This window comes from Paenibacillus sp. FSL R7-0216 (genome assembly GCF_037969915.1).
GTDB lineage: Bacteria > Bacillota > Bacilli > Paenibacillales > Paenibacillaceae > Fontibacillus > Fontibacillus rhizolycopersici.
In genome coordinates this window covers 3,031,166-3,144,564 of sequence record NZ_CP150222.1, presented here as the reverse complement: position 1 = coordinate 3,144,564, position 113,399 = coordinate 3,031,166, and the positions used below count along the sequence as shown (strand labels likewise).

The 113,399-nt window shown below is 52.7% G+C and carries 123 protein-coding genes, 2 riboswitches and 1 other annotated feature (2 of these 126 running past the window's edge); of the genes, 111 read left to right on the top strand and 12 right to left on the bottom strand.

Features of this window, described 5'->3' with window-relative positions; genetic code table 11:
- The 5 genes from lpdA to lipB form a co-directional block, all read left to right on the top strand.
- On the top strand, nucleotides 1-1,219 hold the 3' portion of the coding sequence (gene lpdA / locus MKZ15_RS14315; RefSeq protein ID WP_339816626.1) for a dihydrolipoyl dehydrogenase. The gene continues 203 nt to the left of window position 1, outside the view; the window shows 1,219 of its 1,422 coding nt (coding positions 204-1,422); the start codon falls outside the window, past its left edge; the stop codon is at nucleotides 1,217-1,219.
- Nucleotides 1,220-1,346: 127 nt separating this feature from the next.
- The gene (locus MKZ15_RS14310) at nucleotides 1,347-2,372 is read left to right on the top strand and encodes a thiamine pyrophosphate-dependent dehydrogenase E1 component subunit alpha (RefSeq protein ID WP_155605429.1); all 1,026 of its coding nucleotides are present in this window, start codon (nucleotides 1,347-1,349) and stop codon (nucleotides 2,370-2,372) included.
- A 2-nt stretch (nucleotides 2,373-2,374) separates the two neighbouring features.
- A complete protein-coding gene (locus MKZ15_RS14305; RefSeq protein ID WP_339816625.1) occupies nucleotides 2,375-3,361 on the top strand; it encodes an alpha-ketoacid dehydrogenase subunit beta in 987 nt (328 codons plus the stop codon).
- A gap of 18 nt (nucleotides 3,362-3,379) precedes the next feature.
- A complete protein-coding gene (locus MKZ15_RS14300) occupies nucleotides 3,380-4,771 on the top strand; it encodes a dihydrolipoamide acetyltransferase family protein (RefSeq protein WP_213622801.1) in 1,392 nt (463 codons plus the stop codon).
- A gap of 30 nt (nucleotides 4,772-4,801) precedes the next feature.
- A complete protein-coding gene (gene lipB / locus MKZ15_RS14295) occupies nucleotides 4,802-5,488 on the top strand; it encodes a lipoyl(octanoyl) transferase LipB (protein WP_339816624.1) in 687 nt (228 codons plus the stop codon).
- 58 nt (nucleotides 5,489-5,546) lie between these two features.
- Here lipB and prli42 read toward each other — a convergent pair whose 3' ends face one another.
- Complete coding sequence (gene prli42 / locus MKZ15_RS14290; protein ID WP_155605425.1) at nucleotides 5,547-5,645, bottom strand: stressosome-associated protein Prli42; 99 nt, start codon at nucleotides 5,643-5,645, stop codon at nucleotides 5,547-5,549.
- A gap of 75 nt (nucleotides 5,646-5,720) precedes the next feature.
- On the opposite strand from prli42, the gene MKZ15_RS14285 reads away from it, so the two are divergent.
- Nucleotides 5,721-6,848, top strand: a complete 1,128-nt coding sequence (locus tag MKZ15_RS14285; protein ID WP_155605424.1) for a M20/M25/M40 family metallo-hydrolase — start codon at nucleotides 5,721-5,723, stop codon at nucleotides 6,846-6,848.
- Nucleotides 6,849-6,907: 59 nt separating this feature from the next.
- Here the strand turns inward: MKZ15_RS14285 and MKZ15_RS14280 are convergent, their stop codons facing one another.
- Complete coding sequence (locus MKZ15_RS14280; protein ID WP_155605423.1) at nucleotides 6,908-7,471, bottom strand: tetratricopeptide repeat protein; 564 nt, start codon at nucleotides 7,469-7,471, stop codon at nucleotides 6,908-6,910.
- Nucleotides 7,472-7,761: 290 nt separating this feature from the next.
- Here MKZ15_RS14280 and MKZ15_RS14275 point away from each other — a divergent pair, with 290 nt between their 5' ends.
- The 20 genes from MKZ15_RS14275 to MKZ15_RS14180 all read left to right on the top strand — a co-directional run bounded on the left by MKZ15_RS14275 (nucleotide 7,762) and on the right by MKZ15_RS14180 (nucleotide 25,990).
- On the top strand, nucleotides 7,762-8,328 hold the full coding sequence (locus MKZ15_RS14275; RefSeq protein WP_155605421.1) for an NUDIX hydrolase: 567 nt from the start codon (nucleotides 7,762-7,764) through the stop codon (nucleotides 8,326-8,328).
- Entirely contained in the window at nucleotides 8,325-9,569 is a 1,245-nt protein-coding gene (locus MKZ15_RS14270; protein WP_155605420.1) for an endonuclease Q family protein, read from the top strand. Before MKZ15_RS14275 ends, MKZ15_RS14270 begins: the two co-directional genes overlap by 4 nt.
- Nucleotides 9,570-9,632: 63 nt before the next feature.
- A complete protein-coding gene (gene spoIIM, locus MKZ15_RS14265) occupies nucleotides 9,633-10,259 on the top strand; it encodes a stage II sporulation protein M (protein ID WP_155605419.1) in 627 nt (208 codons plus the stop codon).
- Nucleotides 10,260-10,652: 393 nt separating this feature from the next.
- On the top strand, nucleotides 10,653-11,471 hold the full coding sequence (locus tag MKZ15_RS14260) for a DUF2935 domain-containing protein (RefSeq protein WP_193415947.1): 819 nt from the start codon (nucleotides 10,653-10,655) through the stop codon (nucleotides 11,469-11,471).
- A 219-nt stretch (nucleotides 11,472-11,690) separates the two neighbouring features.
- Nucleotides 11,691-12,164, top strand: a complete 474-nt coding sequence (locus MKZ15_RS14255; protein ID WP_155605418.1) for a Fur family transcriptional regulator — start codon at nucleotides 11,691-11,693, stop codon at nucleotides 12,162-12,164.
- Between the two features lie 191 nt (nucleotides 12,165-12,355).
- The gene (locus MKZ15_RS14250) at nucleotides 12,356-12,592 is read left to right on the top strand and encodes a DUF4227 family protein (protein WP_155605417.1); all 237 of its coding nucleotides are present in this window, start codon (nucleotides 12,356-12,358) and stop codon (nucleotides 12,590-12,592) included.
- A gap of 106 nt (nucleotides 12,593-12,698) precedes the next feature.
- Nucleotides 12,699-13,670: a site-specific tyrosine recombinase XerD gene (gene xerD / locus MKZ15_RS14245; protein ID WP_213622806.1), complete on the top strand. Its 972-nt coding sequence runs from the start codon at nucleotides 12,699-12,701 to the stop codon at nucleotides 13,668-13,670.
- A gap of 33 nt (nucleotides 13,671-13,703) precedes the next feature.
- Nucleotides 13,704-14,891: a phosphopentomutase gene (locus MKZ15_RS14240; RefSeq protein WP_339816620.1), complete on the top strand. Its 1,188-nt coding sequence runs from the start codon at nucleotides 13,704-13,706 to the stop codon at nucleotides 14,889-14,891.
- Between the two features lie 53 nt (nucleotides 14,892-14,944).
- On the top strand, nucleotides 14,945-15,781 hold the full coding sequence (locus MKZ15_RS14235; protein ID WP_339816619.1) for a purine-nucleoside phosphorylase: 837 nt from the start codon (nucleotides 14,945-14,947) through the stop codon (nucleotides 15,779-15,781).
- A gap of 19 nt (nucleotides 15,782-15,800) precedes the next feature.
- On the top strand, nucleotides 15,801-17,132 hold the full coding sequence (locus MKZ15_RS14230) for a pyrimidine-nucleoside phosphorylase (protein WP_155605413.1): 1,332 nt from the start codon (nucleotides 15,801-15,803) through the stop codon (nucleotides 17,130-17,132).
- A 223-nt stretch (nucleotides 17,133-17,355) separates the two neighbouring features.
- Entirely contained in the window at nucleotides 17,356-18,546 is a 1,191-nt protein-coding gene (locus MKZ15_RS14225) for a D-alanyl-D-alanine carboxypeptidase family protein (RefSeq protein ID WP_339816618.1), read from the top strand.
- Between the two features lie 89 nt (nucleotides 18,547-18,635).
- Nucleotides 18,636-18,989: an anti-sigma F factor antagonist gene (gene spoIIAA, locus MKZ15_RS14220; protein ID WP_193415950.1), complete on the top strand. Its 354-nt coding sequence runs from the start codon at nucleotides 18,636-18,638 to the stop codon at nucleotides 18,987-18,989.
- 29 nt (nucleotides 18,990-19,018) lie between these two features.
- Nucleotides 19,019-19,447, top strand: a complete 429-nt coding sequence (gene spoIIAB / locus MKZ15_RS14215) for an anti-sigma F factor (protein ID WP_059044801.1) — start codon at nucleotides 19,019-19,021, stop codon at nucleotides 19,445-19,447.
- A gap of 11 nt (nucleotides 19,448-19,458) precedes the next feature.
- Nucleotides 19,459-20,214 carry an RNA polymerase sporulation sigma factor SigF gene (gene sigF / locus MKZ15_RS14210; RefSeq protein ID WP_155605411.1) on the top strand — a complete coding sequence of 252 codons (756 nt, stop codon included), beginning with the start codon at nucleotides 19,459-19,461 and terminating at the stop codon, nucleotides 20,212-20,214.
- A 179-nt stretch (nucleotides 20,215-20,393) separates the two neighbouring features.
- Nucleotides 20,394-21,101: a purine-nucleoside phosphorylase gene (gene deoD, locus MKZ15_RS14205; RefSeq protein WP_213622808.1), complete on the top strand. Its 708-nt coding sequence runs from the start codon at nucleotides 20,394-20,396 to the stop codon at nucleotides 21,099-21,101.
- Between the two features lie 137 nt (nucleotides 21,102-21,238).
- Nucleotides 21,239-21,880: a stage V sporulation protein AA gene (locus MKZ15_RS14200; protein ID WP_155605409.1), complete on the top strand. Its 642-nt coding sequence runs from the start codon at nucleotides 21,239-21,241 to the stop codon at nucleotides 21,878-21,880.
- Nucleotides 21,880-22,302 (top strand): stage V sporulation protein AB, encoded by a 423-nt coding sequence (locus tag MKZ15_RS14195; protein ID WP_155605408.1) that lies wholly within the window; start codon nucleotides 21,880-21,882, stop codon nucleotides 22,300-22,302. Before MKZ15_RS14200 ends, MKZ15_RS14195 begins: the two co-directional genes overlap by 1 nt.
- 27 nt (nucleotides 22,303-22,329) lie before the next feature.
- Complete coding sequence (locus MKZ15_RS14190; protein WP_213622810.1) at nucleotides 22,330-23,976, top strand: spore germination protein; 1,647 nt, start codon at nucleotides 22,330-22,332, stop codon at nucleotides 23,974-23,976.
- 111 nt (nucleotides 23,977-24,087) lie between these two features.
- On the top strand, nucleotides 24,088-25,416 hold the full coding sequence (gene lysA, locus MKZ15_RS14185; RefSeq protein WP_339816616.1) for a diaminopimelate decarboxylase: 1,329 nt from the start codon (nucleotides 24,088-24,090) through the stop codon (nucleotides 25,414-25,416).
- A gap of 136 nt (nucleotides 25,417-25,552) precedes the next feature.
- Nucleotides 25,553-25,990, top strand: a complete 438-nt coding sequence (locus MKZ15_RS14180; protein ID WP_155605405.1) for a peptidylprolyl isomerase — start codon at nucleotides 25,553-25,555, stop codon at nucleotides 25,988-25,990.
- Between the two features lie 73 nt (nucleotides 25,991-26,063).
- Here the strand turns inward: MKZ15_RS14180 and tlp are convergent, their stop codons facing one another.
- Nucleotides 26,064-26,291 (bottom strand): small acid-soluble spore protein Tlp, encoded by a 228-nt coding sequence (gene tlp, locus MKZ15_RS14175; protein WP_193415954.1) that lies wholly within the window; start codon nucleotides 26,289-26,291, stop codon nucleotides 26,064-26,066.
- A 214-nt stretch (nucleotides 26,292-26,505) separates the two neighbouring features.
- Nucleotides 26,506-26,668: riboswitch (FMN riboswitch) on the top strand.
- A gap of 284 nt (nucleotides 26,669-26,952) precedes the next feature.
- On the opposite strand from tlp, the gene ribD reads away from it, so the two are divergent.
- From ribD to MKZ15_RS14090, 17 genes are all read left to right on the top strand, one after another.
- Nucleotides 26,953-28,080 (top strand): bifunctional diaminohydroxyphosphoribosylaminopyrimidine deaminase/5-amino-6-(5-phosphoribosylamino)uracil reductase RibD, encoded by a 1,128-nt coding sequence (gene ribD, locus MKZ15_RS14170; protein ID WP_339816614.1) that lies wholly within the window; start codon nucleotides 26,953-26,955, stop codon nucleotides 28,078-28,080.
- A complete protein-coding gene (gene ribE, locus MKZ15_RS14165; protein WP_339816613.1) occupies nucleotides 28,080-28,754 on the top strand; it encodes a riboflavin synthase in 675 nt (224 codons plus the stop codon). The genes ribD and ribE (MKZ15_RS14165) overlap by 1 nt, the downstream gene beginning before the upstream one ends.
- A 431-nt stretch (nucleotides 28,755-29,185) precedes the next feature.
- Entirely contained in the window at nucleotides 29,186-30,424 is a 1,239-nt protein-coding gene (locus MKZ15_RS14160) for a bifunctional 3,4-dihydroxy-2-butanone-4-phosphate synthase/GTP cyclohydrolase II (RefSeq protein ID WP_339816612.1), read from the top strand.
- A gap of 60 nt (nucleotides 30,425-30,484) precedes the next feature.
- A complete protein-coding gene (gene ribE, locus MKZ15_RS14155; protein WP_339816611.1) occupies nucleotides 30,485-30,952 on the top strand; it encodes a 6,7-dimethyl-8-ribityllumazine synthase in 468 nt (155 codons plus the stop codon).
- 118 nt (nucleotides 30,953-31,070) lie between these two features.
- Entirely contained in the window at nucleotides 31,071-31,868 is a 798-nt protein-coding gene (locus MKZ15_RS14150; RefSeq protein WP_339816610.1) for a segregation/condensation protein A, read from the top strand.
- Nucleotides 31,837-32,490 (top strand): SMC-Scp complex subunit ScpB, encoded by a 654-nt coding sequence (scpB, locus tag MKZ15_RS14145; protein WP_339816609.1) that lies wholly within the window; start codon nucleotides 31,837-31,839, stop codon nucleotides 32,488-32,490. The genes MKZ15_RS14150 and scpB overlap by 32 nt, the downstream gene beginning before the upstream one ends.
- 154 nt (nucleotides 32,491-32,644) lie before the next feature.
- Nucleotides 32,645-33,328 (top strand): DUF2953 domain-containing protein, encoded by a 684-nt coding sequence (locus tag MKZ15_RS14140; protein ID WP_193415959.1) that lies wholly within the window; start codon nucleotides 32,645-32,647, stop codon nucleotides 33,326-33,328.
- Nucleotides 33,301-33,798: a GerW family sporulation protein gene (gene ytfJ / locus MKZ15_RS14135; protein ID WP_155605396.1), complete on the top strand. Its 498-nt coding sequence runs from the start codon at nucleotides 33,301-33,303 to the stop codon at nucleotides 33,796-33,798. Before MKZ15_RS14140 ends, ytfJ begins: the two co-directional genes overlap by 28 nt.
- A gap of 140 nt (nucleotides 33,799-33,938) precedes the next feature.
- Nucleotides 33,939-35,141, top strand: coding sequence for a D-alanyl-D-alanine carboxypeptidase family protein (locus MKZ15_RS14130; protein ID WP_339816607.1), 1,203 nt, complete (start codon nucleotides 33,939-33,941; stop codon nucleotides 35,139-35,141).
- A 35-nt stretch (nucleotides 35,142-35,176) separates the two neighbouring features.
- A complete protein-coding gene (locus MKZ15_RS14125) occupies nucleotides 35,177-35,806 on the top strand; it encodes a nucleoside recognition domain-containing protein (RefSeq protein WP_155605394.1) in 630 nt (209 codons plus the stop codon).
- A gap of 6 nt (nucleotides 35,807-35,812) precedes the next feature.
- Nucleotides 35,813-36,346, top strand: coding sequence for a spore maturation protein (locus MKZ15_RS14120; RefSeq protein WP_155605393.1), 534 nt, complete (start codon nucleotides 35,813-35,815; stop codon nucleotides 36,344-36,346).
- Nucleotides 36,347-36,481: 135 nt separating this feature from the next.
- Nucleotides 36,482-37,228: a pseudouridine synthase gene (locus tag MKZ15_RS14115; protein ID WP_155605392.1), complete on the top strand. Its 747-nt coding sequence runs from the start codon at nucleotides 36,482-36,484 to the stop codon at nucleotides 37,226-37,228.
- A gap of 456 nt (nucleotides 37,229-37,684) precedes the next feature.
- Entirely contained in the window at nucleotides 37,685-38,212 is a 528-nt protein-coding gene (locus MKZ15_RS14110; protein WP_155605391.1) for a redoxin domain-containing protein, read from the top strand.
- Nucleotides 38,213-38,234: 22 nt separating this feature from the next.
- Entirely contained in the window at nucleotides 38,235-39,905 is a 1,671-nt protein-coding gene (locus MKZ15_RS14105) for a cytochrome c biogenesis protein ResB (RefSeq protein ID WP_339816604.1), read from the top strand.
- Complete coding sequence (gene ccsA, locus MKZ15_RS14100; protein WP_155605390.1) at nucleotides 39,902-41,167, top strand: cytochrome c biogenesis protein CcsA; 1,266 nt, start codon at nucleotides 39,902-39,904, stop codon at nucleotides 41,165-41,167. The genes MKZ15_RS14105 and ccsA overlap by 4 nt, the downstream gene beginning before the upstream one ends.
- Nucleotides 41,168-41,231: 64 nt before the next feature.
- The gene (locus tag MKZ15_RS14095; RefSeq protein ID WP_155605389.1) at nucleotides 41,232-41,948 is read left to right on the top strand and encodes a response regulator transcription factor; all 717 of its coding nucleotides are present in this window, start codon (nucleotides 41,232-41,234) and stop codon (nucleotides 41,946-41,948) included.
- Entirely contained in the window at nucleotides 41,949-43,382 is a 1,434-nt protein-coding gene (locus tag MKZ15_RS14090; RefSeq protein ID WP_193415963.1) for an ATP-binding protein, read from the top strand.
- A 112-nt stretch (nucleotides 43,383-43,494) separates the two neighbouring features.
- On the opposite strand, the gene serA is transcribed toward MKZ15_RS14090, so the two are convergent.
- Together serA and MKZ15_RS14080 are read right to left on the bottom strand one after the other, a co-directional pair.
- Nucleotides 43,495-45,084 (bottom strand): phosphoglycerate dehydrogenase, encoded by a 1,590-nt coding sequence (gene serA, locus MKZ15_RS14085; RefSeq protein WP_339816602.1) that lies wholly within the window; start codon nucleotides 45,082-45,084, stop codon nucleotides 43,495-43,497.
- 233 nt (nucleotides 45,085-45,317) lie between these two features.
- Nucleotides 45,318-45,544: a binding site (T-box leader), on the bottom strand.
- A gap of 181 nt (nucleotides 45,545-45,725) precedes the next feature.
- Nucleotides 45,726-46,646: a hypothetical protein gene (locus MKZ15_RS14080; protein ID WP_339816600.1), complete on the bottom strand. Its 921-nt coding sequence runs from the start codon at nucleotides 46,644-46,646 to the stop codon at nucleotides 45,726-45,728.
- A 69-nt stretch (nucleotides 46,647-46,715) separates the two neighbouring features.
- Here MKZ15_RS14080 and MKZ15_RS14075 point away from each other — a divergent pair, with 69 nt between their 5' ends.
- Nucleotides 46,716-47,309, top strand: a complete 594-nt coding sequence (locus MKZ15_RS14075) for a type II CAAX endopeptidase family protein (protein WP_339816597.1) — start codon at nucleotides 46,716-46,718, stop codon at nucleotides 47,307-47,309.
- The gene (locus MKZ15_RS14070; protein ID WP_339816595.1) at nucleotides 47,306-47,953 is read left to right on the top strand and encodes a hypothetical protein; all 648 of its coding nucleotides are present in this window, start codon (nucleotides 47,306-47,308) and stop codon (nucleotides 47,951-47,953) included. Before MKZ15_RS14075 ends, MKZ15_RS14070 begins: the two co-directional genes overlap by 4 nt.
- A gap of 51 nt (nucleotides 47,954-48,004) precedes the next feature.
- Here MKZ15_RS14070 and MKZ15_RS14065 read toward each other — a convergent pair whose 3' ends face one another.
- A complete protein-coding gene (locus MKZ15_RS14065; protein ID WP_213622821.1) occupies nucleotides 48,005-48,964 on the bottom strand; it encodes a polysaccharide deacetylase family protein in 960 nt (319 codons plus the stop codon).
- 87 nt (nucleotides 48,965-49,051) lie between these two features.
- Between MKZ15_RS14065 and MKZ15_RS14060 the strand changes: the two genes are divergently transcribed.
- The 31 genes from MKZ15_RS14060 (at nucleotide 49,052) to MKZ15_RS13910 (ending at nucleotide 75,365) form a co-directional block, all read left to right on the top strand.
- A complete protein-coding gene (locus tag MKZ15_RS14060; protein ID WP_339816592.1) occupies nucleotides 49,052-49,447 on the top strand; it encodes a hypothetical protein in 396 nt (131 codons plus the stop codon).
- Between the two features lie 199 nt (nucleotides 49,448-49,646).
- Complete coding sequence (locus tag MKZ15_RS14055) at nucleotides 49,647-50,267, top strand: genetic competence negative regulator (RefSeq protein ID WP_155605383.1); 621 nt, start codon at nucleotides 49,647-49,649, stop codon at nucleotides 50,265-50,267.
- An 87-nt stretch (nucleotides 50,268-50,354) separates the two neighbouring features.
- Entirely contained in the window at nucleotides 50,355-51,047 is a 693-nt protein-coding gene (gene prsW, locus MKZ15_RS14050; protein ID WP_193415969.1) for a glutamic-type intramembrane protease PrsW, read from the top strand.
- An 835-nt stretch (nucleotides 51,048-51,882) separates the two neighbouring features.
- Nucleotides 51,883-53,247, top strand: coding sequence for a germination protein YpeB (gene ypeB / locus MKZ15_RS14045; RefSeq protein WP_339816589.1), 1,365 nt, complete (start codon nucleotides 51,883-51,885; stop codon nucleotides 53,245-53,247).
- Between the two features lie 147 nt (nucleotides 53,248-53,394).
- Complete coding sequence (locus MKZ15_RS14040) at nucleotides 53,395-54,048, top strand: flagellar brake domain-containing protein (protein WP_155605380.1); 654 nt, start codon at nucleotides 53,395-53,397, stop codon at nucleotides 54,046-54,048.
- 97 nt (nucleotides 54,049-54,145) lie between these two features.
- A complete protein-coding gene (locus MKZ15_RS14035) occupies nucleotides 54,146-54,355 on the top strand; it encodes a hypothetical protein (RefSeq protein WP_155605379.1) in 210 nt (69 codons plus the stop codon).
- 114 nt (nucleotides 54,356-54,469) lie between these two features.
- The gene (gene cmk / locus MKZ15_RS14030; RefSeq protein WP_339816588.1) at nucleotides 54,470-55,168 is read left to right on the top strand and encodes a (d)CMP kinase; all 699 of its coding nucleotides are present in this window, start codon (nucleotides 54,470-54,472) and stop codon (nucleotides 55,166-55,168) included.
- A gap of 6 nt (nucleotides 55,169-55,174) precedes the next feature.
- Nucleotides 55,175-55,756: a lysophospholipid acyltransferase family protein gene (locus MKZ15_RS14025; RefSeq protein WP_155605377.1), complete on the top strand. Its 582-nt coding sequence runs from the start codon at nucleotides 55,175-55,177 to the stop codon at nucleotides 55,754-55,756.
- 224 nt (nucleotides 55,757-55,980) lie between these two features.
- Nucleotides 55,981-57,216, top strand: coding sequence for a 30S ribosomal protein S1 (rpsA, locus tag MKZ15_RS14020; protein ID WP_155605376.1), 1,236 nt, complete (start codon nucleotides 55,981-55,983; stop codon nucleotides 57,214-57,216).
- A gap of 186 nt (nucleotides 57,217-57,402) precedes the next feature.
- Nucleotides 57,403-58,725, top strand: coding sequence for a ribosome biogenesis GTPase Der (der, locus tag MKZ15_RS14015; RefSeq protein ID WP_155605375.1), 1,323 nt, complete (start codon nucleotides 57,403-57,405; stop codon nucleotides 58,723-58,725).
- A gap of 11 nt (nucleotides 58,726-58,736) precedes the next feature.
- Nucleotides 58,737-59,348: a glycerol-3-phosphate 1-O-acyltransferase PlsY gene (plsY, locus tag MKZ15_RS14010; RefSeq protein ID WP_339816587.1), complete on the top strand. Its 612-nt coding sequence runs from the start codon at nucleotides 58,737-58,739 to the stop codon at nucleotides 59,346-59,348.
- On the top strand, nucleotides 59,341-60,381 hold the full coding sequence (locus MKZ15_RS14005) for an NAD(P)H-dependent glycerol-3-phosphate dehydrogenase (RefSeq protein WP_213622823.1): 1,041 nt from the start codon (nucleotides 59,341-59,343) through the stop codon (nucleotides 60,379-60,381). Before plsY ends, MKZ15_RS14005 begins: the two co-directional genes overlap by 8 nt.
- A gap of 280 nt (nucleotides 60,382-60,661) precedes the next feature.
- Nucleotides 60,662-60,934, top strand: a complete 273-nt coding sequence (locus MKZ15_RS14000; protein WP_193415977.1) for a stage VI sporulation protein F — start codon at nucleotides 60,662-60,664, stop codon at nucleotides 60,932-60,934.
- A 165-nt stretch (nucleotides 60,935-61,099) separates the two neighbouring features.
- Complete coding sequence (locus MKZ15_RS13995; protein WP_193415978.1) at nucleotides 61,100-61,279, top strand: DUF2768 family protein; 180 nt, start codon at nucleotides 61,100-61,102, stop codon at nucleotides 61,277-61,279.
- Nucleotides 61,280-61,322: 43 nt separating this feature from the next.
- Nucleotides 61,323-61,961, top strand: a complete 639-nt coding sequence (locus tag MKZ15_RS13990; protein WP_213622824.1) for a hypothetical protein — start codon at nucleotides 61,323-61,325, stop codon at nucleotides 61,959-61,961.
- A 7-nt stretch (nucleotides 61,962-61,968) separates the two neighbouring features.
- On the top strand, nucleotides 61,969-62,319 hold the full coding sequence (locus MKZ15_RS13985) for a 2Fe-2S iron-sulfur cluster-binding protein (protein WP_155605371.1): 351 nt from the start codon (nucleotides 61,969-61,971) through the stop codon (nucleotides 62,317-62,319).
- Between the two features lie 30 nt (nucleotides 62,320-62,349).
- Entirely contained in the window at nucleotides 62,350-63,108 is a 759-nt protein-coding gene (locus MKZ15_RS13980; protein ID WP_339816586.1) for a hypothetical protein, read from the top strand.
- 427 nt (nucleotides 63,109-63,535) lie between these two features.
- Nucleotides 63,536-65,014 carry a stage IV sporulation protein A gene (gene spoIVA / locus MKZ15_RS13975; protein WP_059044785.1) on the top strand — a complete coding sequence of 493 codons (1,479 nt, stop codon included), beginning with the start codon at nucleotides 63,536-63,538 and terminating at the stop codon, nucleotides 65,012-65,014.
- 366 nt (nucleotides 65,015-65,380) lie between these two features.
- Complete coding sequence (locus tag MKZ15_RS13970) at nucleotides 65,381-65,653, top strand: HU family DNA-binding protein (protein ID WP_059043418.1); 273 nt, start codon at nucleotides 65,381-65,383, stop codon at nucleotides 65,651-65,653.
- A 122-nt stretch (nucleotides 65,654-65,775) separates the two neighbouring features.
- Nucleotides 65,776-66,030, top strand: coding sequence for a trp RNA-binding attenuation protein MtrB (gene mtrB / locus MKZ15_RS13965; RefSeq protein WP_155605369.1), 255 nt, complete (start codon nucleotides 65,776-65,778; stop codon nucleotides 66,028-66,030).
- Nucleotides 66,031-66,141: 111 nt separating this feature from the next.
- Nucleotides 66,142-66,681, top strand: coding sequence for a hypothetical protein (locus tag MKZ15_RS13960; RefSeq protein ID WP_155605368.1), 540 nt, complete (start codon nucleotides 66,142-66,144; stop codon nucleotides 66,679-66,681).
- Between the two features lie 125 nt (nucleotides 66,682-66,806).
- Nucleotides 66,807-67,679 carry a heptaprenyl diphosphate synthase component 1 gene (locus tag MKZ15_RS13955; protein WP_155605367.1) on the top strand — a complete coding sequence of 291 codons (873 nt, stop codon included), beginning with the start codon at nucleotides 66,807-66,809 and terminating at the stop codon, nucleotides 67,677-67,679.
- Between the two features lie 12 nt (nucleotides 67,680-67,691).
- Entirely contained in the window at nucleotides 67,692-68,420 is a 729-nt protein-coding gene (locus MKZ15_RS13950; protein WP_155605366.1) for a demethylmenaquinone methyltransferase, read from the top strand.
- Nucleotides 68,413-69,285 carry a UbiA-like polyprenyltransferase gene (locus MKZ15_RS13945; RefSeq protein WP_155605365.1) on the top strand — a complete coding sequence of 291 codons (873 nt, stop codon included), beginning with the start codon at nucleotides 68,413-68,415 and terminating at the stop codon, nucleotides 69,283-69,285. Before MKZ15_RS13950 ends, MKZ15_RS13945 begins: the two co-directional genes overlap by 8 nt.
- The gene (locus tag MKZ15_RS13940; RefSeq protein ID WP_155605364.1) at nucleotides 69,285-69,902 is read left to right on the top strand and encodes a flavin prenyltransferase UbiX; all 618 of its coding nucleotides are present in this window, start codon (nucleotides 69,285-69,287) and stop codon (nucleotides 69,900-69,902) included. Before MKZ15_RS13945 ends, MKZ15_RS13940 begins: the two co-directional genes overlap by 1 nt.
- A gap of 93 nt (nucleotides 69,903-69,995) precedes the next feature.
- The gene (locus MKZ15_RS13935) at nucleotides 69,996-70,757 is read left to right on the top strand and encodes a menaquinone biosynthesis protein (RefSeq protein ID WP_339816582.1); all 762 of its coding nucleotides are present in this window, start codon (nucleotides 69,996-69,998) and stop codon (nucleotides 70,755-70,757) included.
- The gene (locus tag MKZ15_RS13930; protein ID WP_193415983.1) at nucleotides 70,754-71,728 is read left to right on the top strand and encodes a polyprenyl synthetase family protein; all 975 of its coding nucleotides are present in this window, start codon (nucleotides 70,754-70,756) and stop codon (nucleotides 71,726-71,728) included. Before MKZ15_RS13935 ends, MKZ15_RS13930 begins: the two co-directional genes overlap by 4 nt.
- Nucleotides 71,729-71,845: 117 nt before the next feature.
- On the top strand, nucleotides 71,846-72,289 hold the full coding sequence (ndk, locus tag MKZ15_RS13925; protein WP_155605361.1) for a nucleoside-diphosphate kinase: 444 nt from the start codon (nucleotides 71,846-71,848) through the stop codon (nucleotides 72,287-72,289).
- Nucleotides 72,280-73,113: a protein-glutamate O-methyltransferase CheR gene (locus MKZ15_RS13920; protein ID WP_155605360.1), complete on the top strand. Its 834-nt coding sequence runs from the start codon at nucleotides 72,280-72,282 to the stop codon at nucleotides 73,111-73,113. The genes ndk and MKZ15_RS13920 overlap by 10 nt, the downstream gene beginning before the upstream one ends.
- Before the next feature lie 395 nt (nucleotides 73,114-73,508).
- Nucleotides 73,509-73,682 carry a hypothetical protein gene (locus MKZ15_RS13915; RefSeq protein ID WP_167521176.1) on the top strand — a complete coding sequence of 58 codons (174 nt, stop codon included), beginning with the start codon at nucleotides 73,509-73,511 and terminating at the stop codon, nucleotides 73,680-73,682.
- Between the two features lie 351 nt (nucleotides 73,683-74,033).
- Nucleotides 74,034-75,365 (top strand): hemolysin family protein, encoded by a 1,332-nt coding sequence (locus MKZ15_RS13910; protein WP_155605359.1) that lies wholly within the window; start codon nucleotides 74,034-74,036, stop codon nucleotides 75,363-75,365.
- Here the strand turns inward: MKZ15_RS13910 and MKZ15_RS13905 are convergent.
- Entirely contained in the window at nucleotides 75,362-76,216 is an 855-nt protein-coding gene (locus MKZ15_RS13905; RefSeq protein WP_339816581.1) for a hypothetical protein, read from the bottom strand. The two genes, MKZ15_RS13910 and MKZ15_RS13905, sit on opposite strands and share 4 nt — an antisense overlap.
- 234 nt (nucleotides 76,217-76,450) lie before the next feature.
- Between MKZ15_RS13905 and aroC the strand changes: the two genes are divergently transcribed.
- The 11 genes from aroC (at nucleotide 76,451) to MKZ15_RS13850 (ending at nucleotide 87,832) form a co-directional block, all read left to right on the top strand.
- Entirely contained in the window at nucleotides 76,451-77,620 is a 1,170-nt protein-coding gene (gene aroC / locus MKZ15_RS13900) for a chorismate synthase (protein WP_155605357.1), read from the top strand.
- Nucleotides 77,620-78,723 carry a 3-dehydroquinate synthase gene (gene aroB, locus MKZ15_RS13895; RefSeq protein ID WP_339816580.1) on the top strand — a complete coding sequence of 368 codons (1,104 nt, stop codon included), beginning with the start codon at nucleotides 77,620-77,622 and terminating at the stop codon, nucleotides 78,721-78,723. Before aroC ends, aroB begins: the two co-directional genes overlap by 1 nt.
- A complete protein-coding gene (gene aroH / locus MKZ15_RS13890) occupies nucleotides 78,716-79,090 on the top strand; it encodes a chorismate mutase (RefSeq protein WP_155605355.1) in 375 nt (124 codons plus the stop codon). Before aroB ends, aroH begins: the two co-directional genes overlap by 8 nt.
- 336 nt (nucleotides 79,091-79,426) lie before the next feature.
- Complete coding sequence (gene trpE, locus MKZ15_RS13885) at nucleotides 79,427-80,989, top strand: anthranilate synthase component I (protein ID WP_339816579.1); 1,563 nt, start codon at nucleotides 79,427-79,429, stop codon at nucleotides 80,987-80,989.
- A gap of 18 nt (nucleotides 80,990-81,007) precedes the next feature.
- Nucleotides 81,008-82,051: an anthranilate phosphoribosyltransferase gene (gene trpD / locus MKZ15_RS13880; protein ID WP_339816578.1), complete on the top strand. Its 1,044-nt coding sequence runs from the start codon at nucleotides 81,008-81,010 to the stop codon at nucleotides 82,049-82,051.
- On the top strand, nucleotides 82,041-82,871 hold the full coding sequence (trpC, locus tag MKZ15_RS13875) for an indole-3-glycerol phosphate synthase TrpC (protein WP_339816576.1): 831 nt from the start codon (nucleotides 82,041-82,043) through the stop codon (nucleotides 82,869-82,871). The genes trpD and trpC overlap by 11 nt, the downstream gene beginning before the upstream one ends.
- Nucleotide 82,872: 1 nt before the next feature.
- The gene (locus MKZ15_RS13870) at nucleotides 82,873-83,538 is read left to right on the top strand and encodes a phosphoribosylanthranilate isomerase (protein ID WP_155605351.1); all 666 of its coding nucleotides are present in this window, start codon (nucleotides 82,873-82,875) and stop codon (nucleotides 83,536-83,538) included.
- Nucleotides 83,538-84,737: a tryptophan synthase subunit beta gene (gene trpB / locus MKZ15_RS13865; protein ID WP_339822425.1), complete on the top strand. Its 1,200-nt coding sequence runs from the start codon at nucleotides 83,538-83,540 to the stop codon at nucleotides 84,735-84,737. The genes MKZ15_RS13870 and trpB overlap by 1 nt, the downstream gene beginning before the upstream one ends.
- Nucleotides 84,734-85,555: a tryptophan synthase subunit alpha gene (gene trpA / locus MKZ15_RS13860; protein WP_339816575.1), complete on the top strand. Its 822-nt coding sequence runs from the start codon at nucleotides 84,734-84,736 to the stop codon at nucleotides 85,553-85,555. Before trpB ends, trpA begins: the two co-directional genes overlap by 4 nt.
- A gap of 48 nt (nucleotides 85,556-85,603) precedes the next feature.
- Nucleotides 85,604-86,701, top strand: a complete 1,098-nt coding sequence (gene hisC / locus MKZ15_RS13855) for a histidinol-phosphate transaminase (RefSeq protein ID WP_213622833.1) — start codon at nucleotides 85,604-85,606, stop codon at nucleotides 86,699-86,701.
- A 36-nt stretch (nucleotides 86,702-86,737) separates the two neighbouring features.
- Nucleotides 86,738-87,832 carry a prephenate dehydrogenase gene (locus MKZ15_RS13850; protein ID WP_339816573.1) on the top strand — a complete coding sequence of 365 codons (1,095 nt, stop codon included), beginning with the start codon at nucleotides 86,738-86,740 and terminating at the stop codon, nucleotides 87,830-87,832.
- Between the two features lie 871 nt (nucleotides 87,833-88,703).
- Here MKZ15_RS13850 and MKZ15_RS13845 read toward each other — a convergent pair.
- Nucleotides 88,704-89,603: an AraC family transcriptional regulator gene (locus MKZ15_RS13845; RefSeq protein WP_339816571.1), complete on the bottom strand. Its 900-nt coding sequence runs from the start codon at nucleotides 89,601-89,603 to the stop codon at nucleotides 88,704-88,706.
- Between the two features lie 142 nt (nucleotides 89,604-89,745).
- Between MKZ15_RS13845 and MKZ15_RS13840 the strand changes: the two genes are divergently transcribed.
- Nucleotides 89,746-92,868 carry an alpha-mannosidase gene (locus tag MKZ15_RS13840; protein WP_339816570.1) on the top strand — a complete coding sequence of 1,041 codons (3,123 nt, stop codon included), beginning with the start codon at nucleotides 89,746-89,748 and terminating at the stop codon, nucleotides 92,866-92,868.
- A 228-nt stretch (nucleotides 92,869-93,096) separates the two neighbouring features.
- Here the strand turns inward: MKZ15_RS13840 and MKZ15_RS13835 are convergent, their stop codons facing one another.
- The gene (locus MKZ15_RS13835; RefSeq protein WP_155605345.1) at nucleotides 93,097-93,399 is read right to left on the bottom strand and encodes a hypothetical protein; all 303 of its coding nucleotides are present in this window, start codon (nucleotides 93,397-93,399) and stop codon (nucleotides 93,097-93,099) included.
- Between the two features lie 197 nt (nucleotides 93,400-93,596).
- A riboswitch (TPP riboswitch) is annotated at nucleotides 93,597-93,700 on the top strand.
- A gap of 152 nt (nucleotides 93,701-93,852) precedes the next feature.
- Here MKZ15_RS13835 and tenA point away from each other — a divergent pair.
- From tenA to MKZ15_RS13785, 10 genes are all read left to right on the top strand, one after another.
- Nucleotides 93,853-94,548 (top strand): thiaminase II, encoded by a 696-nt coding sequence (tenA, locus tag MKZ15_RS13830; protein WP_339816569.1) that lies wholly within the window; start codon nucleotides 93,853-93,855, stop codon nucleotides 94,546-94,548.
- 20 nt (nucleotides 94,549-94,568) lie between these two features.
- Nucleotides 94,569-95,417, top strand: coding sequence for a hydroxyethylthiazole kinase (gene thiM, locus MKZ15_RS13825; RefSeq protein ID WP_155605343.1), 849 nt, complete (start codon nucleotides 94,569-94,571; stop codon nucleotides 95,415-95,417).
- A complete protein-coding gene (thiD, locus tag MKZ15_RS13820; protein WP_339816568.1) occupies nucleotides 95,414-96,232 on the top strand; it encodes a bifunctional hydroxymethylpyrimidine kinase/phosphomethylpyrimidine kinase in 819 nt (272 codons plus the stop codon). Before thiM ends, thiD begins: the two co-directional genes overlap by 4 nt.
- Complete coding sequence (gene thiE / locus MKZ15_RS13815) at nucleotides 96,229-96,909, top strand: thiamine phosphate synthase (RefSeq protein ID WP_339816567.1); 681 nt, start codon at nucleotides 96,229-96,231, stop codon at nucleotides 96,907-96,909. The genes thiD and thiE overlap by 4 nt, the downstream gene beginning before the upstream one ends.
- 321 nt (nucleotides 96,910-97,230) lie before the next feature.
- Nucleotides 97,231-97,824: a sigma-70 family RNA polymerase sigma factor gene (locus tag MKZ15_RS13810; protein WP_248550566.1), complete on the top strand. Its 594-nt coding sequence runs from the start codon at nucleotides 97,231-97,233 to the stop codon at nucleotides 97,822-97,824.
- Nucleotides 97,821-98,423 carry a zf-HC2 domain-containing protein gene (locus MKZ15_RS13805; RefSeq protein ID WP_155605340.1) on the top strand — a complete coding sequence of 201 codons (603 nt, stop codon included), beginning with the start codon at nucleotides 97,821-97,823 and terminating at the stop codon, nucleotides 98,421-98,423. The genes MKZ15_RS13810 and MKZ15_RS13805 overlap by 4 nt, the downstream gene beginning before the upstream one ends.
- A gap of 72 nt (nucleotides 98,424-98,495) precedes the next feature.
- Nucleotides 98,496-99,095, top strand: coding sequence for a histidine phosphatase family protein (locus MKZ15_RS13800; RefSeq protein ID WP_339816566.1), 600 nt, complete (start codon nucleotides 98,496-98,498; stop codon nucleotides 99,093-99,095).
- A 115-nt stretch (nucleotides 99,096-99,210) separates the two neighbouring features.
- Nucleotides 99,211-100,299: a hypothetical protein gene (locus MKZ15_RS13795; RefSeq protein WP_155605338.1), complete on the top strand. Its 1,089-nt coding sequence runs from the start codon at nucleotides 99,211-99,213 to the stop codon at nucleotides 100,297-100,299.
- A gap of 154 nt (nucleotides 100,300-100,453) precedes the next feature.
- Entirely contained in the window at nucleotides 100,454-100,960 is a 507-nt protein-coding gene (locus tag MKZ15_RS13790; protein WP_213623014.1) for a gamma carbonic anhydrase family protein, read from the top strand.
- Between the two features lie 22 nt (nucleotides 100,961-100,982).
- The gene (locus MKZ15_RS13785; protein WP_155605337.1) at nucleotides 100,983-101,168 is read left to right on the top strand and encodes an IDEAL domain-containing protein; all 186 of its coding nucleotides are present in this window, start codon (nucleotides 100,983-100,985) and stop codon (nucleotides 101,166-101,168) included.
- Between the two features lie 69 nt (nucleotides 101,169-101,237).
- Here the strand turns inward: MKZ15_RS13785 and MKZ15_RS13780 are convergent, their stop codons facing one another.
- Both MKZ15_RS13780 and MKZ15_RS13775 read right to left on the bottom strand, forming a co-directional pair.
- Nucleotides 101,238-102,542 (bottom strand): MFS transporter, encoded by a 1,305-nt coding sequence (locus tag MKZ15_RS13780; RefSeq protein WP_339816564.1) that lies wholly within the window; start codon nucleotides 102,540-102,542, stop codon nucleotides 101,238-101,240.
- Between the two features lie 21 nt (nucleotides 102,543-102,563).
- Entirely contained in the window at nucleotides 102,564-103,043 is a 480-nt protein-coding gene (locus MKZ15_RS13775; RefSeq protein WP_193415999.1) for a winged helix-turn-helix domain-containing protein, read from the bottom strand.
- Nucleotides 103,044-103,212: 169 nt separating this feature from the next.
- On the opposite strand from MKZ15_RS13775, the gene MKZ15_RS13770 reads away from it, so the two are divergent.
- The 6 genes from MKZ15_RS13770 (at nucleotide 103,213) to MKZ15_RS13745 (ending at nucleotide 107,710) form a co-directional block, all read left to right on the top strand.
- Entirely contained in the window at nucleotides 103,213-103,650 is a 438-nt protein-coding gene (locus tag MKZ15_RS13770; protein WP_339816563.1) for a DUF2487 family protein, read from the top strand.
- A gap of 171 nt (nucleotides 103,651-103,821) precedes the next feature.
- Complete coding sequence (locus tag MKZ15_RS13765; protein ID WP_155605333.1) at nucleotides 103,822-104,364, top strand: ubiquinol-cytochrome c reductase iron-sulfur subunit; 543 nt, start codon at nucleotides 103,822-103,824, stop codon at nucleotides 104,362-104,364.
- A 16-nt stretch (nucleotides 104,365-104,380) separates the two neighbouring features.
- Nucleotides 104,381-105,052 (top strand): cytochrome b6, encoded by a 672-nt coding sequence (locus MKZ15_RS13760; RefSeq protein ID WP_155605332.1) that lies wholly within the window; start codon nucleotides 104,381-104,383, stop codon nucleotides 105,050-105,052.
- A 66-nt stretch (nucleotides 105,053-105,118) separates the two neighbouring features.
- Nucleotides 105,119-105,994, top strand: coding sequence for a menaquinol-cytochrome c reductase cytochrome b/c subunit (locus tag MKZ15_RS13755; protein WP_193416001.1), 876 nt, complete (start codon nucleotides 105,119-105,121; stop codon nucleotides 105,992-105,994).
- 107 nt (nucleotides 105,995-106,101) lie between these two features.
- Entirely contained in the window at nucleotides 106,102-106,728 is a 627-nt protein-coding gene (locus tag MKZ15_RS13750; protein ID WP_155605330.1) for a DUF1405 domain-containing protein, read from the top strand.
- Between the two features lie 58 nt (nucleotides 106,729-106,786).
- Complete coding sequence (locus tag MKZ15_RS13745) at nucleotides 106,787-107,710, top strand: sporulation protein YpjB (RefSeq protein WP_339816562.1); 924 nt, start codon at nucleotides 106,787-106,789, stop codon at nucleotides 107,708-107,710.
- Between the two features lie 236 nt (nucleotides 107,711-107,946).
- Here MKZ15_RS13745 and MKZ15_RS13740 read toward each other — a convergent pair whose 3' ends face one another.
- Entirely contained in the window at nucleotides 107,947-108,816 is an 870-nt protein-coding gene (locus MKZ15_RS13740) for a YitT family protein (RefSeq protein WP_155605329.1), read from the bottom strand.
- A gap of 209 nt (nucleotides 108,817-109,025) precedes the next feature.
- On the opposite strand from MKZ15_RS13740, the gene MKZ15_RS13735 reads away from it, so the two are divergent.
- The 7 genes from MKZ15_RS13735 to MKZ15_RS13705 form a co-directional block, all read left to right on the top strand.
- Nucleotides 109,026-109,334 carry a nucleotide pyrophosphohydrolase gene (locus MKZ15_RS13735; protein ID WP_155605568.1) on the top strand — a complete coding sequence of 103 codons (309 nt, stop codon included), beginning with the start codon at nucleotides 109,026-109,028 and terminating at the stop codon, nucleotides 109,332-109,334.
- A 56-nt stretch (nucleotides 109,335-109,390) separates the two neighbouring features.
- Nucleotides 109,391-109,921, top strand: coding sequence for a tetratricopeptide repeat protein (locus tag MKZ15_RS13730; protein ID WP_193416003.1), 531 nt, complete (start codon nucleotides 109,391-109,393; stop codon nucleotides 109,919-109,921).
- A gap of 22 nt (nucleotides 109,922-109,943) precedes the next feature.
- A complete protein-coding gene (gene dapB, locus MKZ15_RS13725) occupies nucleotides 109,944-110,750 on the top strand; it encodes a 4-hydroxy-tetrahydrodipicolinate reductase (RefSeq protein WP_155605327.1) in 807 nt (268 codons plus the stop codon).
- 15 nt (nucleotides 110,751-110,765) lie between these two features.
- A complete protein-coding gene (gene mgsA / locus MKZ15_RS13720) occupies nucleotides 110,766-111,188 on the top strand; it encodes a methylglyoxal synthase (protein WP_155605326.1) in 423 nt (140 codons plus the stop codon).
- Entirely contained in the window at nucleotides 111,185-111,898 is a 714-nt protein-coding gene (bshB1, locus tag MKZ15_RS13715; protein ID WP_155605325.1) for a bacillithiol biosynthesis deacetylase BshB1, read from the top strand. The genes mgsA and bshB1 overlap by 4 nt, the downstream gene beginning before the upstream one ends.
- A gap of 39 nt (nucleotides 111,899-111,937) precedes the next feature.
- A complete protein-coding gene (gene bshA, locus MKZ15_RS13710) occupies nucleotides 111,938-113,098 on the top strand; it encodes an N-acetyl-alpha-D-glucosaminyl L-malate synthase BshA (protein WP_193416005.1) in 1,161 nt (386 codons plus the stop codon).
- Nucleotides 113,099-113,164: 66 nt separating this feature from the next.
- A protein-coding gene (locus MKZ15_RS13705; protein WP_339816558.1) for a CCA tRNA nucleotidyltransferase crosses the window boundary here: on the top strand, nucleotides 113,165-113,399 show its beginning. It continues 1,217 nt past the right edge of the window; 235 of the gene's 1,452 nt are visible here — the first part of the coding sequence; its start codon is at nucleotides 113,165-113,167; its stop codon lies beyond the right edge, outside the window.

The window sequence follows — 113,399 nt, the reverse complement described above, 5'->3', positions numbered from 1 at the left end:
CTACGGCATCGAAACAAACGGGGTCACCCTGGTGTTTCCGAAAGTACAAGAAAGAAAGCAAAGCATCGTGGATCAGCTGCATAAAGGGGTCCAATATTTGATGCGTAAACATAAAATCCGCGTGATTGAAGGAAATGGACGAGTGATTGGGCCATCGATTTTCTCGCCGAAAAGTGGAGCGGTTGCCGTAGAGCTCCCGGATGGGGAGATGGAGACCATCGTGCCGACAAATCTGATCATCGCAACAGGCTCACGGCCGCGCACGCTGCCGGGTCTTGAACCGGACGGCAATCATATTCTCAGCAGTGATGAAGCATTGCAGCTAGCGGATCTCCCTGGCTCGATGCTGATCGTAGGGGGCGGTGTCATTGGCGTGGAGTGGGCATCGCTGCTGAATGACTTTGGCGTGCAGGTAACTGTGGTGGAAGCGGCGAATCAACTGCTGCCGGCCGAGGACGAGGATGTGGCCCGAGAATTGCAGAAACAGCTGCAGCGCCGAGGGATTGAAGTCATTACGGGGGTTTCCGTAGATCCAAGTTCCTTCGAAATGGGTGATAACCGGGTACATATTTCGGCGAAGCGAGGGGACGAATCGATTCGGCTAGAGGCGGACAAGCTGTTAGTCTCGATTGGTCGGCAGGCTAATGTGGAGAATATTGGGCTGGAAAATACCGACATCGGGTTAGACCGCGGCTTCATCCGGGTAAATGAACATATGCAGACAACCGAGCCTCACATTTATGCCATCGGTGATTGCATCGGCGGACTTCAGCTGGCGCATGCTGCTAGTCATGAGGGGTTAACGGCCGTTCATCATTTGTCCGGGGAAGCTTCGCATGGTTATCAGGACAGCCAAGTGCCGCGTTGCGTGTATACACGTCCGGAGGTGGCTTCGGTCGGAATCACTGCCAAAGAGGCGAAAGCGAAAGGGCTGGACGTCAAAATCGGGAAGGTTCCGTTTTCGGCGATCGGCAAGGCGATGGTACACGGCGAAACGGAAGGCTTCGTCAAAATGGTAGCCGATGCCCGCACGAATGACATTCTCGGCGTTCAGATGATCGGGCCTCATGTGACGGAGCTGATCAGCCAAGCGGCACTGGCACAGGTGCTGGACGCGACGCCTTGGGAAGTCGGACAGGCGATTTTCGCGCACCCGACGCTGGCGGAAATTATCGGAGAAGCGGCGTTAGCCGTGGACGGGAACTCCTTAAACGCCTGAAGAAACGGACGGGAAGACGGCTATTTTCTTTTTCGCTGCAAAAAGATTATAATAAACTTATTCCAAGTCTTAGTACCTGGTGTTAAGATTAAGCTATGTAATGCCCCAATCGAAGGAGGTAACTCCCATGAATGCGAAAAGTATTGTTCAAACTGAATCCAAACATAAGCAGCTCGGATTAACGGATGCTGAAGTCGTTGAGATGTACAGATATATGGTGATTGCGCGCAAATTCGACGAGCGAAACCTGCTGCTGCAGCGGGCAGGAAAAATCAATTTCCACGTGTCCGGGGTCGGTCAGGAGACAGCGCAGGTTGCCGCGGCTTTCGCGTTAGACCGTCAGCGCGATTACTTCCTGCCGTACTACCGCGACTACGGATTTGTGCTGGCGGCTGGTATGTCGCTGACGGAACTGATGCTCTCTGCGTTCGCTAAAGCGGACGACCCCAACAGCGGCGGCCGGCAAATGCCGGGGCATTTCGGCAGCAAACGGCTGCGTATTGTGACCGGCTCTAGTCCGGTAACCACTCAGGTACCCCATGCGGTGGGCGTGGCTTTGGCCGCGAAAATGCAAAAGAAGGACATCGTTTCCTTCGTTACATTTGGCGAAGGCTCCAGCAACCAGGGCGATTTTCATGAAGGCTTGAACTTCGCTGGGGTTCAGAAACTGCCGGTGATTTTCATGTGCGAAAATAACCAATACGCCATTTCCGTTCCTGTGAAGAAGCAATTGGGCGGGCGCGTTTGCGACCGGGCTCAAGGCTACGGTTTTCCGGGAATTCGCGTAGATGGCAACGATGCGCTCGAAGTGTATCGGGTCGTGAAGGAAGCGCGGGAACGTGCCGTTCGCGGCGAAGGACCTACGCTGGTCGAGGCGATGATGTACCGGTTGTCTCCACACTCTACTTCGGACAATGACCTGGCGTATCGGACAAAAGAAGAAGTCGATGAGAATTGGAAAAAAGACGGAATTCCGAAAATGAAATCTTATCTGATCGAAACCGGTCTGTGGAGCGAAGAGCAGGATGAAAGGCTGTCGAAGGAGATCCATGGGCAGCTGAAGGAAGCCGTGGAAGCTGCAGACAACGCGCCTTTCCCGAAACCGGAGGACACACTGCTGCACGTGTATGCCAGCGAAGGGGAGGGTCAATAATTATGCCGGTGATGGAATATATCGACGCGATTCGTCTTGCGATGAAGGAAGAAATGGAGCGGGACGAGAACGTATTTGTGCTGGGGGAAGACGTCGGTGTCAAAGGTGGCGTCTTCACGACGACAAAAGGACTGCAGGAGCAGTTTGGGGAAATGCGCGTCATCGACACCCCGCTCGCCGAATCGGCGATCGCCGGGGTTGCGATTGGGGCAGCGATGTATGGGCTGAAACCGATCGCGGAAATGCAGTATTCGGACTTTATGTTACCTGCTACCAACCAGATCATTAGCGAAGCGGCCAAAATCCGCTACCGCTCCAACAACGACTGGAATTGCCCTGTCGTCGTTCGCGCCCCAATTGGCGGCGGGATCTTCGGCGGATTGTACCATTCCCAGTGCCCGGAATCGATCTTCTTCGGCACGCCAGGGCTTAAGATTGTTGCCCCCTATTCGGCTTATGATGCCAAAGGCTTGTTGAAGGCGGCGATCCGCGACCCCGATCCGGTGTTATTCTTTGAGAACAAAAAATGCTACAAGCTGATCAAAGAGGATGTGCCGGAGGACGATTACGTGGTACCGATCGGCAAGGCAAACCTGCTTCGCGAAGGCAGCGATATTACGGTTATCAGTTACAGCTTGCCGCTGCATTTTGCGATGCAAGCCGCAGAAGAACTAGCTGCGGAGCAGGGGATCAGCTCTCATATTCTCGATTTGCGTACGCTGCAGCCCCTGGACCGCGAAGCGATCGTGGAAGCAGCCCGGAAGACGGGGAAGGTGTTGATCGTTCATGAAGATAATAAGACCGGTGGGATTGGCGCTGAGGTCTCGGCGATTATCTCCGAGGAGTGCCTGTTCGAACTGGACGCGCCGATCGCGCGGTTATGCGGCCCAGACGTTCCGGCAATGCCGATCAGTCCGCCGATGGAGAAATTCTTTATGCTTAGCAAAGATAAGGTCAAAGAAGCAATGCTTCAATTGGCGCTTTATTAATTGGGAGTGAGTATACCGATGCCATCCAATAAAACATTGATTGACGTACATTTGCCCCAGCTCGCCGAATCGCTCGTGTCGGCAACCATCGGGAAGTGGTTGAAGAAGCCGGGTGATCCGGTTGAGCAATACGAACCTATTCTCGAAGTCATCACAGATAAAGTGAATGCGGAAATTCCTTCGACCTTGGACGGCGTGATGGGCGAGCTGCTGGCCGAGGAAGGGGAGGAGGTTCAGGTCGGTGCCGTAATCTGCCGGATCGAGACGGCGAACGCGGATGAGGTAACGGCTAGCGGTCAAGACGCACCCGCGGCTGTCAGCCCTGAGGCGGGGATGATAGGCACGGCTGAGCAGCTTGACGAGTCGCAGCGCAGCCGGTACTCGCCGGCGGTACAGACGCTTGCCGCCCAGCATGGCCTGGATCTGCGGCAAATCGTCGGCACCGGGCTTGGCGGGCGGATCACGCGCAAGGACGTCTTGGCCTATATCGAGCAGGGCGGTCGTGGTGCTGTTGCTGCGCCAGCTGCTCCAGCAGCCACGTCAACAGCCGCCGCGAAGCCCGTACAGCCACAGGCAGCGCCTATCGCTACAGCGGCGCCGCAGAACGCCATCTCTGGCGGGCTGAACGCAGCTGCCGGGCCGGTACGCCATTCTGGCTTGCACCTGACGGAAAACCCTCCGATCCCGACCATTGAAGTGGAGGGGGGCGACCGTTCTGAGTATTTTATCGACGTGACCCCGATTCGTAACACGATTGCGACCCGGATGCGCCAAAGCGTGTCGGAGATTCCACACGGTTGGATGATGATCGAAGTGGATGTCACCAACCTGGTGCAACTGCGCAACAAGATTAAGCAGGAATTTATGCAGAAGGAAGGCGTCAATCTGACGTATCTGGCGTTCCTGTTGAAGGCGGTTGTGGGAGCCATCAAGGATTATCCGATCATGAACTCGGTGTGGGCGGTAGACAAAATCATCGTCAAGCGCGATATCAACATTTCCCTGGCTGTCGGGACCGAGGATTCGGTGCTGACGCCGGTCATCAAAAAGGCCGACCAGAAAAATATCGCCGGCTTGGCGCGGGAAATCGAGGAGCTGGCATCGAAGGTTCGTTCCGGCAAGCTGAAGCTGGATGACATGCAAGGCGGGACGTTTACGGTTAACAATACCGGTTCCTTTGGCTCGATCTTGACGCAACCGATTATCAATTATCCGCAAGCCGCCATCTTAACGTTTGAATCTATCGTCAAAAGACCGGTTGTCATTAACGACATGATTGCCGTCCGTTCGATGGCCAATCTCTGCTTGTCATTAGATCACCGGATCCTGGACGGGGTCATTTGCGGTCGCTTTATGCAGCGGGTGAAGGAAAATATGGAAAGCTACAATTCGGAAACGCAGGTTTATTGAGCGTAAAGAGAGGATCGAGGCGAGATTGCGATGAACGAGGGCTTGACAGTACGCTATTATCCGATGATGGAATATGGGGAAGCCTGGGATTTGCAGAAACGGCTCATCAAAGAGATGGATGCGCAGCAGCAGGGAGAACACCTGCTGCTGTTGCAGCATCCGCCGACCTATACCATCGGCTCCCAGCGTCATCCCGAGCATCTGCTACTCAGCGCAGAGCAACTGAAGGATCGGGGCATTGCGGTGTTTGAAATCGACCGCGGCGGAGATATTACATACCATGGCCCCGGCCAGCTTGTCGGTTATCCCCTGCTTCGGCTGGGGGCCGGACGTGAACTGGATTTGCACGGTTACCTGCGCCAACTGGAGCAGGTCATTATCGATTATATTGCCGGTTTCGGTATAGAAGGGTCGCGTAAACCAGAGTATACCGGGGTATGGGTCGGTGATGTGAAAATTTGTGCCATCGGCGTGAAATTTAACAAAAGCAGGCACCAAAAAGGCTTCATTACGAGCCATGGGTTTGCATTTAACGTCAAGTCCGGTATTCAAGAGGAAGGCTTCGGCGGAATCATTCCTTGCGGAATTCAAGAATACGGGGTCACCTCACTGGAGGATGTAACGGGTCGCTCGTTTACGGTAGAACAAGTCGCAAGGGACATCGTTCCGAAGTTTAACGCGGTATTTGAGCGTTCGGGGGCTTGGACTACGGCGTAAAGAGGTAGTTCACAAAGTCATCTATTCATGACGAAGCAGCCATGCCCCCATGGCAGGGCTAGCGAATGAAGAAAGGCTCCAGAAAAGCGATCAGCGTCGAAGCTAGCATGGCAAACAACATCAATAAAACGACGATTCTCATTCGGTTTTTACGCATAACGGTAACTCCTTTTGCTTAAACGTAGATTATGATCATCTCTATTATCGTATCGAAGAAAGTGAGGAAAGTCCAATGATTCACGAGGAACGCATCATCGGACAATTTTTGGAACTGGTGCAGATCGACAGCGAAACGAAACATGAGCGCCAGATTGCCGATGTACTTAAACGCAAATTCAACGAGTTGGGATTGGATGTCGTTGAGGACGATTCGCAGGCGGAGACGGGGCATGGCGCCGGGAACCTGATTGCCACTTTGAAAGCCACTGAGGGGGTATCCGCTGAACCTTTCTTGTTCACCTGTCATATGGATACGGTCACACCGGGCAAGGGAATCAAACCGGTGGTCGGCGAGGACGGATGGATTCGCAGCGACGGCACGACCATCCTGGGGGCTGATGACAAAGCAGGGGTTGCGGTGTTGTTGGAACTTATTCAGGTTCTTCAGGAGAAACAAATCCCGCACGGCCAGATCCAGTTCGTGATTTCAGTCGGTGAGGAATCAAGCTTGCGCGGTGCGCGGGCATTGGAATCGCGCTACCTGGACGCCAAGTTCGGGTTTGCAATCGATACGAACGGTGAAGTAGGAACGATCTGTATTGGCGCGCCTACGCAGGCTCGTGTGGAAATCGAAATTTATGGCAAAGCCGCCCATGCTGGGGTGAATCCCGAGGATGGCATCAGCGCGATCCAGGTGGCGGGCAAAGCGTTGGCTCGGATGAAATTGGGACGGATCGACCAAGAAACGACCGCCAATATTGGTAAATTCGAAGGCGGCGGCGCTACCAACATCGTACCTGACCATGTCACTTTATACGGTGAAGCGCGCAGCATGTCCCAGGAGAAAGTCGACAAGCAACTGGAAGAAATGAAGGAAGCGGTCGAATCGGCATGTCGCGACTTCGGGGCCAAAGGAGAATTCCGCAGCGAGGTGCTATATCATGCGTTCCGAATTCCCGAGGAGGCTCCCGTGCTGCGAATCGCTAAGCAAGCGGCCTCTGTGCTTGGACTGTCGGGCACGACGTTTACGACTGGCGGCGGCAGCGACGCGAATGTATTTAATCGCCTGGGGGTTCCAACCTTGAATTTGGCTATTGGCTATGAGGACATCCACACGACGAACGAAAGAATCAAGAAGGACGATATCGTCAAGACGGCGCAGTTTGCGCTGGAAATCGTCCGTCAATCCGTATCCTCCTAAGCGGTATCGAGGATAGATAAAATGCCCGGTGCGGGAGGTGCACCGGGCATTTTATTTTGTTAATGCAATAAGCTGGCCGATCTCGCCGGGTATTGACGAATCTGCCCCTGGTTCCATTCAGTATGCCAGCCTGAGGTCTGTATGAGACGCAAGGCCTGGTGAAAGTCATCTAGATATTTACAGATTTTCTCCTGCTCCAATTTGGTCGGATGATACAGCTGGATTCTTCGCTCTAAATTGACGATGGCCTGCTGTATGTAACAGGAGGCCGCACCAAAACGGGCCGCAGCGAAATCGGGATGCCGCTCGGCAATCGCTTCAAAGATAGGGGCTGCTTCGTCATACCGCCTCTCATCGTAGCAGATTTCCGCCCAAATCAAGCTAAGCTCTAAAAATGGGGGGGAGGGTTCGCGAAGGATGCGAGGTTCTATCTTTAACAGCCTTTCTTTGGCTAAAGTGACATACCCCTCTTTATATAAAGATTGTACCAGTTCGCTAAGTAAATAAAGATCGGTTTGCCCTGCCAGCTGTTCGGCGACATCAAGGCGTCCGGTCGTTACGGCGTTTTGAATCATTTCTACGAGTTTACCCATATTTTGAGGTTGTCCGGTAGGACTACGCATAATTCACCCCCTCCTTATATTAACCGGAATAACCGTGACTGAATAACTAGTTTTATAGGATTGGATGAGATCGGAGATTTTGGCGTCGGGACCTGCTTCTTTCATCCATTGGGACAACAGGATGCGGATTTGCCAGCCTTTTCCTTGGGCGCGTATGCGATCCATCGCAAAATAGCTTTTCATAAGGGGGCTCCTTTCCGAACAGGTTTGGTATAATAACACCATATGTCCGGCATGGACAAGTTATGAATGGATGAGGAGATCTTTTGCATAATGAAGGAGGAATCAGGATGGCAGCAAACGATAAGTTAATCGAAACTACGGTTTCTACGGAGCCGGTGTTTAGCGGAAAAGTGATTTCCCTGCAGATCGATACGGTAAAGCTTCCGGATGGAGTGATGGCGCAACGCGAAATCGTTAGGCATCCGGGCGCGGTTGCCGTGCTGGCGGTACGTGAGGGGCGCCTGCTGCTGGTCGACCAATTCCGTCAGGCGATGGGCCGCTGTGAATTGGAGATTCCGGCCGGCAAGTTGGAGAAGGGGGAAGACCCTGCGGAAGCGGCAGTTCGCGAGCTTCAGGAAGAGACCGGCTATCGTTGCGATAAACTGACGCATTTGCATTCGTTCTATACCTCACCGGGGTTCGCGGATGAAGTCATTCATCTTTATCTGGCCGAGCAGTTGAGTGCCGGGGAAATGTCACTGGATGAGGACGAATTCATCGAAGTCCAGGAGGCGACGCTGGAAGAGGCGCTCGACCTGATTGCCGAAGGGCGAATTGCCGACGCCAAAACGATCCTGGCAGTGTATATTTGGCAGCTCTGGAGCATCCGGGGTTCGGTGGGAGTAGAGGTATGAGCCAACAATCCGATGTAGCCTCGGATCGGCTGACAACCGTCTTTGCGGATTTGCACATCCACATTGGTCGAACCGGACGGGGGGACCCGGTCAAGATCAGCGGCAGCCGTAACTTGACCTTTGCCGGGATCGCGAAGGAGGCGGCGCAGCGTAAGGGAATCGGTCTTGTAGGCATCATTGACTGCCATGCACCCGGGGTGCAGGAGGACATCGAGTTGTGTCTGAAGCGGGGCGAAATGCAAGAACTAAAAGACGGGGGAATTGCCTATCAGGGGACGACGATTCTGCTTGGCAGCGAGCTGGAAATTCGTGAGCCAGGTATGGGTCCGGCGCATCTATTAGCCTTCTTCCCCCATTTGGAGCTGATCCGTGGCTTCACCGACTGGCTTAAGCCCAGAATGAAGAACGTCGGTCTTAGCTCGCAGCGGGTATACGCACCGGCCCGAACCCTGCAGGAGGAGGTTTACGCACGGGGAGGCATGATCATTCCTGCCCATATTTTCACGCCGCATCGCAGCATTTATGGCAGTTGTGCACCACGCATGTCCGATGTGCTGGATCTTTCCCTAATCAGCGCGGTGGAACTTGGACTCAGCGCCGATACCGAAATGGCTGGGTTGATCAGCGAGTTGGACCCTTATACAATTTTAACGAATTCGGATGCGCATTCCCTTGGCAAAATCGGCCGGGAATATAACGAGTTGCGGCTTAAGGAAGCAAGTTATCTCGAGTTCACGAAGGCATTGCGACGTGAGGAGGGGCGGCTGGTGGCCGGCAATTACGGGCTGAATCCGCGCCTTGGCAAATATCATCGAACGTATTGCAGCAACTGTAACTACATCATCGATGAGGCGGAAGTTGCCGTGGAACGCTGTCCTTATTGCGGCAGCCCGAAGTTGGTTCGGGGGGTGCTGGACCGCATCCGCTCGATCGCGGATCGAATGGAGCCAAAGGTACCGTCTCATCGCCCGCCGTATCATTACCAGGTTCCGCTGGAGTTCATCCCAGGTCTAGGTCCCGCGAAATTGGAGTTGCTTCTCGATAAGTTCGGCACGGAGATGAACATTTTGCATCACGTGCCGGAAGCTCAGTTAGCGGAAGTGGCAGGGGCAGAGTTGGCCGAACGGATTGTCTTGGCACGAAGCGGCAGACTGGAGTTAAGTGCGGGAGGCGGCGGGATTTACGGCAAAGTGAAGAAATCCGAATCTGTCGAAAACCCTCTAGGAAAGAAGCAGTCATAGGCGGGCAGGCTTGTTCATAGTTTAGGATAAGACCCTAAAGAACAAGCTAGGAGGCAAAATTCGATGCTGCATCCCATTCGCCATGCGCTCAAAGATCAAACGCCGCTTTATGTTTTTGTTTCCGTGCTGTTTTTGATGGGCGTCGTATTCGGTGCCTTGATGGTAAATGCACTCACTTTGGAACAACAACAGGATATCTCCCGTTATTTGGGTGACTTTTTTCTGTCGATAAACGAGGGCGGTGTGGAGTTTCAGACGCAGGCCTTTTGGGACGTGGCCGCCTTGCATTTGAAATGGCTTGGTTTGATCTGGCTGCTCGGCTTGTCCGTCATCGGGTTACCGGGCATCCTGATCCTTGATTTCCTAAAAGGGGTGCTGATCGGCTTCACGGTCGGCTGCTTGGTCGGCCAATATACTTGGAAGGGACTGCTGTTTGCCCTGGTCTCAGTTGCCCCGCATAATCTGATCGTGATTCCAGCGTTGCTGATTGCCAGTGTGGCGGCTGTCGGCTTCTCATTAAATATTATTCGCTCGCGTGTTCTCATGAGCCGCACAGGTCAGGCCACTCGTCCGTTCCTCTCCTACACGGGGCTGACGCTGGCCATGGCCGCGGTGCTGCTCGCCGTTTCCTCATTCGAAACCTGGGTGACCCCGGTTATGATGGGCTGGGTTACGCCTTTGATTGCGTGAAATGGGGCTTGTATATTGAAATTCCCGCTTTCCCGGTTGTTGCTAAAGGCGTAAAATTACAAAAAAATCACATTTACGGCAAATTGACATCGTTCAGGATGTTTCCAAAGTGGATTTTCACTTTCTCGGAGGCATCCTTTTTCATTTTCTTCGTAATGTGACCGTTGAGGGAACAAACTGTTCGTGAGCGCTTGAACGTATACAACGGGCTTAAGCTCTTGGGGGGGTGTTGAACAGGACAACGCGGAGTGTTAAAAAGAGCAGCAATCTACTGTCTTTGTTGGCCGCTCTTTTTTATTCGATAGCATATTGAAACATGCCATTCCCATAAACTCTGTTAGTAGGTCAATTTGAACGATAAATTTTTTAAGAATTTTGGATGGAGGGATATTGTTGTCAGATCCTTTTGTTGTACGATCATTGGACGAGGTGCGTTTTTGGTCACGCATTATGAAAGAACATTCTTTGTTCCTTAAACTGGGTTTTAGATGCGAAGACACCCAACTAATTAATGAGGCAAATCAATTTTATACGATCTTCGAGGATATAGAAAGAAGAGCCCATTCTTTTCAAGCAGATACTGACCCCCAAACCATCAGACAGTTCAATTCGGAAGTTTACCATGCTGCTACTCACATCTGGGCATTCAAGAGGAAGGTACTCGGGCTAATATTGCGGTGCAAACTTCCGGGCGGAAACAATTTCCCTCTGCTTGTCGATCATGTCAGCCGGGAAGCAAGGTATTTCAGCAACAGATTGGAGGAACTCAATAACGGGAGGCTTGAACCATTAGCTGATGCGATTATCGATGAAAATATCTTTTTTCTTAAAATCATGGCAGATCACGCAAAGTTTATAGGCCATCTGCTTGACCCATCTGAACGAAAATTGGTGGAACAGGCAAGGGAGTTTAGCCATGAATTCGATACGCTGATGTATCAGGCTATTGATTTAAGTTCTATGCGCCCCGAGTCGCAGACTCATCCACTTTTAAGTCAATTTGTTGATGAAAACCGCGTTTCAGTTACATCTCTGCGCGATTTTAAAAAAACTGCGCGTGACCTAATTGAAGAGTGCCGAATCAAAAGTATCATTCACCCTTTGCTAGCGGATCACGTTTTTCGGGAGGCAGAGCGATTCCTATTTATTCTTGACATGTTTGATCGGTCGCTGTCCGGCATGAAGGTAAATAAGAAAGAAATTGTATTTTGAAATTGATCAAAAAGTGAATATGAACTGAACGAAAATCCACGAAGAAGTTCTTGATTTTTTATCTTTTGATTGCGTAAATGTGCGGGCCTCTGTTTGGTCTTGCAGAACGAAAGCGACTCTACCAAAATGTTTGACTTTGTTGAATAACTCCCCCTATAATGAAAGAAGTGGTTATAGAACTTTTTTTGGATGTGCGGCAAGGGCTGGGGGAGGGATAACATGGAAGCAAAGATCGAAAAAATCAAACAGCAGTTACAATCCCACGGTTACAAATTGACGCCCCAGCGGGAAGCCACGGTACGCGTATTGCTCGAAAATGAAGACGATCATCTCAGTGCGGAAGATGTTTTCATGCTCGTGAAGGACAAGGCGCCGGAAATCGGCCTGGCCACGGTCTATCGAACGTTGGAACTGCTCAGCGAGCTTCATGTCGTGGAGAAGATCAACTTCGGTGACGGAGTAGCCCGGTACGACCTGCGTACCGATACGACAAAACATCATCACCACCATTTGATCTGCGTTCAATGCGGGGCAATGGATGAAATCCGCGAGGATTGGCTTGGACCGCTCGAGGAACGCTTGGAGAAGGAATTCAACTTTACGGTGCTCGACCACCGGTTGGATTTTCAGGGCATTTGTTACCGATGCAAGGACAAGAACAACGACTCTCCGGGAAATGGCAATAAGAAATAGAATGATTAAGCCGAGCTCTTTACGGCCCTGCCGTAGGGAGCTTTTTACGTTGCCTGCGCGAATGCGAAGGCCGTATGGGCCGATTGAGGCAATCCCGCATACTCCCCTGTCCCTCTTTATATACTGAATACATAGGGTGTCCAAGCAAGGCTCGGACGCTGGAGGAACGATTGAGAGGATGGGGACTGTCTATGGTGATTTCACTTCGAAAATGGCTGAGATCGGGGAAATATTTGATCCTTTTCGTCGTGCTTGCGTATACTTTGTATAGAGCGCTGGGGCTGCTGGATGATTACGTGTTTCGCGAGGACAAGTACCGCGTCCCCGAGGGCTCCGCGGTTAAGGTGTTTCGTGAAGGGGTACCGGGAAGCGCGGAGATGGAGATGATGACGGAGCGGCTGAAGCTATTTTTCTGGTATGGAGAGTAGTTGATCGGCAGGAGCAGCAGGGAATGAACGGCTTGATGTGGAATTAGTATCAAGGCGGATGGTTGAAAATATGGCTTGTGGACAACTGAGAAAGGAGGCGCAACGCATGGAACGGGATGCGGCCTCTTTTATTTCATTTTTGGCCGAGCAGCGAGGGTTAAGCGAGTCGACTCAGGCATCCTATTCACGGGATCTGAAGCAGTACATAACTTATTTACAGGACAAGCAGATCGACGAATATCGCCAAGTCACCCGCGCGGGAATTCTGCTCTATTTTGCTTATCTGAAAGAACAAGGTAAAGCTCCGGCAACGATTCAGCGGGTGTCCGTGACCCTTCGAGCCTTTTTTCAGTATTTATTGCGGGAACGACGGATTGACCAGAATCCCTTCGTGATGCTGGAGGTGCCGAAAGCGGAGAAGAAACTCCCGCAAACGCTGACGGTGGAGGAGACGGAACGGCTGCTTGAGACGCCCCGGCCGGATACCCAACTGGGACTTCGGGACAAGGCGATGTTGGAGCTGCTTTATGCAACCGGCATCCGTGTTTCGGAGCTGATCTCGTTGAATACGGCAGACGTAAATCTGGAACTCCAGTTTCTCCGCTGCTCAGGCGAACGGGGCAAAGAGCGAATCATTCCGTTTGGCGGGGTCACGTCGGAATGGTTGGATCGGTATTTGAGGGAAGGACGAACCCATTTGATCCCGAACGAGCAGGACAACCCTGCCTTGTTCCCCAATCGCCGGGGCGGGCGGATCAGTCGCCAGGGCTTTTGGAAGTTGATCAAGAGATACGGCCAGGAGGCCGGGATCTCGGCGGACATCACGCCCCATACCCTACGTCATTCCTTCGCCGTTCACCTGCTGGAACGGGGGGCGGACGTAGGGTCGGTGCAGGAGCTGTTAGGGCATGCCGACGCCTCGACGATTCAAATGTACGTAAGCCGCTCCAAGACCAATTTGAAAACGGTCTACGACGCCTTTCATCCTCGGGCCAAACGCGAGCCGGAGGCGCCGGAGACCACAGATGATGGTTCACCAAAGGACAGGCAGAATGTTTTCCCTTCAGGCAAGGGATAACTATAGCTGCATAGATTAAAGGAGTGATAGAAGATGCAAAACGGGAATCGTTTTAGAAAAATGACCGTCATCGTCCTCGACAGCGTGGGGATCGGCGAGCTGCCAGACGCGAAACAATTTGGCGATGAGGGTGCTCATACGCTTGGGCATATTCTGCAAACTGTGCCCGGTACTAAGCTGCCAAACCTGCAAAAATTAGGATTAGGCAATATTGCGGAGCTGCCGAATTTGAGCCCGGTGGCTGAACCGACGGCTTATTTCGGTAAGATGGCCGAGATTTCCTCGGGAAAGGATACAATGACCGGTCACTGGGAGCTGATGGGACTGAAGACCGAAACGCCGTTCCAAACGTACCCCAATGGCTTTCCGCGAGATTTGATCGCTCGCTTCGAGCAAGAAACGGGCCGCAAAATCATCGGGAACAAGCCGGCTTCGGGCACGGAAATTTTGGTAGAGCTTGGGGAAGAGCATATGAAGACCGGCAACTGGATCGTATACACCTCGGCCGATAGCGTATTCCAAATCGCCGCCCATGAAGAAGTCATTCCTCTGCCGGAGCTGTACCGGGCCTGTGAAATCGCCCGTCGGTTGACGCTTGAGCCGGAGCATTTCGTCGGGCGCGTCATCGCCCGTCCGTTTGTCGGTCAGCCGGACAACTTCCAGCGTACGCCAAACCGCCATGATTACGCGGTGAAACCGCCGGAACCCACCGTACTGAACGCGCTGAAAAACGCCGGCAAGGAAGTTGTTTCTGTCGGGAAGATCAACGATATTTTCTCCGGAGAAGGCATTACCGCTTCGTATCCGACGAAGAGCAATCAGCACGGGATTGAGGAGACCTTGAACCGGATCGGCCAGGATTTCTCTGGGATGCTGTTCACGAATCTTGTTGATTTCGATTCCTTATACGGTCATCGTCGCGACCCTCAAGGTTACGCGCGCGCCCTGGAGGAATTTGACGCTGCGTTGCCGGATTTGCTGAAGAATGTGGGCGAGAACGACCTGTTGGTTATTACAGCCGATCATGGCAATGATCCGATTCATGCCGGAACGGACCATACGCGTGAATACGTGCCGCTGCTCGTTTATGGGCCAAGCCTGAACCAACCGGGCAGCCTAGGCGTCAGAGCTACTTATGCGGATTTGGCAGCGACGATCGCTGACAATTTCGGGGTACACGCGACCGAGCACGGCAAGAGCTTTTTACACGAACTTATCTAAGAGAGGTAGTTCCAAAAAGCGAGCTTTTATTTTGGACTTGGAGGATTTTTGAGATGACGACTACATTGACCATTGGTATGATCCGGGAGGCGGCGGAATATATCCGTTCCCGGTCGGCGATTACGCCGAAGGTAGGATTAATTCTGGGTTCCGGATTAGGCGTTCTGGCCGACCACATCGAGCAGCCGGTTAGCATCGACTACCGCGATATCCCGTTTTTTCCGCAGTCGACGGTGGAAGGCCATGCCGGCGAACTGTTGATCGGCACGGTGCAAGGCACGGCCGTTGTGCTTATGAAAGGACGTTTCCACATGTACGAAGGATATGGTCCTGAAATGACCGCATTCCCGGTACGGGTCATGAAAGAGCTTGGTGTTTCTACGCTGCTCGTCACGAACGCTGCAGGCGGGGTGAACACGTCTTATCACCCGGGGGATTTGATGTTGATTTCCGACCATCTGAATCTGACCGGGAGAAATCCTTTGGTTGGACCAAATGACGAGGAACTCGGAGCCCGCTTCCCGGATATGTCTCAGGCGTACAGCCGTCGATTGCGTGACATCGCTCGGAAGATAGCCGCAGACAAAGGGGTGCCTTTGCAAGAGGGTGTTTATGCCGGTTTGCTTGGCCCGACTTATGAAACGCCGGCGGAAATCCGGATGCTTCGGACTCTTGGCGCGGACGCTGTGGGGATGTCCACCGTCTCCGAGACGATCGTGGCCCGGCATGCGGGCATTGAAGTGTTGGGCATCTCCTGCATCAGTAACATGGCTTCCGGCATTTTGGACCAGCCATTATCCCACCAGGAGGTCATGGAAACAACCGAGCGCGTGCGAGAGAAGTTTCTGAGCCTCGTGTTGTCCATTATCCCACAAATCGGAGAAGCTTAAGGAACGGAGGTAAGGAGCGATGAGAGCGGTAGATCTGATCCGTAAAAAAAGAGACGGCCAAGAGTTGACGAGCGAAGAGATCGTCTTCTTGGTGAAAGGGTACAGCGAAGGGCAGATTCCCGACTACCAAATGTCTGCTTGGGCGATGGCCGTTTTTTATCAAGGGATGACTGCCCGGGAAACAGCCGACCTGACGTTAGCCATGGCCGGTTCCGGAGATACGATTGACCTCGGCTCCATTCATGGCATCAAGGTCGATAAGCACTCAACTGGCGGGGTCGGCGACAAAACGACCGTGGTACTCGGACCTCTTGTGGCGGCTGCCGGCGTGCCGGTGGCGAAGATGTCAGGCCGGGGCCTGGGCCATACCGGCGGGACGATTGACAAGCTGGAAGCGATCTCCGGATTCTCCGTGGAGCTTGGGAAGGAACAGTTCTTCCGTCAGGTTAACGAAATCGGCCTGGCGGTCGTCGGCCAAAGCGGCAATATGACGCCAGCCGATAAGAAGCTGTATGCGCTGCGGGATGTGACTGCAACGGTAGATTCCATTCCGCTGATTGCCAGCAGTGTCATGAGCAAGAAGATCGCAGCCGGTGCAGATGCGATCGTGCTTGACGTGAAGACCGGCAGCGGCGCGTTCATGAAGACGCTGGAGGACTCGATCCGCCTGGCTAAGGCGATGGTCGATATCGGTACGCAGGTCGGTCGCCGTACGGTCGCCGTGATCAGTGACATGGACCAACCGTTAGGCCACGCGATCGGCAATGCGCTGGAGATCCAGGAAGCCGTCGCGACGCTGCGAGGGGAAGGCCCGGCGGATCTGGAGGAAGTTTGCCTGATCTTGGCCTCGCATATGCTGATACTCGGCGGCAAAGCTTCCGATGAAGAAGAAGCACATGCCATGCTGACTGCGCAGATCGATAGCGGCGAAGCCCTGGAGAAGCTGAAGCAGATGGTCGCCGCGCAAGGCGGGAACACGGAGCAGATCGACCATCCGGAGCTGCTGCCGACGGCAGAGCTGAAGGTGGACGTGAAGGCGAGCGCGAGCGGGTTCGTGGAATCGATCCAGGCGGAAGAGATCGGCATCGCCGCCATGATGCTGGGCGCTGGCCGGGAAACGAAGGATTCTGTCATCGATCTGGCGGCCGGGGTGGAGCTGCGCAAAAAGATCGGCGATCCGGTTGAAGTCGGCGAAACGCTGGCCGTGCTCCATTTCAACCCTAGCCATGAAACGGGCCGCGCGGAAGCGGAACGGCGCATCTTAAATGCTTACGGCATCTCCGGAACGAAGGTGCCGAGACGGCCGCTGGTTTTCGCGCTGGTGACGCCGGATGGGGTCAAGCGGTTCTAAGCTAGTGCGGTTAAGTCGCCACGGTCCAGAGGTAAGAATCATGGGATCGTATGAAATAGCGGTAATATTAGGCCTTAAAGGCCACTTATGTCCCTTATTCTTAATATGCCACAAAATCAAACGCCGAAAGGCGTTTTTTCTTTTTTGCGCAGGAATATTATCCCACTTTCATGCCGATACTAGGTTAGCAGAATCCAGACTTATGTCTAAAGGAGGACGAATCTTGAAAAGACGGGTGTTGATCTGGTTTGCCGCGTTCGTTTTGGCCGTTTCGGTATGGCCGACTTACACCAGCGCGGAACATGGTGGACCGCATGTGGGGGATGATGAAATCGCGTTGGCGGAAAATGCACTGTCCGCCGTATTGATCGATGCCGATACGGGTACGATCATTTACGAGAAAAAGAGCCACGAGAAGCTGCCCCCGGCCAGCATTACTAAAATCATGACGATGCTGCTGACGATGGAAGCGATCGATAACGGCACGCTGAAGTTGAACGACAAGGTCACTGCCAGCGAGTATGCGGCGTCTATGGGCGGGTCGCAGATCTTTCTGGAGCCGGGGGAAGCGATGACGGTCGATGAGCTGCTGAAGGGCGTTGCCATGGCTTCTGGGAACGACGCATCCGTAGCACTGGCAGAGAAGCTTGCCGGTTCCGAGAAAGCGTTCGTGAAAATGATGAATGAGCGGGCACAGTCGCTCGGGCTGAAGGACACGCATTTTGCCAACTGCAACGGCTTGCCGGTGGCCGATCACTATAGCTCGGCCCACGATATTGCCGTCATGAGCCGGGAGCTGCTGAAGCATGAGGGAATCACGAAATATACCGGCGCTTACCAGGATTACTTGCGGCAGGGGTCGGAGAAACCGTTCTGGCTCGTTAACACGAACAAGCTAGTTCGTTTCTACAGCGGAGCCGACGGTCTGAAAACCGGCTATACGTCGGAAGCGAAGTTCTGCCTGGCCGCCACCGCAAAACGCGACGGGCTGCGTTTGATCGCCGTGGTACTTGGGGAGCCAAACACAAAAACGCGGAACAGCGAAGTATCGGCCATGTTCGATTATGCCTTCTCGCAATACGCGCTGCTGCCGATTTATCAAGCGGGTGAAACGATCGGCAAGGTGAAGGTACAGAAAGGGATGAGCGCCCAGTTGGAACTGGCCGCTTCGAAGCCGTTTAACGTTCTGGTTAAAAAAGGCGTGAAGCAGGACAGCATCACCCATAAGCTCATAACGCCGGATAAACTCGCAGCTCCGATCAAATCGGGTCAATCCGTCGGCAAATTGGTGGTGTATCAGGATGGCCGCGTGCTGACCGAATTCGAACTAACCGCACCTAACGATATCGATAAAGCCGGCTGGTGGACGTTATTTAAACGGACGGCGGCACACTTGTTTTTTGTAGATTCATAGGGCTTTTCTTCTAGTTTTGTCAGTCGGCAGGAATCCGGACCGGAAATCTAGAATTGTTGTGTTCATGTCAGGGAGGAGAGTGAACAGACGTGAATTTGCAAGTGGAAATGGAAAAACACCGCGAAACGTTAATCGTGCGCTTGAGCGGGGAACTAGACCATCACACGGCGGACGACGTCCGCATGCGGATGGATGAAGAAATCGCCCGTGGAAACTGCCGCAATCTCGTATTAAGCCTGAAGTCGCTGCAGTTTATGGATAGCTCCGGTATCGGAGTGATCCTCGGAAGATATAAGCTGATCAAGCAAAAGGGCGGGAAGATGGTCGTATGCGACGTCAACCCGCCGGTATATCGGCTTCTGGAAATGTCGGGATTGTTTAAGATCATGTCCATCTTCGAAAACGAGGATACGGCGCTGACGGATCTGGAGGTGGCCCTGTGAGTACCCAAGCGAATCAAGCCGGAAATTTTATGTCTCTCAAGTTTGCCGCAAAGTCCGAAAATGAATCGTTTGCCCGAGTGACCGTCGCCGCGTTCGTCTCCCAGCTGGATCCAACGATGGATGAGATCACCGACTTGAAGACGGTGGTGTCAGAGGCGGTCACGAATTCCATTATCCACGGATATGATGGGAACCCCGAAGGGGTCGTCTCCATTTCCGCTGAAATTGAAGGAGACACGGTAACTTTGATCATTGAGGATCAAGGCCGTGGCATTGAGGATGTGGAGTTGGCGAAACAGCCGCTTTATACGTCGAAGCCTGAACTGGAACGTTCCGGCATGGGCTTTACGATCATGGAGAATTTCATGGACGAATTCGACGTGATCAGCGAGATGGGCGGGGGCACGCGTATTCGGATGAAGAAAAGGATTGTATCCAAGAAAGCTTTATACAATTAGGGGTTGGATCTATGGATGCCGAAGTGAAGCAAATCTCGAGAGAGTTTTTGGACGACACGGAAGTGAAACGGTTGATCGCCCTGAGTCAATCCGGGGACAACGCTGCCAGAGACCGTCTGGTAAACTGCAACATTCGGCTTGTCTGGTCCGTCGTGCAGCGGTTTATGAATCGGGGATACGAACCCGAGGATTTGTTTCAAATCGGCTGTATCGGCCTGCTTAAGTCGGTGGACAAGTTTGATCTCAGCTATGATGTGAAGTTTTCTACGTATGCGGTGCCGATGATCATCGGGGAAATTCAGCGTTTCCTGCGCGACGACGGGACGCTGAAGGTCAGCCGTTCACTGAAGGAAATGGCGAACAAGGTTCGCAAGAAGAAGGATGAATTGTCCAAGCTGCTGGGTCGGCTTCCGACCGTCAAGGAAGTTGCCGAGGAGCTGGGGGTTACGCCCGAGGACGTTGTGTTTGCCCAGGAGGCGAATAAGCCGCCGGCGTCCATTCATGAAACGGTGTTTGAAAATGACGGCGACCCGATCACGCTGATGGATCAAATCGCCGATGAATCCCAGGAGCGCTGGTTCGACAAGCTGGCGCTGCACGAAGCGATCGATGGCTTGACCGATCGAGAGCGCCTGATCGTCTATCTTAGGTACTACCGCGACCAGACCCAGTCGGAAGTGGCGAGCCGGCTGGGCATCTCTCAAGTTCAAGTATCCAGGCTGGAGAAGAAAATATTACAGAGCATTCGCGACCAGATCGCGCAATGATCTGACATGCATTCACCCCTTCGGGCAGCGGCGGCATTCAGGAAGCCGCTGGAACCGAAGGGTTTTTTTACGTCATCAGATCTCTGCATCGTTTGCATCCATATACGTTGGTTGTCGCATCCTATATAATAAGAGAGTAGCAGCCATACCAAAAATGTTAGCAAGGGAGATACCAGAACATGAGTGTACATATCGCAGCTAAACCGGGAGATATTGCCGAAACGATCCTGCTGCCGGGGGATCCGCTCCGAGCTAAATTTATTGCGGAAACGTACTTGAGCGATGTCATTTGCTATAACGAGGTGCGCGGGATGCTTGGATTCACCGGTACCTATCAAGGAAAACGGATTTCCGTACAGGGGACCGGCATGGGCGTTCCGTCGATTTCGATCTACGTGAATGAATTGATGAAAGAATACGGCGTCAAAAACCTGATTCGCGTCGGAACTTGCGGAGGCATGCAGCAGCATGTTCGCGTACGGGACGTTATTTTGGCTCAAGCCTCCTGTACCGATTCAAGCATGAATCGCCATGTCTTCAGCGGGTACGATTTTGCGCCGATTGCCAGCTTCGAGCTGTTGAAGGCGGCCTATGAGCGTGGCGTGGAAAAAGGGCTCAAGCTGCATGTGGGTAACATTTTCAGCTCGGACATGTTCTACCGTGACGATACGAGCGTAACCCAATTGCTGATGAAATACGGGGTGCTTGGGGTCGAGATGGAGACGACAGCGCTCTACACGTTGGCCGCCAAATACGGTGCGAAAGCGTTAACGATTCTGACCGTCAGCGATCATTTGCTGACCGGCGAGGAGACGTCGGCCGAGGAACGGCAAACCACGTTTAAGCAAATGATGGAAGTGGCGCTGGACACAGCCATATCGCTGTAATTCCGGAGCAACTAGAACGGGAAAAGCATGGGGGTATCTCCCCATGCTTTTTTTGATGCCGCAAATTTATCATCAAGAGTAAAGCCCCTCCTCGCTTGGCATACTATGGGCAATACGCTAGTGGAAGGGTGGTTAGCATGGATAAGGATTCCGCTTCCATCGTCTATTTGCGTCTGCGCAAGCAGGTCGGGCTTCCCGCCGGGGTACCGATCCGGCTGCGAGACGTAGCCCGCGTCCTGGCGGAGCCGGAGCTGGAAGCCAAGCTGCTTCAGCTGGAGCTGGTCCGGCCGGAGCATCGCGACGGTAATTTGATCGTCATTGATATGCTGCAGGTCATCTCGGCCATTCAAGCCGAATTCCCGGGGCAACGTGTCGAATTGCTTGGTGAACCGCATGTTCTCGTTGAAATGATCAAACCCGAGAAGAAACCGTCTCCGCTGTTGTTCGCCTTGGTCTGGCTGCTGCTCTTCTTCGGGGCGGCCCTGACCATCATGAATTTCCACGCCGATGTCAGCATGCCGGAGGTACAGGTGCGAATCGTCGAGATGATCACCGGCGAGAAGGACGAGCACCCCTATCTGTTTCAAGGTGCCTATTCCGTGGGCATCGGCTTTGGGATGATCGTATTTTTTAACCATTTGTTCAGAAAAAAATGGAATGAGGAGCCAACCCCTTTAGAAGTTGAGATGTTCCTCTACCAGGAGAACCTTAATCAATACGTTGTCGCTGAAGAGTACAAAAAAATGAACCATGCCGAATCGCCGGCGGAGCGATCCTGATGTCTCCCATCGCCGCGGGGTTGGCAGTATTCCTTGGCCTGGCTGGCGGCATCGCCGTGGGAGGCGGCGTGATCGCTTTGTTCATCGTGCTGGACATGATTCCGCGCCTGGCCCAGGTGACGAATTCTTACGACAAGGTGCACTGGTATGAAGGGGCGATGATTGCGGGGGCAGTGGTGGGTACGGTGGCGGACTTCTGGAATTGGCGGGTGACCGGGCCGTGGCTGGCGACCGGCATTGTCGGCTTGTTTAACGGCGTGTTCGTCGGTATGCTGGCAGCTGCTTTGACCGAAGTGCTGAACGTGCTGCCGATTTTGGCCAAAAGGTTGCATATGCAGCGGTATCTTTTCGGCTTTTTGCTCGCAATGGTATTTGGCAAAATGGCGGGCTCCTTGTACGAATGGTTTATTTATAGACCGTGAACTCGAAGAAACGGAGGTTGATGTTGGATGGACCAGGATACGCAAGAGTCAACGCAGGAAGGGATGGATCGGCCGCAGGCGATTCCGGACTTCGTACCCGAGGATGAGGAGAATTTTCTGCAGGAGAACTATCCGGAAGACGAGGCGATCAAACGGAAACGCGAAGCGGAGAGATCCGATAATGTGGAGGAGTCGGTGATCTATTGGCAGCAAAGCGATGCGATCAGCCGCAGCTTGACGACTACGAAACATACGTTGAAGGAAGTCGTCGGACTGGGGGAAAGTTTTGACGTCGTGTTTCGCGACATGACCTTTGGCGGTAAACGTACCTGCCTCGTCTTCATCAACGGGTTTGCCCGAACCGACGCCATGCAGGAAATCCTCAAGCGACTGACCTATCTGACGCCTGAAGATCTGACAACCGGGGCGCTTCGATCCTTTTTCGAACTTTATATCCCTCATATTCAGGTGGAAAAAACGGAGAAGCTGAGCGATGCCATCAACAAAACGTTAACCGGCATGAGCGCGCTGTTCATCGAAGGCGAGCAAACGGCGCTGATGATGGATACCCGGCAGTACCCGGTCCGCAGCCCGGAGGAGCCGTCTTTGGAGCGCGTCGTAAGGGGCGCACGGGACGGATTCACGGAGACGCTGGTTACCAATATTACCTTGGTCCGCCGCCGGTTGCGCGATCCAGGGCTTAAATTAGAGATGGTTAGTGTAGGCCGTCGAACCCGTACCGACGTGTGTATCGCCTACATCGATGATATCGTGGATAAAACGCAGGTCGATTCCATCCGCGAAAAGATCAAAGCGGTCAACATTGACGGCATTCCCCTGGCGGATAAGCAACTGGAGGAGGCGATCATTCACAGGGGCTGGAACCCGTACCCGCTGGTGCGTTACTCGGAGCGTCCGGACGTCGTTGCATCGCATCTGCTGGAAGGCCGGGTTGTTGTGTTCGTGGATACGTCGCCCAGCGTGATGATATTGCCGACGACTTTCTTTGATCTGTGTCAGCATGCAGAGGAGAACCGGCAAACCCCGTTTATGGGGACTTATCTGCGTTGGGTGCGCTTCTTTGGCATATTCGCCTCGCTCTTCCTGCTTCCAATCTGGCTTCTGGTCGTCGTCCATCCGGAGTTCAAGCCGGCGGGACTCGCCTTCATCGGACCCCAGGAGCAGGGAAAAATCCCGCTAATCGCTCAGTTCCTGTTGGTGGAGTTCGGCGTCGATCTCATGCGGATGGCGGCCGTGCATACGCCGACGCCTCTTGCGTCAGCGATGGGCTTGATTGCCGCCATCTTGATCGGGGATATCGCCGTCCAGACAGGGCTTTTCGTTAACGAGGTAGTCTTGTATATGGCAGTGGCCGCGATCGGGATGTTTGCGACGCCAAGCTATGAGCTGGGTCTCGCCAATCGTGTGGTGCGGCTCGCATTGCTGGTGGCGGTGGCGATCTTTGGCGCCCCTGGATTTGTCATTGGGATCACTTCGTTTATCGTGCTGCTGACTTTGCGCCGTTCGAATAACTCGTCTTACATGTGGCCATTTATACCTTTTAATGCAAAGGCGATGGCCGGGGTGTTATTCCGTGTTCCAGTGATGACATCCAAGCAAAGACCGTCCTCCAACAAGCCGCGGGACAATACGCGGATGCCGGGCAAACGGTGACGTTTAGGCTTGTTCAACAAATAACACAAATGATATTCCGAAAAATCCATTTTTCAGGTTGCCGGTTGTTTGCTATACTGGTGTAAAATTTGAAAGTGGAGGACTGCATAGATGTATTTACACGGTACCAGCAAAATTAATGCAAAAGGCCATCTCGAAATCGGCGGCTGCGATACGGTCGAGCTAAAGCAATCCTACGGAACGCCGTTGTATGTCGTAGATGAAGCTCTTGTGCGGCAAAGATGCCGTGAATATATGAACGCCTTCCGAGCATCGGGCCTGGCTTTCCAGGTTGCTTATGCCAGCAAAGCGTTCTGCGTCATGGCGATGTGCCGGCTGGCCGAGGAGGAGGGCTTGTCCCTGGACGTTGTCTCCGAGGGCGAATTGTTTACGGCCCTTCAAGCGGGATTCCCTGCGCAGCGAATCCATTTTCATGGCAACAATAAGACGCCAGATGAATTGGAAATGGCGATATCCGCCGGCATCGGCTGTTTCGTGGCTGACAATTTTACGGAGCTGCATATGCTTCAAGCGCTTGCCGCTGAGAAAGGCGTCACCGTGAATATTCTGCTGCGCGTAACGCCGGGGGTGGAAGCCCACACCCATGAATATATTTCAACCGGCCAAACCGATTCCAAGTTTGGGTTTGATATCGGCAACGGCTCGGCTATGGAAGCTGTTGAGTTGGCCAACCGAAGCTTGAATCTACATTTGCTCGGCGTACATTCGCATATCGGCTCGCAAATTTTCGAAGTGGAAGGTTTCCAGATGGCGGTTGAGCGGGTTGCGGCGTTCGCTTTGCAGGTCAAGGAGAAGCTGGGCGTCACCTTCAAGGTCGTCAATTTAGGAGGCGGCTTTGGCATCCGTTATACGGAAGGCGATACGCCGCTGAAGGTTTCCGATTATGTCGGTGCGATTACGGATGCGGTCAAACGGGAATTTGCCGCGTATCCGCAGCTTCCGGAAATCTGGGTAGAACCGGGCCGGAGCATCGTAGGCGATGCGGGGACGACACTTTATACGGCGGGCACGAGTAAGGATATCCCTGGTGTGCGTAAATACGTCGCCGTGGATGGCGGGATGACGGACAACCCGCGTCCAGCCCTTTACGGTTCTAAATACGAGGCGATGCTCGCCAACCGTGGTAACGATGCGAACGAAGAGACCGTATCGATCGCCGGCAAATGTTGTGAGAGCGGCGACATGCTGATCTGGGATGTGGATTTGCCGAAGGTGAACAGCGGCGATTTGCTCGCCGTGGCTTGCACCGGCGCCTACAACTACGCGATGGCCAGCAATTATAACCGGTTACGCCGTCCAGCGGTCGTCTTCGTTCAAGACGGCCAAAGCGATCTCGTCGTAAAACGAGAGTCCCTGCAGGACCTAATCGCCTGTGACGTAATTCCGGAACGGATCGCCAAACAGCCTTCGTTGAAGTAAGCGACGAGGAGAGGCAGGAGTAAAGCCGAGGGGATCGGATTGTCCGATTCCCTCGGTTTTTTTGCTTGAAAGGCTTTTTTTTAGTAAACTGGAAGAGGTTTGTCCAATGACGCTAAGAAGAAGGGTGTGCACGGATATGAAAAAAGGTAAAATCGTATTGGAAAAAGGCGGCGAGGTCGAAATTCAATTCCTGCCCGAAGAAGCTCCGGGTACGGTCGCGAACTTCGAAAAACTGGCCAATTCCGGATTCTATAACGGACTCACGTTCCATCGCGTAATCCCGGGTTTTGTGGCTCAAGGCGGATGTCCGATCGGTAACGGAACCGGAGGCCCAGGTTACACCATCAAATGCGAGACGGATACGAATGTAACCAAACATGAGCGCGGGGTGCTGTCGATGGCCCATGCAGGCAAAGATACCGGCGGCAGTCAGTTCTTCATCGTATACGAAGCGCAGCCGCATTTGAACGGGGTACATACCGTGTTCGGCAAAGTGACTTCGGGAATGGAACTTGTGGACAATGTCCGTCCTGGCGATAAAATGAAGGAAGTTTCCGTTTGGGACGAAGCGTAAGCAGGTTCGAAGCGAAAGGGGTGCTCCGCAAGGCCAAGCAGGCTTGGCAGTGGAGCACCCCTTGATTCATTTTTTACGATTTTCTTTGATGAGCGGCTTCGTCCTTCACTTCTTCCCGGAAGCCTTCAATGGCGTGCAGCCGTTTTTCGTTCTTCTCCTGAACCTGTTTCTTCTCCTTGACGGAGATTTCATCGGCATGCTCACTGAGGTAATCTTGTCCCTCACGGAAATTCTCGATGGTGTTTTGAATGCTTCTTTGCAGCTTATCAACGTTGTCGGAGCGATTGTCCGGTTTAGCCACGTTCATTCCTCCTGAGTATGGGATTTGTCAATACGATATCGACTTTAAGGTTGGCTATTTCGGGAGGTTTTTATGCACCTTGGATCCCGGGAGATAGGGGGATGAAGATTCCTTGCTCGAATGGAATTGAGGCAGGGTGTAGTGACAAGTAGGCTTGATTTTTGACAGGAATAGTGCTAACATTCGTCTTGCAGTTATGCAAACCTAATATTAAGCAATCCTTCGGGGCAGGGTGAAATTCCCTACCGACGGTGATGGCTCATTGGACGCTAGTCCGATGTAGCACAAGTCCGTGACCCGCAGTGCTTTCGTAAGCATGCGGCTGAGCCGGTGAGATTCCGGGACCGACAGTATAGTCTGGATGGGAGAAGGAAAACGCGGGAGCACGTACGTTATTTTATTTGCGAAGGTGTTCGGATTTCGAGAGTTCAATCGACCAAGTTCTATTTTTCACATTTGATTTTGTGAAAGAGCTTTGGCGATGCTAGCTTTTCGCCATAAATTTATCGTCCTTGTTTATCAATGGATAAGCGGCGGCGTGATTTTAGGCGGAGGCGCTCTTTGATTTAGCGTAGAACTACTCTCATGATCAACCCTGCCGGATTGCGGCAGGGTTGTTTTTGTTACTGAGCGATAGGCAAGGACGGAAGGAGGATAGAGGATGAAGGTGATCGACGACGATTATTACATGACTTTAGCGCTAGACATGGCGGAGCGGGCGCTGGGACAAACCGGGACGAATCCGGTCGTCGGCGCCGTTGTCGTTAAGGAAGGGACGTTGGTTGGACTTGGTACCCACTTGCAACGGGGGACTCCGCACGCGGAGGTGCATGCCTTGAACATGGCCGGTTCCCAGGCCGAAGGCAGCACGGTATACGTCACATTGGAGCCTTGCAGTCATCACGGTTTGACACCCCCTTGCGCGGAGCGGTTGGTACACGAGAAGGTGGCACGTGTCGTGATTGCCTGCGAGGATCCGAATCCCCTGGTTGCCGGGAAAGGAATCGAGTTGCTGCGTACCGCCGGGATTGAAGTTAAAGTTGGCGTGCTGCGCGACCGGGCCTTGAAGCTGAATCGCCGGTTCATCAAGTTTATCACCAGCGGCTTGCCGTATGTGACAATCAAATCTGCCAGCACGCTGGACGGAAAACTTGCAAGTCGATCCGGGGACAGCAAATGGATCTCGAACGAGAAAGCGCGGGAAATCGTGCACACGATGCGGCATCGCCATCAGGCTATTATGGTTGGCGTGTCGACGATCATAGCCGATAATCCGCAGTTGTCAACCCGTTTATCTGTCCCGGGTTTATCGCCCGTACGGGTCATTGCGGATTCCACGCTTCGCATTCCCGAGACGGCGCAGATTCTTCACGATGGGATAGCCCCAACATGGATCGTGACTACTGAGCAGGCTGACCCGGACAAAGCTGAGCGGCTGACCGAGCTTGGCGTCGAGATCCTTCGTTGCGGAAGCGGCCCACAGGTCAATCTCAATGAGGCGTTAGTTCAGCTCGGACAACGGGGCATATCCTCCGTACTCGTTGAAGGAGGCGGTCGATTGAATGGCTCGTTGCTGGAACGTCAATTGGTGGATGAAATCGTGATCTTCTTCGCCCCCAAGATCGTCGGCGGGAGCGAAGCGCCCGGAAGTTTTAGCTTCGCCGGGTTTGATCTTATGCGGGACGCGGTCTCGTTACGCGACATGGAAGTCGAACAAATCGGGGATAATGTGTGCATCCGAGGAATTCCGGTCTGGGCACAGGCTGAAGTGAGGGAGGAGGATCACTGATGTTTACAGGACTAGTGGAGGAGATCGGCACGATGAAGTCGATCAGCCGCAAGGGCGAAGCGATGCTACTGAGCATTTCGGCGAAAGTCGTTACGGAAGGCATCAAGCTGGGCGACAGCATTTCTGTTAACGGTGTATGCTTAACGGCAACCTCGTTCGACGCTTCCTCCTTTACGGTAGATGTCATGCCGCAGACGTACCGCAACACGAATCTGAAGGATCTAAAACCAGGCAGTCGCGTGAATCTCGAGCGAGCCATGGCGGCCAATGGACGATTCGGCGGGCATATCGTACAGGGGCATGTTGACGGAATCGGTACGATTGTCGGGACCAGTCAGGATCAAAATGCGGTTGTGTTTCAAATCCGACCCGGGAAATCTTCCTTATTGAAATTCATTATTCCAAAAGGATCGATTGCCGTGGACGGGATCAGCTTGACGGTGGTCGAAGCGGAAGGCGGGATGTTTACGATTTCCATTATCCCTCATACGCTAGCCGAAACCGTACTGGCCTTCAAGCGGGCCGGGGACACCGTCAACCTGGAATGCGACGTACTCGGCAAATACGTGGATCATCTGCTGAAGTATGGCAGAGGTAGCGGCGATCCGGGGGAAGAGACCGGAGACGAGTCGGGAATCAACCTCCCGTTTCTGGCAGCGAACGGGTTCGTTTAAAAAAGTCGGGGGTTAAATGACGACATTTTGAACTACAACTTCAATAAAGGTTCAAGAGGTTGGATTTGGAGCACCAAGAAGGTTGAATGAAGCTAGGGACTGAGCAGCACAGCGTAGCTGGAAGCTACGTGAGCAGCGGAAGGCCCGGGTGAATGCAAGATTCGCCGCCGAATTGATCTTCTCGAGAATGCTTCGTGATCCAATGACGACATTTTGAACTACAACTTCAATAAAGGTTCAAGAGGTTGGATTTGGAGCACCAAGAAGATTGAATGAAGCTAGGGACTGAGCAGCACAGCGTAGCTGGAAGCTACGTGAGCAGCGGAAGGCCCGGGTGAATGCAAGATTCGCCGCCGAATCAACCTTCTCGAGCTGCTTCGTGATCCAAAGACGACATTTTGAACTACATATAAAACAAGGAGGGGAAAGCTATGGGTGATATCGTATTAGACCGAGTCGAAGAAGCAATCTACGAATTGATGCGGGGCAAGGTCATTATCGTCGTTGACGATGAAGACCGGGAGAATGAAGGGGACTTTGTGGCCCTGGCTGAAAAAGCGACGCCGGAAGTGATCAACTTCATGATCACTCAAGGGCGCGGACTGGTCTGCCTGCCGATTACGGCGGAGCGAGCAGAGGAACTGGATTTGCAGCCGATGGTGGCGCAAAATACCGATAACCACGGGACGGCTTTTACCGTCTCCATCGACCATAAGGATACGACGACAGGAATCTCGGCCTATGAGCGTTCCTTGACGGTTAAGGCCATCATGGATCCGAACGCCAAGGCTGCGGACTTCCGCCGGCCGGGCCATATGTTCCCGCTGATAGCCAAAAAGGGGGGCGTGCTGCGGCGCGCCGGTCATACGGAAGCGGCGGTCGACTTGGCCCGGATGTGCGGCGCCTATCCGGCCGGCGTGATCTGTGAGGTCATCAAGGAAGACGGAACCATGGCTAGGTTGCCGGATTTGGTGGAAATCGCCAAAACCTATGACCTTAAATTGATCAGCGTCAAGGACCTGATCCATTACCGCAATGAAAAGGAGAAGCTGGTCACGCGCGAGGTCGAGGTGCGCATGCCAACCGATTACGGTGTATTCCGCGCCGTCGCCTACACGAATGATGTCGATAACAAAGAACATGTCGCACTGGTCAAAGGCGAGATCGACGGCGATGAGCCGGTGCTGGTGCGGGTGCATTCCGAGTGCTTGACCGGAGACGTGTTCCACTCCCACCGGTGTGACTGCGGACCGCAGTTCGAAGCGGCACTGCGGCAGATTGAGGAAGCCGGCAGAGGGGTGCTGCTCTATATGCGCCAGGAAGGCCGGGGGATCGGCTTAATCAACAAGCTGAAGGCGTATAAGCTGCAGGAACAAGGCTTTGACACGGTTGACGCCAACCTGAAGCTCGGATTTCCCGCCGATCTGCGCGATTATGGAATCGGAGCGCAAATTCTCAAAGACCTGGGTGTCCGCCAAATCCGTCTGATGACGAATAATCCGCGGAAGATCAAAGGTTTAGAAGGATACGGTCTGGAGGTAGTTGAACGCGTGCCGATTCAAATGAAAGAAAACGCGGATAACACCAAGTATCTGCATACCAAACAAGCCAAGTTGGGGCATTTGCTCAAATTTGATGATTTGGAACAGGATGAATCCTCCCGCGTCTAAGGGCGTATCCGCAAAAACGATATTATCCACTATCCCACTTATAGAAAGGTTTGATGATTCATGGCAAACGTATTTGAAGGACATTTAGTATCGGAAGGGTTAAAATATGCGATCGTGGTCGGGCGTTTTAACGAGTTCATTACAAGCAAGCTGCTCTCCGGAGCTTTGGATGCCTTGAAACGCCACGGGGCCAAAGAGGAAGAAATAAACGTGGCTTGGGTGCCCGGCGCTTTTGAAATCCCGTTCGCCGCGCAAAAGCTGGCCGAAAGCGGCAAATATGACGCGGTCATCACGCTTGGCACGGTCATCCGCGGTTCAACCACGCATTATGATTATGTCTGCAACGAAGTCGCCAAAGGAGTGGCGGCCGTTGGCCTCGAAACCGGCGTGCCGACGATCTTCGGCGTCGTGACGACAGAGAATATCGAACAAGCAATCGAACGCGCTGGGACCAAAGCCGGAAACAAAGGCTGGGATGCAGCGATGGCGGCAATCGAGATGGCGAACTTGACGAAACAGTTGAAATAGTGCTTATCTTAATGTAGTACCTCTGATTCGTTGGGGTACTACATTTTTCTTTTGCAACAAACGTTTTTTAAGGTAAACTAATCTACATATATGTTTGGTTACGGGTGGAGGATGTTCATTGACGACAGTAACGTACAAGCTGGAATCCTTCGAGGGTCCGCTGGATTTGCTATTGCACTTAATTGATAAAGCGGAGATCGATATTCATCAGATCTCGATTAGCGAGATCACCGATCAGTACCTCGAATATCTACAGGACATGCAGGAGCTGGAGCTGGAGGTGACCAGTGAGTTTCTGGTCATGGCGGCTACGCTGCTGTCGATCAAAAGCAAACAACTGCTGCCCAAACCACCTGTCATCGAATTGGATGATGAATTCGATTATTTGCTGGAGGATGAGGAGGACCCGAGGGACGAGTTGATTCGAAAGCTGATCGAATATCGGAAATATAAAGGAATCGCTGAACATTTGCATGAACGCGAATGGGAGCGCAGTTTGATTTTCTCCAAAGAACCGGAGGATTTAACGCCTTTTATGCCGGAAGTGCAGGAGAATCCGGTAAAGGGTCTGCACGCCGCCGACTTGATCGCCGTCTTTCAGAAGGCGATTCGTAGGGCTGCCAAGCGCAATACCGTAGCCCGAATTCACCGTGACGAGATTTCCGTCAAGGATCGGATCAAAGAAGTGGTTGGCGCGCTCCAACAGGCTGGTAAGGGGGGACGTTTGCTATTTTCTAAGCTGCTGCATCCCGAAATGTATCGACATGAAATCGTGGTCACGTTTCTTGCGGTGCTGGAACTGATGAAGATGAAGCAGATCGTCTGCTATCAAAACAAGCTGTTCGATGACATCGTTATGGAGTGGAGAGGGGAAGGAAAGGTCGATGAATTTTCAGGAATTGAAGTCGATTATTGAGGGGCTGTTGTTTTTGGCCGGCGAAGAGGGCTTGAGCCTGAAGCAGCTGGCCGAAGTAACGGAACAGAGGCAGGAGGTGATTTCGGATGCCTTGCTCGATATGAAAACGTCATTCGAGCGAGCCGGCCGAGGGCTGCAAATCGTGCAGATTGCCGGCAGCTACCAGCTGGCGACGCTTCCGGAGCACGCCCCTTATTTCGAACGTTTGGCTTATTCGCCCTCGCGTTCAACCTTATCCCAAGCTGCACTCGAGACGTTATCGATCATTGCGTACCGACAGCCCATTACCCGGGTTGAAATCGAGGAGATCCGAGGGGTCAAGTCTGAGCGAGCTATCCATTCGTTGGTGAACAAGGATTTGATCGAGGAAGTTGGCCGCGCCGAAGCGATTGGGCGTCCCATTCTATATGGCACCACAAAGGCGTTCCTTGATTATTTTGGGCTAGCCAATTTGAAGGATCTGCCGGATATGTCCGATTTCGAGAGTACGGAACAGCTGGAGGAAGAAACACAGCTTCTATTTCAACGGTTGGAAGAACAACAGTTGACCTTCGACGATGTCAACAGCGACGAAGCAGGAGCGCAGCCGGAAAAGCGCCAGGATCCGGAAAACGAGAACTAAACGTGAATCTATGTAATCCAAACCGCCGGAGGAAGCTTCGGTGGTTTTTTGCGCTTAGTTGCTGCTTCATGCCGCATACCGACGAATTTTTTCCTTTTGGGCAAGCCATACTACGAGGGAGAATTTTTATCTGATAGGTATGGAGGGCTTTCCCGTGTGGATTTGGCTCGGAGGCATCCTGATCCTGCTGCTGCTTATAGCCGCCTTGATTTTGCTGTCTACAATCACGCTCCATTTGACCCTGCGTAAGAAGAATCGGGACGATACAATCCTGCTGGATGTCACGATGCTCTATGGCTTTGTTCGCATGCATTACCAAGTGCCTTCCGTAAGGTTGAAGAACTGGCGTGAAGGCCTGCAGATCGAGAAGGATCGGCCCGAAAACGTATTGCAAAAGGAGTCTTCCAGTGTTGACCAAAAAGTAAACAAGGACATAATCCATCAATGGATGGAGGAGTTCGACCGGATGCTCAAGGCGACCAGCGGGTTTCGGGTTTGGCTTCGGGCCACGCTCCGCCGCGTTTCGTTCCGCCAGTTGGAATGGTCGACGAATGTCGGTTTACAGGATGCAGCCCATACCGCAACATTGACCGGGGCCTTATGGGGGGTCAAAGGCACAATCGTGGGTTGGCTTAGCCATCGCATTCGATTAACGCAAAGACCCAAGCTATTCGTCGTCCCCGTATTTGGGGGAACGCCGTTATTTTCCACGGAATTTCGCTGCATAGCGCAAATTCGCTGCGGTTATGCTATATATGCTGGACTGGTACTTATAGTTCGCGTGCTAAAAGTGAAGGGAGGAGTGAAAAAATGGCTGACCATCCTATTCAAGGATTAATGCAAACCGCCATGGAAAACATCAAGGATATGGTTGATGTCAACACGATTGTGGGCGAGCCGGTCGAAACGCCGGACGGTAGCGTGATTCTGCCGATCAGCCGCGTCGGGTTCGGTTTTGCCGCAGGGGGTAGTGATTTTAATATCGAGGACGGCCAAGATAAATCGGCCTCAGGTTCGACAGAGCACGGCAAAGCCCGTCCGTTCGGTGGCGGTAGCGGCGGCGGGGTTTCGATTAATCCAATCGCTTTCCTTGTCGTTGGAAAACCTGGGGTGCACATTGTACCCTTGGATAACCAGACGCATCTGGTCGAGAAGATCATCGATTCGGTCCCTGGTGTCATCGACAAAATCCAGTCCATGTTCCCGAATCAATCTGGAACTGCAGATCCCTCGATGGCAACGGCGCATGTAGCTCAGAATGCGATGCAGGAATCGGCTGCAAGAACCGGTATCAACCCGTTCACCTAACCACCTTTCGACCGTTGATCCTTTCCGGACTTCCGGGAGGGGTCTTTTTCTTGATCCCAGGTGGGACATACTCTCTTGGATCATCGCATATAAGTTAAACAAGTACTCGCAACAGTACCTGTTACCGGAGGAATCAGCTTATGAGGAAAACCACACCTGGCCGCAGCTATCGTACCTTTTACAGTTTCTTGGCCACCATCCTGTTGTTGGGTTGGCTAAACCCGCAGGCGGTACAAGCCACTCCTGCCGCGCCAACGATTCATGCCCAAGCCGCCGCGGTCATTGACGTAACTTCGGGCCGCCTGCTTTACAATTTGCGCGGGGATGAGACGCTACCGATCGCCAGCCTGACCAAAATCATGACCGCTATTGTCGCGATCGAGCATGGCAAGCTATCGGATACGGTTACGGTCGGAAGAAACGCTTTTGCTAAGGAAGGTTCGTCTATTTATCTCCATATGGGGGAAGAAATGAGCCTGGAAAATATGCTGTACGGCCTTATGCTTCGTTCGGGCAATGATGCGGCCACGGCGATTGCCGAGCACGTCGGCGGCTCCGAAGAGGGCTTCGTCTACTTGATGAACGAGAAAGCCAAGATGCTTGGTCTGATGCATACCCACTTCCAGAATCCACATGGTTTGGATGCCAAAGGCCATTACTCAACGGCCAACGATTTGGCCAAGCTGACAAGCTATGCACTGAAAAACCAGCAGTTTAAAGAGATCGTCCGAACCCCCAGCAAAACCGCACCGAATCCCAATGATCCTTGGGATTATAAATGGTTGAATAAGAACAAGATGTTGCGTTTCTACGACGGGGCCGACGGCGTCAAAACCGGATATACCAAAATCGCCAAACGATGCCTGGTGAGCTCCGCGACCCGTGGCGGACAGCAAATCGCGGTCGTCACGTTAAATGACGGGGATGATTGGAATGACCACCGGAAGTTGCTGGATTATGGTTTTGCCAACTATCCGTTGACAACCCTGATCGGAGAGGGGCAGGAAATTGAGCAAGGCCTGATCACTGGGGCAGAATTTAAGTATGCGTTGGCGACGGAAGAAGCCAGCCACATCGAAAGAAGGCTGAAGCTAACTACGGCGCGCACGGGTTCATTTGGATACCGCGGGAAAATTAGCGTTCTCTTGAATGGGGAAGAAATCGGCACGGTACCGGTCTACGATAAAATCAGCTATCGGCCATCCGGATCAGGAGAAGGAAGTGAGCCGAGAGCAGGTGGGGCCTTTGGTTCCGCTTCAGATCGTAAGCTCATCCGGCTAACTTCCGATTGGTCGGATGCATTTAAAAAGGTGCTGCAATCCCTACTGTTTGACATTCGATAGCAGAGGGAGCAGGACAGGGTTATGGAGGGGAAAAGATGGTCAACAAAATATGGCTTGCGCTCATTTTGATCGGTTTTTTGTTCGCTGCGATCAAAGGGGATATCGGCACTGTGACACAAGCAGCGTTTGATGGGGCGGCGACCGGCGTGACCGTATGCTTTGGTTTAATCAGCGTTCTAGTATTCTGGCTTGGCATCATGCGTCTAGCGGAGGATTCCGGCCTCGTCAAGGCCATCTCCAAGCTGCTCGGGCCGGTCGTCGCTTATCTGTTCCCCGACGTGCCGAAGAATCATCCGGCCATGGGATATATTTTATCGAACATGAGCGCGAATTTGCTGGGACTGGGAAATGCAGCAACGCCTATGGGAATCCGCGCGATGCAGGAGCTTCAAGAATTGAATCCGGATAAACAAACGGCATCCCCGGCAATGTGTACACTACTTGCCCTGAACACGGCCAGCATTACGCTCATCCCAACGACGCTCATTGCCATCCGCATCAACTTTCAATCGGCGAATCCGGCGGAAATCGTGGGTTCTACCCTGCTCGCGACCGCAATCGCCACGATGGCGGCCATTGTAGCCGACCGATGGTATCGCAGGCATAGCACCCATCGCACCCCGCCACAGGCCACAGCGCCGCCCAATATCTCATTGAAAGGGTGAGGCACTTTGCTGGACTGGATTAACCTTGTCTCTGCATGGGCGGTACCGGTCATGATCGCATTTATTCCGCTTTATGCTTATTTCAAAAAAGTGCCGGTCTACGAATCGTTCGTGGACGGGGCCAAGGATGGCTTCTCAACCGCCATTGGCATTATCCCGCATTTGGTGGGCATGATGGTGGCGATCAGCGTGTTCCGCGCTTCGGGGGCGCTGGATTTCTTCGTCGGGTGGATGGCTCCCATGCTGTCTTGGCTGAAGGTTCCACCGGAAGTGCTGCCGCTCGGTTTCCTCCGGCCTTTGACGGGGACGGGCTCGCTTGCGTTTACAACTGACCTGATCAAAACTTACGGACCGGATTCGATGATCGGCCGCATTGCATCTACGATTCAAGGCAGTACCGATACGACATTATACGTATTGACGGTTTATTTCGGCGCCGTAGGTATTCGGAACGGCCGTTACGCTTTAAAGGTTGGATTATTCTCGGATATTGTCGGCTTTGTCGCGGCGATCGCCGTTTGTCTGCTCTTATTCGGATAACTTATACATATTGACGGGTTAGTGTAAACCGCCCTGCAGCTGTCTAGCTGTCGCGGCGGTTTTTGCTGTTTCTCCTGCGGCTATTGTGATTTTGTCTTTCGGTGGGTATCATGTGTATGAGGTGACTTAGCGAAAATGGAGAGATTACAGAAAATATTAGCCGCCGCAGGTGTGGCATCCCGTCGCAAATGTGAGGAATTGATTCAGAGCGGCAAAGTTCAGGTGAACGGAGAAACCGTCACGACATTAGGCACGAAGGCCGATCCGGCCGTGGACGTCATTACCGTCGAGGGCAAGACCATCGGTACAGAGAAGAAGCTGTACCTTATGTTCAACAAACCGAAAGGCGTCATCACGAGCGCTTCCGATCCCCAAGGCCGTAAAATCGTCACCGACTATTTAAAAGGAATCACAGAGCGGGTTTATCCAGTAGGCCGGCTTGATTATGATACTGAAGGACTGCTGCTACTAACGAATGACGGTGAGTTTGCTCACCTTCTGACGCATCCAAAGCACCATGTATCGAAGACTTATCACGCAACGGTTAAAGGAGTACCGCATGGCTCGGCACTGGACAAGCTGAAGCAAGGCGTGATGCTGGAGGACGGGATAACGGCCCCGGCAGAGGTGGAATACCAGGACATCGATCCGGAAGGGAAGTTCTCGACCATCTCCATCACGATTCATGAAGGCAGAAACCGCCAAGTGCGCCGTATGTTTGAGGCGATCTCGCACCCTGTGACGAAGCTGAAGCGCATTTCCTTCGGCGATTTGTACCTCGGTAACCTGAAGCGCGGCATGTACCGTCACTTGACGAAAGAAGAGGTTGAAAGCCTCTATAAACAAGCCCGCACTACCACACTCCCCACACCAAAGCGCTAGAAAACGCGGTGAAAGGGAGGCGAGAGGCAACAGGTGGGGCGATTCTGAAAAAGCGAAGCGCCAAGGCCCGGTAAATTGAACGGAAGCACGGAAAGTGGCAAAAGGGGAAAATGATTCTGAAGAAGCGAAGCGTTCGCCTTTGTGAGCGGAATTCTACCTTGAAATCATATGATATAGAATTCCGCGAGCAACAGCGATCGTAAGAACATTTTACCCGGCTGCCCCAGTCGTAGCCAAACCATTCGTTCAAGTCATTCTAGGCCCATAAGCGATAGCATGTTCGCAGGAATCGTTCACCTTACTGCCATTCCCCCACATTTTCTCCTCATTTCAAGCGCGTCACATAATATTCATATTTCCCCGGGCTGAAACTGCGACGAATTTCGTTATAATGTTCATAGAGTGTTCACGATTTGTTCAACACTTATGATTATTGTCATAGAAAGGAAGTTAACTATGGGGAAAGCGAGACGGCCGATCCAAATCGTCATCTTGCTGCTGATCGTCGTGCTGGGCGGCTATGCCATCGGGACCGCAGTGTCCGGCGGCGAAGCGGATAAACCCAAGCAGGGGGGTAAACCGCCGGCTTTTAAGCTGCTCGGTTTGGATGGACAGGTACATACGTTGGATGATTACAAAGGCCAAGCGGTCGTCCTGAACTTCTGGGCTACCTGGTGCACCTATTGCGTGAAAGAGATGCCAGCATTGCAAGCTCAGGCGGAAAAATGGCGCGATCAAGGCGTCGTCGTATTGGGGATCAATACGGGCGAGGATGAGATGACCGTGCAAAATTTCATTAAGCAGACGGGCGTGGATTTTCCCATTTTATTTGATTCCGATAATACCACGACGCGCGATTATGGGATTGTACCGATGCCAACAACGTTCTTTATCGGAAAGAACGGCAAAATCTCCTCCATTCATCAAGGCGAGCTGAACTTGGACACGTTGGATGACCAAATCAAGCAACTGCTGGATCTTTGACGACGAGAGGAGGGCATAATCGGTGATCCAAAATACAAAATGCGAATGCGGCCACCAAAATCGGGTGGGAACCGTGTTATGCGAAGCTTGCGGCAAACCGCTGTTTGAGGATGAGCAGCCGGGCGGGCTGCTGGAGATGCGATATGACGGGGTCGCCCGACGTTCGCAGCGAGCCAACCCCAATATGATCGATCGGGTTTGGAATTTCTTCTCCTCCGTGAAAGTTGCCATTTACCTGATCATCATTACGCTGATTGGTGCTATGTTCGGCACGATCTTCGAACAAGAGAGCAACTTTATTAATTTCGATCCGTCCACTTTTTACAAAAACAAATACGGCACGATCGGCGAAATTTATTATCGACTGGGTTTATCCCATACGTATGAATCCTGGTGGTTTACACTGCTTCTGGTGATGATCGGCGCTTCGCTGGTGATCTGCAGCCTGGATCGCGTGCTTCCGTTGTACAAAGCGCTTTCAAAGCAAAAAGTACGCAAGCACCGGGAATTCCTCACCCGTCAGAAAATCGTTTACCAAGGGGAGATCGGCGAAGAAGGTGCCGACTGGGTCCAGCGTGCCGTTCAGCCTCTACGTAAGAAGCACTATCGTGTTCATACGGAGGGCAGTGCCCTGCTGGCGGAGAAACAGCGATTCAGCCGCTGGGGCCCTTATATCATTCATATCGGGCTGATCGTTTTTCTACTGGCCGTCTTATTTCGCGGGTTGCCGGGACTTCACATGGACAAACATTACTGGTTCCCTGAGGGAGAAATTACGCGGATACCGGAAACGAACCTGTTTTTAAAAAACGAGAAGTTTACGGTGGAGTATTATAATGAGGACGAAATGTCCGAAGATTTCAAAGCTAGGGGCAAAGTCGTCCCCAAGTTGTTTGAGACGCAGGCAGTCCTCTATGAATGCACGGCCGATTGCGATGATCCTTCCAAAGAGCCGCAGCTCCGGGAAGTGGAACGTCACGCGATCCGGGTGAACGATCCGCTCAGTTACAAAGGACTCCAAGCTTATCAGTTCGACTTCGATCTTACGCCGAAGCTGAGATCCGTGCAGCCGGCTTTAGTGAATGCCAAAACCGGGGAATCGTATGGCAAATTCAAATTAGATATGAGAAATCCCCAACGCGAGGTCGAGGTGGGGCCATATCGGCTTACGCTGCTAAACAAATATATGGATTTTTCCCTGAACGACCAGGGGCAGCCGGTCTCCATCTCCGGTGAGCCCAACGCGCCTGCCTTTTTGTTCTTGATCGAAGGACCGGATCTTCCTGAACAAGGCGCGCAGTATATTTACTTTCCCAAGCAGATCGACAAGGAGCGGTTTCAGCAGGATGCCATCAACCAACAACTCGGCGGTGTGCAAACGAAACTGCAGCTCGATGTCCTTGGCATGGAGGACGTGGATTTTGTCGGAGCGTCCAGTTACCTGAACATCCGGATCGACCGGGCAATGCCTTTCGTTTGGTTGGGGCTCGGAATCGTGATGCTTGGGCTGATCTTAGGGTTTTACTGGCAGCATCGCCGAATTTGGCTACGGGTGGACGGCCGACAGCTGACGCTGGGCGGACACACGACGAAGAACTGGTTCGGTATGCGCCGTGAAGTTTCCGGGTTCCTTCATACGATGGGCTTGGAAGCAGATGAGAAGTCTTTGGAAAACGGGGGGAAACGTCCATGAACTTTCTGGAAATCAGTAGAGTCGCATTTATGTCGGCCTTTTTGCTTTATTGCGCAGCTTTCATTTGTTATGTAGTGGCCGTAACGGGAAAAACTTGGCGCAATCGCGACCCGGAGCGCCATGAGGCGAAATGGGGGCGTATTTCGTTTAGCATCTCTTCGCTTGGCTTGCTGTCGCATCTGGTTTATTGCGGTACTCGCTGGGCTTACAGCGGACACGTGCCGGTCAGCAATATGTACGAATTCATGTCGTTTTTGTCGATGATGATTATGGTGGCTTTCACCGTCGTCTTTGTCATTTACCGCAAGATTCTACTTGGAGTGTTCGCGCTCCCGCTGGCTATTCTTATTATGGCTTATGCTGCCGTATTCCCGCAGGATGTGCAGCCGTTGATTCCGTCGTTGCGCTCGATTTGGCTCTATATCCACGTAACGCTGGCGGCCACGGGAGAGTCGTTTTTCGCTGTCGGGTTTATCGCCGGATTGATGTACCTTTTGCGCGCGGTGGATTTCACTGCTACTGACCGGCCAGGCCGGCGGCAAAAATGGTGGGTTGAATTTACGCTTTTTTCTATTATTATAGTATTGGGCTTTATTGTTTCCGTATTCGCCTTTCGGGCAGCCGGATATGAAGCCGTATTCGTACAAAATCAGACAACGATTGACAGCCAAGTAGAGCAAGATAGTACAATAGAAGATAAAGTAATCTATAATCTGCCGCCGATTGTGGGTCCGCACCAAAGCGAACCGGAGCAAATCCAGCCGTTCCTCGGCATGAACAAACCGTTATTCGATGCGCCTGCCTGGATGCGGGGGGATACGGCCGGCCGTAAACTGAACACGGTAATTTGGGCTATACTAACAGGTACCGTACTTTATTTGCTGCTCCGGTTGATCCTTCGTAAATCGCTGGGTTCGGCACTGTCGCCGGCGCTTCGGGCGATTGATCCGGATGATCTGGATGAGATCAGCTATCGGGCAATCGCGATCGGGTTTCCGATCTTTACTTTAGGCGCGCTCATATTTGCCATGATTTGGGCGCAGCAAGCCTGGGGCAGATTCTGGGGATGGGATCCGAAAGAGGTATGGGCGCTGATTACCTGGTTGTTTTACAGCGCTTATCTGCATTTGCGCTTATCGCGCGGGTTCCAGGGGCGTAAGGCCTCGTGGCTGGCCGTCTTAGGATTTCTGGTCGTGATGTTTACGCTCGTAGGGGTGAATCTGATCATAGCGGGTCTACACTCCTATGCGGGTACCGATTAAACAAGCAAGAAGACCATATGGACTGCTCAACTGATTGGGTAAGATGATGAAGGGGTTGTTGTTAATGTCAGATCAAGCAAACCGCATTCTGGTAGTCGATGACGAGGAGCGGATTCGCCGGCTGCTGAAGATGTACTTGGAAAAAGAAGGCTACGAAATCGATGAAGCCGAGGACGGGGAGACCGCCCTGAAAATGGCGACCGCCGGCGACTATGGTTTGATTCTGCTCGACGTCATGCTGCCGGGCATTGACGGCGTCGAGGTCTGTAACCGTTTGAGACAAGTCAAGGCAACGCCGGTGCTGATGCTGACGGCCAAGGGCGAGGAAATCAACCGCGTGCAGGGCTTTGAGGTCGGAGCGGACGATTACGTCGTGAAGCCGTTCAGCCCTCGTGAGGTCATCTACCGGGTCAAAGCGATTATGCGTCGCGCTTCGGCAACGGCGTATTTGACCAAAGAAAGCGGGACTAGCAACAATATCGTGTTCCCTCATCTTGTCATTGAGCATGACGCTCATCGGGTGACGGCTAGCGGCCAAGAGGTCAGCTTGACCCCGAAAGAATATGAGCTGCTTCATTATCTGGCGGTTTCACCGGATAAAGTATTTTCTCGGGAGGAACTGTTGAAGGACGTTTGGAATTACGAATTTTTCGGTGATTTGCGTACGGTCGATACTCATGTCAAACGGCTGCGCGAGAAGCTGAATAAGGTGTCACCGGAATCCGCCGCAATGATCACCACGGTGTGGGGCGTCGGTTACAAGCTGGAGGTTTCGAAGTAAGTGAACTTCTGGAGAACGCTCGTCGGTAAACTGTGGATTACGATCATTTGTTTGGTGGCCTGTGTCCTGATGCTGATGGGGCTCTTCCTGCTGCCCTATATCGATACGAATTTTACAAACTCCGGAGCGGTCAAACGATTATTTGTGATCGTTTCGATGATCGGATTTTCGCTCACAACGTTTTTTGCGCTGTTTCTCTTCACCAAGATCACTCAACCCATGCAGCAGTTGATTCAGGCTGCGGATTCGATTCGCAAAGGCAAGTATGAAACCCGCCTTTCTCTTCGCACGAGTGACGAAATCGGCGAACTCGCGATTACGTTTAATCATATGGCGGAGGAACTGGAGAATACGATCCGCAGCTTGAAGCATGAGAAAGAGCATCTATCCAGCGTGCTGCGCAGTATGAACGATGCCGTGATCACTTTGGATCGGGAGGGTTACGTGATTTTGACCAATCCGCCGGGCGATCGCATTCTGCAGATGTGGGGGGATCTGATCGAGGAAGAAGACGAGGGAGAGATTCTGCGGCCTGCACCAACGGGTGAAGGGCAGGTTGTGCCTCAGCCGCTGCTTCCGATGTTCCGCCGGTTGCTGGATCAAGAAAGCGACCAGAAGATGAACGTGCACGTCATGAAAGGCGTTTGGTCCGTACATATGGCCCCTCTGTCTTCAGATGGCGAAGTCCGCGGGGCGGTTGCCGTTCTTCGCGATGTAACGGAAGAGGTAAGTCTGGAGAAGATGCGCCGCGATTTCGTAGCGAACGTCTCTCACGAAATTCGGACGCCACTCTCGATGATGCAGGGCTATAGCGAAGCGCTGCTGGATGGGATGGCTTCTTCCCCGGAAGAGAGTGCAGAGCTCGCACAGGTGATCTATGACGAGTCGCTGCGGATGGGGCGGCTAGTCCGCGACCTGTTGGACTTAGCCCGCATGGAGGCAGGACATACGGACATGGTGATGCGCCAGATCGATTTTCGCGAATTGGCTGAACGGGTGTATCGTAAATTTCAAGTGCGAGCCAAGGAGAACGGTGTTGAACTCGCGCTGGAGCTGGAAGAAGGCGAGCTGAAGCTGCAAGCTGATGAAGATCGGCTGGAGCAGGTGCTGACGAACCTGCTGGACAATGCTTTCCGGCATACGCCGGAGGGAGGCAGAGTAACCGTGACGGCGGGGATGAAGCCAAATGGGCAAGGGAAGCAGCTTCACGCGACGATTACGGATACCGGTGTCGGCATTCCTAGCGATGATTTACGCTTTATCTTTGATCGCTTTTATAAAGCGGACAAAGCTCGTGTTCGCGGGGAGAACGGCGGTACGGGATTGGGGCTATCGATCGTCAAAAATATCATCGACGCTCATCATGGCTCGATCTGGGCCGATAGCGAGATTGGCAAAGGGACCGCTTTTCATTTCATGCTTCCTGTCGAATAGGGACAAACCACGTAATCAAAAAAAAACATCCTTCGCGAAGAAGGATGTTTTTTTGTTGAATGCCGCAGATAAATCTTGTTCATCGTGGAACATTGATCTCCAATTGAGGAGGTTAAGCAAAGATGATATGCTGCGCTTTATTCAGTTCGGAAAGTTTCGTCAATTCGTCTAATACATTTTTGGTAACCTCTTTGTCTACGGTAAGCACCATGATGGCCTCGCCGCCGATCAATTTACGTCCCACCTGCATGGAAGCGATGTTGACGTCGTTCTTCCCAAGCAGTGTGCCGACATGTCCGATGATGCCCGGTTTGTCGTTATGGGAGATAAAGATCAGATGACCTTCCGGTGCAACGTCTACCGGGAATTTGTCAATCTGTACGATCCGTGCGCCATACCCGTTCAGCAGTGTTCCGGCGACTCGGCGCTCCGCACCGTCTTGCCCTTTAAGCGTAACAGAAATCAAGTTGGTAAAGCCTTTAGTGGCCGAAGCCTGCGATACAACGACGTTGATGTCGCGGACTTTCGCCAGATGCATCGAGTTGACGATATTGACGTCTCCGGCAAAATGACGGGACAACACCCCTTTAATAATGTAACGGGTGAGGGGTTGCGTATCAACTTCTGCCAGATCCCCGGCATAATCGACATGGATTTCCTTCACGGCCTGATTGTTCAACTGGGACAAGAAGATCCCGATTTTCTCGCCAAGACCGAAGTAGGGCTGCAGTTTATTCATGACGCTGGCCGCTACTGGCGGCATATTAACAGCATTTTTGAACGGCTCGTTACGCAGGATGTGAAGAACCTGTTCCGAGACGTCGATTGCCACGTTCTCTTGGGCTTCCACAGTGGAGGCGCCAAGGTGAGGGGTTACGATGATTTTTGGGTTGTTGAGGAACGGGTGATCGGCTTCCGGTGGCTCTTTCTCGAACACGTCGAAGGCAGCTCCTGCGACGATGCCTTGATCGATCGCTTCAACCAACGCCAACTCGTCAATAATGCCGCCACGGGCGCAGTTGACGATGCGCATGCCTTTCTTCATGACCTCAAACTGCGGACGGGCGATCATGTGCTTCGTTTCAGGTGTCAACGGCGTATGGACGGTGATGAAGTCGGCATTACGGATAATATCGTCCACGGTGGCCAGCTTCACGCCTAACTTCTCAGCCCGATCTTCGGTAAGGAACGGATCATACCCGAGAATATCCATTCCAAATGCTTTGGCCCGTTTCGCAACCTCGCTGCCGATGCGGCCCATACCTAGCACGCCCAACGTTTTGTTGCGCAGCTCCACGCCGAGGAATTTGCGATCCCATTCGCCATTTACCGTTTTGGCGTAGGCTTGAGGAATATGGCGGGCTAGCGCCATCATCATCGCAAAGGCATGCTCGCATGTCGTAATCGTATTGCCGTCTGGAGCGTTAATGACGATAATCCCGCGTGTCGTTGCGGCCTCCAGATTGATGTTGTCGACCCCGACACCAGCGCGGCCGATGACTTTCAAGCGGGTCCCGGCTTCCATGATTTTTTCGGTTACTTTCGTTTGGCTACGGACCAGAAGACCGTCATATTGCGGAATGATCTGCACCAATTCGTCTTCGCTGAGACCTGGTTTTTTGTCGACCTCAACGTCGGCTGCATCCATCAGTTGTTGGATTCCCAAATCGCTGATTGGATCCGATACTAACACTTTATACATGATTATTGACCCTCCTAAAAGTTTTATATAGCAAGGCCTCCTCGAAAGTGATCTTGCATCGCTTTCTTCGGAAGCATAAGCTGATGGGATTCAAAAACGAGTTCCTTCGTTGACGCTGTGTCTTATCACCGCGCAAAAGAGCGGAGGTACCCGATAACGCAAATTCGCCTCCATGGCACGTTAAACTTACTTGATACATCAAAAAAACTCCCAATCCGCACACTACTTCCGTAGTAAGGGACGAGAGTTGTTCGTGGTACCACCCTAATTCGCTGCACCTTTGCAGGTAAGCAGCCTCAGTTGTCATTGCTGACAGAACGATAACGGGTTCACCGGCTGCGCCTACTCAGGATTCAACGCAGCGACTCGGGAGCGCTAAAGCATTCGTTCCGCTACCGGTTTGCAGCACCACCGGCTCTCTGGAAGCTTTCCGAATCCTTTTTTCCTTCAACGTGTTTCATGAAATGTAATTTTTCATAATGTAACACGGTCCCCGGCAAGGTGTCAACACTAACCTGAACATTTTTACAAAGTTAGGCGTTTGTCGTTCGGATTTTGACCAAACTTGAATCCGCCTAGAATTTTGGTTATGATTTTACTAATGTCGAAAAGCGTCTGATTCCGACGACCCGGCCTGCGGTTTAATCCTCCGTAAAGAACGGCAGCTCCGGCAGAGATTCGGATGCATAATACGTTGATTTCCATTTCGCGAATTCCTTATTCTTAACGGCATCCGTTTCTGTTAAAACCTTAACGATCGATGCTACGGAGGTCAGTTTAAGAGCGTCGGAATTTCCGCTACTGATCAACTGATCGATTTTGGAGGTAAGATCCTGCGGCAGATAGGATACATAAAGTTGCTCATTCACCATCATATCGGTGATTGCTTTGTTCTTCACAGCGAGGGAATAGCCGGACCATTCCTTAGTGCCGATGTTATTCTTGTAAGTATAATCGGCCGGAATGCCGTTTTTGGTTTTAGCGGTCCATTTCAGGATCGAGGAATAATATTTCTTTTGCGCCTGCAGGCCAAAGCTTTTCGCGCTTACCGTGAATTCGTCCTGGGTGACCGCTTTGGCTAGCTCCGCGCCTTTTTTGCTTCCTGCCTTTGCCTTGACTTGGTCGATGCTGTCCGAGAACAGCTTCAGGCTTTTTAAATAGTCGGTCTGAGCCTCCTTAAGTAATGGCGAGGAATCCGCAATGGATTGGGCGGCAATTTGCTCGTAACCGGCTTTCGCCTTTTCGCGGATTTCCTTCATTGCGTCCGCTGAGACCGACTTCGAGGAACTGCGGGACATTTCATCGACCAGCGTGAGATAATCCTCTTTGAATTGCTGGTATGGTTGGAACACCACGTAGTAGAACGTGACCAAATCCTGTTGCTGATAGGAGTTTTCGTTTTCTTCTCCAGGTGGGGCGGTTTGTAGATAGGCATATTTAGCTTCCGTCTTGTCGATGCCGATATTGAGTCCTAGAAAGAAGGTCCCAAACGCGATAATCAGCGTGGCAAGAAAACCAAGCAAAAACAGCATTTCGAATTTGGCATTATTTTTACGAATCATGAGGATGCTCCTTACCATATTGAATTGAATGCGCTAGAATATTATAAAGGACAGGGTTTGACAAAAACTATGAAAAAGTTCAAATTACGCGACGTAAAAATTCAAAAAGTCGACCCCGGTCAGCTTAACGATCGTTTGCTGCTTATTAATTTGTATCTAACGCAAGGACTTACTTTGTTTATCGGTCTGGTCATACTTATTTTTCAGAAAAGAAACCCGATTCACCTGTTCAATTTTCCGAAAAGTGTCGAATTTTTGTACTGGGGGGCGGGGTTGGCAGCGGTGATGTTTGTTGCGGACATGCTGTTGTCTCGGTTCATCTCCGAGGAAAGCATGGATGATGGAGGCATTAATTCACTGCTCTTTCGCAACCGTCCGATCTGGCATATCGCCGTGATCTCGGCGATCGTAGCGATTTGCGAGGAATTGTTGTTTCGGGGGGCGATTCAGAATGGCATCGGCCCGTATTGGACGAGTATCTTGTTCGCCGCGATTCATGTCCGGTATTTGCGGCACTGGATTCCAACGGCATGGGTGTTCGCAAGCAGCTACGGTCTAGGGTTCATCTATTTGCAAACGGGGACGCTTTGGGCGCCGATCCTATGTCACTTCCTGATCGATTTGGTATCAGGTTTGGTGATCAAATTTCGGAGGGAGTCATGAACGAACATTTAAGCCGAATGGACCGTTACGGTCAGCCAAATCGAGTGAAGCGCAGCTCCTCCACATCATGGAACTTTTCCTCCGGAGTGGCAGCGGCCGAGCCTGCACCACCCGAGCCTACACGACCCGAACCTACGGCGACGGTCATCCACGAGAAGGTTATGCCCGATGCTTTTGCGGAGAAGAAGCCGGCGATTGGCGACGAGACAATGGTCCGTCTATTAATTCCGCGCACGGTAGCGCCTGAGGAACGACGGCGTGGAAAAATGACGCTAGCGGCGTCAAAGCCTGAACCGGTGAAGTTGGCTATGGCTGAGAATGGAAAGTTCGAGTCTGCAGCCGTCGCCGCTTTAGCCAAATTAAAGGAACCGATCCCGCAGCATCCGTTCTCTACATCCTCGGGTTCCGGTTTGTTGGACGAAGCAGAACATCTTGACGAGGGTCAAGAGCATTTGCTTGAAATGACGAGCTTGGAATCGGAACTCGAAATGATGCCGACTCGTAAGGAGCTGTTTCCGTCGCAGCGGTTGAAAATGACTCGTTGGTTTTATAATTCGCTGCTGTACATTTTTGTTATTATTCTCATTTATTTATTATGGTGGGGCGTTAGCGATTCTCCGTGGGGGAAGAATCACGGATTATAAAAACAGGCGAAAAACCGTCAGGAGGGGTCTCCTGACGGTTTATTTTGTTCCTTATTTGGTTCCTCCAGCTTCAGCCTCTACCGGAGCAGGCCCGATACTCCGAGGGTCGACAAATCCGTATCCTTTTTGCTCCAGTTGTGTCAGCAGTTCATCTAGGGCTTCTACGGTCCAGGGGAGCTCGTGCATGAGAATGTTGCTCCCGGCATGAAGCTGCTCTAAAACGTTGGCAATGACCGCATCCGGCTTGTTTTTATTTTTGCTGTCCCAGTCAAGGGAACCGTTGGACCATGTCATGTAAACCAGATCGTTATCGTCTGCGATTTGGTGTGTCGTTTCGTTGCCTGATCCAAATGGCGGCCGGAAAAAACGAGGCGCTTCGCCAGTTGTATCCTTAACGATCTTTTGCACATCCTCGATCTGCTTGCGCATGTTTGCTGCGGATTCCTTCTTTAAATCGATGTGATCCCAACTGTGGTTCCCGATGATTTGTCCGCGTTCCTTAATCAACTGAAGCAGCTCGGGATGGGCTTTCACGCGGTATCCATTTACGAAGAAAATCGCCTTCGCTTGGTGTTTGTCCAGCGTATCAATCAGTCCGTCAATCATTTCTTTTTCCTTCGGTCCGTCGTCAAACGTAAGCAATACGACCTTCTTCTCAATACTCTCGTCATTTGGAACAACGTTGTAGGCTTTATTAATGTGGTACATCAGTTGGGGTTCGGCCGTTTCGGTAGCGGCATTTTCTGCATTTTGATCCGCCCCTGCGGTCTGGCCGCTTGGATCGGACGAATTTCCTGAGTTTGCATTCTGATCGGTCGTTACTGAGCTGTCAAGCGGGTCGCTTACCTGTCCGGATTCGTTACTCCCCCCAGGCGTCGTCGTCTCCACAGTTGGAATGGCATTTTGGTTGGATGTGGCTTGTTCGTTTTGTGCATCAGTCTGGCCGCATGAGCTAAGAATAAGACAAGCGGCGGCGATGGGCAGGAGTTTCTTGTGGAGCAAAGGAGTCATCTCGCTTTCCTGTATTTATGCCGCATGAGTTTAAGGCAAACCGCGAACACTACAGATGATTTTAACATAACCAAGGAGGTTTTTTACGTGAAATCTTCCTCATTTTTAGGCGGCATATTGGTCGGCGTATTCGCTGCGATGTGGGCTTCCAGACGTAAGCAAAGCCTGATGTCGGTGATGAATGGCGCGGGGTCGGCCCTGAAGTTTGCCAGCATGACCTCAAATCGCCACGAAAGCTCTAACGAGGATCTGTCGGCAGCGCTGAAGACGGAAGGTCCGGCGTCCGAAAATGCAACAAAGGCCAAAGGGGCAAACAACGCCCAGGTGTATCCCAGTTCCGGCACGATATCAGCGGCCGGTTCGAATCATTCGAAGGAATACAGTCTGAAGCAGTTGACCGACTTCATTAAAGCCGATGCCGATGTGCGTCGTGAAGTCGAAGCCATTCTCAAAGAGACCCATACGCCCGTTCCAGGATTGTAAACCAGACACCGCCGTGCCTGCTCAAGAATCATTTTCCATCCCTTGCCCGGGAGCGGAAAATGATTCTTTTTTGGTCTATTTTAAAGCGTGCATTTAGGGGAAATAAGTGATAACATACATACAAAGAACCATTTCCAGCACATTTAACAACAGCTTTCATAATCTGTTGTAACACGGCATAGAGAGAGGAGGATCCTGTATGAAGATCGAAAGACTAGGCCAGGATAAGGTACGGATTTTCCTCACGTTTGACGATTTGAGCGAACGCGGAATACAGAAAGAGGACATGTGGCAGGAGATTCCCAAAGTCCATGACCTGTTCACCGAAATGATGGATCAGGCTTATAACGAAGTGGGCTTTGACGCCACTGGGCCTTTGGCTGTGGAAGTATTCGCACTTCCTGCGCAAGGAATGGTCGTCATCGTAACACGCGGCAAATACGATCACCATCAACACGGGATCGGCTCGCCTTATGAGGATGAACTGCCGGATGAAGTATACGAAATGGAAGTCACGCTGGAGCAAAGCGATACGATCCTGTATTCCTTTGACGATTTCGAAAATTTAATCGAAGCTGCGCATGTACTTAAGACCATGTTACAGAATGCCGGCAGACTGTATAAATATAATGGGAAATGGGTTCTTCAGCTGGAGCCGGAGGAGTTGGAGGAGGGCAAACACCCTGCTCTGATTGCGGTATTAGCTGAGTTTGGCGAAGCAACATCAGTAACTACGGCGATGCTGGAAGAGTACGGGAACTTGATCATGGCCGACCACGCGGTGGACACGATTTGCAGCCACTTCAAACGCCAGGATTAATTCGTACGTATCGCACGAAGGCAGACTCGTGAAACAATATGAGAGAGAGACAAGAAACGGCAAGCGGCCAATAAGGGGGGATAACCGTTGCTCTTTTTCTCGATAGCAAGCGCAGCGGTAGCTCCCGGTATTGCACTGCTAACTTATTTTTATCTCAAGGACAAGTATGATGCAGAACCGCTGCATATGGTCATCAGGGTGTTCCTGCTTGGTTTCCTGATCGTTTTACCGGTCATGATCATACAGCGGGGTTTGACGATGTGGCTGGGCGAAGGGCCTCTGGTCACGGCATTTGGCATTTCGGCTGGCGTGGAAGAAGTCCTGAAATGGTTCGTATTGTTTCATATGATATACAACCATACGGAGTTTGATGAGCCGTATGATGGGATTTTATATGCAGCGGCTATTTCGTTAGGATTCGCGACGGTCGAAAATGTATTGTATGCTTTCGCGAGTCATGCTTCAATAGGCACCTTAATCGTACGGGCGTTGCTTCCGGTGTCCGGTCACGCGATGTTTGGGGTCATGATGGGTTACTACTTGGGTCGAGCCAAATTTTCGACCGGTTGGCAAAGTCGGAAATTCCTTATCTTCTCTCTGTTGTTCCCATTGTTCTGGCATGGGGTATACGATTGGATCTTAAACAATACGACCCAATACTGGATTTGGTACATCGTTCCGCTTATGGCTTTCCTGTGGTATGGTGGGCTTGGCAAGATGTACCGGGCCAATAACCGTTCCCCATTCCGGCTGACACCGGGAGCTAAGGGGCAAGATTAATTTAGGAAGAATAGGGCATCCTAATTCTAGCGATTCGTGCGTCTGCGAAGACGGGCCACGTAGTTGGATAGAATAGGGGGTGCCTTTTTTCGTGCGTGTCAAGGTCAGAATCATATGTAGAGCGTGCGGCGAGCGGTTCGTATTGCGTGGCAAAAAAGAGCGCGGCCAGATCGAAACCGGCTTCAAGCAATGTTTGTGTAATAATCAACATGACTTCGAGATCGAGGAAGAAGCCCAGTAAGGGGGGCAGAGGAGGTTGGATGAAGCTAGGGATCGAGTAGCGGAGCGTAGCTGGAGGCTACGTGAGCAGCGGAAGGCCCGGGTGAATCCAAGATCCGATGCCGAATGGCTTCATTGAACTGCTTCGTGATCGAAAGTCGGCTTTTGAACTAAGTTCCAATGATGTTGAAAAAGACGGGTTTTGAGCACCGAGGAGGTTGGATGAAGCTAGGGATCGAGTAGCGGAGCGTAGCTGGAGGCTACGTGAGCAACGGAGAGACCGGGTGAATCCAAGATCCGATGCCGAATGGCTTCATTGAACTGCTTCGTGATCGAAAGTCGGCTTTTGAACTAATTTCCAATGATGTTGAAAAAGACGGGTTTTGAGCACCGAGGAGGTTGGATGAAGCTAGGGATCGAGTAGCGGAGCGTAGCTGGAGGCTACGTGAGCAACGGAGAGACCGGGTGAATCCAAGATCCGATGCCGAATGAGCTTCATTGAACTGCTTCGTGATCGAAAGTCGGCTTTTTCAACTACTTCTATAATGCATAAAGTTCTTTCCTTCTTGTCACACTAATCCCAACCTAGTTGAAGAAGGGAGAGAGCATAAGCCCAATGTACAAACGACTGAGTGCGATCCTGTTTCCGGTGACCGCTGTGCTGTTGATCGGCGCCCTGGTTTGGGGGTATCAAGAGAACCAGGAGAAAAACTCGATTCTAATTAAGGCGGAAAACCAATATCAGCGGGCTTTTCATGATTTGTCCTATCATGTGGACAAGCTGCATATGGAATTGGGCAACACCTTAGCAGTGAATTCAGCATCCACGGGTGCACAGCGCAAAGGTCTGGTTAACGTTTGGCGTATCACCAGTGAGGCGCAAAATGAAATTAATCAGCTACCCCTAACGTTGCTCCCGTTTAACAAAACGGAAGAGTTCCTGTCGCGAATTGCGAAATTTTCGTACCAAACCGCCATTCGTGATTTGACCAAGCAGCCGCTGAACAATAACGAAATGAAGAACCTGAAGGAGCTATACAAAAGCTCCGCGCAAATCTCCCAAGATCTGCAAGGGGTACAGAACAAAGTGATCTCCAATCGGCTCCGCTGGATGGACGTTGAGACGGCGCTAGCCAGCGAGAAAGAGCCGCGAGACAATACCATCATCGATGGTTTTAAAACCGTAGACAAAAAGGTCGGCGAATATCCGGAGCTCGATTGGGGACCATCCATTTCCAGCATGTACAATAAACGTTCGGTGAAGAAGCTGGGCGGAAAACCAATTACGGTTGAGGGAATCAAACGCAAAACGGCGGAATTTACGGGCGTTCAAAACGCAGGAGCGATCCAGGTCGTGGAAAACGGGAAGGGTACGGAATGGGCGTCGTATACCGCGAACCTGACGAACGGCAAAGGCGGCGAAACGTGGTCGCTCGATTTCACGCGGAACGGGGGTCACTTGATCTCCTATGTCTACCATCGACAAATCGGCCCCAAAGCCGTGGATATGAGTACGGCAAGAGAACGGGCCAGTGAGTTTCTGCAAAATAAAGGGTATCCCGGGCTGACGGCCGTTTCGTACGACGAATTCGATAACGAAGGAAACTTTACTTTCATCAGCAAGCAAGGCGACGTGTTGATATATCCGGAAAAAATCACGATCCGCGTCGCGTTGGACAACGGACAAGTTACAGGGATGCAAGCCAGCGACTATGTTTATGAACGAGAAAGTCGCGAAATGGTAGGGAAACCGAAACTGACGCTGCAACAGGCGCGTAAATATTTGAATCCGGAATACAAGGAGAAATACCACCGCCTGGCACTCATTGAAAACGAGCAGTCAGAGAAGGTGCTGACCTACGAATTCGGCGGTTCCATCAACGGTTCGCAATACCGAATCTATATCAACGCCGAGAATGGGAATGAAGAAATGATCGAAGAGATTCGAAACCGCAACAATAAAGGTGCCACGCCTTCATAAGACGATGTGCGGCAAATAAAGGAATGTTCCGGTCGTCCGGAAGATTCCTTTTTGGCTTATCTGCAATATTTTAAGGCCCAGCAAGCGCCTTGCCGTGCTATAATCAGGAGGTAGCAATACTACCATGGCATAGGACGGTGGGGAAACTTGTTTCCTAAAGTGAACGATCTCGTATACATTCAAGTCGCGTCGGCGGACAAGTCCAACGAAGAGAAGGAATGTAAATCGCGGATCGCGGACGTGGAAGAAGAATCTTATTTGATCGAAGTGCCGATCGAGAGCGGAAGCGGACGCATCAAGAAGCTATACATCGGGGACGAGTTATCCGTTTATTTCTTAACGGAATCCGGAGTGAAAAACTACTTTAATACATATGTGCTGGGCTTTGCCGACGACGTTGTCCAGTTGGTGCGGATTCGCAAGCCTGAGCCGGAAACCATCACGAAAATTCAACGACGTCATTTTTTGCGGGTGGTCGCAGAATTGGAAATTGCCCTTCAAATGAAGGACGGTGTCCGCTTCGTCACCCATACGGAAGATGTCGGCGGCGGAGGCGTCTCTTTTAGCTGTAGCAGCGTATTCAATCTCGTCCAGGGAGATCAACTGTTCTGTTGGTTGTTAATCCCGTTCAAGAACGGCTCGATTGACCACGCGCCTTTTGAAGCCGAGGTCGTACGCACCAAGAAGCTGGATGCGGGGCGTACGATGGTGATGCTTAAATTCGTCAGCATATCGGACCTGGAACGGCAAAAGCTGATTCGGTATTGCTTCGAACGGCAGTTTGATTTCAAGAATCGCTGATTTCAATCAGAGGGCGATGTATTCCCGATTTCCCTATATGGATAAGCTAGACATGACGCTGTTTCTGAAGGTGTTGCCATGACAAGGAGGGAATCATGTGAAACGACCCCAAGATGATGAAATTTACACGGAGCTGTTTCTGTCGTTTTCGGCAAAGGCAGAACATTGGCTGAAGCGGGGGTTGCTGGTGCTACTGGCGGCTCTATGTTTGTTTCAGATCCTGCTGCGGATCCCGGAGATTCGCTATATTCTCGCCTCGGCGGAAAAATACGAAGGGGTGCCGATCCACAGGGAGCAGGGCGAATAAGGGGAAAAGAGGGAGCGATTCTTTTGCATCCCTTTTCTATCTGTGGTATAATTTTCACGTCGCAGGCAATGCCTGCTTTTTTCTTGAGGATTTGTTTTGAGGAGGAATACCCCTTTGGCAACCGAGACGTCTACAACCCATGATAAAATCAACATCGCGATCGACGGTCCTGCGGGGGCAGGGAAAAGTACGATAGCCCGAATGGTTGCCGGCAGCTTGCATTATGTTTATGTCGATACCGGCGCGATGTATCGGGCAGCCACATGGTATTTTCTGCAACGGGGAATCGGGCCGGACGAAGTGGACAATGTGCTGCGTTATTTGCCTGAACTGGATATCGAATTGTTGCCTGGAGAACATGGACAACAAGTTCGGGTGAACGGTCAGGACGTCACGGAGGAAATCCGCTCGATGGCCGTCAATGCTCAGGTGTCCCGATATGCGCAAATCGAGGGGCTGCGTGAACGGCTTGTCTCTTTACAGCGGCAAATGGCTTTGCGCAAAGGCGTCGTCATGGATGGACGCGATATCGGCACATGTGTTTTACCTGATGCGGAAGTCAAGGTGTTTATGACCGCGAGCGTCGAGGAACGGGCACGCCGCCGATACAAGGAAATGAAGGAACAGAACGAGATTTCCTTTGAAGAGCTCGTTCGTTCGATCGAAGAGCGGGACCGGCTGGACCGGGAGCGGGAGGTTTCCCCTCTGCGTCAGGCGGAAGACGCTCAACTGCTGGATACGACGCAGATGTCCTTGGACGAGGTTGCTGACCATATCGTATCTTTGTGCAGAACTTATGGAAGTGAGAGTTGAGCCAGGATGATCTATCGTTTTTGTCGAAGCGTATTGCGGGTTCTCTACAAGCTGCTTTTTCGCTTGGAAGCGAGCGGCTTGGAGCATATCCCGAATGAGGGTGGAGTGCTCCTTTGCTCCAACCATATCACCTTGTTTGATCCACCTACCATCGGCATCCTGCTGAAACGCAAGGTGCATTTTATGGCCAAACAAGAATTGTTTCAAATCTTTGGCTTCGGTTGGCTCATCAGACAACTAGGTGCGTTTCCCGTAAAACGGGGAGGCGTTAGCAAAGAATCGATCAAAACTGCACTCACCTTGCTCCGCAGCGGTCATGTGATGGGGATTTTCCCAGAAGGCCGGCGGGTAAAAGGGGCCGAGGAAAGTGTGGTCGGCAAGAAAGGGGCGGCAACCTTTGCGCTCCGCAGTGAAGCTGCAGTGATACCGGTCGCGATTATTGGCACTTATAAACTGTTTCAAAAAATGCGCGTCGTCTACGGACCCCCGGTTGATCTGACGGAGTTCAAGGAGATTGGCGGGCCTGAAGCGGCTGAGCGGGCCACGGATAAGATTATGGCCAGCATCGCTGAACTCAAAAAGCTTTAATTTCTTCAAGTCTTGCCTAGATAGGATGCATGAAGGCTGAAGATATTAGGGAAGCTATGCCTTAGAAGTAAGTTTTGAACATCGCTATAAGAGGAAGTTCAAAAAGTCGGGAGATTCGACCTCGTATCTGCTTCTTGAGTCGCTTCGTGACCCAAGATGGCTTTTTGAATAACCTTTAGGGCGGGTTTAAATAAATGGGTTTTTGAATTGAGGAGGTTATTGACATGTCGGAAGAAACAAAAAATGTTCAAGAAGCTGCGGAAATCGCAAGCCAGGATGAGATGGAGCAAATCGTCTCTTTGAAAAAAGGGGACACCGTCAAGGGAACGATCGTCAAAATCGAAGATAACCAAGCTTATGTAAGCATTGGATATAAATACGACGGTGTTATTCCTATCCGCGAGCTGTCCTCCGTACACCTGGACAACGCTGCGGATGCTGTTGCAGTCGGCCAGGAAGTAGAAACGAAAGTGGTCAGCATCGACGACGAGAAGGAACGACTGGTGCTTTCCAAACGCGCGATCGACAGCGAAAATGCTTGGGAAGAACTGGAGAAGAAGTTCGAAAGCGGCGAAACGTTCGAAGTGACAGTGGCTGACGTCGTTAAAGGCGGGATTGTGGCTGACGTAGGTGTTCGCGGCTTCATTCCGGCGTCGATGGTGGAACGTCATTTCGTTGAGGATTTCAGCGACTATAAAGGCCGCACATTGCGCGTGAAAGTTAAAGAAATTGACCGCGAGAACAACAAAGTGATCCTTTCCCAAAAAGATGTTCTTGATGAAGAGTTTGAAGCAAATAAGCTGAAAATCATGGGCGATTTGAAGGAAGGTCAAGTACTGGAAGGTACGGTTCAACGCTTGACTCAATTCGGTGCTTTTGTAGACGTAGGTGGCGTAGACGGACTGGTTCACGTATCCGAAATCGCATGGAATCACGTCGACAAACCGGCTGACGTTTTGTCCGAAGGGGACAACGTGAAGGTTAAGGTACTCAAAGTTGATCCAGAGAAAGGCAAAATCAGCCTCTCCATTAAAGCAGCACAACCTGGTCCTTGGGATACTGCAGCTGAGCAGTTCCACACCGGCGACATCGTCAGCGGCGAAGTGAAACGTTTGGTTAACTTCGGGGCTTTCGTGGAAATCGCGCCAGGGGTAGAAGGACTTGTTCATATCTCTCAAATTTCGCATAAACATATCGGTACTCCGCATGAAGTGCTGAAAGAAGGTCAAACGGTTCAAGTGAAGGTGCTTGACGTGAACCCTAGCGAAAAACGGGTTAGTCTTAGCATCAAGGAAACAGAAGAAGCTCCTGCTCCTGCACCGAAGAGCGAAAGACCTTCCAAAGGCAGCAGCGTGAGAAAAGAAGACTTGGGCGACAACCCTAATGTATCGCTGAGCAACCAAGGCTTAAGCATCACATTGGGCGAGCGCTTCGGCGACAAGCTCAGCAAACTGAAATAATCAGGTTTTTGTGGCTTGAACATCGGCGGACCCTGAAGGATCGGGTTCGCCGTTTTTGTTGTGGTTCCGGTTAGCCAAGTAAACGTTTTTTTGCTATGATGATTAACGTGTATTCGTATATAAACGAGTGAAACCTATATAGAAGAATCAGAACTTGAAATTAATAACGAATTAGGAGGGATGTCTATGGCAAGACCCGTTGTGGCTATAGTCGGGAGGCCAAACGTGGGGAAATCCACGATATTTAACCGGATTATTGGAGACCGCCTGGCGATTGTGGAAGACAAGCCGGGGATTACCCGTGACCGAATTTATGGTGCCTCGGAATGGAACGGGAAATCGTTCAGCATCATTGATACCGGGGGGATCGAGCTCGATGATGAAGAGCCAATTTTAAAATCGATCCGGATGCAGGCCGAGTTGGCCATTGAAGAGGCCGACGTAATCGTATTTATGTGCGATGCCAAAGCCGGAGTGACTTCCTCGGACGAAGAGGTCGCCAATATGCTGTATCGGTCCGGCAAGCCGGTGATCGTTGCTGTCAATAAGGTAGATAATATCGGCCGGATCGACAATATTTATGAATTTTACAATTTGGGCTTTGGGGATCCGATCGGGGTATCGGGAAGCCACGGTACCGGCATTGGCGATTTACTTGATGCAATAGCCGACAATCTGCCGGAGCTTGCGGAAGACGAGTACGATGAAGACGTGATCCGTGTCGCTCTGATTGGTCGGCCAAACGTCGGCAAATCCTCGTTGGTCAATGCGATTCTCGGTGAAGAGCGGGTCATTGTCAGCGATATCGCCGGGACCACCCGCGATGCGATCGATACGCCGTTTGAGAAGGACGGTCAGCGTTATGTCCTGATCGATACCGCGGGGATGCGTAAACGCGGGAAGGTATACGAAACAACGGAGAAATACAGCGTTATGCGTGCGATGAAGGCGATTGAGCGGGCGGATGTTGTGCTGGTGCTGATTAACGGCGAAGAAGGGATTATCGAGCAGGATAAACATATCGCCGGATATGCCTATGAAGCCGGCAAAGCTTCTATTTTCGTCGTCAATAAGTGGGACGTGGTCGAGAAGGACGATAAAACCATGCACCAATTTGAGCAAAAGATTCGCGATCACTTCCTGTTCATGACTTACGCACCGGTCGTTTTCTTGTCGGCCAAAACGAAGCAGCGTCTTCACAAGTTGCTGCCGGTCGTTCAGCATGTGGCGGATCAGCATACCAAACGTGTGCAAACCCACCTTCTAAACGATGTGGTGTCCGATGCGATTGCCATCAATCCTCCGCCTACGGACAAAGGTCGGCGTATGCGGATTAATTACGTGACGCAAGTCGCGGTCAAACCGCCAACGATAGTGGTGTTCGTCAACGATCCGGAGCTGATGCATTTCTCCTACGAAAGGTATCTGGAGAATAAAATTCGGGCTGCGTTCGATTTTGAAGGGACGCCCATTCGGCTGTTTACACGGCGTAAGTCTGATGAAGGTTAGGGGAGAATAAGGTGATTTTACCCGTAATTGCTGTAGTCCTTTGTTATTTGATTGGTTCGATCAGCTTTAGCGTGGTGCTGGCGAAGGCTTTGAAAGGAATCGATATTCGTCAACACGGAAGTGGAAATGCAGGAGCGACCAACACCCTTCGCGTACTCGGAAAAGGCCCGGCGATTCTCGTTCTTGCGCTTGACGTGCTTAAGGGCATCGCCGCCGTGTGGATCGGAAGATGGCTGGGCGGTGGTGCGGAATGGACAGCGGCGCTAAGCGGGATCGCGGCCATCATTGGCCATAACTGGCCATTGTATTTCCGCTTTCGCGGCGGAAAAGGGATTGCCACCACAATTGGCGTCATGGCTACCCTGTTCTTCTTCCCCGCGTTGTACGCGGGGATTATCGCGATATTATCGATTGTTATTACACGGTACGTCTCGCTAGGTTCGTTAATCTTCGTCTTTTTGACGCCAATTTTTCTGGCGGTCTCCGGCGAATTTGGTCCTTATTTCTGGACGAGTCTCATTATCTGCGTATTCGCCTTCTGGAGACATCGCACGAATATCGTGAAAATCGTGCACGGCAAAGAAAATAAGCTGGGTTCCAAAGGAGGAGATCGCGTTGTCTAATAAAGCCGCCGTGCTAGTGGCGGGCAGTTGGGGGACAGCACTTGCCAGCGTGCTCGCCGACAAAGACATGGAAGTTGCCTTGTGGACACGTAATGAAACGCAAAAGGAAGAAATCAATACGAAGCACCGGAATGAGCGGTTTCTGCCCGGAGTCGACCTGTCGCCTCGGCTAGCCGCAACCACGGATTTGGAGGCCGCGGTTCGCGGTGCCAAAGCGGTCGTGATGGTTGCGCCTTCCTCGGCCGTACGTGAGGTGGCCCGAGCGTTAAAGCCCTTCTGGCATGAAGATATGCTAGTGGTGCATGCGACTAAAGGTTTTGAAATCGAGAGTATGAAACGGATATCGACCGTGATTGCCGAGGAGCTCGGCTGCGAAGAGGGACGAATTGTCGTATTGTCCGGACCAAGCCATGCGGAGGAAGTGGTTAAACGCTGTCCAACCACCGTGGTGGTCGCTTCACAAGTCGCGGCCCAGGCCGAGTTAGCTCAAGACCTCTTCATGAACCCGTATTTCCGCGTATACACGAATCTCGATATGGTCGGGGTAGAGCTTGCTGGGGCGCTGAAGAACATCATTGCGCTGGGCGCAGGGATGTCCGACGGCTTGGGATACGGAGACAATGCTAAGGCGGCATTGCTTACCCGCGGGCTTGCAGAAATTACGCGAGTCGGCGTTGAAATGGGGGCCAATCCGCTGACGTTTGCCGGATTGGCCGGGATTGGGGATCTTGTCGTGACCGCGACCAGCCAACACAGCCGTAACTGGCGGGCCGGGTTTATGCTCGGCGAAGGCAAGCCGCTAGAAACCGTTTTAAATCAGATGGGCATGGTTGTGGAAGGCATCCGTACAACAAAGGCGGCTCACGCCATCTCCGAGAAATATCAGGTGCAAATGCCGATTGCCGCACAGTTGTATCATGTCTTGTTTGAGGATCTGGATCCACGCACCGCCGTGGAAGCCCTGATGGGACGCGACCGAAAGACGGAGATGGAAGTGATGTCCCTAGAAACCTGGGAACAATGGCACACTTGATTTAATAAATTAAAATCGTGATCAAAAAGTCGGCTTTTCAGCACCGAGAAGGTTGGATGAAGCTGGGACTGAGTAGCGGAGCGTAGGCAGACCTACGTGAGCAACGGAAGGCCCTGCTGAATTCAAGATTCGATGCCGAATCTGCTACATTGAGCCTACTTCGTGATCAAAAGTCGAGTTTTTGAACTTCCACTATAGAGCCCGTTTTGCTGGGGTGACAGCACCTTTGCATTCGCCTCCTCATACATTGGTTGAAGAGGACAGCGGAGGAGGCGAAAGCGTGAGCAAAATATCCAAAGAGGCCCTGAATGCCATCAATAAAAAGGCGGGTAAAGCCATCTCGGAGGGCTCGGTCAAAAAGCTGGCCAGCACCGTGAAGCCGTCAACGATGCAGAATGAAGCCGAATTGCGGAAGCTGATCAAGCAGGTATCTACGATGGCGAAGATCCCCGTGTCGGAAAGCACGATTCAGGAGATTGTGAACGCCGTAAAAAAGAGCGGCATGAATCCATCCAATATGGAAGCCTTGATGAAATTAATGATCAAAAAATAATTGAACGGTTTCCTTGTTGCCCCTAAGCTCTGCGGTCATATGCCGCGGGGCTTTATTTAGTTTCGGGCATCTCTGCAAATCCTGGGGCGAACATAGCCTGAAAGACAGCATAATGCTATAATATGGATCATATTAAAGCAAAAAAATAGTAGGAGATTCGAACACATGGATGCAATGACGAAGATGTGGTTGTCGATCGCGGCTGTTTTGATCATGGGGATTTCCGTATTTTTGATCACGTTTGCCCGAACGAAGACGAAAGGGATTGTCCGGGGGATTTTATCGCTGCTCGCCTTTTTTATGATGTTGGCGGGTTTCTTGACCGGGATTGTGTCGATTACTTGAGAGGAACCCTCGCACCACGGAACCCAAGAGAAGAGGAAGATACATGCAACAACAAGAAAGCAAGGCTTATGCCGAATTAACGGAGGCCTTATGCAAGCTCGCCGCCAGCCTTGAGGAGGCGGATGGCATCTGGCTGCTGGGCGGCAGCTGCGGATTGTGGCTGCAGGGAGTTGCGCTCGCGACGGCACCGCGGGACATCGACATCTATGCCGATCTCGACACCGCAAGCCGACTCCATGAGCGGCTCCAGCGGTTTGCTACGGATCAGCCACGACATGACCGGAGTGGGTTATACACCTCACAATTGAGCCACTACCGTATCGAGGAATCGACGGTGGAACTGGTGGGCGGGTTTGAGGTTCATACTGCCGGGGCGTATTACCGGACTGAGGTTGATGCGTTACTGGCGCCGGCAGCGCAGCGTGTGACGCTTCGAGATACCTCTTTTTCGGTCATGCCGTTAGCCCATGAACTGGTGTTTAATCTGTTGCGGCAGCGCCCTGACCGCTATTTGCCGATTGCGGGATTGATCCGCAAGGCCCCGGAACAGCACCTGCCGCTGTTAGACGAGTTGCTACAACGAAATGAGTGGTCATCCGATTGGGTCGGACGACTAGCTGAGTTACTGGACCGTCCGCTGCTCTCCCGGCCCTGGCGGGAATATCGCGGCGAGGAAACATAGGCGTGTCATGGTAGGGCGAATTACGTTTCTGCCGTTAGGGAAAACCGTTCAAGTTCGGCCGGGCACTAGTGTGCTTCGAGCCGCCCGCGAAGCGAAGATCCATATCGCAACCCGCTGCGGGGGAAACGCAGGTTGTCTGATGTGTAAGATTCAGGTTGATCCGGAGCAGGCTGCCTCGTTATCGCCGCCCAGCGATGCGGAGCGCCGCAAGCTTGGCCCTCTGCTGGAGCAGGGGGTTCGATTGGCGTGCCAGGCGGGAGTTCGTGGTGAGGTGGCCGTGCGGTTGCCGGAGGACCCGCTTAAGGCGGCGATACGCAAGCAACTGGAACGGCAGAGGGAAGATGAGGAGTTATGGTAAGTACGAAGGGGATAAAGTGAGGATAACAACATGTTGAAGTTATCAATTTTGAAACCGACCCGGTTGAGGTCGGCGGCATTGGTTGTCATCTTAACGACGATGATGACCTTCCTGTTGTCGGGATGTTTGTATCGCGGAGACAGGCAGCAGGGGGGCCCGGTTTCCTATACAGAGAGCGTGGACCGCGTACAACGGGCTTTGGAACGCTTTCAAGAGGAGAAAGGGATCTTGCCAATCGTTACAGCCGGGGAGGAGACTCCGCGGTATGAGAAGTATCGGATCGATTTGGACCAATTGAAGCGGGAGGGCTACTTGGAGGAACTCCCGTCAGCGGCTTTTGAGCAGGGCGGGAGCGTTTATTTTCTCGTGATCGATGAGGAAGTTAACCCAACGGTCAAAGTCATGGATTTAAACACGATGCAAAAGGTGAACGATATCCAGCGGAAAGTGTTAAGCTATCAATCAAGTCACGGAGGCGCTCTGCCGAGTAAGGCTGACGGGGAGGCCTATCCGGGCTTGTATACCGTTGATCTACCTTTGCTGCATGCCGAGAGCTTGGCTTTACCAAGCGTCTACTCCGGGGAGACCCTTCCCTTCCTTATGGATGCGGAGGGTAACGTGTATGTGGATTATGCCTTCGATATCATGCAGGCCATCGATCAGTCCGGCAAAACCCCGCAGGGTGATGAGGACTTGCGAGCTTGGCTTACGGACCGTTCGGCGTTCGTTCCAGTGAAGTCGCTCCCTTATCGTTGGACCGGGAGTGAACCGGTGCCGTACGTCGGCTAATGATGAAGTCTTTCGGACTCTTTCCGAAAGGCTTCTTTTTGCTATTGTTCCGAATTTGTCCCTTTTGTTCTTCCTTTCTCCGGGAGCGTCATACTTTTTCCGATAGACTCATACAAATGGGAGTATGGCGGTTAAGTGCCCGCCTTGTTCGGGTTGAATGAGCGGCCTCGCAAAAAAAAACGGGCTTGGACGGTTTTATCCGTCATATTCTCGCATCTGGTACATAAGATGTTACTAGTCCAAATGCATGTACGAGTTTACGCCGCTTCGTTCAGGTTCCTTCCACAGGTTTGCGGCGGCGGACACGGGCAAGAGGGGCTGCCGCTCCTGCCGCAGCAGCGAAGCCCAAAATCATGGTGAATCACGAAGCGGATGCTCACGGGGCATTTTTCCTTCGGCGAAATTTGAGGAGGGGATATCATTGGTATTGGAGAAAGTGGACATTTTTAAGGACATTGCCGAACGAACCGGAGGCGACATTTATTTGGGAGTCGTCGGTGCGGTCCGCACCGGGAAATCGACCTTTATTAAGCGTTTTATGGAAACGGTCGTTCTCCCGAACATCGCAAACGAAGCCGATCGGGTCCGCGCGGTAGATGAACTTCCGCAAAGCGCCGCCGGCAAAACCATCATGACGACCGAACCGAAGTTCGTCCCGAACAATGCGGTGCAAATCAAGGTGGCTGAAGGGCTCGAGGTCAACGTAAGACTTGTAGATTGCGTCGGATACGCCGTGGAAGGCGCAAAAGGCTACGAGGACGAAAACGGACCACGGATGATTTCCACGCCATGGTTTGAAGAACCGATTCCGTTCCAAGAAGCGGCGGAAATCGGGACGCGCAAAGTGATCCAGGAGCACTCCACCCTAGGTGTCGTTGTGACAACCGATGGAACGATCGCCGATATTCCGCGTTACTCTTACGTAGAGTCAGAGGAGCGGGTCATCGCCGAATTGAAGGAGGTTGGCAAGCCGTTTGTGCTGGTGATCAACTCGACCCGGCCGAATAGTGAGGAAGCGCAACAGCTTCGCGGCGAGTTGGCCGCAAAGTATGACATTCCGGTCATTACGCTTAGTGCGGCGACGATGACGGAAGAAGACGTGACCGGCGTTCTCCGCGAAGTCCTCTATGAATTCCCGGTACACGAAGTCAACGTCAATCTGCCTAGCTGGGTCATGGTGCTGAATGAGAATCACTGGCTGCGCAGCAATTATGAGAACTCTGTCCGCGACACGGTCAAAGACATTCGCCGTTTGCGCGATGTGGATCGGGTCGTCGGAAATTTCATGGAATACGATTTCATCGATCGGGCCGGACTCAGCGGGCTCAATATGGGTCAAGGCGTGGCTGAGATCGATTTGTACGCGCCGGACGATTTATATGACCGCATCCTGATGGAAGTGGTTGGTGTGGAAATCCGCGGCAAGGACCATTTGCTGCAACTGATGCAGGAGTTTACTCATGCCAAACGGGAATACGACCGTTTCGCTGAAGCGCTTGAAATGGTCAAAACGACCGGTTATGGCATCGCAGCACCTACGCTGGCGGAAATGGCGCTGGATGAACCGGAACTCATTCGCCAGGGTTCTCGCTTCGGCGTAAGGCTGAAGGCGACAGCTCCTTCGATTCATATGATTCGCGTCGACGTCGAGTCGGAGTTCGCGCCGATCATTGGGACCGAAAAGCAAAGCGAAGAACTCGTCCGTTATCTGATGCAGGATTTCGAGAACGATCCGATCAAGATTTGGGAGTCCGACATCTTCGGTCGTTCCCTGCACTCCATCGTGCGCGAAGGCATTCAGGGTAAAATTGCCATGATGCCGGACAACGCCCGCTATAAGCTGCAGGAAACGCTGGGGCGGATTATTAACGAAGGCTCCGGCGGCCTCATCGCCATCATTTTATAGACCTTCTCGGTGCTGAAAAGCCGACTTATTAACCTGATTGAAACTCTTAATTCTTGGCAATTCCTCCTCAATGACCGCGCGCATGCTGATCCTAGCTGCGTGCGGTTGTTTTGTTGTTTGAGGGGCAGATTCTCCACTTTTATAGTGCAAAATGAGGAAAAATCGCCGAGAAGCCTTGAAATAGCTTGAAATTATGCATGGGCTGTATTACTATAAATTTGTTCCGCGCCCCCGGAAAGCGCGATTTCATCGCGTTTTTGGGGAATTTGTACGTATTGAATTGCTTAAATCACGTATATTCTGCGGTAAAACGGAAACACAAATAGCAAGTGGTATTATTTTCCGTAGTGGGGAGGTGAATCACACATGAACAAATCCGATTTGATTTCTCAAGTAGCCGAAAGCACTGAGCTTTCCAAGAAGGACGCAACTAAAGCGGTTGACGCCGTTTTCGAAGCCATTTCCGAAGCGCTGCAAAACGGAGACAAAGTTCAACTGGTCGGCTTCGGCAACTTTGAAGTCCGCGAGCGTTCCGCCCGCAAAGGCCGCAACCCGCAAACCGGAGAGGAAATCGAAATCCCTGCGAGCAAAATCCCTGCTTTCAAACCAGGTAAAGCGCTCAAAGACGGAATTAAATAAAGATTTCTACATATCTTTCCGTGCAAAAGACCGTGGGCTTCTCGTTCACGGCTTTTTCTTTTCGCGGGAGGCGTAGATGGAGAGCAGTCTGTCAAATTGACGAAGGGAGAGGCGCAACCATCATGGATAACCAGCACAGCGGCGGAAACGATCAAGCGACGACCACCAGCGGAGACTATTTCGTGGTTAAAGCCAAGGAACAAGGGGTTACGGTCATCGGGCTGACCCGCGGGAAGGATACGCGGTTTCATCATACTGAGAAATTGGACAAGGGTGAGGTGCTCATCGCCCAGTTTACCGACCACACGTCGGCAGTCAAGGTTCGCGGCAAAGCGCTCGTTTATACGAAGCATGGGATGATTGACACGGAAGAATGATTTTCTATTCTGCAGGCATAGCCTGCTTTTTTTCTATGTAGAATGGGGTATAAGAAACTCTTGGACAGGAGGGACTCCGTTGTCCGAGTGTACCTGAAGGGGGAGTGCCCCATGAAACGAAAATTAGCCCTACGGGCCATACTGCTTACGTTCGGTTGTGCGCTGGCCATGGCGGGCGTAGCTTGGTTCAGTGAACACCCCACCCAGCCGCGGCAGGCGACCACGGTGTTTGCCGGACCGTCTCCAGCCGAGTTGACCGACGATAACCTCGTTGACGCATTAGTTCCGCTTCAGCTTCCGATGCCTATCGCTAAGGTCGAGCTGAACCGGAACATCTTGTCCATCGATCTGAAGGTCGAAGGCGATCAGGTTGGTGTCGATGACGTTTACCGGGGAATGGCCGAAATGGTTTCTTTTGCGTTCGAGCACACGAGTAATATCGATCAACTGCTGCTGCGCTTGATGGCGGAGGACCGCTGGCTCGGCACCAAATATTTGCTCTTGGCTGCCGATGTCAGACGCAGCGAATTCTCGGCGGAGGAGCTGAACGCGCTTCGGCATGCCGGGAGTGGCGAACTGCCAGAAGCCCTGCGGCTGCGCATGCGGGTGACGGAAACCCGTTTATGGAAGTCGCGTTTTCTGCAGGAGTAGCTGACTCGAATGACGGATGTGTCGAATTCGCGTCTAGCCTCTGTGCGCAGTGAAATAACATATGCTATAATAGACAAGATTGTGACAGCTTTATTACTGAAAGATCAGCGGCACGGAGGCAAAGGATGAAACCTTATCGCATAACAGAATTGGCTAATAAGTATGTCAGTTATGACATGATTACCGCATACACGGCGCTTCCGGAGTTTCCGGTGCCCCGTGTTCGTTTGCTTTATACGTTTTTAAACGAGCGGGAGGGCCGTCCGCCCGAGTCGGCGGAAACATGCGCTTTAGCGGCCTTCCTTGTACAGCTCGGCATGGATACGCATGATCGTATCGACCTGGCATCCGGACTTGGCGAAGCGACGCGGGCAATGCGTTCGCGTCAACTCAAGGTGCTGGCCGGCGACTATTTCAGCGGCGTATTTTATCATCTGCTCGCGGGTGCCGGAGAGACGAATATGGTTCCACGAATGAGCTCGGCGATCTGCGAGGTGAACCGCTTGAAAGTCCAGCTCTACAGCAAATTGAAGCGGGTCGTATTGCCTGCTGAGGAGTACCTAAAGGAATGCGTCCATGTCAAAATGGGGCTTTTTCTTTCTTTTACGGAGCTGTTGGACAAGTCGGTGCAGCAGGTTTGGCGGAAACTTCTTGCTGAATTAAGCCGCTGTGAAGTCATGCTGGATGAAATCCAGGCTTCCTCTGAACTGCCGCACGACCGCAAAGGATATGCGTATTTGCGGATTATGGAAACCGGGTCCTCGGAGGACAAGGATACGTTATCCGCACGTAAAGTTGGCGAACGCGACTGGACGCTGATGCTCGTGAAATACAATATCAAGGAACAGTTGATGTCCATGCTGCACCAATCGGTGGATCATGTTCAATCGCTGCTCCATGAATGCAAGAAGGAAACGGTACGAACTGAGCTCAAATCCATTCTTGAGCCTTTCATCAACGTGCTGTCACCAGCACGCCGATCCGTGCAAGAAGGGTAGGGAGATAAGCAGATGAGTCAATCGTCTTCATCCGAGACAAAAGAACAGTTCGTCCACTCCGTATTCGAAAGCATTGCTCCGAAATACGATATGATGAACGACCTGCTCAGCTTTAGGCGCCACAAAGCGTGGCGGAAATTCACGATGGCCAAAATGAACATGTCCCCTGGGGATAGGGCACTTGATTTGTGTTGCGGTACCTGCGATTGGACGATCAGTATGGCCGAGGCGAGCGGGGGACCGATCGTTGGCTTGGATTTTAGCGAGCAGATGCTGGAATACGGCCGCCGCAAGGTGAAAGAACGCCATCTTGATTCGTCGATCACCCTGATACAAGGGAACGCGATGGAACTGCCTTTTGAAGACAATAAGTTCGACTACGCCACAATTGGCTTCGGTCTGCGAAACGTCCCCGATTTACGTCAGGTACTGAGGGAAATGCAGCGCGTCGTGAAACCCGGAGGCAAGGTCGTTTGCCTGGAGTTGTCCAAACCGACCTGGCAGCCGTTCAAAGGACTTTATTATTTTTACTTTCAGAAAATGCTTCCGATGCTTGGCAAGTTAGTCGCAAAACGGTATGAGCAATACAAATGGCTGCCCGATTCCCTCGTTCAATTTCCCGGCCGCCTGGAACTGGCGGAAATCTTCCGGGAGACGGGACTAGCCCGGGTCGAAGCGTATCCTTTAACCGGCGGGATTGCCGCTTTGCACATCGGAACGAAGGAGACGCACCATGTTTAAGAAAATCGTAATTTTTCTGCAGATGATCAAATTCGAGCATACCGTATTCGCTTTACCTTTCGCCTTTATGGCTGCCTTACTGGGATCCGTAGCGATTCATCAAGAGCTGCCTTCCTGGGCACAAATCGGCTGGGTGCTATTAGCGATGATCGGGGCGCGCAGCGCCGCTATGGGGCTTAATCGCCTGATCGACCGTGTCAGCGACGCAAAGAACCCTCGAACCGCAAATCGCGCGATTCCTAAGGGCCTCTTGAAAATCGGGGAGGTTGTAGTGTTCGTCATTGCCTCCTTTGCTCTGCTGTTCTGGGCTGCTGCCGAGTTGGACCCGCTGGCGCTGAAGCTTCTACCCATTGCCGTTATTATGCTCGTATTCTACTCTTATACCAAACGTTTCACCTGGCTCTGCCACGTCGTTCTTGGCTTGACGATCGCTCTAGCTCCGCTTGGCGGATGGGCGGCCGTTACTGGACAAGTTGACTGGACCGCGATGGTATTCTTCGCAACCATTACGTTCTGGATTGCTGGTTTTGATATCATCTACGCTTGTCAGGATGTGGAATTTGATACCAAAGAAGGCCTTCATTCCATTCCCGTACGGTTTGGTGTTGCCAAATCGCTTAAAATCGCTCAAGCGTTTCATATGATCACCGCGCTGGGCTTCATCGCTTTGCTGTTGATGACGGATCTGGGATGGTGGTATGTCGCAGGAATGGTGATCGCCTATATCATTTTATTTTACGAACACCATATCGTTTCCCCGAGCGATCTCAGCCGGCTGCAAACGGCTTTCTTTACCATGAACGGCGTGCTTAGTATCGTGGTATTTTCCTTTACATTGATTGATTTGGTGGTGCGTCATAACTAATGGATAAAGCGAAAACGATCGTCGTCGGCATCACGGGAGCCAGCGGTTCAATCTATGGCGTGAAGCTGGTAGAAACGCTGTTAGGCATGAACTTCCTCGTCCATCTCGTCGTATCGAATGCGGGATGGAGAGTGATCAAGGAGGAGCTCGGCTGGAACACGAGCGACCGAGAGGCTGCGCTGCAAGAGCATTTCGGCACGCTCCCCGGGAAGCTAGTGTATCATCCGATCGCCGACATTGGCGCTTCAATTGCTAGCGGTTCATTTCTAACCCATGGCATGATCGTGATGCCCTGCTCCATGGGGACCCTGTCTTCGATCGCAAACGGAACATCGGACAATCTGATTGCTCGGGCGGCAGACGTCATGCTGAAAGAAGGCCGACCGTTAGTGCTGGTGCCCCGTGAAACGCCACTTCATGCCATCCACCTGGAGAATATGTTGAAACTGGCAAGACTCGGCGTACGTATGATTCCAGCGATGCCGGCGTTTTATTTCGGGCCGCAGACGATCGATGATCTGGTCGCATTTCTAGTCGGCAAAGTGCTCGACAGTCTGGGGATTGAGCACGCGTTATTCAGAAGATGGGGGGATCAAGATGAACAACAGGGAGAATAAAGACATCCTCATCGGTAAAATCAGATATAGCAACGTTTGGCCCGTATTTCACTATTTCGACGTCACGCGCCTGCCACAAGCAAGCCAATTGAATTGGTCACCGAGGTGCCTTCGAAGCTGAACCGCCGTATGCTCGGCGGCACGCTCGATATTTCCCCGGTGTCTTCTTTTGCTTACGGGTACGGATCGGATCGCTTTCTGCTGTTGCCCGATCTTTCGGTCAGCTCGGACGGGCCGGTGAATTCGATTCTGCTGTTCTCGCGGAAGCCGCCGGAGCAAATCGCGAACGGGCGGATCGCACTCACGAATACTTCGGCTACTTCGGTGAACCTGCTTAAGATCATTATGGAGAAGGCGTTTGGCGGCAAGCCGGATTACTGGGATAGCGAACCCGATCTGGATGCGATGATGGCTGAAAGCGACGGAGCTCTACTGATCGGTGATCATGCAATTCAGGCTTCCTGGCGGGATCATGGTTATATCGTCACCGATTTGGGGGAAGTTTGGAAATCATGGACAGGTTATGGTATGACATTTGCGGTTTGGGCCGTTCAGAGAGAGTTTGCCGAAGCCAATGGTGACTATTTGGCCGAAGTGGCCGAAGCCTTTGTGGATAGCAAACGTAAGAGCTTAAGCGACGTATCCCCGCTTGTAGCCAAAGCCTGCACGGAAATCGGCGGCACGCCGGACTATTGGCAGCATTATTTTAAGCAAAACATTCGTTATGATTTTAACGAATCGCACCGCCAAGGACTTTCCTTGTATTTTGATTATGCCTATGAAATGGGATTGTTAGATCATCGAGTAGAAATGGGTATTTGGAGTCACAATTCGCTGACACGGGTGAAAGAATGAAACTACTGGATATTTTCGGTGCACTAAAAAAAGATATGGATTATATCGAACGGCAGCTGTACCGGAGCATCGACGGCGATGATGAGCTGCTGAGCGAAACGTCCCTGCACCTGCTGAAGGCGGGAGGCAAACGGCTGCGGCCAATCTTCGTGCTGCTTGGCGGGAAGTTCGGAAATTACGATCTGCAAAAGCTGCAATATATTGCCGTGCCGCTGGAGCTCATCCACTCGGCGTCCCTTGTCCACGATGACGTCATTGATGATGCGGACACGCGGCGGGGCAAAGCGACGGTCAAGTCCAAATGGGATAACCGAATTGCCATGTACACCGGCGACTATATTTACGCCAAGGCGCTGATGCAGGTATCCGAGCTGGGAAATCCATACATACACCGCATTCTGGCTAAGGCGATGGTGCAGATGTCGATCGGTGAAATGGAGCAGATCCGCGATTTTTTCAACACCGAGCAAAGTGTGCGTAATTATTTGTTGCGCATTCGCCGTAAAACCGCGTTGCTCATCGCCATCAGCTGCCAGCTTGGGGCGATGGCGGCGGATGCCCCGGATAAGGTGAACTCGCTGTTGTACCGTTACGGTTACAACGTCGGGATGGCCTTTCAGATTCGTGACGACCTGCTCGATTTGTTCGGAACCGAGAAGTCGATTGGAAAACCTCCGGGCAGCGATATGCGTCAGGGCAACATCACGCTTCCCGTCCTTTTTGCCCTGCAGGAGCCAGGGCTAAGAGAGCCGCTGCTGCGGGAAATTCGCGGCATTCAAGCCGGGGATGGAAGCGGAGAGGTATCCAGGGCCATCGAAATGATCCGAACCAGTCCCGGAATTGGTAAAGCAGAGGCGCTGGCGGACCGTTTTATTGCCAAGGCACTCGAGGCGCTGCAGCAACTGCCGGTGACGGCGGCACGCACCCATTTGGAGGACATTGCGGAGTTTGTCAATAAACGCTCCTATTAAATCTTGATGCTTTACCGACTTCGCAAGAATCTGGTAAAATGCAGGTGAAACCGCCTTCTTGGGAGGGTCGGAATCATCGTATCTCAAATGATGCTGTTTAATTTCGGGAGGGGAACCATGGAAAGAACGTTTTTAATGGTTAAGCCGGACGGCGTACAGCGTGGGCTGGTCGGCAGAATCATCAGCCGGTTCGAGGATAAAGGGTTCGGGCTCATCGCAGGCAAGCTGGTTCAGGTGACGGAAGCCCAGGCGAAGAGGCACTATGCAGAGCATGAGGGCAAACCTTTCTTTGATGAGCTCGTTGGCTTCATTACTTCCGGACCGGTATTTGCCATGGTTTGGGAAGGGGACGATATCATCACCTTGTCCCGCATGGTCATCGGCAAAACGAAAGTGACAGAGGCACTCCCTGGCACGATTCGCGGCGACTTTGCCGCCCATACGCCTTTTAATCTGATTCATGGTTCCGACGGAGTGGAAAGCGCGGAGCGGGAAATCGCCAATTTCTTTGCACCGCAGGAACTTGTGCCGTACACAAGAAGCGTGAGCCCATGGATCTGAACCGGATGATCCCCGACTTACCTCGGGCAGACAACGCAGAGACGACACTGGACCCCGATTACCTCGGCTTTATCCAAAGCATCAAGAAAAGCACGGGAATCGATTTGGCGCAATACAAGGAAGCGCAGATGAAACGGCGTCTGACGACGTTGCGCAACAAGAATGGCTATGCAACATTTGCGGATTTTTATACGGCGATGATGAGTAATAAGCCGTTATTTTATGAATTTTTGGACAAGATGACAATCAACGTGTCCGAGTTCTGGCGCAATCCCAACCGTTGGGAAGTGCTGAGGGATTCGGTGCTGCCGGAGCTGGCGGCCGGACGGCCGAAGCTGAGAGTGTGGAGTGCGGCTTGCTCGACGGGAGAAGAGCCGTATACCCTGTCGATGATCCTCGCAGATCTGGGGCTTCTGCCGAACACCTATCTGCTGGCGACGGACATCGATGATGGGGCGCTAGGCAAAGCCCAAGAAGGGTTGTACCTGGAGCGCTCGCTGAAGGATGTGCCCAAAGCGGTAGCCGAGCGTTATTTTTCGCCGGAAGGTCATATGTTCCGGTTTGATCCAAAGCTAAAGAAAGCAGTGACGTTCAAGAAGCAAAACCTGCTGCTGGATACGTTCGAAGAGGGCTTCGACCTGATCGTTTGCCGCAACGTCATGATTTATTTTACGGAAGAAGCAAAACAAGGGCTTTATCATAAATTTTCGCGTGCGCTTCGTCCCGGCGGCGTCTTGTTCGTAGGCAGCACGGAGCAGATCTTCTCCCCCGGCCAATATGACCTGGAGGCGGCGGAGACGTTCTTTTACCGCAAGAAGGGGTAAGGGGCGGATTCGAAGCCGATTTCGCGATCAAAAGTTTTGGCTTCTTAGCGTCGAGAAGGTTGGATGAAGTTGGGAGTGAGTAGCGGAGCGTAGGGAGGCCTACGTGAGCAACGGAGCGAGCAACTGAATTCAAGATTCGAAGCCGATTTCGCTTCACCCGAGCTACTTCGCGATCAAAAGTTTTGGCTTCTTAGCGTCGAGAAGGTTGGATGAAGTTGTGAGTGAGTAGCGGAGCGTAGGGAAACCTACGTGAGCAACGGAACGAGCAACTGAATTCAAGATTCGAAGCCGATTTCGCTTCACCCGAGCTACTTCGCGATAAGAAGCCAAAGAGATGGTATAGAATGGTTTGATGTATCCTATACTGGGACCATACAGTCAATGGAGGTCAGGTCATGGACAAGCGAAAGGTGATCGAAGCGTACCGGCGGGGATTCTTGACGCCGCAGGAATGTGCGCAGGTGCTGGGCATCGAGGGTCCGCATTTGAAAAGAATGCTGGAGGATTTTCCGTTAGATCCTCGGCGCGCTGCTTCCCTGGAAAATCAACCCGCTTCGGGACTTAGATAGGCTGACAGTAGGCCCAAACGAATTGAAGATCGTTAACAGCGTCGAGGTTTCGCCATACAGGGCGGGATACGGCGCTTTTTTTGCGTTTCACCGTTGGAAGCGTTCTTGACAGCAGCAGGGGGGCTTTCTATAATAATTAATAAATTCAGGTCAGGAGAGGTTTCATCGATGAGCGATTCGGACGACCCGGAGAGTAGCAACACAGCACAAATAAAGCATAACTTATTCGTCATCGACGGAGTTCAGGCATAACCTGCGTCAATTTTTTGGCGGCGGGTTATGCCTTTTTGCGTATATCCGCGGGGCGACAACCTCAAACTAAAACGGGGAAATTTTTGGAGGTGGAATGAATTGTTGGAACTCTTGGTCATTTTGATCTTAATTTTGATTAATGCTTTTTTTGCCGCATCCGAAATCGCCTTGATCTCCCTAAACGATAACAAAATCAAAGCGATGGCGGGACAGGGCCACCGGAAAGCGAAGGTCATCGTCGGTTTGCTCGGCGAGCCCAGTAAGTTCCTGGCTACGATTCAAATCGGGATTACCTTGGCGGGCTTTTTTGCCAGTGCCTTTGCCGGGGAGAGCTTTGCCGGTGACCTGGCTGCTTATCTGATCCGCTTCGGGTTGCCGATTCCCGAAAACGTGCTGAGTACGATCTCACTGATCGTCATTACGCTACTGCTCTCCTACTTCCAGCTGGTACTTGGTGAATTGGTGCCGAAGCGGGTCGCGATGAAAAAAGCCGAAGCCATGGCGATGTTCGCGGCCACGACGCTGTCGGTGTTATCCAAAGCAACCGCGCCGTTCGTGAAGCTGCTGACAACTTCCACCAACCTGCTTGTGCGTCTATTTGGTATCGATCCGAATGCCAATGATGAAGAGGTCTCCGAGGAAGAGATCCGCATGATGCTGGATACCGGGGAGGAAATGGGGACGATTCAACCTAGCGAACGGCTGATGATCAACAATATTTTTGATTTCGATAACCTGACCGTATCGGATATCATGACGCACCGCATCGACGTCGTGGCGATTCCTGTGGATGCCGATCAACAAACCGTGGCCGAAATCGCTGACAAGGAGCAGTATACTCGGTTCCCGGTGTACGAGGAGACGGTTGATAACCTGATCGGAATTCTGCACAGCAAGGATTTAATCCGATTTTTGCGCACCGGGGAGAAGGAAAACTGGAATTTGCAGGAGCTGGTGACGCCGCCATATTTTATCCCGATATCGAAAAAAACAAATGAGTTGTTCGAGGAAATGCAGCAAAACCGCATCCATATGGCGATTGTCGTGGACGAATATGGCGGCACCGCCGGAATCGTGACGATGGAGGATTTGCTAGAGGAAATCGTCGGGAATATCTATGACGAGCACGATGAGGAAGAGCGGGAATACGAGCAGATTGGCGAGGGCAGTTATCTGTTCAGCGGCACGATTTCCCTCGATGATGCCCAGGACATCCTGGGTATCAAGTTGCCTATCGAACACTACGATACCCTGAGCGGGTTTATGATTGGGCAGCTCAAACGTATTCCGACGATCAATGAAAAGCCGGAATTCGAGTACGGCGGCTATGTGTTCGTCGTGCGCGAAGTCGGGCAGCACCGGATCCGCAAGCTGGCGGCAGTCAAGAGAAACGATGCGCCCGTTTTGGAGGGGGCGTTGCGGGAGGATTAATACGACGGTTCGCTTACGATTTTCTGAAGAAAAATCCACCACTGAGAATCAAAACCGTCGAGTGTAATTTCACGGCAGCCTTTAAGCTCGCGCAGCCACTCGCGCGTCATCGGGATCATGTGCTCGAATACATCGGGGGGATAACCCCAATCCAGATCGAGCTGGAACAGGTAGTGATTCATCGCAACGTAGCCGCCGGACCGAAGGGTTCCCAGCAATGCGCGCATCAATTCCAGGAAGGGTTCCTTGACTTGAGCGGCCAAAGTATTCCGCGACGACTCCTGCTTGACGAGTTCGATCATGCGCGGCAGAAGTTCCATCCATTCGGCGTGTACGGTATCTATGCCCGCTTTGTCGCAAAGGATGGACTGAATAACATCGTTGACGGCATGCTGGAAAGCGATGACGTCAACGGTGCCTTTGCCGGTGTAATCGGCAATACGCACGGCATCATCCTCGATGATGTTCATCTTCAAGGCTAGCGATTCGGTTTTGCGGGACAAACTGTCGTTCAGCGCTTTGTTCATGTTGGCCGTGATGTAGAGGCCTTTGGGATGCGTGCGGGCCATCGCTTGCGGAATCATGTCTGCGTCGCCCGAAGCGATCTCTAGCAGAACCAGGTCTTCGCCGGGATGGAGGAGACGAAGCAATTCCGCCCAACGCGCCCGAAAATACGCCTCGTTGACGACAGTAAACTCGGCGAGCGGCTTTTCAAGCAAATTTTTAAGCTGCCGCGCGACTTCCTTTCCGGAGAAGGATTGGAAACTCTTGAGTTCGTCCGGGTTTAAGAATGTGTGCGCGTGATCTTCCAAGAGAGGGAAGCAGGTTTCGAAGTGGTCAAGTGGCTTCATAACAAGGTCCTTTCCAACTCAGAGTGATGGATTACGCCATTAATGTAATACCGGTGTCGGGGGTGCGCTATGATTTTTTTCGGCTCCTCCGCAAAGCGGTTCGGAAACGAAGGAAATTCTCGCAAAAGCGAATCACCACGTGACAGAATGCAGCAATCAATATTATAATGAGCAAAGATATCATCGGGTTTTAGCTCTTTACAGTTTAACAGTTTAAAGGGGGAACGCAACAACATGAGTTTACGATACTTAACAGCGGGGGAGACGCATGGACCCCAGTTGACTGCGATTATTGAAGGTTTGCCAAGCCATCTGGAACTGGATTTTGAAGCGTTGAATTTTGAATTGGCCCGTCGTCAAAAAGGGTATGGCCGGGGACGGCGGATGCAAATCGAGAAGGATACGGCGCAAATCGCCGGCGGCGTCCGTCACGGGTATACGACGGGAGCGCCGGTGGCGTTGGTCGTGGAGAATAACGACTGGAAGCACTGGCAGAAAATCATGAATATTGAACCGATTGAAGGCACGGATGAAGAGAAGCGCAGAGTTCACCGTCCTCGACCGGGGCATGCCGATTTAAACGGTGGCTTGAAGTATAACCATAAAGACCTGCGCAACGTGCTTGAACGTTCGAGCGCACGCGAAACCGCGGTTCGTGTCGCCGTAGGAGCGGTGGCCAAGCAACTCCTGGAGCACTTTGGGATTCGCATCGCCGGTCAGGTCATCCGTATTGGTGAAATCGAAGCGCCGCCTCATAACTTGCCGTTAGACGAGTTGGCACGGGTAACGGAGGCTTCCTCAGTACGGGTTGCCGACGCCGAGACGGAGAAGAAGATGGAGGCTTATATCGATAAAATCAAGGAAGAAGGCGACTCCATCGGCGGGATCGTCGAATGTATCGTCGAAGGCGTGCCGGTCGGGCTGGGCAGTCATGTGCAGTATGACCGCAAGTTGGACGGACGCATCGCGCAAGCGGTGATGTCGATTAACGCGTTCAAAGGTGTGGAAATCGGCATCGGTTTCGAAGCCGGGACACTTCCGGGCTCCAAGGTTCATGACGAAATCCTGTACAGCGAGGAGCGGGGCTACTATCGGGCCACGAACCGGCTCGGAGGCTTCGAGGGCGGGATGACCAACGGCATGCCGATCGTCGTTCGCGGAGTAATGAAGCCGATTCCGACGCTGTACAAACCGCTGCAAAGCGTCGATATCGACACCCGCGAGGCGTTTGCCGCCCAAGTGGAGCGTTCGGACGCCTGTGCCGTTCCGGCGGCTAGCGTCGTGCTGGAGCATGTGGTTGCTTGGGAAGTCGCCAAAGCGTTCCTGGAGAAATTCGGCGGCGATTCGATCGGGGAGATCGAGCGTAATTACCAGGGCTACCTGGCTCAGTTGGAGGAGTATTGATGAGAACGTTGCAGGTTGACTTGGGCGAACGTTCTTATCCGATTTATATCGGCGGCGGTTTGCTGGGGAAAGCCGGGGATTTCTTCGAACAGCATCAGCTGTCGACGAAAAGCCCCATCCTGATCGTGACCGATGACCATGTCGCACCAAAGTATTTGCCGGTTGTCGAAGCCTCACTGCAGGCCAAAGGATACCAGACAGTCAGCAAAGTGGTCAAATCCGGAGAAAAGTCAAAATCGCTGGATGTTTACGAGGATGTCATGACCACGGCCATTGAAGGAGGTTTGGACCGCCGCTCAGCCGTGGTAGCGCTCGGCGGCGGCGTCGTTGGCGACTTGGCCGGCTTTGTGGCGGCGACGTATATGCGCGGCGTAACCTTCGTGCAGATGCCGACAACGATCCTGGCCCACGACAGCAGTGTCGGAGGAAAGGTCGCGGTGAATCATCGGTTGGCTAAGAACATGATCGGCGCTTTTCATCAACCTGAGATGGTGCTTTATGACGTGGACAGCCTGCAAAGCTTGCCGCCGCGCGACGTCCGCGCCGGCCTGTCCGAAATGATCAAGCACGGATTGATTTGGGATACGGCTTTTGCGGACTGGTGCCGCGAGCATACGGCCGATTTGTTAGCTCTTGATCCCGAAGCGCTAGGTTACGGCTTAACGCAAGGCTGCTCCATCAAGGCCCAAGTCGTATCTGTTGATGAACGGGAGAACGGACTCCGCGCGATCTTGAACCTCGGGCATACGTTAGGCCATGCGATCGAAGCGATCGGCGGATACGGCGAATTCTTACATGGTGAAGCGATTTCGATCGGAATGGCCGCCGCAGCGAAGCTGGCGGTGAATCGGGGCAGGGATCCGCAAATTTATACGGATACGGTGTCCATCCTGCGAGGCTTTGGTCTGCCGACGGCCATGCCGGCTCATTTAAACGAGCAGGATTTAATCGGAGCGATGATGCACGACAAGAAATTTAAGGAACAGACGATGGTATTTATTTTACCTGTGGCGATCGGGCAAGTGGAAATTGTCTCTGATGTGACTTTGGATGAAGTTCGCCAAGTGATCGCTGAATTGAAAGAGGAGGGACAATATGTATAACCGAGGCATTCGCGGAGCAACAACGGTAGCCCGCAACGAGGAACAGGAGATTCTGGACGCGACGGCGGCCTTGTTGAAAGAAATCGTAGCGCGGAACGAAATCGAACCCGAGGATATTTGCAGTGTCTGGATCACGGTGACACCAGACCTGGATGCCACCTTTCCTGCCCGTGCCATTCGGGTCTTAAGCGGCTGGGATATGGTTCCGCTGATGTGCTCGACGGAGATCCCGGTTCAAGGTGCCCTGCCGAAATGTATACGCCTATTGATTCAGGTGAACACAAGCAAAGGACAACGGGACATGAAGCATGTTTATTTGAACGAAGCTCGCAGTTTGCGGCCGGACTTAAGTGTTTCCGGATCTTGAGCAGGTTTGGGTTGCCAAACGGGTTGTCGATAAGGTATAGTTATTTTAGATTTTAGATGAGTGTAAGTTAGATGAGAGCAAGTTAGTTGAGATTTTTGAGCGTTTTGAATTGAGACATTTTAGAGCTGAGTAGAGATAAGTTGAGATGAGCTGAGTTTAGCTGAGCGAATAGCCTGTTTCCGGGCGCGATTCTTGTCCTTTCCTTTTGTGGGGAATGAGAGGGAATACGCGTGATGCGGAGCAGTGCTTTCCCATAAACCGCAAATCCCAGAACCTCTACTTCGGTAGAGGTTTTTTTATTTGGCTCTGAACCAAACCGAAAAGGAAGTGAGAGACATGGCAACCCCGCAAGTAGAACAGGTCATTGCTTTGGCGAACGAATACAATCTGATCCCGATTGCCCGTACGCTGCTCGCCGACATGGAAACCCCGATTCGAATCTTCCGCCGTATCGCCCAGCGGGAGCGGGCATTTTTGCTGGAGAGCGTAGAAGGTGGCAGTCAGTGGGCACGGTATTCTTTTATCGGCACCGATCCGTTCCTGACCATCTCGGCCAAGAAAGGCGAAATTACGGTCGGTCGTGAAGGCGGCGAAGAGCGGCTGCGCTCGTCCCGGCCCGTTGATGAGCTGAAGGCGATCCTGCGGGGCTACCGCAGTCCGAAGCTTCCGGAAATGCCGCCGTTTACAGGCGGGGCGATCGGGTTTTTCGGTTATGATCTGCTGCAATATTATGAGAAGCTCCCTGCGCATCAGGTCGATGACCTGAATCTGCAAGATATGCAGTTTATGTTCTGCGACCAAGTGATTGTGTTCGACCACGTAAAACAACGCATCTTGCTGGTGGCCAACGTGCACGTCAAGCCGGGTGACCGCGATGAGGATATTCGCCGGGCTTATGCGGAGGCGGAGACGAAGCTGGATCTGGCGGCCGATCTGCTGCAGCAGGAAGGGCCGGGCGAGAGCTTTAACCGCAGGCCGCTGCCGGCGGTGACCGACCTCGGTGACGTAAAGTCCAACCTGACGAAGGAGCAATTCATCGCAAATGTAGATAAGGCGAAGGAATATATCCGCGCGGGCGATATTTTTCAAGTGGTGCTCTCGCAGCGATTCCATATCGAAACCGAAGTCGATCCGCTTCACGTTTACCGCGTCTTGCGGACGCTGAATCCGTCGCCGTATATGTATTATCTCAAGCTGGACGAGGAAATTATCGTTGGGACGTCGCCCGAGGCGTTGGTCAAGGTAGAGAATGACCGTGTGGAGACCCGCCCGATTGCCGGAACGAGACCACGGGGGGCCACAGAAGCGGAAGACTTGGCGCTGGAAGCCGAGCTGCTGCAGGATGAGAAGGAACGGGCGGAGCACCTGATGCTGGTCGACCTCGGCCGTAACGATTTGGGCCGCGTCTCCGATTTCGGCAGTGTCACATGCGAATCCTATATGGATATCGAGCGTTACTCTCATGTCATGCACATGGTATCCAAAGTGTCCGGCAGGCTGCGGGATGACAAGGATTTTTTCGATGCCTTCCTGTCCTGCCTGCCGGCTGGGACGGTATCGGGTGCGCCGAAGCTGCGGGCTATGGAGATCATTGCCGAGCTCGAGCGTGAATCACGAGGTACGTACGCCGGAGCCATCGGCTATCTCGGGTTCTCGGGGAATATGGATTCCTGCATTACGATCCGCACGATCGTGTTCAAGCAAGGGAAGGCTTACGTGCAAGCGGGCGGGGGCATCGTGTGGGATTCGATTCCGGAGAACGAATATCAAGAGTCGGTAAATAAAGCCAAGGCGCTTTTGACGGCAATCCGCACCGCAGAGCAGATGTTTCCGCCTCCGGCACGAAACGACGATATCATTAACCAGGATTACCTATACGAATATACTCCGGGGAACTAAAGAGAGGAGCGAATCGATATGACGACAGGACAGCAAACCGTTCAAGCGGGCATCAGCCGCTTAATCGAAGGACAACATTTGGCGCGGGAAGAAGCGCGCGGCATGATGCAGGCCATCATGAACGGCGAATCAACGCCGGCCCAAATCGGCAGCCTGTTGACGGCACTGCGAATCAAAGGGGAAACGGTTGAGGAGATCACCGGTTTCGCAGAAGCGATGCGTGGTGCCTCCAGCCGGATTGATACGGAAACACAGAAGTTACTAGACACGTGTGGCACGGGCGGTTCCGGCATCCATAAAATCAATGTGTCGACGACGGCAGCCATCGTTGCGGCATCGGTATCGGTCCGCGTGGCGAAACACGGCAACCGATCGGCATCCGGCCGTTCAGGCAGCGCCGATGTGCTTGAGGCATTAGGCGTCAATATTCAACTGGACGCCGGACAGGCAAAACGCTGCCTTGACGATATCGGCATTTGTTTCATGTTCTCACAGCTGTATCATCCATCGATGAAACATGCGGCTGGACCTCGCAAGGAGTTGGGCATCCGTACGGTCTTCAACATGCTGGGTCCGTTGACGAATCCGGCAGGGGCGGATCGCCAGGTACTGGGTATCTACGATGGAGGTAAAACATCAACGATCGCCGAAGTGCTGCGTGAGTTGGGGTCCAAACGTGCGCTAGTCGTCAGCAGTCGAGAAGGGTTGGATGAGATTAGCATTTCGTCCCCAACACGGGTATCTGAACTGAAAAACGGTGAGATTAGAACCTATGATCTTCAACCGGAAGATCTAGGGCTTCGCACGTATCCTCTGGAGGCGATGATCGGCGGCGATCCGCTGACGAACGCGGAGATCGTTCGTCGTGTACTGCAAGGGGCACCGGGAGCCCACCGGGACGTAGTCTTAGCCAACGCAGGCGCTTGCGTGTATGTGGCCGGTCTGGCGGACAACATTCGTGAAGGGGTCGTCATCGCTGCGGAAGCGATTGATTCGGGGAAAGCCCTTAACAAGCTAGAGCAGCTTATTCAGACAACGGAGGAATTAAGTTATGTATCTTGATCGGATTGTGGAGACGAAAAAAACGGAGGTTGCGCGTTTGGCAGAAACCTTCTCCATCGCAGAAGCGGAACGCCACATCGCGGCGATGGCGCCGACACGCAGCTTCCACTCCGCCCTTACGGCGGGCCGGAAACGGGACATGGGATTAATCGCCGAAGTGAAAAAGGCGTCTCCTTCCAAAGGATTGATCCGTCCGGACTTCCATCCGGTTCAACTGGCCGCGGCGTATGAAGCGGCAGGAACCGACTGTATCTCCGTACTGACGGATGAAACGTATTTTCAGGGCAGCGGGGCTTACTTGAGTGCGATTCGCGAGGCGGTAAACGTGCCGCTGCTGCGCAAGGATTTCGTGATCGACGAGCGACAGATCTATGAAGCTCGGCTGCTAGGTGCCGACGCGGTGCTGCTGATCGCGGCGATTCTGAGCGATGTCCAGTTGCGTGACTACTTGGCTCTCGCCACGGTACTGGGGCTCGACGCATTGATTGAGGTCCACGACCGCGAGGAGCTGGATCGGGTCCTGGCACTGCCCACAGCGAAGCTGATCGGTATTAACAACCGGAATCTGCGGACCTTTGAGGTGTCCCTGGAGACAACGACCGCGCTGGCCGCACTGGTGCCGCCGCATGCGACACTGATCAGTGAGAGCGGGATTCAGACGCGGGAAGATGTGGAATTCTTGCAGCGAAACGGCGCAAAAGGTGTGCTGATCGGGGAAACTTTTATGCGGAGGGCTAACGTTGGGGACGCAGTACATGATTTGATGGGACCGATACTTCAAGCTGCAGAACAGAACAACAATGCGAAAGGGACGACGTAACATGGGGGAAGCCGCCGTAAAAATTTGTGGACTTCAAAGCGTTGAAGTGCTAAAATCTATGGTGAACTTACCCGTAGATTATGTCGGATTCGTGTTTGCCAGAAGCAAGCGTCAAATCAGCGGAAGCCGTGCGGCGGAGCTGCTTCCCGTGCTTCGAGAGTGGAGCGTGGAGGCGGTTCCCCAGAGCGTTGGGGTTTTCGTCAATCCGACCTTGGAGGAGCTGGACGAGGTTTTGCGGCAGGCGCCGCTGGACATCCTGCAGCTCCACGGGACGGAAAGCCCGGAGTTTTGCCGGAAGGTCAAAGATGCGTATGGCGTCAAGATTTTCAAAGCTTTTTCGGTGAAAACGGACGGAACGGTCCATGCCGGTGCAACCTTGGCGGAATATGACGGCGTGCTGGACGGGCTGCTGCTCGATACGTACGACCCGAATTACGGCGGAGGCTCCGGCATCACGTTTGATTGGGCAGCTGCTGAACCCTATCGACAATGGGCCAAGGAGCACGGAATTCCGTTCCTGGCGGCCGGCGGACTACATCCCGATAATGTTAGGGTGTTGATCGAGACCTTACAGCCGGACGGTGTTGACGTCTCAAGCGGGGTTGAAACGGACGGCGTGAAGGATATCGCGAAAATGACAGCATTCGTAGAGAGGGTGAAGGGATGATGAAGCAGGTACCGGATGAGCATGGACGTTTTGGCCCTTTTGGAGGCCGTTACGTGCCGGAAACGCTGATGAACGCATTAATCGAATTGGAAGAATCCTATTTGAAATATAAAGATGATCCCGATTTTCAAGCGGAGATTGCTTATTTGCTGAAGCAGTATTCCGGGCGGGAGACCCCGTTGTATTATGCGGAACGCCTGACGCAGCACTTGGGCGGGGCCAAAATTTACCTGAAACGCGAGGATTTGAACCATACCGGCGCTCACAAGATCAACAATGCGATCGGGCAGGGGATCCTGGCTAAGCGGATGGGGAAGCAGAAGGTCATCGCCGAGACCGGCGCGGGCCAACACGGGGTGGCAACCGCTACTGTTGCCGCTTTGTTAGGTCTAGAATGCAAAGTGTTCATGGGCGAGGAGGATACGAAGCGGCAGCAGTTGAACGTGTTTCGGATGAAACTCCTTGGTGCAGAGGTCGTTCCGGTGATGTCGGGTACTCGGACTTTGAAGGATGCCTGCAACGAGGCGCTGCGCTATTGGGTCAGCAACGTGCATGACACGTTTTATATTCTGGGGTCGGCCACCGGGCCGCATCCGTATCCGATGATGGTGCGGAATTTCCAACGCATTATCGGCGATGAAACACGGGAGCAGATTTTGCGGGCGGAAGGTCGGTTGCCGGAGATGCTCGTCGCTGCGGTTGGCGGCGGGAGTAATGCGATCGGGATGTTTTATCCGTTTGTCGAGGATCAGGAGGTTCGTCTCGTAGGTGTGGAAGCCGCCGGCAAAGGTGTCGATACTGAATTCCACGCTGCTACGATGACCAAAGGGACGAAAGGCGTCTTCCAAGGCTCGATGAGTTATTTGCTGCAGGACGCATTTGGTCAGGTGCTGCCGGCTCATTCGATTTCCGCCGGTCTGGATTACCCGGGGATTGGTCCGGAGCATTCCTATCTGAAGGATATCGAACGCGCGAAGTATTACCCGATAACCGACCGCGAAGCGCTGGATGCGCTCCAACTGCTGAGCCAGACCGAAGGGATCATCCCGGCCTTGGAATCGGCGCACGCGGTGGCGCAAGTCGTGAAGATGGCCCCGGCCATGAGTCGTGACGAGATCGTCATCATCTGCTTGTCCGGCCGCGGAGATAAAGATGTGGAGTCCATTATGGCGTATACGGAAGGCGGGGGAACGATATGAGTCAACCTACGGACCACTTGCTCGACGACACATTTGCGAAACTGAAGACGGCGGGGAAAACCGCGCTGATTCCGTTTGTGACTGTCGGAGACCCGGACCCGGAAACGACCCTCGATATTTTAGCGGTGTTGGAGGAGGCCGGTGCCGATGTGGTGGAGTTAGGTGTGCCATACTCCGACCCCTTGGCGGACGGTCCGGTCATTCAACGGGCGTCAGAGCGTGCTCTGGTCCATGGGATCACGGTCGCTTCCTGCATCGAGACAGCCGCCAAAGCCCGAGAACGGGGAATCCGTCTTCCATTCGTCTTGTTTACTTATTACAATCCCGTGTTGCAAATGGGATCGGATCGTTTCTTTGCTGCCGTGAAGGAAGCGGGGATCAGCGGTTTAATCATACCAGACCTTCCCTATGAAGAGGCGGAGGAGGTTCTGGGGTTAGCGGATGCAGCGGGCGTTAGGCTGATTCCGCTCGTAGCTCCAACGTCCAGTGGTCGGATCGCGCAGATTCTGGAACGTGCCCGCGGATTTGTTTACTGCGTTTCCTCACTGGGCGTGACCGGTGAGCGGGCTACGTTTAACGCCAGCGTTGACGAATTTATTGCATCCGTTAAAGCGCAAACGGATTTGCCTGTCGCCGTTGGCTTCGGGATATCCAGCCGGGAACAGGTTGAGCGTTTTGCGGCCATCTGTGACGGCGCGGTGGTCGGCAGCGCGATCGTGCGAAAGATCGAAGAAACCTTGCCGTTGTTGGCGCAGGCGTCCACCCGGGACCAAGGGTTGTTGCAAATTCGCGACTTTGTGGCAAAATTGAGATTATAGATTTTTTAGAGAATAGCACAACAAGTCATTTGAGGGAGGAACCTATCCATGTTGCCGAAACCCCAGATCGTCAATTTGCCGGTGTATCAACCCGGTAAACCGATTGAAGAAGTAAAGAAGGAGCTCGGGCTCAAGGAAGTCATCAAGCTGGCTTCCAATGAAAATCCATATGGCAGTTCGCCACGTGTCCGTGCCGCTATCGAGCAGGAACTGGCTAACTTAAGCTTGTACCCCGATGGCAGCGCTGCAGAGTTGACCGAAGCGTTAGCCAGCCAGCTTGGCGTTGGGAAGGAACAAATTATTTTCGGCTGCGGTTCGGATGAAATTATCGCCTTGATCGCTCGCGCGTTTTTCCTGCCTGGCGACGAGACGGTGATGGCGGATCAAACGTTCAGCGTGTATAAGAGCAATGCCGATATCGAGGGGGCCGTCAGCATCGAAGTGCCGCTGAAGGATGGTACCCACGATTTGGAGGGAATGCTCACCCGCATTGGGAATAAAACGAAGGCGGTCTGGATCTGCAATCCAAACAATCCAACCGGGACGATCGTGCCTCATTCCGAACTCGTATCTTTTCTTGACCGGGTTCCGGGACATGTGCTGGTCGTATTGGATGAAGCGTACGCCGAGTATGTTACCGATTCGGCTTACACGAACGGGATTGCCTTGCTGAACCAATATCCAAATCTGGTTGTGCTTCGTACGTTCTCCAAGATCTACGGTCTCGCCTCGCTGCGCATCGGTTACGGCGTGGGTCAGCCGAGTGTTATCAAACTGATTAACCAGGTTCGCGAGCCGTTTAATACATCTCGGATCGGTCAAGCGGCGGCCAAAGCGGCCTTGGCTGATCAAGAATTCGTGGCCGATTGCCGCACCAAGAACCGTGAAGGCATTGCTTATCTGTATGGCGAGTTCGAACGGCTGGGTCTTACGTATTTTCCGGCACACGGCAATTTCATTATGGTTGATGTTCAGCGTCCGGCCGGTGAAATGTTTGGGTCGCTGCTGCAGTTAGGCATTATCGTGCGGGCGGGCTTTTCGAAATATCCAAATTTCGTGCGGGTCACCGTAGGATCAGCGGAACAAAACGCCAAATTCGTGACCGCCTTGGAGCAGGTGCTTGGTAAATCGGCAACCCGGGTTTAATCTCCTAATTTATTCGCAGAAAATGAGTGAGAAACGATGACAACGAAAATTGCCATTTTTGGCGTTGGTTTGATCGGAGGTTCGCTGGCGTTGTGCCTGAAAGGCAAGCCGGGAATCACGGTCGTCGGCCATGCCCACCGTCCGGAATCCCTGAAACGCATCGAGGAGCGCGGCGTCGTTGACGCCGCGACTCTGTCCATGGAAGAGGCGGCGGCGGATGCCGACTTTATTTTTTTGTGCGTGCCGGTAGGGCTCCTGGAGGATTACCTACAGAAGTTGACTGAACTTCCGCTGAAGCCTGGCTGCATTGTGACGGACGTCGGAAGCACGAAGGCGGCCGTCGCCGCTTGCGCGGCGAGAATTTCTCGCCCGGGCGTGCATTTTATCGGCGGCCATCCGATGGCCGGCTCGGAGCGTTCTGGCGTTGAGGCCGCTTCATCGTTCTTATTTGAGAACGCCTATTACGTGTTGACGCCGTCTCCTGACGTACCGGAAGAGGCTTACCAGCGCTTAGAACAGTTGCTGTCACACACTAAAGCGCAAATCGTCCGCGTCGACCCGGTCATGCATGACGAAATCGTTGGAGCGATCAGTCATCTGCCGCATATCATTGCGGTTGCACTGGTAAACCAGGTACGCGATTACAACGACGGCAACGGGCTGTACCGCATGCTGGCGGCCGGCGGTTTCCGCGACATCACGCGGATCGCTTCGAGCGACCCGGTGGTTTGGCGGGACATTCTGCTCAGCAACCGTGAAGTGTTGCTTGGCTTGTTGAAGGATTGGAACGACGAGATCGAAGGTTTCATCTCCTTGCTCGAGGAACAGAACGGAGAAGGGATCGAAGCCGCGTTCCAAAAAGCAAACCGGTTCCGCAGCGAGTTGCCGGAGCGGCGCAAAGGGGCGATCACCTCTTTGTTCGACATCTACATCGACGTGCCCGACACGCCGGGGATCATCGGGCAAATCGCGACTGAGCTGGGCCTTCGGCACATCAACCTGAGCAACATGCAGATTATCGAAAGTCGCGAGGACGTTCCGGGTGTGCTGCGCTTATCTTTCCGTCAGGAAGGGGAGATGGAGAGGGCGAAGGCGCATCTCCAATCCCTAGGCCACACCGTCTACCTTTAAGAGGTTGTTTTGAATTCGGCTTTTGATCACGAAGGGGAATCGAAGGGGAGGCTCGGCGTCGAATCTTGAATTCAGCCGGGCCTGATGTGTGATTTCAGCTAACGGAACTCAGAGACGCTATTTGTCCGCTTTTGGTTCAATTTTGTTGCTAACGGACCCAGAAGACCTTATTTTGGACAAAAGCGTCTCTTTAGGTACCATTCAAGCTCAATAAGGTCACTAGAGTCCGTTAGAACGGGAAATGACTGGGAAATGGGCAAAGAAGGGCCATGGGTTCCGTTACACACTCTTAGCGAACGCGAACTTCCTGCCCCTATGCTTCTATTTCCGCTTACAAACCGAGGGACGCTGGGATGTTTTCGATGTCAAACTAAGAGTTAAATGGGATACGGCAACCCCTTGTGGATTGCGAAATGAAAGCGCTCAAAAAAAAGTGTTGACAGAATGAAAACGTATACATATAATAAAAGTACAGTATGGTTTCTCTCCACTCCTATCCAATAACTTCTTGCTCGTGAGTGAGCAAGGACCGCTTCGAAGGAAGCGGTCTTTTTTTTGTCTTTTTACACAGCAGGCGAGAAATCTATACGATAAATTGTATAGATATCGTCCATTTTCCTGAATTCAGCCGATTATATATGAATTATCATGCTTATTTTGGCCGCGGGAGTGCGGTAGACATGTTTCTGTATGAATTTTCGAATAGATCTCGTACATTTGGGTGTTCATGACAAGTTATATATGAAAAATCGAATACAATGGGACAACACTTGAACGTTGATTACAGATACGACACCCACAGGGGGCATCGGCACAAGTGGCACAAGACATCCGTTGGCCCTGATTAACGAACATGCCTTATGAAAAAGCGCTACTTCGCCAAGCACGCCTGTTGCTTGCGGTAAGTGAGCGGGCTGATGCCGTATTTCTTCTTGAACGCCTTGCTGAAGTAGTAGATGTCAGGAAAACCGGCTTGTTCGGCGACTTCCTTAATGAGCAAGGAAGGCTGCAACAGCAACTCGCAGGCTTTGGCCAGACGGATTCGGTTCATTTCCTCGATCAGAGTCCGGCCGGTTTTTTGTTTGTACAAGCGGGATAGATGGCCGTAGCTCATATGCAGCGAGGCTGCCAACGCTTCAACATTCAGCCGGTCCCCGCGAAAATCCTCCAAATAAACCTCCACTTTGCGGAGCAACGCGTCACGGGCTTGCACTGGCTCTGTTGCCACTGACGCATGGCGTACGGTCACTCCGGACAAAACCTCCAGCAATTGCACCAACAGCAGCCGCAGATAAAAAGGGGACCGCCCGCTCTCCGCTTCGGCAAAGAACTGGAGCAACAGCGACCGGATGCCGTCATTATCGTGGTAAGCGCCGGGGGGCCAATCCTTCAGACGACCAAGCCGTCCAAGAAAGCTATCGTCAGCGGTATCTACTTCGCCTGGTGAAGGCCGAAACCGCCATCGCAGGCAGATGCCTTCATGCGGATCTTCGCGAGAATAGTCGTGAGCATGGGTCATCCCCGGCGGGATCAGAAAAAATTCGCCCGCGTGAACCATCACGTCCTGATCAATGAAGCGAGTTTGCATCCGACCGGACAGGACGTAGTTGAATTCGTACCACGTATGCGCGTGGGGAGGGCATTTTCCAGAACCGCCGGTTTGTTCTATCACGATATCGACCCAATCGACCACGGCATCCCCCACCGCGATTTCACCACAGATTCCGTTCAGTACAGAAGCCAGTTCGTTCCGCCATTTTTTCAAATCCATAGGCAGGCGCTCCTTTGTTCAAATTATCTTCATCATATCATAATAGGACAAAAATTGATGAGGATAAGTAATTTACTTCGCAGGGACAGAACCGGAAAATGAGGGGGTAGGCACACTCATATTCAGGGAGGTACCCGATACGATGTTTTGGACGGAAGAGAAATTGAATGCACGGATACGCGAGCTGGAAGCATACCGATACCGCGATGCCCAGCCGATCGAGGCGTTTCAAGCGCAAGTGGACGAGGAAGGGCACATCGGCGCCAGACCGCCTAAGGAGGGGCCATGGTCCAAGATGCAGGCGGGAGAACGCTGGGAAGGCCGAGATCTTTACCTATGGCTGGAGACGAACATTGAAATCCCGGCCGCATGGAGAGGACGCCAGATCGTCGGCGTATTCGACTTCGGCAAAACGGGCGGAGGGAACAACTCCGGGTTCGAATCGCTCCTGTATGTCAACGGCGAACCGTTCCAAGGCGTGGATATGAATCACCAAGAGGTGTTTTTCCCGGAAGAAGCCTCCGGTACCAAGGTCAAGTTGCAGTTTCGTTTATGGTCCGGGCTTGAGGGCGGCGGGAAGCCGCAGGTGCAGGAACACCGGATCAAGCGGGCGGAAATCGCTTGGTTGGACGGGACCGTAGATCGCTTGTATTATACGTCCCGTGCGGTCATGCAGACAGTGGAGGTGCTGCCGGCGAATGCGCCGGAGCGGACCGACCTATTGACGGCACTGGATCGTGCTTTTCTGAGGATCGATTGGTCTTATCCAGGATCGGAAGGATTTTATGCTTCGCTGACGGAAGCCGAGGAGCAATTGACCCAAGCGGTGGCGGGAATGAAGAAGACGTCGCCGGTCACGGTCCAATGCATCGGACACACGCATATCGACGTCGCCTGGTTGTGGCGGCTTAAGCATACGCGGGAAAAAGCAGCCCGCAGCTTCAGCACCGTGCTGCGCTTAATGGAGATGTTCCCGGAGTACGTGTTCCTGCAGACGCAGCCGCAACTGTACGAATATATCAAGCAGGATTATCCGGAGCTTTATGAACAGATCAAGGAACGCGTCAAGGAAGGGCGCTGGGAAGCAGCCGGCGGCATGTGGCTGGAGGCAGACTGCAATTTGACGAGCGGGGAATCGCTGGTGCGGCAGTTGCTGTACGGGACGCGCTTTTTACGTGAGGAGTTTGGCCAGGAATGTACCTACTTATGGCTCCCGGACGTGTTCGGATACAGCTGGGCCCTGCCGCAGATTTTGCGCAAGTCGGGCATCGATACGTTTATGACAACGAAAATCAGCTGGAACCAGTACAACCGCATGCCGCATGATACGTTTCACTGGCGCGGTATCGACGGCAGCGAGGTGCTGACGCACTTCATCACTACGCCGCAGGACGGCAGTTTCTGGTGGTATACCTATAACGGGAATATTGAGGCGTCCAGCGTGCAAGGCATTTGGGAGACGTATCGCGACAAAGAGGTTAACAAAGAGCTTCTGCTTTCTTACGGTTATGGGGATGGAGGCGGCGGTGTCAATCGCGAGCATCTGGAGTTGCGGCGGCGGCTCGACGAAATGCCGGGCCTTCCGAGGGTAACGACCGGCCGGGCGGACGAATTTTTCGCCAAGCTGCAAGAGACCGTTGGGGCGGCGGATCGCTATGTTCATACCTGGGACGGTGAGCTGTACCTGGAATACCATAGAGGAACCTACACCAGCCAAGCGTACAACAAAAAGATGAACCGCAAACTGGAGTTGTTGTCCCGGGACACCGAATGGTTGCTCAGCCTGCAGGCGCTGCTCGCGGAAGGAGACTGGGAGGCTTATCCGAAAGCGAAGTTGGACGAAAGCTGGAAAACGATCCTGCGCAACCAATTCCACGACATCATTCCAGGCTCGTCCATTCCAGAGGTGTACCGCGATTCCAAGCTGGAGTACGCGCAGGCCGAATCGCTGTTGGAATCCTGCCGCGAGCAAGCCATTCAAGCCTTGACGAACGACGCGGGGGATTCGTACACCGTATGGAATCCGTCCTCCTGGCCTTTTACCGGCTTGGTTGCTTTGGAGGGGCAAGCTGAAGGAGCAAAGTGGGTTCAAGCAGGCGGGATAGAGCTGAAATCCGAATTCGACGGAAAGACGGTGTGGGTGCAAGTAGAGAACGTGCCGCCGCTTGGCTTTGTGACGATTGAACGCAGCAAGGACGAACAGGTTGATCTCACACCAGATGAACCTTTTAAAACACGGCCAAACGGAATCGAAACCCCGATTTATAACATCGAGTGGAATGATGGCGGGCAGCTAATCTCGATCTTTGATCGGGAAGCCGGCCGCGAAGTGCTGGCGCCGGGCGAACGGGGGAACGTACTTCAGGTGTTTGAAGATAAGCCGAAAATGTTTGAGGCTTGGGACATCGATGTGTTCTACCAGGAGAAACAACGCGAGGTCGAGCAGCTACAGGACTGTAAAGTCGTGACGGGTTCGCTGCGCGCCGTCGTTAGCTTTACTTGGACTTATATGAACTCGACGATCCGCCAAGAGATGATTCTGTATGGCAACAACCGGCGGATTGACTTCCAGACTCAAGTTGATTGGCAGGAGCGTCAGCAACTGCTGAAGGTCGCTTTTCCGGTTGACGTACGGGCTACGGAAGCTACTTACGATATCCAATTCGGAAACGTCAAGCGACCGACGCACTGGAACACCTCATGGGACCTTGCTCGATTTGAAACGGTCGGTCATCAATGGGTCGATTTGTCAGAGCACGGGTACGGGGTCAGCCTGCTGAATGATTGCAAATACGGCCACGACATTAAGGACCATGTGATCCGGCTGTCGCTGCTGAAATCGGCAACTTATCCGGATCCGCAAGCGGATCGCGGCGAGCATGAGTTTACGTACGCTCTGTATCCTCACGAGGGGCATTGGTCCGAAGGTGGTACCGTACAGGCAGCAACGCTGCTAAATCAGCCGGTTTACGCCACGATGGGCCAGGCGCGCTCGTCTTCATTCTCACTGCTCCAAACGAGCGGAAGTGCGGACGTCGTCATTGATGCCGTGAAAAAAGCGGAAGACGGCGACGGCTTGATCGTTCGTTTGCATGAATACAAGGGAGGCCGAGGCCGCGTTCGCTTCCATTTCGGGATGCCGGTGATTTCCTGGCAAGAAACCGACATGATGGAACGGTCTTTAGGAGAATCCTCCTCAGCTGCGGAGCTTGAGTTGTCGATGTCACCGTATGAAATCAAAACGATTCGTTTGCAGTTGAAATAACGAGAGAACGCTGTGGGTCGCCTTCGACAGTTAATCGGAAGTCGGGGCGCCCGTCAGCGTTTCGATATCGTTGGAACCGTAGAAGAACAGAACGACCAGAATGATGATTACGATGAGTTCCGAGAAGCCTTCGCCGTCAAATTCACTCATTGTAGTAAACCCCCGCATCTAGGTTATGATGTAAAGCGAGCGATCCTCCCGCCCGAATCTTTCAAAGGAAGAGCGGGTTCAGGAGGAATTGTCCGCTTTTTTCTTCATGGCATTGATGATGTCATTGATGGTCATATCTCCATTCTCGTTGAGAAAGTTCAGCAACTTGTCGGCGTTTGCATCGCTGCTGATCGTTTTGTATTCGCCAACAAGGGAGACATACATGGTTGCGTTACGGTATAACTGGACGGAATCCACGCGAAGTTTACCGGAAAGAAGCAGCGCAGCTACGGTATATTCCGGGGTTTTTGGCCGGAAACCGCCCTTTTTGCCATTTTTCTTGTTGGAGGACGAGGATTTGCTTTTTCCGGCTGAATTCATGGCCTAACCTTCCTTAGCTGGATGGGATCCGGTTACTTATCCTGAGGAACCGGTTTACAAGACAGTTCCCTGATAGTTATGCTATGCAGCATTCCGGGGATGGTGTAGACGAGAGAAACAAGTGATCCAACGATCTTTCGCTGGACGGGATTGACAATCCAGGCAGGGATCGGTAGAGTAATAGGTGAATTGCATAGGAAATCCACTAGGGGCGCCGTAAACGGCTGAGACAAGAGACCATCTTGGACCCTTTGAACCTGATCTAGTTCATACTAGCGTAGGAAAGTGGAGTCGGCCCCCATTTGAATAGTGCTCAGGTTGTCGTATATCAGCCTAGGACTTGATCGAGCCGCTCCCTCTACGGAGCGGCTTTTTTGCGCGCTCTGTTAACAGGTCGTTTGTCGTCGTCTTCTCAGGGGATTTCCTAGTTCAATATATTGGGAGGTGGAGACGATGGGGTTTACGCAGGAGCTACGACGTCAGGCGGACGGGATCTATCAAGCCATATTCGATCATCCGTTCGTCAGAGGCATCGCAAGGGGACAACTGGAGAAAGAGCAGCTCATTCATTACGTTAAGCAGGATTACGAATATTTAAACGCCTATATGCGGATTTACGGTATCGCGATTTCCAAAAGCCGGACCCGAGAGGAGATCGCGATGTTCAACGAACAGATCGCGTATATTTTAAACCGTGAAGTTCAACCCCATCAGATTTTTTGCCGGGCCGCCGGAGTGAATTTTGAAGAGTTGCAGGGGTACCCGCTTGCACCTTCGGCGCATCATTATATCCGTCATATGCTGACGGTGGCCCACGAAGGGAGTTTGGGCGAGATCTATGCCGTTTTATTGCCCTGCCCTTGGACCTATCTGGTGATCGGCCAAAAGCTGCTGGCAGAAGTGCAGCCGACACCGGACCATCCGTTTTATGAGTGGATTGATTTTTACGGGCGTCTTTCGGGGGATGTGACGGAGAAGTTTATCCATGCGTTAGACCGATGGGCGGATACAGCCAGGGAGGAAGAGCGGCAAAGGATGGCCGATCATTTTCTGCAAAGCTGCCAATTGGAATATCTCTTTTGGGATATGGCTTACCGGCAGGAAGACTGGCCGGTTGCGATGCCGATGATCTCGCATTCATCCAAATGATCGAAAGAGAGGTTGAAAACATGAGCTTAATGGAAAAAGATCTGTCCGATGTGCTGGAAAAGGTGCAAAAAACGAAACCCCTCGTGCATAACATGACCAATGTTGTCGTCACGAATTTTACCGCAAACGGCTTGTACGCCCTTGGCGCTTCGCCGGTCATGGCCTATGCTCCCGAGGAGGTGGCTGATATGGCCAAGATCGCCGGGGCCCTCGTCTTGAACATCGGCACGTTGTCGACGCAGCAGGTCGAAGCGATGATCCTCGCCGGCCGGTCGGCGAACGCTCATGGCGTGCCGGTGTTGCTTGACCCGGTCGGTGCGGGGGCGACCGCCTTTCGCACTGAATCGGCTCTGCGTATCCTGCGCGAGGTAAAGGTGTCGCTCCTGCGCGGCAATGCGGCGGAGATCGCCCATCTCGTCGGGGAAACCCGCGAGATCAAGGGGGTTGATGCCGGCGACACCGCGGGGGACGAGGCGGCCGAACTCGCGGTACGGGCCGCGCGGGCGCTGAACACGGTCGTGGCGATTACCGGCCGTGAAGACGTCATCACCGACGGGCTGCAGTGCCGGTTTGTCAGCGGCGGAGACGCGCTGCTGACCCAGGTGACCGGCACGGGCTGCTTGCTCACGTCGGTGCTGGGAGCCTTCGCCGCGGTGGAGCGCGATCTGCTGCTGGCCGGTACCGCCGGGCTAGCGTTCTATGGCGCCGCCGCGTCCCGCGCCGCCGAGCGGACGGCCGCCGCCGGACCGGGCAGCTTCCAGATCGCGTTCCTCGACGAGCTGGCGAAGCTTCATCCGCATTCGCTCAAGGGCCACGCGGCAGTGCGTGAAATGCAGGCGACAGGCGCCGGCGGATGGTGGGTCGGATGAGCCGGATCTCCAAGGCGCTGACGGTTGCCGGGTCGGACAGCGGCGGCGGGGCCGGCATCCAGGCCGACCTCAAAACGTTCCAGGAGCTGGACGTTTACGGCATGTCGGCGATCACTGCCGTGACGGTTCAGAACACGCTGGGCGTGACGAACGTCTACCCGCTGCCCCCGGAAGCGGCGGCGGAGCAAATCGAAGCGGTTGGTTCCGACCTCGGGGTAGATGCGCTGAAGACCGGCATGCTGTTCAGCGCGGAAATCATTGAGGCGGTTGCCGCCCAGATTCGAGCCTTTGGCTGGATTCAAGTGGTGGTCGACCCGGTAATGGTTGCCAAGGGCGGCGCTTCTCTGCTCCAGCCGGAAGCGGTGCGAGCGCTGCGCGAGCAATTGCTGCCGCTGGCTTTCATCGTTACGCCTAACCTCCCGGAGGCGGAGGTGTTGTCCGGCCTGTCGATCCGCACCATGGAGGATCGTCGCGAAGCGGCCAAACGTATCTGCGCGTACGGGTCGCGGCAGATCGTACTCAAGGGCGGCCACGACACCGAGAACGGCGATCGGGTTGTTGATTTGTACTATGACGGGTCGACCTTCACGGAGTTGGTCGGACGGCGAATTCCCACGCCACATACACATGGCACGGGATGCACCTTCTCGGCTGCGCTGACAGCGGGGTTAGCCAAAGGCTTACCGGCTCTAGACGCGGTACGGACCGCCCGGGCCTTTATTCAAGCGGCGATCGAGCACGGGCTTGAGCTGGGGCAGGGGCATGGGCCGACGAACCATTTTGCTTACCGTCGCTTACAAGGAGTATCCCGATGAACGACGGTGGCGGAAGCGGTCGCATCGAGGCAGCCCGCATGCGCCAACTGCTGCGGACTTATCTGGTCATCGGCAGCACGAACTGCCGTATAGAGCCGCTGCGGGTGCTGGAAGAGGCGCTTGCCGGCGGCGTCACGCTCGTGCAATTCCGCGAGAAAGGGCCGGGCGCGCTCACCGGGGCTCCGCTGCGGGAACTCGCCATCCAGCTGCAAGGCGCATGCCGCCAGCGTGGTGTGCCGTTCCTCGTCAATGACGACGTGGAACTGGCCCTTACGATCGGAGCCGACGGCGTTCACGTCGGCCAGGAGGACGAGGCGGCCGTGCGGGTCCGCGCCCGGATCGGCGACCGCATCCTCGGCGTCTCCGCGCACACGCTCGCCGAAGCGGAGGCCGCCGTTCGGCACGGTGCCGATTACCTTGGCATCGGGCCGATCTATCCCACGGCCTCGAAAGCGGACGCCAAAGCACCGCAAGGGCCGGGAATTCTCCGCGAGCTACGCGCTTGCGGGATCGCCTTGCCCCTGGTCGGCATCGGCGGCATTACGATCGAGTCAGCCGGCGAAATCATTCGCGCTGGGGCGGACGGCATTGCTGTGATTTCCGCCATCACGCAGGCAGACGACGTTCGAGAGGCGGCCACGCGTTTCGTTGCGGGGTCAATTGCTGAATCATCCTGAGGCCACTAGCATATTGTATTGAACAGACCTTTGCTGAAATGGGCAAAGGTCTGCCAATTTATGGGGCTTATGGCAACGAGAAATCGCGTTTCGTCGTCGATTGACATGAATAATGCAGGAATGGATGTTTTTTTAAATCCAACTCCTGTGGTATAATATCCTCAAAGTTTGGCTACGCTGTTAATTTTGCTTTCATGTCGAATAGATTTTTTATCGAAGTTACATAGATAACCGCAACTTTTTCAAACCTGTTCGGTAATAATTGATGTAAGAATCGAACGGGAAGATGGCCCATGGAAGCGCGAGGAGGATCGCACCTAAATGACGGATTCCCAAATGATTCGCGAAATTAAGGAAGGCAATACGGAACTGTACTCGGAGCTCATGCGAAGGTATCAGCGGAAGATATTGGCCTTCGTTTATCACATGTTAAAGAGCGCTCATATGGAGCTGCTTGCCGAAGATCTATGCTCGGAAACGTTCTATAAAGCATTTCGCAGCTTGCATTCCTTCAGAGAGTTAGATGCTTCTTTCTCCACCTGGTTGTATACGATTGCCCGTAACACGGTGCTCAGCGAACTTCGCAAACAAAGAAACGGCAATGTCCCCTTGGATGAAAGCGGGATCGTTCCCGTAGCTTCAAACGATGTCGTCCCCGAGCAAGCGGTATTACGGAGCGAGAAAGTGGGCATGGTGAGAGAAGCCATCAACAATCTGCCGGAGAAGCAAAGATCGGCTTTGATCTTGCGCGAATACGATCAATTGGATTATCAAGAGATCGCGAATATTCTGGGACAAAGTGTTAGCGCCGTGAAGTCGCTGTTGTTCCGGGCGCGCAGCAGTGTAAAAAGTCAGCTTGAACCCTACTTTTATGAACCCATCTACGAGCATTACGAAGGGATGAAAAGCAGATGAATTGTAGAGAGGCCCAAGAATTGTTCGGATTGTTAAGGGACCTGCCCGAACAACACCCTCAGCGGATTTTGCTGGAGCGGCATCTTTTGGGCTGCGAGTCTTGCGCAGACGAATATCAACAATGGGAAGAAAGCCTGGACATGCTGCAGTACATACCGATGGAAGTGACGGAGGAGCAGGCAGAAACGGTAAATCGGCGAGTGATGGATCGGATTTATGCCGAATCCCCTTGGCTGGCCCCTGACGTCAAGCGCGGCGTTACCCGCCGTTTCCGGCGTAGGGTCGTATTTTGGGCCGCCAGTTTCCTGGCTATCTTCCTTTGCAGCTTTGTTTTCCTATTGATGGATCATACCCCGTCGAACCAGAAAGCTGCCGAGCCGATGACCGGGATTCTGCCGACTGCTGTCGCGGCGGCCGGCTCGGAGACAGATGCATACGCGGATTTTTCGTTCGCCATGCCTAGCGCTTCGCGTGGGATTGTAGAGCCTTTTGCCGTGCAAATGGGCCCGGCTTATCCGCAATACTGGATGGTACTGTCTATGGCAGGCATGTTGCTGGCGCTCTTTTCCTGGAAAGGACTCCGCCGTACCAGAAGATAAACTTGGGTTAACAAACGCTTCTTCCGCTATTGGAGCGGGCGGGGCGTTTTTTACATCTAAAGGGGGATGGTTATGCTCGTTGGTTTGATTCGCCATGGACTAACTGATTGGAATGCGATAGGTAGAATTCAAGGGCAGAGCGATATCCCCTTGAACGACGAGGGACGGCGACAAGCCAGACTGCTCGGCCAGAGATTGAAAGAGGAAGGCGAATACCGCTGGGACTTCGTCCTGACGAGTAACTTGTCACGGGCGCGCGAGACCGGTGAAATCTTGGCCGTGACGCTGGGGATTCCGCTGTACGATCCTGATTCGCGGTTGATGGAACGTTCCTTTGGTCAGGTCGAGGGCATGACGTTGGTGGAAAGAGAAACGTTATGGGGCAAGGATTGGGACCAGCATGAGCTGGGGCAGGAGAAAGACGAGGAAATCCGCCAGCGGGCTTTGTCCTTTATGGCTGATTTGGCGGAGCGTTACCCGAGCAACAATGTGTTGGTTGTTTCGCATGGAGGTCTGCTGGCGCAGCTTTATATCGCCTTGTACCAGGAGAAATGCCAGGAGCGGATTGGCAATTTGTCTTTAACGATTCTGGAGAAAATGGAGAATTCTTGGGATTTGCGATTATATAATTGCACACGTCACTTGCAAGAAGGTGTCAAGGAACCGAAGTAAACCGGCTTAGGCCGGCTTATTTTTTTTGCTATTTTTTCGGGATAATTTCGGATTTCGGGAATAAACGCCGGAAAACCTTCCCATAATGGGATTAAAACGGCGAGGCGGTAAAACTATGAATCTGGCGGATATGCTCACTTTTGCCGATATCGGACAACTCAGCAGAATAGCGGATCATTACGACTGCGAATGCAGCGGGCATTCGAAGCATGAATTGATTCAATCCATCCTGCAGACGGTAGGCCGTCGCGATTTTATCGAGCGGCATATTGGCGGCATGAGTTTGGAGGATTTCCGCTTCCTGAACACCCTGCTGTTCGACGGACGCCGTCAGTTCAGCTTGGAGGAGCTGATCGCTTGCGCGCAGGGCTCGCGGTTTACCGAGGATGCCAAGGAGCGGGAAAGTCCACGGGAGATGATCACCCGCTTTCGCCAGCAGGGTTGGCTATTTAATGGAACGACCCAGCAGACCCGTTATCTGTTCGAGGTTCCTGAGGATTTGAAGAGACGGTTCCGAGAAACCCTCGAACGCCGGTTTCTTGCCGAAGTGAAGGTGGCTGCCGCCGAACCGCCGATGTACCGGGAGGAGCCGGATATGCTGTCCACCGACCTGCTGCTATTCCTGCAATACGTGTCCCGGCACGATATTCCGTTAAACAGCGAAGGGGTCATGTACCGGAGAAATCAGTTGCAGATCCTTGAATCGCTTCACGTGTCCGAGGGATTAGTTGGCAAAGGTTGGCGTTTCGGGTATGGCCGCCGTTTTAAGGATTATCCGAACCGATTAGCGCTGCTTTACGATTATGCCTACCATTCCCGCCTCATTCAGGAGAACAACCATCGACTAGAATTGACGGATGGGGGAGCGTCCTACCTAGCGGAGGAACGCAAGGAGCCTATGATACAGTTCGTCCGCTTTTGGTTAAGATTATATAAAGGGCCCATTCCTAACTTGCTGTCTCTAGTCTACTGGATGATTTGCTGTTCGAAAGATTGGGTGACGGTACCCTCGCTGTTTGAAAGGGTTGAAATGCTGATTAAGCCGTTTTTTTATGACTCTCCCGCTTCGATTTTTGAAGAGCGAATCTTGCAAATGATGCTTCATTTAGGCATGGTTCGATTTGGCGAAGACGAGAGGCATGAACGGTATGTACAGGCTTCTCCGTTTGGAAAACAAGCAGTTCAGCTCATTCATAAGGCCTAAGCGTTGAGGAAAGCGATCAACGCACTTACATAACTTCTAATGCAGATGCTTTGGCCTTGGTGAATGCAGGGGAATAAACGACTTCGAACCCGTTGACAAAGAGCAGTTCGAATGGGTACAATCACTCGCAAATCAAGAGGGAGAGTGAGTGGCGATGTTGATCCCGTACCAAGGAAAATTACCTCAGGTCGACGGCAGCGTATTTATCGCGGAAGGAGCCAAGCTGATTGGAGACGTCCGGATAGGAAGCGAGTCCAGCATATGGTATAATGCGGTGCTTCGGGGCGATTTAGCGGAAATCGTCGTTGGTAAACGTACCAATCTTCAGGACGGCGTGATTGGACATGTCAATGCTTCTCAGCCCTTGATCGTTGGCGATCACGTATCCGTGGGACATGCCGCTATCATTCACGGATGCCGTATAGGCACAGGCACATTAATCGGTATGGGGGCGATCGTCCTAAACGGCGCAGATATCGGTGAATATGCTTTAGTAGGAGCAGGTTCTTTAGTGACGGAAAATGCAAAAATTCCACCTTATACTCTTTCTCTGGGTTCACCAGCCCGAGTCGTTCGGGAGCTAACCGAAGACGATTTAGAGCGAATGCGGCGGACGACGGAAAGCTATGTGGTGAAAGGAAAAGAATATAGGATCATTTAACGATGGTTTGGAGGTGCATCCTATGGATCAGATGAAGGTTACTTATGAAGCAATGCTTGGATTGGCGGCGGAAATGATATGGGACGAAGCGCTCCGGAAGCATCGCTCGGAACAGATCTACAGCGAGATCGACACCGCCTTGGCGAATGGCGATGAGGATGCCTTCCGGCTCCTGACGGATGAACTGAAAACTTTGGAAGAGCGCTAAAGGCAAACCGCCCCGTCTGTTCACATGAAGGATGAACGGATGGGACGGTTTTTTTTGTAAACAGTGGCGTTAATCATAATTCCGGACGGCCGGGGTGAACATGACGGCCAGAAGGGCCAAAGAACCGATCGCTGCAAACAGCGCGATCGTTTGCAGGCCGCCGATAGAGTCAGCTAGCCAGCCGACGATGATATAACCGACCGGAAGCAGGGCGAACGACCCCAGCATATCCAGGCTGGCCACGCGGCCGAACGTCTCCTGCGGAACCATCTCCTGCATACTGGTTTCCCAGATCAGGCCAAACATCATCATTCCGAATCCTTCTACGGCAAAGAGAGCGCAGAGTACGGCCGGAGCTGGCGCTGCGGCCATCAGCAGAAGGGCAATACCGCTAATCAAAGCTCCACCGTAAGCGATTAGGCCGCGGTGTCTTAAACGTTTCTTCGTGCCAAAGAGCAAGCCGGCTCCAATGGCGCCCACTCCTGAACAGGTCACGGCGATGCCGTATACATAGGGTTGCAAATCCAGGTGGATTTTGAATAGCCAAGGGATAACCACAGTGACGATGGCGCCAAAACAGATGTTGACTAAGGAGAAGGCTAGGATGGTGATCCAGAGCCAAGGTTTGCTTTTCAACACCACCAAACCTTCCTTGAAGTCAGCGCCCATGCCCGCGCTATGGCCTGCAGCCTTCGGTTGATAGGGAACGAGCCTCCGAAGCGCATATAAACAAAGAAACGAAACGACATAGGACATGGCATCAAGCGCAACTCCCCAGCCTGCTGAGAAGAATGTGACCAGTACGCCGCCCAGAGACGGGCCGATCAAGCGAACCGCTTGATTGCTGATCTGCGTTAGCGCATTGGCGGAGTTGCGGATGTCGGCGGTAAACACGGTGGCACGAGTTGCCGCATAAGCGGGTTGAAACAAGCCGTCCATTAAGCCGTACGAGGTGACCAGGATAAACAGCATTTGAATCGTTAAAGCGTTCGCAAACAGTAAAGCTGAGAGGATGACCATGACCGCAAAGCGAAGCAAATCCGTCAGTAACATTAAATTCGTGCGATTATAACGGTCAACCAACGTGCCGGAAATAGGCAACATGACGATGTTTGGAAGCATATACGCAGCCATAAGCAGGCCCATCGTGGTCGTCGAGCCGGTCAAGGAATAGACGATGATCGGCAGGATGACCAAGGTAATGGAACTGCCGAGGAAAGAAACGAGCTGTCCAAGCCACAAATAAGGGAATGCTTTGGATTTACGGAACGGCTCCGCGAATCCTGAGAAGGGGTTCTTGGCTGCGGGCTCGTCTGCAGGTCGGATCGCCTGTCTGGCTGCGCCCTCTTCCTGTTGTGAAGTTTCAAGATTCATAGATGCGGATCCTCCTTCTAGTTAATCGGAACCCGAGTCGCTGTCCTGCACGCGACCCAAGGTGAATAATACGCCGTATTCGGCTCCATCGGTGTCCTTGGCTTCCCATTTGCGGATCAGGGCATCGAGCTCGTCGATGAAATCCTGATATTGAGCCGGGGATAGAAGTAACCGGGTCGCAGCCCGGTATGGCGGCTCATCTTCGAGATAATTGAATTCAGTGAACTGTTCCGGTTTAAAGAACGTTGTCTTAGAACGGTAATACTTCTCGACAACGCCGCCAACCGTCTGGGTGTTGACTAAATCCAACAGCCCGCCGTCGTACAGCTTCTGGATGTGATAATGCACGTTGCCGGGGGTCTTGCCCAACAGATTCGCAACCTGTTTGGAGGTGTGAGCTTCATTGGCCAACACGTTCAGGATTTTGATCCGTAAGGCGCTTTCGAGGAGCTTGCTTTGCTCGGCGCTGATAGGCATAGGAGCCTTCTTGTTGCTGCTCATTTTTCCTCCTCCTTGTTTAGCAAGGTGTTAAAAATTCTTACTGGATATGGAAATCAATCTGAATTGCAGTTCGATCTGGATTCCAGATCGATAGTAAAACAAGAAGGATGGATTTGTCAAGGATCCCTGTTTATAATGGGGAGACATGAATCGAAAAAGGGGTTATCACATGAAATTCAGTGAAATTGAAGCTTCCGCTTGGGAGGAGCTGCGCCCATATTTGGACACTTGCGTGATTCCAGTAACGGGATTAACCGGCTTGGAACGTCCGTATGAAGTAACGGAAAAGTTGGAAAGACTGAGAGATATCCTTGATTGGGTAGAAATTCCTTTCAAAGGGAGAGTGGTCACGTACCCGTCTTTCCAATATCGAACACAGGATTTGCCACAGGCAATTAATGACGTATGCCGAAATGTCAAGTCTAGCGGGTTTGCTCATGTCCTTGTCGTCTCCGCTGAATTTGAATGGTCCGATGGGGAACTGCCGGATGCCGATTTAATCGTGACATTACACCGCTTTTCGCCGGATTCCAGGGAGGGCGCCGCAGGACAAGTGAAGGTGGCCGTACAAGAATTGTGGCAAGCAAAGAAGGGTTTGGGATTGTGACAAAATATCGACAATTTCAAGAACGACAAGCTTTTATGTGCCCAAAAAAATGTGTCAAATTCTTGACGCTCTTAAAACGCTAATATATTATTAATATGTCTTACGCGATATTGTGATATTTATCATTGAAACGTACGGAAACAATTGCTTGACAAAGGGGGTTGAAGACATATGAGCAATCAGCATGACCAGCAGGAAACCTCGCATAAACCGCCTATTCGCAAAGAGATGTCCCGTCGGCAATTTCTTACATACACGCTTGGGGGCGCCACTGCATTCATGGTGGGTGGGGTGACGCTTCCTATGGTTCGTTTCGCGGTTGATCCGATTCTGCATAAGAAGGGCGAAGGTGCTTTCGTCAAAGTTGTGGAAGTTAGTAAAATCACCAGCGAACCGCAGGAATTTTCGTTCGAGCTCAAGCAGCAAGACGGCTGGTACCTAAGTACGGCTTCCCTTACGGCTTGGATTCGCAAGGACGAGAGCGGAAATATTTATGCGCTTTCACCGATTTGTAAGCATTTGGGATGTACGATCGGATGGAATAACGATACTAATTTTCCGGATGAATACCACTGCCCTTGCCATGGTGCGCATTACACCAAGGAAGGCAAGCAGTTGGCGGTCGCATCGAAGCCGCTTGACGAGTACAAGGTTATGATTAAGGACGATTGGGTTTACCTGGGGGATATCATCCCGAACACCATCGTGAAATAAGGAGGCGTAGATTCGGATGTTTAAAAATGTGTACAACTGGATTGACGAACGTCTTGATATCACGCCGATCTGGCGCGATGTGGCCGATCACGAGGTTCCGGAGCACGTCAACCCGGCGCATCACTTCTCCGCGTTTGTGTATTGCTTCGGCGGCTTGACGTTTTTTATCACGGTCATCCAGATCTTGTCGGGGATGTTTCTGACCATGTATTACGTTCCTGATATTATTAACGCTTATGCCAGTGTGGAGTACTTGCAGACACAGGTCGCCTTTGGCCAAATCGTCCGCGGGATGCACCACTGGGGGGCAAGCTTGGTTATCGTCATGATGTTCCTACATACGCTTCGCGTTTTCTTTACCGGTTCCTATAAAGCGCCGCGTGAAATGAACTGGATTGTCGGGATGTTGATTTTCTTCGTCATGATCGGTCTTGGTTTGACGGGATATCTGCTGCCATGGGACAACAAAGCCTATTTCGCCACGAAGGTAACCTTGGAAATCGCCAACTCCGTACCGGTGCTAGGCCCGGTCATTAAGGAGCTGCTGCAGGGCGGTTCTATCGTAGGCGCGGAAACGTTAACCCGGTTCTTTGCCATTCACGTGTTCTTCCTTCCGGCGGTATTGTTGATCCTCCTGGTTGGTCACTTTATCATGATCCGCAGACAAGGGATTTCCGGTCCGCTGTAAGAAGTGCTTCGTGATCCAAAGATGAATATTGAACTACTTCTATAAGAGAAGGGGGGCGAAAGGGACATGGCTCATCATGACAATTCAAAGGAAAAAGTCGTATTCGTCGGCGATTCCCGCGTCCGCAAGGGCAAAGGCTTTATCACGCCGCCGGATTATACGGCTTATCCCGGCAAGTCGGAAGCGTTCATTCCTAACTTTTTGCTGAAGGAATGGATGGTCGGCGTCGTCGTGCTCGTCGGCTTCCTGGTGCTGACCATTTCAGAACCGGCTCCGCTTGGCTTCCCGGCCAATCCGACCGCTTCGGTTATTCCGATGCCGGACTGGTACTTCCTGTTTCTGTATCAATATTTGAAATATCCGTATGCTTCCGGCGATTACGTCGTATTGGGTACGATGGGCATTCCAGGCGTGATGTTTGGTGGACTGCTGCTAGCACCTTTCCTAGATCGGGGCAAGGAGCGTCGCTTCTATCAACGTCCGATCGCTTCATCGCTCATGTTGCTGTCGATTGCCGCAGTTGTATATTTGACGAACTTCGCCTGGACGCATTACCAGCATGAGCTGGAAGCGACGGGACAGGTGCCGGAACATATTCAGCGGGAAGAGAAAGCTCGGGAAAATCGGGAAAAAGGGTTGCCGACGTCCAATGCAAAATCACAGGAAGAGGTCGCCATCGTGGACAAAGAAGATCCGGCGATGGAGCTTTATAAGAAAGCCACTTGCGTATCGTGTCACGCTGCGGACCTAAAAGGAGCGGGCGGACCTTCACTGCGTGGAGTTGGCGACAAGCATGACAAGGAAGCGATTCTTACCATTATTAAAGAAGGTTTAAATGGCAAGATGCCTCCAATGTACGATACGGCAATTAGTGCCGGACTGACGGATCAGGACATCGACCACTTGGCCGAATGGCTTGCGAAACAAAAAGCGGAACAGTAAAATAAGAAGTATGTGAAAACCTGATCGTGATGCGGTCAGGTTTTTTTAAGCTTGCGCGCCGATTTCATGAGACCGGTGCCATTTTCATATAAAAGAGGGATATCACGTTGAAACTATCGGATCTTTGGAGTACGTCTTTTCTATCTTCCCGTTTCATTCTCTGGGCCTTGTTTGTATGTAACCTGCTAGGAACGGTCTATGGGTACATTTGGTATGATGCCCAACTGGCGGATACTTGGCAAAACCATCCGCATTGGCAGATCATTTTTGTTCCCGATAGCCCGACGGCGAGCTTATTCTTTACTCTAAGCTTGTTGTTTCTGCTGTTTCCGGGACCATTGAAGAAATACTTTCGCATACGCACCTTAATTGAGGGATTGGCCGTTGTGACGAGCGTGAAATACGGCGTTTGGGCCGTGTCGATGATTTTTGCCGGTGCGTATCAGGGCGGGGATCTCGTTTGGCAGGACTGGATGCTGGTTGCCTCCCACTTGGCGATGGCGGTGGAATCGCTGCTGTTTGTCCGATTGTACAAGTTTGGGCCCTTAATGCTGCTGGGAGCGGGTGCCTGGACGCTGCTCAACGATACCGTGGACTACACGTATGAGGTTTATCCTTGGTTGCCGGAGACCTTATGGGATCATGTATCCGAGGTTGCCGTCTTTACTGTGGTTTTAACGTTAGCCAGTATTGCAGCCGGTTGGCTTGCGTTGAAACAGGCTAAACGCGCCTAAGAGCAAGGTTCTAACGGTGGACAGCCTGCCATACCATGAAGGTAGGGAGGGGATGTCCGTGAGAAGATCTTGGGTGAAAGGAACTGCAGCCGCACTGGCTTTACTTGCCGCGATGCTGCTCTGGAACACGGTGGTGTTAGCTCAACCGGTAGGGAACGGAACCGGGAGTAAGGCAGGAACGTCATCGACCGCCGCGCCATCCTTGTCGGAGCAGGAGCGCAGTGAGCGTTTGAAGCAGCTCGAAGCGGCGTCAGAGCGTTTGTATGAACATATGCAGCAAGGAAATGCCCCAGAGGCGCTGGCCGACATGGACACGTTGATCGGCGCGCTGGAAGGCGTGTCTTTTAAGGGATTGACGTCGGTGGAGGGAATCCATGCCTTGGCCGAAACGATTATGGACACCAAGGAGACGCTGGTCAAGGCGGAGGTCCAGCCAGAAGAGTGGGCGTTATCCTCGGCTCGCTTGCGGCTGGCGGTAAACAGTCTGCTACATCCGGACAAGGCCTTATGGCAGCAGTATTATAAGGTCATGGCCGATAATTTGCAGCAGATGAACCGCGCGCGTGCGGGCGGGAAACCGGCGGAGGTACGCAAGGCGTTCCAGGCCTTAGAGGGCCATTACGAAGTGGTACGTCCTGCCGCAGTGATTCGACGCCCGCCCTCCAATGTCAATCAGTTCGACTCCTGGTTGTCATATGTCGGTCGGTTGAGCGGGGAACGAACCTGGGATGAGGCAGCCTTGAAGGAGGCCATCTCTCAAGGGGGAGGCGTGCTAAAAGGGTTGTTCGGACGACGGGGAGACGAGCCTGTATTCCTGCCGGTTACCGGCTTTGACAGCCCGTGGTATTGGAGCGGGTTGATCGGGCTTTGGATCGTACTTGCCCTGACCTACACGGGAATTCGCAAGTATCGCGCCTCGCAAACGGTTACCGCAGTGCGGGAGCAACGCAGGGAAGAGGACACGCGTAGGTACAGGCTGTAAGTGATGGCGAACGATAAAGGGCGATAGCGGACGATAGCGGTAAAGGATCCCCTTTTTGTTGCGGGAAACTCGGATTTCGGCTGGATAAGGGTAAAAAATGGTATTATCGAGATAAGTGACTTTGAGGCGAAATAAGGACATATTTTACCGCTAAATTTATGTTCGGGTTGGATTAATAAAGCAGAGAGGCAAAGGATTCCCTTAGCCTCTCTGCTTTTGTGATGTCTGCTTCGCGTTTAATCTTCCTTGAACCCTTCCCCATGCACGTCATGCACGTCGCTGATGATAATGAACGCTCGCGGATCAACTGACTTTGCTATCGACTGGAGTCGCCGGATTTCTTGACGCGACACGACGCAATAGGCCATATGCTTCGCTTGCTTGGAGTAGGCGCCAATCGCCGGAATCAACGTCACGCCGCGATCCATCTCCTTCGTGATGATGTCGGCAATCGCCGGCGCATGATCGCTGATGATCGTAAACGCTTTGGCGGAATACGCGCCTTCCTGAATAAAATCGATGACTTTGGAGGCGATAAACACAGCCACAAGCGTATACAAAATATTTTCCTTCCTAATATAGAAGAGCGACAATCCGATAATGACGATGTCCAGTGTTAATATGACCTGTCCCATGCTGAACCCGTATTTGCGCCCTAGTATCCGGGCCACGATATCAGAGCCTCCCGTCGTCCCTCCAAAACGGAATACGATTCCAAGACCTGCCCCCAGCGTTACCCCCGCATATAACGAAACGAGGATATAATCCGTTTGTGTCTCGAACGGCAGGATCCAGCCGCCACGGATCATCCGCTCGAACAGCCATAGGAAGAAGGTCAGCGAGCCGATCCCGATCCCGGTCCAGATGATTTGTCGTCCGCCAAGGATCTTCCATCCGATGAGAAACAAAGGGATATTCAGCAGCAGGTTCGAAAGCGAAGGTGAGATGCCAAACGCATAGTTCAGCAGCAGCGTGATGCCGGTGACCCCGCCTTCCATCAGTTGGTTGGGCAAGATAAAATAAAGGAGTCCAAACGCATAGATGGCCGTACCCAATAAGATCGGCAGCAGCGTTTTGAGAATTCCGGAAAATTTGCTTGATTCCATGAAAAAAATTCACCTGTCCCTAAAGTAGTTGTTGTCATTCCAACGATAAATGGCATTTGGTTAGATCTGCCTCTCCTAGTATACCTTTTTCCATGCAGATTAAAAAATGATTTGTTTTCGTCACCTACTTACGATAACATAGGGGAAAACGGGACAAACGGCGGAGGGATCGGCGCTTGGATACGAACACAGAGAAATCTCTCGCGGATATGCAACGCGAAGTAGACCGTTACATATCGCAGTTTAAAGAAGGATATTTCAGCCCGCTAACCATGCTGGCTCGAATGTCTGAGGAAGTAGGAGAGCTGGCCCGTGAGGTCAACCATGCCTTCGGCGAAAAGCCGAAGAAGAAGGACGAGCCGGATAATTCCATCGAGCTGGAGTTAGGCGATATTCTGTTCATTACGATCTGCTTTGCTAATTCGCTTGGCATTAATTTGACCGAGGCCCATGATCGGGTCATGCATAAATTCGCGACCCGAGATGCGGATCGATGGACGAAAAAGGACACCGAATAGGGTCATCCTTCATATGCTGTTAGTATGATCATCCCTACAGTAAAGGGGGATAGCACATGAAGGCGGAGGATTATTTGCAAAGAGCTTACCGAAGCATCTATGAAAACGACTTTGCTCAGGCCATGCACTGGTTCGAGCGAGCGTTGGACGATCAACCCGATCACGCGGATATCCATTATCGGTACTCGATTACCTGCGCCCGGAGCGGGCAACTGGATAAGGCGCTTCAACATGCACGCCTGGCTGCAGCTCTGGAGCCCGCGCAGGACGAATATAAACTGCATTACGACCGTTTGCAGTCCATGGAATTAACCCAAATGGCCAGACGGCAGCTGGAGAAGGCGGGCAACAAGCGGAAATCCGCAGCCGAACCGGCAGCCCGCATGCTAAAGCGCGCCGTGGAGCTCGATCCGTTGTCGTTGGATGCACAGGTATGGCTGGCCATCGCCTATGGCGAGCTGGAATGCTACGAACTGGCGCTCCAGGCCGTACGCGAAGCGTCGGCCCTTCCTTTGGATGCCGGTGCGGCCGGACAGCTGAAAGAGATGGAACAGCGCTTGAAGCATCAAATCAAGCAATCATCATAGTAGAGAATGCGAGGAGATCAAGATGTCGGAACCAATCAAAGTAGCCGTGGCGGGAGCCGCTGGCAGAATGGGTAGAGAAGTGGTGAAGATGGTGCTCCAGGATCCGGAGCTGAAACTGGTTGCCGCCGTGAATTTGTCGGATGCCGGGCTCGATGCCGGAACGATGGTCGGCCTTCCGGCCTGCGGCGTAGCGTTGACGGGCGATTTGGAGCAAGCGCTCAGCGAGACGCAGCCGCGGGTGCTGGTCGACTTCACAACGCCGCAGTCCGCCTACGCCAACACTGAGTTGGCGATCCGGCTCGGCGTTTCGCCGGTTGTGGGTACGACCGGGTTTACGCCGGAGCAAATCGAGAATCTGGACAAGCTCTGCCAAGCCCGAGATATCGGCGGGTTGATAGCGCCGAACTTCTCCATCGGGGCTATTTTGATGATGCGATTTGCAGCACAGGCGGCGAAGTATTTCCCGCACCTGGAAATCATCGAATACCATGGCGACCAGAAGCTGGATGCCCCTTCGGGGACGGCGGTGAAGACGGCTGAGTTGATCGCTCAGAGCCGGGAGGAGTTGCGCCAAGGGAACCCGAACGAGGAAGAGACGATTGAGGGGGCAAGGGGCGGTTATTATAACGGTTTCCGGATACATAGCGTTCGTTTGCCGGGCGTATTTGCCCAGCAAGAGGTCATTTTCGGCGGCTTCGGCCAGACGCTTAAAATTCGTCATGATTCCTATGATCGTGCCGGCTACATGCCGGGGGTCAATTTGGCGATCAAGAAAGTGATCGAATGCAAGGGCATGATTTACGGTTTCGACCATTTTATGGAAGATTAAAGGGGACAATAGCATATGTTGAACATCGCATTTATTGCTCATGACCGCAAGAAAGAGGATATCGTCAATTTCGCCATCGCTTACGAGCATGTATTTAAAGATAAAAGGCTGTATTCCACCGGAACGACCGGACAGCAGATTATGGATAATACATCGTTAAAAATCCATCGGTTTCTGTCGGGGCCGCTGGGCGGGGACCAGCAGATCGGCGCGTTAATTGCTCAGAACGAGATGGACCTGGTCATTTTCCTGCGCGATCCGCTGATGGCGCAGCCGCATGAACCCGATATCACCGCACTGCTGCGTTTGTGCGACGTGCATGGAATTCCGGTAGCGACCAACATGGCGACGGCGGAAATTCTGGTGCGTGCCTTGGACCGCGGCGACTTCGGCTGGCGCGAGTTGGTAGAGATGCACAAACCGGGGTTAACGAAATGAGCGAACAGCTGGATATTCTGATCTTCGGGGCGCATGCAGACGATGCCGAGATCGGTATGGCCGGCACAATCGCCAAGCATACCGCCGCGGGCTACCGTGTCGGCATCTGCGACTTGACCGAAGCTGAGCTGTCCTCCAACGGCAATCCCGTCCTACGCAAGGAGGAAGCCGAAGCGGCTGCCAAAGTGCTGGGCTTGGCGACCCGTGTCAATCTGGGACTACCCGATCGCGGGTTGACCGGATCGGCGGAACAACTGGCTGCAGTCACCGAGGTCATTCGCCGGTTCGCACCACGACTCGTGTTCGCCCCGTACTGGGAGGATCGTCATCCCGACCATATCGATGGCAGCAAGCTGGTGGAGGCTGCGGTATTTAACGCCAAACTGCGCCGGTTTATGCCGGACAAGCCGGCGGTGCCTGCGCCCGAGCTTTATTTTTATTTCATCAATGATTGGAAAACGCCGGATTTGGTCGTCGACGTGAGCGCAATCTACGAGCAAAAAGAGCGGGCTCTGCGGTGCTACCGTTCTCAGTTCGAGGCGGGTTCGCCGGGCGAAGACGTCGCCTTGACCCCGCTTAACCAGGGCTATGTGGAACGCGTGAAAGCTCGGGACTCGCTGATTGGACAGCGTTCACTGATCCCGTTTGCGGAAGGGTTCATGACGAAAACGGCTTATCCGGTAAATCTATTCGGCTCCCTACGCACATAAGCTGGAAGAGGGAACAACAACAAAGGAGGCCCCCACCATATGGAACCATTTTTGAAAATCGGCATCACCTGTTATCCATCCTTGGGCGGTTCGGGGGTTGTGGCCACCGAGCTGGGAAAATTGCTGGCGGAAAAGGGCCACGAAGTCCATTTTATCTCGCATAGCGTTCCTTTTCGTTTAGGGAGTTACCATAAGAACATTTTTTACCATGAAGTTGAGGTTAGCGATTACTACGTTTTCCGTTATCCGCCCTATGATTTGTCCCTAGCGACCAAAATGGCCACAGTAGCCAAAACGCAAGGCCTGGACATTCTCCACGTGCACTATGCGGTGCCGCACGCCGTTTGCGCATTCCTCGCCAAACAGATGGTAGGCGACTCGTTAAAGGTCGTAACGACGCTGCATGGGACAGATATTACGGTATTGGCGCAAGACGAATCGCTGAAGGATTTGATTCGGCTGGCAATTAATGAAAGCGACGCTGTGACTTCGGTCTCGCGCGATTTGATGCGGGAAACCCGGGAAGTGCTGGACATCACCCGGGATATTGACTTGACGTACAACTTCGTTGACGAAAGGGTATATTATCCAAGGGACGCGAAGAGCTGCCGGATGGATTTTGCCGCGCCAGGCGAGAAAGTGCTGATGCACGTCTCGAATTTCCGACCGGTGAAACGGGTCAGCGATGTCGTCGATATTTTTCATCAAGTGAACGAGCAGGTTCCGTCCCAACTGCTGTTTGTCGGTGAAGGGCCGGAGTTGCCAAAAATCCAATGCAAAATCAAGGATCTTGGCCTCGCCGACCGGGTGCATTTCCTCGGCAAACAGGATGATATCGCCCATGTCATTTCAATGGCTGACGTCTTGCTGCTTCCGTCGGAGAAGGAAAGCTTCGGCCTGGTCGCCCTGGAAGCGATGGCTTGCGGCGTGCCGACGGTCGGCTCGATCGCCGGCGGGATTCCGGAACTGGTGACCCACGGAGAAACGGGGTTCCTCGCCCCGATCGGCGATACGAAGCAGATGGCGGAGCACTGCATCGCGCTGCTGCAGGACCCTGATCTAGCTGCACGGATACGCGAAGCTTGCTTGAACCGGGCGAAAACGCAATTCAGCAGCGAGATGACGACGGCGGCTTATGAAGAGATTTATTACCGTGTGCTCAATCGTCAGCTGCCAACTTTGAATCCGGCTTGCAGCTAGAGTTGAATTGGCGAGAGGGCTAGGGAACCTAAAGACAGAATCGGCGCAGGGCTAGGTGCCCTGCGCTTGTTGTGCCGTATGGATTACGATAGATTAAAGTTAATTGGAAGGGAGGTGTCCGCAATCGAGACGATTCGTTGGAGTCAGGTTGACCCCCTCATGTTGGTGCAAGGGGAGAACGTGCTGCGCGTCTTGCGGGATGGCGGGCACCAGGCCTTTTTCGTCGGGGGCTGTGTTCGCGATGAATGGATGGGGCGTCCGGTCCACGATATGGATATCGCCACCTCGGCCAAACCGGACG

Coding starts and splice junctions, on each gene's coding strand:
- MKZ15_RS14310 (WP_155605429.1), top strand. CDS start 1,347: ATGAATGCGAAAAGTATTGTTCAAACTGAATCCAAACATAAGCAGCTC.
- MKZ15_RS14305 (WP_339816625.1), top strand. CDS start 2,375: ATGCCGGTGATGGAATATATCGACGCGATTCGTCTTGCGATGAAGGAA.
- MKZ15_RS14300 (WP_213622801.1), top strand. CDS start 3,380: ATGCCATCCAATAAAACATTGATTGACGTACATTTGCCCCAGCTCGCC.
- lipB (WP_339816624.1), top strand. CDS start 4,802: ATGAACGAGGGCTTGACAGTACGCTATTATCCGATGATGGAATATGGG.
- prli42 (WP_155605425.1), bottom strand. CDS start 5,645: ATGCGTAAAAACCGAATGAGAATCGTCGTTTTATTGATGTTGTTTGCC.
- MKZ15_RS14285 (WP_155605424.1), top strand. CDS start 5,721: ATGATTCACGAGGAACGCATCATCGGACAATTTTTGGAACTGGTGCAG.
- MKZ15_RS14280 (WP_155605423.1), bottom strand. CDS start 7,471: ATGCGTAGTCCTACCGGACAACCTCAAAATATGGGTAAACTCGTAGAA.
- MKZ15_RS14275 (WP_155605421.1), top strand. CDS start 7,762: ATGGCAGCAAACGATAAGTTAATCGAAACTACGGTTTCTACGGAGCCG.
- MKZ15_RS14270 (WP_155605420.1), top strand. CDS start 8,325: ATGAGCCAACAATCCGATGTAGCCTCGGATCGGCTGACAACCGTCTTT.
- spoIIM (WP_155605419.1), top strand. CDS start 9,633: ATGCTGCATCCCATTCGCCATGCGCTCAAAGATCAAACGCCGCTTTAT.
- MKZ15_RS14255 (WP_155605418.1), top strand. CDS start 11,691: ATGGAAGCAAAGATCGAAAAAATCAAACAGCAGTTACAATCCCACGGT.
- MKZ15_RS14250 (WP_155605417.1), top strand. CDS start 12,356: ATGGTGATTTCACTTCGAAAATGGCTGAGATCGGGGAAATATTTGATC.
- xerD (WP_213622806.1), top strand. CDS start 12,699: ATGGAACGGGATGCGGCCTCTTTTATTTCATTTTTGGCCGAGCAGCGA.
- MKZ15_RS14240 (WP_339816620.1), top strand. CDS start 13,704: ATGCAAAACGGGAATCGTTTTAGAAAAATGACCGTCATCGTCCTCGAC.
- MKZ15_RS14235 (WP_339816619.1), top strand. CDS start 14,945: ATGACGACTACATTGACCATTGGTATGATCCGGGAGGCGGCGGAATAT.
- MKZ15_RS14230 (WP_155605413.1), top strand. CDS start 15,801: ATGAGAGCGGTAGATCTGATCCGTAAAAAAAGAGACGGCCAAGAGTTG.
- spoIIAB (WP_059044801.1), top strand. CDS start 19,019: ATGTCTCTCAAGTTTGCCGCAAAGTCCGAAAATGAATCGTTTGCCCGA.
- sigF (WP_155605411.1), top strand. CDS start 19,459: ATGGATGCCGAAGTGAAGCAAATCTCGAGAGAGTTTTTGGACGACACG.
- deoD (WP_213622808.1), top strand. CDS start 20,394: ATGAGTGTACATATCGCAGCTAAACCGGGAGATATTGCCGAAACGATC.
- MKZ15_RS14200 (WP_155605409.1), top strand. CDS start 21,239: ATGGATAAGGATTCCGCTTCCATCGTCTATTTGCGTCTGCGCAAGCAG.
- MKZ15_RS14195 (WP_155605408.1), top strand. CDS start 21,880: ATGTCTCCCATCGCCGCGGGGTTGGCAGTATTCCTTGGCCTGGCTGGC.
- MKZ15_RS14190 (WP_213622810.1), top strand. CDS start 22,330: ATGGACCAGGATACGCAAGAGTCAACGCAGGAAGGGATGGATCGGCCG.
- lysA (WP_339816616.1), top strand. CDS start 24,088: ATGTATTTACACGGTACCAGCAAAATTAATGCAAAAGGCCATCTCGAA.
- MKZ15_RS14180 (WP_155605405.1), top strand. CDS start 25,553: ATGAAAAAAGGTAAAATCGTATTGGAAAAAGGCGGCGAGGTCGAAATT.
- ribD (WP_339816614.1), top strand. CDS start 26,953: ATGAAGGTGATCGACGACGATTATTACATGACTTTAGCGCTAGACATG.
- ribE (WP_339816613.1), top strand. CDS start 28,080: ATGTTTACAGGACTAGTGGAGGAGATCGGCACGATGAAGTCGATCAGC.
- MKZ15_RS14160 (WP_339816612.1), top strand. CDS start 29,186: ATGGGTGATATCGTATTAGACCGAGTCGAAGAAGCAATCTACGAATTG.
- ribE (WP_339816611.1), top strand. CDS start 30,485: ATGGCAAACGTATTTGAAGGACATTTAGTATCGGAAGGGTTAAAATAT.
- scpB (WP_339816609.1), top strand. CDS start 31,837: ATGAATTTTCAGGAATTGAAGTCGATTATTGAGGGGCTGTTGTTTTTG.
- ytfJ (WP_155605396.1), top strand. CDS start 33,301: ATGGCTGACCATCCTATTCAAGGATTAATGCAAACCGCCATGGAAAAC.
- MKZ15_RS14130 (WP_339816607.1), top strand. CDS start 33,939: ATGAGGAAAACCACACCTGGCCGCAGCTATCGTACCTTTTACAGTTTC.
- MKZ15_RS14125 (WP_155605394.1), top strand. CDS start 35,177: ATGGTCAACAAAATATGGCTTGCGCTCATTTTGATCGGTTTTTTGTTC.
- MKZ15_RS14115 (WP_155605392.1), top strand. CDS start 36,482: ATGGAGAGATTACAGAAAATATTAGCCGCCGCAGGTGTGGCATCCCGT.
- MKZ15_RS14110 (WP_155605391.1), top strand. CDS start 37,685: ATGGGGAAAGCGAGACGGCCGATCCAAATCGTCATCTTGCTGCTGATC.
- ccsA (WP_155605390.1), top strand. CDS start 39,902: ATGAACTTTCTGGAAATCAGTAGAGTCGCATTTATGTCGGCCTTTTTG.
- MKZ15_RS14095 (WP_155605389.1), top strand. CDS start 41,232: ATGTCAGATCAAGCAAACCGCATTCTGGTAGTCGATGACGAGGAGCGG.
- serA (WP_339816602.1), bottom strand. CDS start 45,084: ATGTATAAAGTGTTAGTATCGGATCCAATCAGCGATTTGGGAATCCAA.
- MKZ15_RS14080 (WP_339816600.1), bottom strand. CDS start 46,646: ATGATTCGTAAAAATAATGCCAAATTCGAAATGCTGTTTTTGCTTGGT.
- MKZ15_RS14075 (WP_339816597.1), top strand. CDS start 46,716: ATGAAAAAGTTCAAATTACGCGACGTAAAAATTCAAAAAGTCGACCCC.
- MKZ15_RS14070 (WP_339816595.1), top strand. CDS start 47,306: ATGAACGAACATTTAAGCCGAATGGACCGTTACGGTCAGCCAAATCGA.
- MKZ15_RS14065 (WP_213622821.1), bottom strand. CDS start 48,964: ATGACTCCTTTGCTCCACAAGAAACTCCTGCCCATCGCCGCCGCTTGT.
- MKZ15_RS14055 (WP_155605383.1), top strand. CDS start 49,647: ATGAAGATCGAAAGACTAGGCCAGGATAAGGTACGGATTTTCCTCACG.
- ypeB (WP_339816589.1), top strand. CDS start 51,883: ATGTACAAACGACTGAGTGCGATCCTGTTTCCGGTGACCGCTGTGCTG.
- MKZ15_RS14025 (WP_155605377.1), top strand. CDS start 55,175: ATGATCTATCGTTTTTGTCGAAGCGTATTGCGGGTTCTCTACAAGCTG.
- rpsA (WP_155605376.1), top strand. CDS start 55,981: ATGTCGGAAGAAACAAAAAATGTTCAAGAAGCTGCGGAAATCGCAAGC.
- der (WP_155605375.1), top strand. CDS start 57,403: ATGGCAAGACCCGTTGTGGCTATAGTCGGGAGGCCAAACGTGGGGAAA.
- MKZ15_RS13995 (WP_193415978.1), top strand. CDS start 61,100: ATGGATGCAATGACGAAGATGTGGTTGTCGATCGCGGCTGTTTTGATC.
- MKZ15_RS13990 (WP_213622824.1), top strand. CDS start 61,323: ATGCAACAACAAGAAAGCAAGGCTTATGCCGAATTAACGGAGGCCTTA.
- MKZ15_RS13985 (WP_155605371.1), top strand. CDS start 61,969: ATGGTAGGGCGAATTACGTTTCTGCCGTTAGGGAAAACCGTTCAAGTT.
- MKZ15_RS13980 (WP_339816586.1), top strand. CDS start 62,350: ATGTTGAAGTTATCAATTTTGAAACCGACCCGGTTGAGGTCGGCGGCA.
- MKZ15_RS13970 (WP_059043418.1), top strand. CDS start 65,381: ATGAACAAATCCGATTTGATTTCTCAAGTAGCCGAAAGCACTGAGCTT.
- mtrB (WP_155605369.1), top strand. CDS start 65,776: ATGGATAACCAGCACAGCGGCGGAAACGATCAAGCGACGACCACCAGC.
- MKZ15_RS13960 (WP_155605368.1), top strand. CDS start 66,142: ATGAAACGAAAATTAGCCCTACGGGCCATACTGCTTACGTTCGGTTGT.
- MKZ15_RS13955 (WP_155605367.1), top strand. CDS start 66,807: ATGAAACCTTATCGCATAACAGAATTGGCTAATAAGTATGTCAGTTAT.
- MKZ15_RS13950 (WP_155605366.1), top strand. CDS start 67,692: ATGAGTCAATCGTCTTCATCCGAGACAAAAGAACAGTTCGTCCACTCC.
- MKZ15_RS13945 (WP_155605365.1), top strand. CDS start 68,413: ATGTTTAAGAAAATCGTAATTTTTCTGCAGATGATCAAATTCGAGCAT.
- MKZ15_RS13940 (WP_155605364.1), top strand. CDS start 69,285: ATGGATAAAGCGAAAACGATCGTCGTCGGCATCACGGGAGCCAGCGGT.
- MKZ15_RS13930 (WP_193415983.1), top strand. CDS start 70,754: ATGAAACTACTGGATATTTTCGGTGCACTAAAAAAAGATATGGATTAT.
- ndk (WP_155605361.1), top strand. CDS start 71,846: ATGGAAAGAACGTTTTTAATGGTTAAGCCGGACGGCGTACAGCGTGGG.
- MKZ15_RS13920 (WP_155605360.1), top strand. CDS start 72,280: ATGGATCTGAACCGGATGATCCCCGACTTACCTCGGGCAGACAACGCA.
- MKZ15_RS13915 (WP_167521176.1), top strand. CDS start 73,509: ATGGACAAGCGAAAGGTGATCGAAGCGTACCGGCGGGGATTCTTGACG.
- MKZ15_RS13905 (WP_339816581.1), bottom strand. CDS start 76,216: ATGAAGCCACTTGACCACTTCGAAACCTGCTTCCCTCTCTTGGAAGAT.
- aroC (WP_155605357.1), top strand. CDS start 76,451: ATGAGTTTACGATACTTAACAGCGGGGGAGACGCATGGACCCCAGTTG.
- aroB (WP_339816580.1), top strand. CDS start 77,620: ATGAGAACGTTGCAGGTTGACTTGGGCGAACGTTCTTATCCGATTTAT.
- aroH (WP_155605355.1), top strand. CDS start 78,716: ATGTATAACCGAGGCATTCGCGGAGCAACAACGGTAGCCCGCAACGAG.
- trpE (WP_339816579.1), top strand. CDS start 79,427: ATGGCAACCCCGCAAGTAGAACAGGTCATTGCTTTGGCGAACGAATAC.
- trpD (WP_339816578.1), top strand. CDS start 81,008: ATGACGACAGGACAGCAAACCGTTCAAGCGGGCATCAGCCGCTTAATC.
- trpC (WP_339816576.1), top strand. CDS start 82,041: ATGTATCTTGATCGGATTGTGGAGACGAAAAAAACGGAGGTTGCGCGT.
- MKZ15_RS13870 (WP_155605351.1), top strand. CDS start 82,873: ATGGGGGAAGCCGCCGTAAAAATTTGTGGACTTCAAAGCGTTGAAGTG.
- trpB (WP_339822425.1), top strand. CDS start 83,538: ATGAAGCAGGTACCGGATGAGCATGGACGTTTTGGCCCTTTTGGAGGC.
- trpA (WP_339816575.1), top strand. CDS start 84,734: ATGAGTCAACCTACGGACCACTTGCTCGACGACACATTTGCGAAACTG.
- hisC (WP_213622833.1), top strand. CDS start 85,604: ATGTTGCCGAAACCCCAGATCGTCAATTTGCCGGTGTATCAACCCGGT.
- MKZ15_RS13850 (WP_339816573.1), top strand. CDS start 86,738: ATGACAACGAAAATTGCCATTTTTGGCGTTGGTTTGATCGGAGGTTCG.
- MKZ15_RS13845 (WP_339816571.1), bottom strand. CDS start 89,603: ATGGATTTGAAAAAATGGCGGAACGAACTGGCTTCTGTACTGAACGGA.
- MKZ15_RS13840 (WP_339816570.1), top strand. CDS start 89,746: ATGTTTTGGACGGAAGAGAAATTGAATGCACGGATACGCGAGCTGGAA.
- MKZ15_RS13835 (WP_155605345.1), bottom strand. CDS start 93,399: ATGAATTCAGCCGGAAAAAGCAAATCCTCGTCCTCCAACAAGAAAAAT.
- tenA (WP_339816569.1), top strand. CDS start 93,853: ATGGGGTTTACGCAGGAGCTACGACGTCAGGCGGACGGGATCTATCAA.
- thiM (WP_155605343.1), top strand. CDS start 94,569: ATGAGCTTAATGGAAAAAGATCTGTCCGATGTGCTGGAAAAGGTGCAA.
- thiD (WP_339816568.1), top strand. CDS start 95,414: ATGAGCCGGATCTCCAAGGCGCTGACGGTTGCCGGGTCGGACAGCGGC.
- thiE (WP_339816567.1), top strand. CDS start 96,229: ATGAACGACGGTGGCGGAAGCGGTCGCATCGAGGCAGCCCGCATGCGC.
- MKZ15_RS13810 (WP_248550566.1), top strand. CDS start 97,231: ATGACGGATTCCCAAATGATTCGCGAAATTAAGGAAGGCAATACGGAA.
- MKZ15_RS13805 (WP_155605340.1), top strand. CDS start 97,821: ATGAATTGTAGAGAGGCCCAAGAATTGTTCGGATTGTTAAGGGACCTG.
- MKZ15_RS13800 (WP_339816566.1), top strand. CDS start 98,496: ATGCTCGTTGGTTTGATTCGCCATGGACTAACTGATTGGAATGCGATA.
- MKZ15_RS13795 (WP_155605338.1), top strand. CDS start 99,211: ATGAATCTGGCGGATATGCTCACTTTTGCCGATATCGGACAACTCAGC.
- MKZ15_RS13790 (WP_213623014.1), top strand. CDS start 100,454: ATGTTGATCCCGTACCAAGGAAAATTACCTCAGGTCGACGGCAGCGTA.
- MKZ15_RS13785 (WP_155605337.1), top strand. CDS start 100,983: ATGGATCAGATGAAGGTTACTTATGAAGCAATGCTTGGATTGGCGGCG.
- MKZ15_RS13780 (WP_339816564.1), bottom strand. CDS start 102,542: ATGAATCTTGAAACTTCACAACAGGAAGAGGGCGCAGCCAGACAGGCG.
- MKZ15_RS13775 (WP_193415999.1), bottom strand. CDS start 103,043: ATGAGCAGCAACAAGAAGGCTCCTATGCCTATCAGCGCCGAGCAAAGC.
- MKZ15_RS13770 (WP_339816563.1), top strand. CDS start 103,213: ATGAAATTCAGTGAAATTGAAGCTTCCGCTTGGGAGGAGCTGCGCCCA.
- MKZ15_RS13765 (WP_155605333.1), top strand. CDS start 103,822: ATGAGCAATCAGCATGACCAGCAGGAAACCTCGCATAAACCGCCTATT.
- MKZ15_RS13760 (WP_155605332.1), top strand. CDS start 104,381: ATGTTTAAAAATGTGTACAACTGGATTGACGAACGTCTTGATATCACG.
- MKZ15_RS13755 (WP_193416001.1), top strand. CDS start 105,119: ATGGCTCATCATGACAATTCAAAGGAAAAAGTCGTATTCGTCGGCGAT.
- MKZ15_RS13740 (WP_155605329.1), bottom strand. CDS start 108,816: ATGGAATCAAGCAAATTTTCCGGAATTCTCAAAACGCTGCTGCCGATC.
- MKZ15_RS13735 (WP_155605568.1), top strand. CDS start 109,026: ATGCAACGCGAAGTAGACCGTTACATATCGCAGTTTAAAGAAGGATAT.
- MKZ15_RS13730 (WP_193416003.1), top strand. CDS start 109,391: ATGAAGGCGGAGGATTATTTGCAAAGAGCTTACCGAAGCATCTATGAA.
- dapB (WP_155605327.1), top strand. CDS start 109,944: ATGTCGGAACCAATCAAAGTAGCCGTGGCGGGAGCCGCTGGCAGAATG.
- mgsA (WP_155605326.1), top strand. CDS start 110,766: ATGTTGAACATCGCATTTATTGCTCATGACCGCAAGAAAGAGGATATC.
- bshB1 (WP_155605325.1), top strand. CDS start 111,185: ATGAGCGAACAGCTGGATATTCTGATCTTCGGGGCGCATGCAGACGAT.
- bshA (WP_193416005.1), top strand. CDS start 111,938: ATGGAACCATTTTTGAAAATCGGCATCACCTGTTATCCATCCTTGGGC.